The organism is Vibrio nigripulchritudo, from assembly GCF_027924785.1.
In the GTDB taxonomy this organism is placed as follows: domain Bacteria; phylum Pseudomonadota; class Gammaproteobacteria; order Enterobacterales; family Vibrionaceae; genus Vibrio; species Vibrio nigripulchritudo.
On the sequence record NZ_AP027051.1, the window covers coordinates 57,672 to 173,014 of the forward strand.

Here is a 115,343-nt window from a genome sequence, read left to right on the forward strand (position 1 = left end):
CTTCGTTCTGGTGTGACTATACAGATACATGCCTTTGTTCTGATGCAACCCCGACACGCAATTCGCAACAGGTGTCTGCGCCGAATCATGTTGAAGGCAATAGTCCCGAGCATGGTGCACCAACCAGGCTCTTTCATCGATGGGCAATATGTCATCCTTGTAAAGAAACTCCATAACTTCACACCCCATTGAGAGCTGCTCATTCACTGAAGCGGCGGGCACGGTCCTGGAATAACCGTGATGAACGATGTGAGCATCAACGGCATCGGAAGCAGTTTGAATGGTCCAGAACTCTATCGTGTCGATAAGAGCCCCCACCCCAAAATAATTAGGGTTCCTTACTAAATACCAGTGGGTATTGGGATAACAAGGTGAATATTTGGGACCTTCAGCTTGCTCAGAAGCCGCACTTTGCTCCGCCTCGTGAATGTGAGGGTCGACATCAAGTTGAAGCGGTCCGGTGCCGATTGGGAATGGGCTGCCATCAGGCTCAAGATATATTGAGGCATGAGTGTCTGCCAGCATTCTGAGGATCATGGGGTAGGCGAAGGTCATCTTCACCACAACCCACCCGCCTTGCGAATGGACGGACTGCACGTGACGATACAGAATTTGCTTCGGGTGAGGTCGCTCCATTAAGGCTTGCACACACTGAACCACATGATCGGGAGACAGCTTCTCTCCGTTATGAAAATGCACATCAGGGCGCAGTCTGAGCCACAATTCGTTACCACGAAACTCAAAATGATGCGCCAGATTAGGCATGACGCGATCGGATTCTTTGTCATAGCGGACCAAAGTGTCGAACAATCCTTCGATATGAGGTCGGGAAACGGGTCGGATGGCATGTAACGGATGCAGCTCTGGCAAGGTATAAGGCACCAGCATAACCAAGTGGTTTTTCTCAATGAGTGCTTCCTGGGCATCGTACAACCATTGAGGTAAGTGTTTACGAAAGGTACTGGAATAGCCAAATTGCTCAGCGTATCGTGACGCTTCCGTCAGCTGTCCTTTTCGACAGTGCATTTCTAACATCCCCAACAAGGCCGAATCAAAACTGATTTGAATTTCGAGTGTGGATTTGTTGCCCCTGCCCCGCCCTGGCTGCCATGTGAGCCACCCGAGGGAAGCCAGAGTTTTGACCAGCTTAGCCACGTTGCGATCGGAACAAACCAACTGCTGCGCCAGAGTCTGAACATCAACGGAGCACGGTGTCTTTATCGGATACAGAGCGCAAAGCTGTTTTAGACGCTGCAGATGAATCTGGTTAATAAAAGATGAACTTGATTTGTTTAACATGTCATGAATACTTTTTGGCAGTTGATGGATACTGAGGTTTGAACCCAACCTGCCTGATGATTCTTAGGTGTTCGTAGTTTTTATAATAGACGTTGGCGCGTTTTAGTGAAGCCTGAGAATGCGGCGGCTGTCAACCTGAACATGGTGCGTTGTTTTGGCACTGACCTTGATGAAAACAGGATCTGAGGTCTGAATGACCAACCTTCAGCGTCATTCCACGGTGGCATCGAAATGGGGTCAAGCCAGTGAGAACCACGAAGAGTTTTCACCGATGACAAACCCAAACCGTTGCTGAGATTCTCACTCGACGGGCTGGTTATACGTGGGAGCAGGGAGAAGTCTCGATTCGCCTGCCTGAGCTCATATGATTAAGCGGTGGTGGTTCAGGTTTGTATTGATAAGTCCAGACGATAAACTGACAGGAGACTGTAAATCGAAAACGAGAAATGCTCGGAGAGTTCATGAAGTTTTATCAGGCAGAAACCTATCAGGGAAATTGTGAATCATTATTCCTCCAGTACAAACCTAAGATACAGGAACGACTCCCAGACGCCGTCATTGAACACGTTGGCGCTTCCTCCATTCCTGGAACCATATCGAAAGGAGACCTGGACATCTTCGTCGGAGTAGAGCCCCAAAGACTGGAGAAAGCCGTCGAAATACTGAGTTCACTCGGATTTCAGGAGAAAGCCGACACATTGAGGACCAGTGAACTTTGCATGTTGGAAACCACGGCAAAAGAGGATGTGGCCATTCAAGTCGTCGCGAAAGGCTCAGCATTTGAGTTCTTTTTGCATTTTCGCGACAGACTGCGTTCAGATGTGTCTTTGGTTAAGCAATACAATGAACTGAAAGTGTCCTGTGAGGGCGAGTCTCAGAAAGTATATCGAGCAAAGAAATCGGCTTTTATTGAACGAGTACTATCCATGCCATAAAGCCACGCCTTATGAGTGATCGTGGTCCCTAATCCAACCTATGTGACAACATGCATTTTGTAGCTCAACGTACAATGACGAAAATAGGTGAAAGACAGCATCGCAACAGAGAAAATGGTGCAGAAGGCATTAATGCCCTCAAAGCGCGCAGCGAAATCATCAAAGAGTTGAAGATGAGCGCCCTTTGACTGGCAATATCGAGCGCAAGATTAGAGTATGTCGCGCCCCTGACTGGCGATGTGTCTGTGAGTAAAGAGAAAAATTCTAGGAGCGGTATTTACTATGTCTTTTAAGTTACTGTTTTGGTCTCTGTTTGTGCTGCATTTTGCAAGTTCAGCGTCTTCCCTAACAATGGAGGAAAGCTTAGAACAAGACTTAGAGTCAGCCTACGAGGCATTAGACGTCAAATACGGCCAGTGCAGAGAGCAGAGAAAAGAGCGTTTCACTGCAGACGAAGTGCATAACGAATGGCTGTTCAGTCTGGACAAAGACCTCGTTGGCACTGCCGTTTATGTGCTCAGTAACATGGCATTTCAACGCTGCGTGGCGGCAGAAGAAGGCGTATACAACACCGCTCTGATCGCTTATGTTGCCGATGGTGGAGACAAAAAAGTACTGGATGACTGGCTCAGACTAAAACGCCTGTATCGAGACGACGACTTAAAGAATAGGTTGAGTCAACTTGATTTCAATACACTGAAAAAGCTGTCAACAACTGCCCCTTTTGACCAACCTTTTAATGGGCTGACGGTGATCGAGCTGATAAAAGGTCCCACTGAGTGACCAAGCTCTGGCATCCAAACGTTGGAAACAACACGTTATCTGAGATGAGCCGTTCACACTCATCAAGCCCTCCTTATCTCACCTAACGGAGTGAGATAAGGGCATCAGAAAGCCGCAAGCGAAGAAGACATTCAAACCCAAAGGACCCCTTTTTAACCGTCGCATTGCATCGCTCATCGCAATGCCGTCAGCAATACGATTTTGATCGCCCTGCTTAACATCGACAAGGTCGAAAACCACTGCTGTCATCCAACCTTCATTTATACATTGAATACGTTTTGTGGCATCGTATCGTTGCCAGATAATACGTTTCCCCAGAAAGTCGCCATGGTCTGGCAACGATTTGGGGCAGCAAACTACGCGCCTTAATAGCCAAGGTTTCATGCCTTTCTGAGTCCTCGGTCCTTCTTAAGGGCGCCGTCTTTTCAGACCCAGAAGGATCCTTTGTGAATGGCATAACATACTCATGGCTCTGTCTCTCGGTATTGGCATTTGGCATTGCGCACGCTGCCATTCCAGAGACATGGACTGCCGCGAAAAACATGGCAGACGATGCCATCTACAACCAACAGCGAACCACACTCTATTGCGGTTGCTCATACCATTCGGACAATGACAGTGATGGCTCCGGCGACATTGACGGGGTTAAGTGCGGTCTGGCGGGTGTATCAAAATGGAAAAAATACCGCGATGAAATTCAGTGGGAACACATCGTGCCAGCTGCGCTCATGCCTGTAGGTTCATTCAGTTGCTGGACAAACAAGGCACTTTTTCCACAGTGTGCTTCAGTGTCTTCAGGACGCAAATGTTGTGAAAGCATCAGCCTGAGTGGCAAGGCTATGATGTTCGACCTGCACAATCTTGCGCCGTCTGCAGCTCAGTTAAACCAGTACCGCAGAGACAATCTATACGGAGAGGTCTCTGAGGAAGACGCCTACGAGGGGTTCGGTGAACGATGTAACGCCAAGGACGCTGGTGAAGTTTTCGAACCACCGACGTGTAAGAAAGGTGACGTCGCACGAGTATGGTTCTATATGGAGATGTCACATGGCGTCAACATCAGCGATGAGCAGCGGCTCATGTTTCAACGCTGGAGTGAAGCCGATCCGGTCAGTCCCTGGGAGAGTATGAGGAACGCCCTCATTAAAGAAAAGCAGGGCAATTCAAATCCTTTTGTAGAGGAGATCACCCCAGACCCCAGTGGAGCCTGTACATGGGAATGACCTCTATGAAGCCATTTTTTAGGAAGATAAGCATGAGCTTTCATCTGGGTACAGCACTCAACATTCGTTGATCGATCATATGATTGTTGGACGACTTTCTCTCTTTTCAACGTTCGGAAAAGGTAGCTGGCGGTGTGGAGTAAGTGAGCTCAAATGGACCATGACCTGAAGTAAAACAATCGGTCACCAAATTACCGAAGGGATTGAGCGGGTTTTATTTCCAGTGAATGAGGGCTTAGGAAATGAAGTCAATGCAACCACTTTTATCACGATCCCCCTGCAGAGCAGGGGCGTCTTTTAATAAGGAAGTGACTTACAGGATAGCTGCAAGATCGGCGCTCACAACCAATCGTTTTTCCCTGACTTCCGCTCTCAGGTATGGTTTCCATGTCGGAATGTCATCCAAGGCTTCAATCGTTCTGACAATACTTCCGCGTCTTTTAGGTCCGAAAATCACATAAACGGGCACAACCCGACCATGCTGAACGGAATGCCATACCAAACCATCGATGTCGGGGTATTGGTCGTAAATGCTTTTTGCAAGCGTTCTGGCAGCATCAAGACTCTTTAATTGACTCGCCTGAAACAGCTCATCATGGCTTTTGTCCCAGAATTCATCCTCTCCTCCCAACAAATAGTTTTCCCGGCAGTCGGCTAAGGTCAATGCGTCTTCAAACACAACGGTTGCCACTTCCAGTGCCACAAATTCGTTTTTGGATAAAGCTTTTATGGCTGAGTTACCGACCGGACGCAGCACGAACTCATAGTAGGCGGTCTCTTTCATGGGAGCCAGATAGAGCGCAGGAACCGGAGACCCGCTCTGGTCTCGAAACGGCGCAAATCGCCCAGCAACCGCAACGCCATCTTCGTACAAAGCTCGGATATCACTCAACCATTCAAGTTCGAGATAAGGGTTCGGATCAAGCGCCTCATACGCTCGCTCTCCCTCAGATGAAAACACCTTGCTCAGTGCTCGATACAATTGGGTACCAGCCGGTATGGTCAGCGTCGGAGCCTCCTGAGTAACGCTCATTCTTCGCCCTCACCCGCGCGAACATAATTCAAATCCCTCAAAGTACTTTCGGATTTAAACAGCCCGGCTAGGTACAGTAAATCACTCGTTCGACCAGGATCGCCAATAGCGTCTGCTGGCGTGCAACCCAGGTCTTCATTTTCGGTAGTAAACCATGAATAGACTCCCCAATCATGCACCCCTTTCAGGATGTTGATCAGTTTGGGCATTACCTCCCACGAGCCAAAGCCCTGGGCTCCAGGCTTGAACTGGAACGCAGGTATCTGAGCAGTCTTAGAATCACCAAAATAGAAGACCAGGATATTGCCCTGCTCTCTGGCAGTATTGATCACTCGAGAAGGGTTTTTGCTGTTCATCTCCCCCATTAGGACTGCAGCCTGTTTGGGGGTCAACAGTGGATAGTCTTCAATCCGCTCTTCGATGTCATTCAAAGACTGAGCAATGTCGAATTGTGTCTGATCGGAATTATGAGGTTTTATCGCCTCTTTAAACTGCATGAACTCCTGACCGGCTTTTTGTTCCAGTTCATCAAGCAGCCATCCAACATCACCTTGCTGCAGATGATGCGCAAGCATCCTGTTCATTCGGCTCAGGTGAGAATCAACGTTGGTGTACTGACCCGTTAGGCGAGAGAGATTCATCGACGTAACAGAGAGTCTGCCCGAAGACAGTTGAAGAAGATCATCAGTCTGTGGTTCATGAAGCTCATCACCTGAAGCGTCCATCTCCGCCAAAGCGACTCTCAAAAAATCGATGCTGCTGGTATAGGGACCCAGTTCACCTGAAGCGTGTCGCTCCTGACCCGCCACGCCCAGTACCATGGGGTCAGTTGCAGGCTCTCCGGGCTCATGGATGATGGCCCCTTTACTGTTGAGACCGTGCTTATGCAACAATTTAGGATCGAGAAGCATGCTGACCAGCAGACCCTTGTCTTCAGATTCATCGCGTTCTTTATCGTACATAACCATTACCGCCCTACAAGGAGTGTTTGTATAGTTGTAAATACTAGCACTATGATTACATTTATACAAACACCCTGGTTTTACGCCCTCTGATTTTCAGCAGCGTTGACTGAAAGAGCTCGCCCCCTGACAGGGTTGTTTACTCATATCATTGGTATAGAAAGACAATCAAAACAGCGACATGCTTCTCTCTTGCTTAAACAGAGTATTGATTCTGTGTCGATGCTGCGGCGTGTCGTTGTTAGCAGACACGAATTGGGTCAGTTGCCACTTTTGTGTGCTAATGGCCTGCTTTACGGTGGGCGTCACCCAGGGAGCATAAACGCGAATCGCACGCTTTCCTTCTTTCTGCCCTGCAGTAAACACGCGCTTTTTCACCAGCATGTCTTTACTGAAGATAAAGAAGCCCTGATGTTGGAGATCATGGACTGCGACAACAACAAAATCCACATCATCCTCCTCTTCAAATGGCGCGATTTCCGCCCCTTCATGCTCTCGTTTCCAAATCGTGACAAACTGCCCGACTTTTTTGGGCGTGGTTTTCGCTTGTCTAAACAAACATGTTTTCTGACCCAAATTGAATTGCAGTGCACCATATTCCTCGCTCTCTTTGTCCATCAGAACATGACTGACACTTAAATTGTCATCTAAAAGAGGCAATATTTGGCTGGAAAAGTCTTCAAATGACTTGGGAATAGCATCCATCGCAGGATTTTCAGGCCATGCTACTGGCTCATCCAATACGAATTCTGACGGTTCCATTCTTTCTCCTTTATAGTATTTGTAACAGTCCCTTTTGGGCGATGTAATGTTCATTCGGATAACCTAAAGCTTGATTCACAAACCTTACGCCATTGATTTCTGTCGTTTGATTGACATGACTGTGCCCGTATACATGGACATCAGGACGGAGTGTTGCCACTTGCTCTCCCAATATCTTTGATCCCAGAACAGGGTGTAAAAAATCAAACTTTCTAGGAATAATCGTTGGAAGCACCTTAATTGAAGGGACAAAGTGAGACATTGATACGACTTTACTTTTTCGTTCAGTGTCACGAATATCCAAAAATCTTTCGTTTAATTCACTAAAATACTTAGCGATCGACACATCATTGTACTCTTGCGGCCAGCGAACACGTTGGTAATCGACCCAACTATTGCGCAGTTCTTGTCCTGGGCGACCGAATGTATAGTCGTACCAACTAAACAATGGCACAAAATGAATGCCCTCAATAACCTCTGGTGACGTTTGTAAACCGGAGTTTCGCGCCATTTCGAGTACATGATAAAACTTATCTAGTGAGCACTCTATGCGTTTGGGGACAGTCCATAAGTCATGATTTCCTGGGGTGTAGAAAACGGCCCGAAAACGAGACCGCAGGATATCCATCGTATCCTGCAATAACCTCAAGTCATCACTGATGTCTCCCGCAATCAGCAAAACATCCTCTTGAAACTCTGCCTTCGATAGATTGCCCACCCAGGAAAAGTTTCTTTGATAGTCAACGTGCAAATCTGATATAGCAAAAACTCTCATGTTTTCAGATAACTCTAAGTAAAGACGGCACCATAAGAAATGGTGCCGTGGATGAGGTTTAAATGACTCGATTCAATAAGTTATCAAGGTGCTCCTCGAGAGGTTTTGTCAGAGTGGGGTACACATGCTGACCACTGTGGTGATATTGAGTGATATCCGTAAATGTGTTGGCAAACTTCGGCGCAGCATCAATAAACACAGGCATATCATTGTCTCCGACCACCTGTAAGGTAGGAATGGACAATGAGCGATGACGGAAAAGTTCATCTTTAACATGCATTGGCGCTAGCCAAGGCGACATCGCAATGAAAAACTTAACGTCACCAAGACCGTGATCGGCACCAATTTTTTCCTGTGCGAGAGCTGCTGTCAGCACGGCGGCACCTTCACAGAACCCGGCGACTCCGTCAAACGGTCCAAACTCTTGAATGAGTTTTTTCAAGTAGCCAAACGTATATGCCCAATCCGCTCGCTCCTTCGTATTGTGAACAGGTAACTCACGTCCATGAAATTCTTCCCATAACGTTTCGAATCCAGCCCGCCATTCTTTGTATTGTGTTGTCTTGTCATAGACGCCCAACTCGACAAGTCCATCAAGCCCTACCTGCTGCAATTGTTCCTCGTTGGTGAACGCCGGTAAGGAAAACGGAGCATCAACAATTGTGAACTCTAGGTCCTTGCGATCGAGCCATCCGGTTCGCTCAAGCAACGAGCGGGCAAGTCGGGCATCGGTACCTTGCCCAGGCAAAAACAGGACGGACTTTCTCCGGGTATGGAAGACCGAAAATTCTCCGAATTTGTCATCTACAACGCGTGACTCAGATGTGTATTCGGGCTCTCTGCGGGCTTTAATGGCAATGGTAGGATCTAAAAACTGCCACAAATCAGAATAGATTTCTTCAGAAACCCCCAGAATCTCGGCGTATTCTTTCCACTCCCTTTCCCTTTCAACTAGGAATCGTTCAAAAGGTAATCTGGCTTTGGTGCGCTCCGCGACATTTCTTTTCGCAGGCTCAATGAAATCCCAAACCTCGATAAAGATGCGCTCGGCTATCGTATTTGGAGAAGACGCATCCGTAATCCGTTTTAATGCATCGTTGAAGTGTTGTTCATCTTGTCTGAAATGCACAAATGCCTTAGCGAAGCACTGCACAAAGAACAGATAACTGGAACACAAAAGGGACTTCACCTTCCGAGGTACCTGAGCGCCATCGTTGTAGGTAAACAAGTTCGGGTCCCCATTGATCCAAAACCCTTCTATGGTTTTCTCTTCCCCAAACATAGAAGTCAGGATGGTGTCTTCGGTCTTAAAGCCAAAGCATTTAAGAATGACGTCAGCCTTGATGTCTTTTCCGTCTTTGGTGCAAATAGACTCTGAGCGGTACTCAGCAATCTCCCCTTCAACCACAGTTAACTTGCCAGCAAGTTGTGCTAGGAAGAACAAATCAGATCCTGGTGGTACCGTCGTTTGGTCAAGCAGTACGTCTCCGGATTCTTGTCTTACAAACGAGGGTAAAGTCTCTACATCTACGCCACAGGCACCATAAAATGGTCGCATTATCTCCATGACGTCACCAACGGGCATGACCCCCTCGGCGGAGTTCAACATCCAGTTACAAAACGTGGACAAAACGAGGTTTCGTCGGCGGCATAATAAGGTCACGTGCTTGGCGCCATTTTCGAGGGCAGTCCGCATGTTTTCGAGGGCAAAAGCACCATGTCCCACAATCACCACATCAGCATCTTTATAAGTAGAGAGCGGGGTATCGTTCGAGATCCCTAGACCAAGATGACCGCCAAAGTCTTCTTCATTCGCGAGTTTCGTTTCTTTTGGTGTGTGCAATCCACCGGTCATCGACACCACGCCAGAGAACAGACCTTGATTTCTGACGCCATTGGTCACATAGGTAACTTCGTATTTCTTGTCAGCCACCTTGGATACACTAAGCACTTTGGTATCAAACTGAATTTCATCCCCAAGTGACGCTGACAGCTCATTGGCTCCGGAAACAATGTCAATCTGGTTTGGAAATGATCGACCCCATTGACGATCGCCATCAATAGGTAAGTAGTTGTTATCAAAGTCATACGCGGGAGAATCTATTTGCAGTTTGGAGTCCGTATTAGCCACCGTGTCCCAGACACCACCTGCCTTCGCATTCTTTTCAAAGATCCGAACTGGCACTTTGAGTTTCTTAAGCTGGTGGGCAAACGTTAAACCTCCCAGACCTGCCCCCACGACCAGAATGGGGTGTTCATCATTACTTTCACTGATCACTGAAATAGCGCGTTCCTCACCATTGCTGAGTGAGATGTGTTTCACCATCGCGTCAATGGTGGGGAATTCGGACGCAAACGCAGAAGGCAATGTAATGTTTAATTCAGTGGCTATTTTGTTTCTAAGAGACATACTCCCAAGAGAATTCAACCCATTTTCCAGAAGAGGTACATCATCAGAAACTGGCTCTCCAACCGATTCCCACACAGCCTCCCTAACGACCAATCGAATGTGCTCAGAACCAGAGGTTGAAGCCGTGGCGGCAGGTGCGATGCTCGCAGAAGGATTAAGTCGGGATGTTAACGAGTTATAAATGGCGACTTTGTTCCAATCGATAGGGCTGAACATGACCGCACCATCCATGTCAGAACGCAAAACCGTTTCGATTGCAGAGACGCCCATAGCATGGGATATGGGTTCAAAACCCGCCATCGCTGAGCGTGATACGGCTCCCGTCCGATGAGCCATCCCTCCTTCACCCCAGGGTCCCCATTGAATCGCCACAAATTGTCTGTCTTTCTGAGTCCAATGTTTCATCAAGGCATCCAGTGCAGAGTTTGCCGCCGCATAGCTCGCTTGCCCTAGAGAGCCCAGTACACCCGCAACAGAGGTGTATGCAATGAAAAAGTCCTTCGGCTTGAGCACATGTTCAAGATTCATTGCCCCTAGCACTTTCACGTCGAACGCACGCAAATACAGCTCTTCTGTCTGATTTTCCAGAGTGCCATCGGTCAAAACGCCGGCGACATGGAATACCCCCCCAACTGGCAAAAGCCCGTTTCGCTGTTCGGACTCCAATGCCCGTTTAAGACTCATTTGGCTTGTCACATCACAACATACACATCTGACATCAGCCTGATTTTGGATCTCAACGAGTTTCTCAGGCTTATCCGCATTGGAGTAATCTGTTCGACTTAACAGCACTATTTGAACGGCGCCTTGCTTTATAAGCCACTCCGCCGTTTCTAGACCCAAAGCACCGGCACCTCCACTGATCACATAGGATGACTCCGGTGTGATTTTGTTTAAGTCGCCCTGCGAGCCAAAAGAGCAGTGGTCCAGCACGGGCTCAAAAACCTGGCCATCCTCACTGACCTCCAGTTCGGTTTCATCCGTAATTGTTTCACTGATCTGCAGCGCCACATTAAGATGTTCAGAAGGCGAATGGATCAGAGTAAGTTGAATTTCCGGAAATTCACTTTTCACTGTTCGACACAGACCTGATAAGCCTGCATCTTCTATGCTGTGACTCTCTTTTACGACAACCAGTTGTAACTTGGATAGCCACTCTGAACTTGAGATTAGCTTCAACATCTCAGAAAAAAGAAGCATGGAATCCGTGCTACCATCGCTGACAAAGACGAGACGCTCAGGTGATATTTCACTTAAGCAACTTTCCAAATGCTTGGCGTCCGTCAGTCGGGTAACGTCCCAATTTTCTGGGAGTGCATGAACAGACATGCTATTACGACTGATCCCTAAAGTGGCTTTCTTCTGAGGGTTCGATTCCTCCCAAGGTTGGGTATATCGCTTATAGAAATGTTCTTCCTGGACCGTAATTTGACTGTCCGTCGGCACCATTGGTGTCTGAACAGGCACTTCATTGGATTGGTTCTCTGGGGTTTCCTTTTCCCAGTTCAGCTTTTGCTTTTTGAAATTTGGAGCACTTTTACTCATTGTTTTAGCCTTAATTTATCAAGATTTTTCTAAGCCACTGCATGCCGCTCCCATCAAGAGAGCGGCACCAACGTTATGCGTTTACCGAGTCCACCCAGGTAGTCTCAAGGTCCGGCAGTATTCGTTTTGTCATTCCAATCAGAGTGTTACCTCCTCCAAGCTCGATGACTTTTGAGCGAGGCTCATAGGTATCAAAAAGCGCGCTTGTGGCTTGTAGAAACTTAACGGAAGCCAGCATCTGTTCAGGCCAATAGCGAGAAGAAGCGAACTCTTCATTGACTTCTCTCCCTTCTAACGTCGAAAAAATGCGGACATTGCCTTTACGCGGATGGAACTCAATATTTGTCAGTTCTGCGGCTAGCCTCTTCGACGCAGGTTCCATCATTGGGGAATGGAACGCATGGGACACGGGAAGGTTGATGTGATTGTCTGAAAAGTGCTTACTTAGGTACGCTTGTAGCGCACCTTTAGGACCAGCAAGCACAGTTAGAGAAGGACCATTTTCAGCGGCAATGACCACATCAACTGGTAAAGACTCGATCTTCTCAGCGGACACCAATACCGCCGCCATACCACCGAATTCACAGTCAAACATGAAATCACTTCGCATCACGGCAAGCTTCAAAGCGTCCTCTGTCTTCAAAATGCCTGCGGCGACCGCAGCCGAAATCTCTCCAACAGAGTGCCCAAGAACCTTCTCTGGATGAACGCCTCGGGCGCGCCACAACGCCAGTTGTGCAAGTTGCAATGACACCAGAGCAGGCTGCTGGATGTTGGTTTGAGTCAGCATCTGATTGTGACGATCACTTTGAACGAGCAACAGATCTTTAACCGCCACGCCTAGGGTGTCTAGATAGTCTGTGAAACGGTCAAATTCTTGTTTAAATACTGGTTCTTTCTCATACAAACTGCGAGCACAGCCAGAGAACAGGGATCCTTGTCCTGTAAATAACATGGTGGCGTATTCCACAGCGTTTTCGGTCTCTGTTTTTGCAGAAGACTCCGTTGGTGCGCCATAGGACTCAAGAATCACGTGGGCGTTTGTTCCACCAAATCCAAACGAAGAAACGCCAGCTCTCACTTTCTCACGAGGCAATGGAGCCCCCTGAGAAGAGACCTTTAACTGGCTTCCGTCTAAATTGATTTTTGGGTTTAGATTTTGAAGATGGACAATACCCGGAGAATAGCGATGTCTGACAACCTCTACTGCTTTAATAAACCCAGCAATACCTGCCGCACCTTCTAGGTGACCCATGTTGGATTTAATGGTTCCAACCACCAAAGGTTTCTCACGTCCTTCTTGAGTAACGTGCTTCAACGCACCCATCTCGATAGGGTCGCCCAGTGGGGTACCCGTTCCGTGGCATTCCACGTAATCCAAATCACGCCCTGATAGCCCAGCACGCTCTAAAGCGCTTGAGATAACATCTTCCTGAGCTTTTCCATTAGGAGCTGTTAACGTAGCGCTTTGTCCGTCTTGGTTGACTGCGGAGCCTTTAATGACGGCGAGAATATCGTCATTGTCACGTTGAGCATCTTCTAGGCGCTTTAATACCACGGCGCCGATCCCCTCACCCCGGCAATAACCGTCTGCGCTCTCATCGAATGACGCACAACGCCCTTCATAAGACAACATCTTAGCGGCACAACAACCGACGAAAGAACGGTGGCTCAGCATGAGGTTGACTCCACCAACCAAGGCCGCCTCACACGAACCATTTGCCAACTTTTCTACAGCAAGATCAATAGCCACCAATGATGAAGAACACGCAGTATCAATGGTCATACTTGGTCCACGTAGCCCGTATATGTACGACAATCGATTGGAGGTGATCGCGGAAGAGGATCCCGCACCAAAGTAAGGGTTGGTCAGCTGGTCATCTTTGTGCATATGAGCCCAGTCGTTGCTCATTTGCCCAACGAAGACCCCAATGCTGCGACCACGTAAGGTTTCCATTTCATAGCCAGCTTGATAGAAGGCTTCACAGGAAACCTCCAGCAACATTCTCTGCTGAGGATCCATCGCTTTCGCTTCTGCAAGAGGTATCCCAAAGAACGCATTGTCAAAAAACTCAACGCCGTCTACAAATGCTCCTTTGTTGGTATAGCTTTTCCCTACCGCATCCGGATTCGGATCATAATATGGAGAGAATGTCATTCTATCGCTAGGAATGGTGGTCACACAGTCTGTTTTGTTGACCAGTTTCTCCCAAAGTACGTCTGCAGAATCAATTCCTCCCGGTAATCGGCACGCGGTACTCACAACGGCCACATCATAACGAGACGTTGAAGACGCAACGACCATTTCCTTCTCTTCCTGTTCATGCTCTTCAGTCACGTGATTGTTCGCATCAAGTTGAGCAACAGGCTTGACGAGCGAAACAGAATTCCGTTTCGGTGCATCTTTCTCTAATTCTGTGACCATGTCTTCAATCGTCGGATGATTCAGCGCGAATACCGCTCCCAGAGACAAGTCAAACGACTGACTCAGTTCCTGCGCAAGCACCACCGCATTGAGTGAGTCCAGACCATTAGCCATTAACGATGCCGTGTCCGACACCGCTTTGCCCATGGCCTTCTTCGCCGCTTCACGCACCACCTCACGTATGCCGTCTTTAGACCAGGTGTCTGTCACAACCACCTCAGCTTCGTTCACAGGCGCATCGCTGACGACCGTTTGAGGGCGTACTACCCAATCACTGACCAGTGAATCCGTCATTGACACTCGATCCCACTCCAGTGGACACACACACACGCTGCCTTCCGTTCTGTCTGATAACAGCCTGTCGAGAACCTTCAGCCCCAGCGCATTGCTGATGCTCCCATAACCCGCGGCGTGAGCCCTTTCGACAGCACCGTGTCGCACCGCCATGCCGCCGTTTGACCAGGCTCCCCACTGAATAGACAGGATAGCTGCTCCCTGCCCCTGCCACGTGCGCGCCAGGTGATCTAACTGACTGTTCGCTAACGCGTAGCTGCCCTGGGCCATTGACCCAAAGACCGACGCCGCTGATGAATACAGCCACATAAAGTCTCTCGGCGACAGCCAGCGCTTCAGGTGCTCTGCGCCTTCTACTTTCACCGAACACGCCTGCGCTATTTTCTCTGCATTCTGGTTACTCAATGTCCCGTCTGTGAGTACACCTGCGGTGTGAATAACTCCCGCCACCGCTGGCCAGTCACCCTGCCAGAGACGATCTGACAACGACGACACTTCTTCCTCTACAGAAACATCACACACCATACTCTCTATCCGGGCATGACCTTTCAGCGTCAACAGAGCCTCAGACCATTCTGACTCAGGTATGTCTCGTCGGGACAACAGCACCAGATGCTTCGCACCTTGGTCAATCAGGTACTCCGCCGCCACTTGACCTAAGGCTCCATGCCCCCCGCTGATCACGTACGTCGCGTGCTCTCTTACCTTCAGAGGCGCCGTGTCATCCCGATGGTAACGGCGAAGTCGGGCACTCTCCCATGTACCTTGCTCGGTCAGTCGAGGTGGGATTCATCTGGGAAAGCCGACACTTCTGACAACACCCGATGAATATGGTGAGGAGCCGCATCCACACACTGAAGATGCAGTGCCGGGCATTCCTGCTGCGCACTTTTGACCAGTCCGGCTAAACCCGCACTTTCCTTGCTCGCTGGGTTGAGAACAAACAGCACCTTCCCTTTTGTAGCCCAGTGCACTCAACTGCTGCAGCATGCTCAGACCCAGTACGCTGTCTTCTTTATCCCCCTGACTCAGAAAAGCCAGCGTGGTCTGCTCGGGAAGAGACGCAGACTCAGTCAGAACCGGGGACAGATCAGCCCCGCTGTTCACTGTGGTGTAACGCCAGCCTGAAGGCAGAGTACCAGGCTCCTTCCGGCTCATGACCACACCCGATGCCTCCACTCCTACTGGCTGAGCCATCGTCTGCCAGTCAACCTCATACAGGCTGTCCGACACAGGATCTTGCTGTCGCCAAGGGCGGCAGACAAGCCCTGATAGCGCGGCATAACATTCTCCGTCTTCACCAAGAAGGTAAACGTCACCTTCGATTCCGTCCTGCCCTGTTTCCGTAAGTGTTACGTAGGCACACAAAGTCGTGGGTTGAGCATCAAGTACCTTAAGGCTGATCTTTTTCAGGCTGTAAGGAACATACACCTGGTCGCTTTCCATACCACAAAGGCCAAGAAGCTGGATGCCGGCATCTAACGCAGGGGAAGACAACAAGGTCTGTCCTCGCTCGATCGGCTCTCCTGCATCCACCCTGATGTAGCCCAGCCCTTCCTTATTTCCGAAGTACAGCTGTTCAAGGTTCTGATAGCGTGAGCCGAACTCGACACCACGCTCGGCGAGTCGATGGTATCGCTCATCGTAAGTACTGAATTCACAGCGTGAGCGAACGCTCTCGATCCCGGGGAAACCATCTGCCAGTACTGGGCGCTCTGTGCGACCAATGTAGCCTGCAGACACGGCATTGTGCCATTCACCATTCACACCAAACTCAAGCCTGGCGCCCTCCCCCTCTTTGAGGCAGCGGATCTCCAGCCCTTCTTCGCCTGTGACCTCTACAGGCTGGTGCATCACAACACGCTCCGCCCCCACGCAACTCATCGTCTGACTCTCTTTCACCAGAGACAGACCAGAAAGCATGGTTAGGTGACTGGCTGCCGGAACCAGCACCCGGTTTTGGATCCGGTGATCTTGCCATAACGCACCCAGCTCCCCGCGTAACGAGGCTCCGATGCCCTCGCCTATCGTCCGGCTAAGGAGCGGATTAGGGAGGCGACGCCATGGCAGAAAGCTTCGCTGATACGGCACCGGACGCACTTCATATGGTCGGGAGCCTTCGTAACTTGAAATGATGGCGTGAGCGTTTGTACCGCCAAAGCCAAACGATGAGATCCCCGCATAAACAGGTCCTGAAGCAGGTAATGCGGTGGTGTCTTTAGAAATCACGACGTCAAAGTCAGTGACATCAATATTTGGGTTCAAAGTGGAAAAATGCGCCACCCCCGGAGCCTGTCGACGACGCACCACTTCGATGGCTTTGATCAGTCCCGCCACACCCGCAGCGCCTTCCAGGTGCCCGATATTGGACTTGAGTGAACTCAGCACAAGCGGAGACTGACGTCCCGCTCCCAGCGTGGCTTTAAGTGCCCCGACCTCAATCGGATCGCCAAGCGGGGTGCCGGTTCCGTGGCACTCCACATAATGAATGTCTTTACCGTCAAGCTCTGCTTCGTTCAGAGCCTGCTGGATAACAGCCTCCTGCGCCTTACCGTTAGGCGCTGTCATAGTGGCACTTGCACCATCTTGATTCACAGCCGTTCCGCGTATAACCGCAAGGATAGAGTCACCATCGGCTTGCGCATCTTTAAGGCGTTTGAGAACAACGGCTCCCGCACCTTCGCCGCGACAATACCCATCCGCTTGTGCATCAAAGCTCGCACAGCGACCTTGGACAGAGAGCATATTGGCGGCAGAACTGCCAACAAATGTCCGGTGGTGCATCATCACGTTCACACCACCGACTAAAGCCGCGTCACAGTCATGCTCTCGTAGCTTAGAGACAGCCAAGTCAAGAGCAACTAAAGAGGAAGAACAGGCAGTATCTAAAGTCATACTAGGTCCATTCAGCCCCAGCAGGTGAGAAATTCGATTGGATGCAATGGACAGTGAAACCCCTACGCCAAAGTATGGGTTGTGTGCATTATCTTGACCTTGACTGACCATCCAATCTTGATTTGCCATCCCAACAAAAACGCCAAACCGCTTACCTTTTAAACTTCTTCTGTCGTACCCTGCAGAATGAAAGGCTTGATACCCGACCTCTAGCATGAGCCGCTGATGAGGGTCCATAACCAAAGCTTCGGCTTTTTGTATGTCAAAAAGGGTATAGTCAAAATATTCCGCTTCAGAAATGAAGCCGCCTTTTCGAGTGTTGCTGACACCAATACCATGAGGGTCTTCCGAGTAAACCGCATCAATATCAAAACGGGACTTAGGCACCTCAGTAATCGCATCAAGACCAGAGCTCACTCCACGCCATAAACTGTCAGGGGTGTTCAAATCACCAGGGAGTTGACTTGCTGTGCTAATGATAGCGATAGGCTCTGCACTTGCTTCAACGTATTTTATGTCTTGTGGAGACGTAACGATGGCTTCCTCCCCCCCCATAGAAACGGGGTCTGTATTCAGAGGCATTGTCGGTGCTTCTTTCTCTAGTTCTGTGACCATATCTTCAATCGTCGGATGATTCAGTGCGAATACCGCTCCCAGAGACAAGTCAAACGACTGACTCAGTTCCTGCGCAAGCACCACCGCATTGAGCGAGTCCAGACCATTAGCCATTAACGATGCCGTGTCCGACACCGCTTTGCCCATGGCCTTCTTCGCCGCTTCACGCACCACTTCACGTATGCCGTCTTTAGACCAGGTGTCTGCCACAACCACCTCAGCTTCGTTCACAGGCGCATCGCTGACGACCGTTTGAGGGCGTACTACCCAATCACTGACCAGTGAATCCGTCATTGACACTCGATCCCACTCCAGTGGACACACACACACGCTGCCTTCCGTTCTGTCTGATAACAGCCTGTCGAGAACCTTCAGCCCCAGCGCATTGCTGATGCTCCCATAACCCGCGGCGTGAGCCCTTTCGACAGCACCGTGTCGCACCGCCATGCCGCCGTTTGACCAGGCTCCCCACTGAATAGACAGGATAGCTGCTCCCTGCCCCTGCCACGTGCGCGCCAGGTGATCTAACTGACTGTTCGCTAACGCGTAGCTGCCCTGGGCCATTGACCCAAAGACCGACGCCGCTGATGAATACAGCCACATAAAGTCTCTCGGCGACAGCCAGCGCTTCAGGTGCTCTGCGCCTTCTACTTTCACCGAACACGCCTGCGCTATTTTCTCTGCATTCTGGTTACTCAATGTCCCGTCTGTGAGTACACCTGCGGTGTGAATAACTCCCGCCACCGCTGGTACCAGTCACCCTGCCAGAGACGATCTGACAACGACGACACTTCTTCCTCTACAGAAACATCACACACCATACTCTCTATCCGGGCATGACCTTTCAGCGTCAACAGAGCCTCAGACCATTCTGACTCAGGTATGTCTCGTCGGGACAACAGCACCAGATGCTTCGCACCTTGGTCAATCAGGTACTCCGCCGCCACTTGACCTAAGGCTCCATGCCCCCCGCTGATCACGTACGTCGCGTGCTCTCTTACCTTCAGAGGCGCCGTGTCATCCCGATGGTAACGGCGAAGTCGGGCACTCTCCCATGTACCTTGCTCGGTCAGTCGAAGGTGGGATTCATCTGGGAAAGCCGACACTTCTGACAACACCCGATGAATATGGTGAGGAGCCGCATCCACACACTGAAGATGCAGTGCCGGGCATTCCTGCTGCGCACTTTTGACCAGTCCGGCTAAACCCGCACTTTCCTTGCTCGCTGGGTTGAGAACAAACAGCACCTTCCCTTTGTAGCCCAGTGCACTCAACTGCTGCAGCATGCTCAGACCCAGTACGCTGTCTTCTTTATCCCCCTGACTCAGAAAAGCCAGCGTGGTCTGCTCGGGAAGAGACGCAGACTCAGTCAGAACCGGGGACAGATCAGCCCCGCTGTTCACTGTGGTGTAACGCCAGCCTGAAGGCAGAGTACCAGGCTCCTTCCGGCTCATGACCACACCCGATGCCTCCACTCCTACTGGCTGAGCCATCGTCTGCCAGTCAACCTCATACAGGCTGTCCGACACAGGATCTTGCTGTCGCCAAGGGCGGCAGACAAGCCCTGATAGCGCGGCATAACATTCTCCGTCTTCACCAAGAAGGTAAACGTCACCTTCGATTCCGTCCTGCCCTGTTTCCGTAAGTGTTACGTAGGCACACAAAGTCGTGGGTTGAGCATCAAGTACCTTAAGGCTGATCTTTTTCAGGCTGTAAGGAACATACACCTGGTCGCTTTCCATGCCACAAAGGCCAAGAAGCTGGATGCCGGCATCTAACGCAGGGGAAGACAACAAGGTCTGTCCTCGCTCGATCGGCTCTCCTGCATCCACCCTGATGTAGCCCAGCCCTTCCTTATTTCCGAAGTACAGCTGTTCAAGGTTCTGATAGCGTGAGCCGAACTCGACACCACGCTCGGCGAGTCGATGGTATCGCTCATCGTAAGTACTGAATTCACAGCGTGAGCGAACGCTCTCGATCCCGGGGAAACCATCTGCCAGTACTGGGCGCTCTGTGCGACCAATGTAGCCTGCAGACACGGCATTGTGCCATTCACCATTCACACCAAACTCAAGCCTGGCGCCCTCCCCCTCTTTGAGGCAGCGGATCTCCAGCCCTTCTTCGCCTGTGACCTCTACAGGCTGGTGCATCACAACACGCTCCGCCCCCACGCAACTCATCGTCTGACTCTCTTTCACCAGAGACAGACCAGAAAGCATGGTTAAGTGACTGGCTGCCGGAACCAGCACCCGGCTTTGGATCCGGTGATCTTGCCATAACGCGCCCAGCTCCCCGCGTAACGAGGCTCCGATGCCCTCGCCTATCGTCCGGCTAAGGAGCGGATTAGGGAGGCGACGCCATGGCAGAAAGCTTCGCTGATACGGCACCGGACGCACTTCATATGGTCGGGAGCCTTCGTAACTTGAAATGATGGCGTGAGCGTTTGTACCGCCAAAGCCAAACGATGAGATCCCCGCATAAACAGGTCCTGAAGCAGGTAATGCGGTGGTGTCTTTAGAAATCACGACGTCAAAGTCAGTGACATCAATATTTGGGTTCAAAGTGGAAAAATGCGCCACCCCCGGAGCCTGTCGACGACGCACCACTTCGATGGCTTTGATCAGCCCCGCCACCCCCGCAGCGCCTTCCAGGTGCCCGATATTGGACTTGAGTGAACTCAGCACAAGCGGAGACTGACGTCCCGCTCCCAGCGTGGCTTTAAGTGCCCCGACCTCAATCGGATCGCCAAGCGGGGTGCCGGTTCCGTGGCACTCCACATAATGAATGTCTTTACCGTCAAGCTCTGCTTCGTTCAGAGCCTGCTGGATAACAGCCTCCTGCGCCTTACCATTAGGGGCAGTTAAAGAAATGCTCTTTCCATCTTGGTTCACAGCCGTTCCGCGTATAACCGCAAGGATAGAGTCACCATCGGCTTGCGCATCTTTAAGGCGTTTGAGAACAACGGCTCCCGCACCTTCGCCGCGACAATACCCATCCGCTTGTGCATCAAAGCTCGCGCAACGACCTTTTCTAGATAGTGCATTTGTCGCGCACGCACTGATGTACATGCGATCATGCGCGATAACATTTGCACCAGCCACAAGTGCTATCTTTGAACGACCTTCGCGCAAGGTATCTACGGCGGACTTGAGCGCCACCAACGAAGATGAGCATGCGGTATCAATGGTCATGCTCGGTCCCTTAAAGCCCATGAGGTATGAGATCCGGTTAGAGGCGATTGAGCTAGAGACACCTGCCCCAAAATAAGGACTATGAGCGTACTCATCTCTCCCCATCGCACTCCAATCGTCATTGGCCAGACCAACAAAAACAGCGGTATCCGATCCTTTTAATGAGCCTTTCGGATACCCGGCGTTATGAAGAGCTTGGTCTGTGACCTCAAGTAGCAATCGTTGTTGAGGATCCATCACTTCAGCTTCGGTTAAAGAAATACCAAACCACTCAAAATCAAAAAGCTCTGCTGTTTCGACAAACCCACCGTGACGGGTATAAGTCGTTCCAATCCCATTTGGATCCGGATGATAGCGACCGTCGATGTCAAACCGTGACTTTGGGATCTCACGAATACCGTGCTTACCTTCCTCTAATAACGCCCAAAAAGACGAGTCTGAATCGTTGCAACCAGGGAGAATACTCGATGTTGCGATCACCGCAATGTCTTCTCGAAGTGATTCTGTTGCGTCAGAAAGTACTCTGGCTGATATCCGCGATGCCGTCTGCGATTTAAACTTATAAAGGAAGTTAAAGTGGTGACCCTGGACGCGTTCAACAGTGATATTGGCACATCGATTTCGACAACATTCCTGGATATGGGAATCGGGCATGAAGGATCTTGAAGCCTCTTGCATAAGCTCCGATTGGGATTCCCAGGCAGGAACGTCACACTGCATTAAGTGCACCGGTTCACTCAAAACAAAGTCCGATGAATATTGGCTCAGCATGGTTTCAAAGCCAGCCGGATCCACCGGAGCTTTGAATGGGTCCATATGGCGAGGATCCAGAAGTAGCACTCTCTCGAGTAGACCCCGTTGTTCAAGGAGCTTACCCATTTCCAGAGACAGCGTGGCACCAAACGACAAACCACCAATTATGTAGCGGCTTCTTGGGTACTGCTGCAGTAGAGATTCCGTTAGCTGAGCAGCCAGCCCCTCGAGAGTTAGCCGTCCCCCATCAAGGTCCCATGGGATCTCAGGCATAGTTGCAAATACCGGAAATGGAAGGGATGATGCCAGAGGAGCGAAAGTTTTCTCAACGTTTCCAACGACGCCTCCCAGCAAAAAGATGGCTTGCTCCCCTTCGATATCATTCAACTTCTGCCAGGTAATGCTGGATACCATCGTATCCGAATCGCTCTGGGTCGGAGGAACGTCAATACAATCTTGTAGCTGTTCAACAAGATTGTCAGTCACGTCTTTAAGCGTAGGGTAGTTGAAAACAAATTGAGCAGGGATATCGACACTCTCAGGCAAAGCTGCAAGTAGCTTTTCTCGGAACTGGACAAGGTCTAATGAAGACAAACCTGCGTCCATAAATGAAAGCTCATCATTCGGTTCCGACTCACAGAAGTCTTCCAAACAACTTGTAACAAGCGCGGATACTTTTTCCTCGCTCCATATCACAGGGGTGATGGATTGAACGCTCTCAAACGATAATGATTCAGGTTTGGCAGTTTGAAGTTGCACTGGCTCTTGCCGTTGCGTAAACGACGGGCGATCAATCGGAGAGGCAGCAAAAAGCCCGCTCAGCGGATATTGCACCAAGGCAGAGAGAATACTCGAACCATCTTGGTTATTTACGACGCCGTAGCCAAGCTGGCTAAGAGAGCCAACCAGATCGCGTTCATAAGCCATACCGCACTGTGACCAAACCCCCCAACGAACAGAAGCAACGGCGTGTCCTTTTGACGCCAGTTGTTCGATCCAACCATCAAGAGCTGAGTTCGCGGCAACGTAATTTGCTTGTCCCATCGCGCCCACCTCACTTGATATAGATGAGTAAGCGACAAACCAATCAAGCTCACCGAACTGAGTATAAAGGTTTTGTGCCCCGATAAGTTTTACGTTCTTAGGACGCTCAAATTGCTCCGCCGTGAGAGACGCAACAAACCCATCATCAAGTATTCCAGCCGTATGAACGACACCTGTGATAGGGTATTTAGCCCGATACTTCTGCGCCACTTGCCGAACATCAAGTTCTAATGAGACATCACATTGTTCATAGTGGATTTCAATATTGTTCAGTTCAAGAGCCAGATCATTGAGCTTTCCAGAGATCAGAGACATTGGTTTGGTCCCGAGAACAAGGAAATACTTTGCTCCCAACGAAGCCAGCGTTTTAATGGCTTCTTTGCCTAAGCCTCCCAGACCGCCAGAAATGACATGCAATCCGTTTTCTTCACGCTCTCGGGCAGGCTCGTGCTCGAGAGACAAGGGTTCGGTGGTCCTTATCCAGAAGAGACCATCTTTATCAAGCCGGGCGCATTCACCACGCAGTGGCAATACGGTCTTAAGAGCATTATCGAGTTCTTTCTCTTCCGAAACGAGTATAGAAACACACGCTGTGGGTATTTCAAGGCAAGCACTTTTGAACAACCCGGCAACAGACTCCTGGTGAGGTTGGCTACCGCGAATTACAACACCAACTTCACATGCGCGATCCAGTTGTTGAAGGGTTTGGATAAACTCCACACTAGTTTTCAGGATGTCAGAACGTTCATCTGCGATGTAGATAAATTGGCTGGGCTTTTCTGGCTTAGGCGAACCTACCACACGTCTGAACTCGTCAAACAATACGAATTCACTTTGTTCATTGGGGTCTATCCAAGGATTTTCATGACCCACAATAAGCACGCCATTTAAGCTTCCCTGATTGACAGATTCTTTTTTTGCCCACGTTACCCGCTCAAACCAATTCGGTACTTTGATAGATTGATGTCTCCGAGCGCTCTCTGTAGGTATAGTGGTAAGCCCGATCTTTGGCGGTTCCCAGAACAGATTTTTGTGATGAAACGCCACCAGTGAAGGCAAGCCTCTGACGCATTCTTTACTTACGACACTCCGAATTCTGGGAAACTTATCTTTCAATTCTTCTGTGAGCGACGTCAGTACGCGATTCGCGCCTAACTCTATGATTGCTTCACTTCCAATTAGGCTTTCACTCAAGGTTCTCATTGCGCTCGCATAGTCGACCGGACGAGTGATTTGCTCAGCCCAATAGCGAGACTCTTGCCATCTTTCGTTCTCAACTTGCCCCGTAACAGAAGAAATGAACTTGATGCCGGAGTCCGGTAGGCTAAGTTGAATGTTATTGATGTGTTTTCGAAAACGCTCACTGGCTAACTTCACAAATGAGCTGTGAAAAGGGTGAGACACGCTCAATTTGTGACAAGTAAAGCCATGTGACGTCAGACGATCCAAATCTTCCAAATCCGTTGTCGCCAGAACAACCTGCGTGTCACTGTTGACAACCGCCACCTCTAGCTTACCGGGCAGTGGACTTGGTAAATCTTGAAGCGATGTCTTAACAGCTACCATATACCCCGGCTCACACTCGCTCAGTAATCGTCCCCGGGCAACGCTCAGCTTCAAGGCATCCACATCTGTCATGACACCAGCAGCCACTGAGGCTGACAGTTCACCCACAGAATGGCCCAATACGGCACTGGGTTGAACTCCCCATTCGGTCCACATCTTGATTTGGGCAAGTTGTATAGCAACGATGACAGGTTGTTGAATTGCAGTATCGCGAAGAATTTCGGTGTTTGACGAAGAGGCGTTTAATACAACTGATAGCAAGTCATCAATAACAGAGTTCCCCTCGCCCAGGAGTTCACCGACAGCACCAAGGTAATACTCTAGACTTTCTCTAAAAACCGGAACATGGTCGTAAAGTGATTCAATTGCCCCAGAAGTAACAGAGCCCTGTCCTGAAAATGTCCAGACTGACTTGTGCTTGGTTTTCAATTTGCTTTGTCCCTCATAAGATTTCAGTGTCACATGGGCATTCGTGCCTCCATATCCAAAAGAAGAAACACCAGCAGAGATGTACCCCTTTTCCCCCGGTGAGAGCGTGACCGAATCTCTGGGAATCACCGCTTTCAAATTACCCAAGTCGATTTTGGGGTTGAGTGTTGAGAAGTGAATGTTGGCTGGAGCGGTACGACGGTTTATCACACCAAGGGATTTGATGAAGCCCACGATGCCTGCCGCCCCTTCAAGGTGCCCCAAATTTGTTTTGACTGCACCAAGCACTAATGCCGAGTCTCTTGAATCAGAAAAAGCTTGACTTATGGCTTCCAGCTCAATGGGATCTCCTAACGCCGTTCCAGTTCCATGGCATTCAATGTAATCCAGTTCGCCACCACGAAGACCAGCTTTGCTTAACGATGCATCAAGAAGTTTTCGTTGAGATAATCCATTAGGAGCCGTAAGAGAAGCACTTCTCCCGTCCTGATTAACAGCCGTTCCGGTAATCAACCCTAGGATCGGGTCCCCATCTTTTTCAGCATCTGACAGTCGTTTTAACAGTACAACGCCCGCCCCTTCACCACGCGCAATGCCATTTGCATTTTCGTCAAAAGTGGCACAACGACCATCAGGTGAAAGCATTCTTGCTTGACATGTAAACAGGTAGGGTTCTGGGGACAGGATTAGGTTGATCCCTCCTGCAATTGCCAATTTGCATTCACCCGCTCGCAGTTTGGATACGGCAAGATCAATCGACACGAGCGAAGAGGAGCAGGCGGTATCGACGGTCATGCTTGGACCGATAAGATCAAAAGCGTAGGAAATTCGGTTTGCAGAAATAGAGGGGGCACTCCCCGTACTTGCGTATTGACGGGAATGGTCAAAGTCCATCATCCAGTCGTAGTTCATTTGACCAATAAATACACCCGTGTCGGATCCACTTAGTGCATCCAAGTCATAACCGCCATTTAGGAATGCCTCATAGGAAATTTCCAGCAGCATTCTTTGCTGAGGGTCCATGGTCTTAGCTTCTCCAAGCGGAATCTGGAAAAGACTATTGTCAAACTGATGTATATTTTCTATGAAAGTACCCACTTTCGTATACGTTTTTCCTGGCTTACCGACCTCAGGGTCAAAGAAAGGGGCAATATCAAATCGGCTGATTGGTACGTCTTGAACAGGATGATACTTGTGCTCCAGTTCGTAACAGAACTCATCCAAAGAACTAACGTTACCAGGAAGGCGGCAGCTCACGGCAATAACAGCGATGGGGTCATCAGCTGGCGAGACACTATGACTCTCTGAACGTTTTGCAACATCAGACTCAGATAGCAAGTACGCAGCCAGTTTGTTCGCTGTTGGATAATTAAAAATCAGCGTGTAAGGCAGTCGGTGACCGACTTTGGCACTCAGCAAGTTAATCAATTTAACCGAATAGAGAGACGTCAGACCTTGTTCTGCCAAGTTCGATGATGAGGATAAATGTTCAGCGGAAACTCCGAGCACGTTTGCAGCCAGTTCCAGTATTTGCCCCACCAACTCAGAATCTGTATGAGCCTCTTTCGGTTCATTCGTCACGTTAGAATTGGCTATCGTACGCAGTGCCTTTGCATCAACTTTGTTATTGGCGGTCAGTGGAATAGTATCGACAGGGATCCATGTTTGCGGTTCCATATAGTCAGGAAGCTTTTGCTGAATATGTGTTTTTACCGCGTTGACAACAAGGTCGTCATCACCATTACAGATAACAAAACCAACCAGCCGGGCACCCGCTCCGGGAATATGAATGACAGAGGCTTTAGACACATTGTTAACGCTCTCTGCGCACTTCTCTATTTCAGCCAGCTCAACCCGATGACCTCCAACTTTAACTTGAGAATCTTTGCGACCAATGATTTCAATTTCACCATTTGGAAGATAGCGTCCCAGATCACCGGTCTTGTATATCCGCCCAAACTCCTCTGTATCAATAAAACTTTTTTGCGTAAGTTCGGGGGATTTAAAATACCCTTTGGCAACACCAATACCACCTATATGAATTTCACCAACCGCGCCAGACGGGCGGTAACGCAATTTATTGTCCAGAACCATCATTGTCTGGTTGGAAAGTGGTCGTCCGTAGGGAACCAGATCGGTACCCAAGTCAAAGGTAGAATCAGTAACGGTGTGATAGTTAGACCAAATTGAAGCTTCTGTTGCACCTCCTAGTGCATGAACTTTCAACGATGGAAACGCAGTAATGGCTTCCTCAACCATATTGACCCTGATTGCGTCCCCACTGAGCAAGACCGAGCGAATTGGCATTTCGACGTGTTCTTGCCGAGACTGCACCAGCATCTCGAATGAGGTAGGCACGGTATTCCACATCGTGACACCGTGTTCTAGTACTTGCTGCCACCAATAATCGGGATCCACGGTTCCATCCGGCTTACACATTACCAAAGTGCCACCAGCGCTCAACGTGCCAAAAATATCCCACACCGATAGATCAAAACCTAAAGAAGAGATACCGAAAGTGACGGTGTCCGTCCCTAATGAGAAGCGATGATTAATATCCAAGCACGTATTGACCGCTCCTTCATGGGCGATCTCGACACCTTTTGGTGTCCCTGTCGAGCCCGATGTAAAGATGATATAAGCGGAATCACTTGGAGAGATCGACTCGGCGACGAATTGATCGCTTAAATCGACATCAATGTCTCGCAGCACATGATGACATTGCACTTCCTGACCGTTCTCGTAAATCTGCCACTCACGTCCCACAACGGTGGCTGCGTGGACGAGCGCCAGCTTTACTCCAGCGATACTCAGAATGCTCCTAAGTCTCTCGTCAGGATGGCTTGGGTTCAGCGGCAGATATACCCCCCCTACCATCAAAATGGCCATAGTGGAAACCACTTGTTCCCAACCCTTCTCATGCACCACACCGACAACATCTCCAGGTAACACCCCTTTTGCTTGTAATTGTGACGCGGTGTGAGTAGCGAGTGTGACCAGCTCGGAATAGGGTATTCTGACAGTTTGATCTATGACTGCGAGAGCATCAGGAGAATTCTTAGCTTGCGCAAGTACAATTTCATGCAACAAGTGGGGAGAAGCAGGTTCAAAATCTTCGGTTGTTTGATTCATTTCAACGCGAAGGGCATGCTCTGAACTTGAAAGCGCGGCATCTGAGTTTTCGCCTTCTGCAAACTTTGTCAGTACACGTAGGAAACAACCGAGCATACTGGATATTTGATCAGACGAATATATGGTCTCATCGAAATCCCAGTTAGTAATAAGTTTTCCCTTACTCTCATAGACCTGATGGTCCAGCGTTAATTGAGGAGTTTGCGTCTGTTGATAAGACAACGTGACATCGGCACCTTTCAACGCGACGGTTTCAACCACACCTAGAAATGACGTGAAAACAATCGGAAAGTTTAAATGGGGGTCATGGTTCAGATGTCGGAGCAGTCGAACCGCATCCAGTCCGCCAATACCGTCTTCTTCTATGCCTTCAATCAACCGCGTGTTTATGGATTTCGCAAGCTCAAGTAGATTTTGATTGTCAGTCGAGACAGGGCAGAGGATGACGTTAGTAAAGTCTCCTATGGCGCCGTCAAACTGATGACCCGACAACGACACTCGATCAGAACAGGTCACGGTGATCGTAAAATCTGGATTTTCTGCAAAAAGGGATAACGTCTCTGAAAATGCAGCCAGCATAATTGCATTTGAGGTCACCGAATGTATCTGAGCCAATTCTTTGATTTTATCCCAATGCTTTTCTGACAATGCCCCACTTTCTCTTGAGAAGCTCGGAGTAGGCAGTGAATCGTGTTTCTTACGAGGGAGTTGAGGAGGACCGGGAAAGCCCTTCACTTTTTCTTTTTCTTCTTCACTTACTTTGTCGAACATCACAGGTGTTGAGAAACGCTGGGCGTAATCAAAAAAGATCGGAGGTTCAGTGGGGGTCAAATTCAAAGAACTGCCGCCCAGTAAATCTTCATACGTCTTTGCAACCCGCTTGGCCAGCAGCACCGCACTTGCCGCATCCATGAACAACATGTCAATCGCGACATGCAGCGTGAGTCCCTGAGAGCCTTTCGTTAAACAAACCTCCCAGTGGCGATCTTCGCTACTAATCAAGTTATCCATCAGAGACCGACGGAATTCGCCGTAGTCAACTATGTCCTCTATCTTTTTGCCGGATATCCCTTGCCACTCATGTTCTGGTTTTATGGTTTGTGAAGTGTCATTGTGAATGCAGGCATGCAACATAGGCTCTTGCAAAATAACATGGTCTATCGAAGAGATGAGGATGTTGACATCGACGTTTTTCAAGGAAAATTCAGAGTATACGATGCAGGGTGTTCCCTGCTTATCTCCATAAAGGTAAGACTCTTGCATTGGAGTAAGTGCAACAGACCCTCCGTGCTTTTGTTCTCCGTTGGGTTGCTCTGAAGCGGTCGTATCCACAACCATATCGGCAATGTCAGAAAGGCGCATGCCATATAGTTTTTGGAACGAGGGCTTAGGCTGAATTATTGCTCTAAGCTTTGCAACATCAACCGAATCAAGACCAATTGACATCAACATTTTCCCTGAATACTTGCTCCAGACATCAGGGTCAATACCTATGATCTCAATAATTTTAGATATAGAGCCGCTCACATCTTGTTTTCTCATTTTTAGCGTCCTTGATCATTTATTTAAGGTGTATCTCATCCTCTTAATTTAATAAGATTTTGAGAACAAAAAGCCTTTAACCAAATATAAATAAGGCTAAATTAGTGAATAGATTTTTGAATTAAGAAAGCATGATAAACCCCAAAATGGAGTCGAGAACTTTCTTAGGTTGATCCAGCATTATCGAATGACTTGCATTCCCAACTTCAATTAATGATGCATGGCGAAATGAACGTAGCATTCGTTCTGCTTCGCTATATTTCGTTATTGAGGATAACTTTCCTCTCACAATTAAAACTGGGCATGCTAACTCTGACATCACTCTCCAAACATCAGAGTCTAAGAGAAATCCGTCATCCGAAAGCATTGAAAGCGCAAATGCGGGATCTGATTTTTTCTCGTACCTTCCATCAGAGAGTTTCACATTTGTACTGGCGAATACTTCAAGTTTATTCCTGTCTGAAAAAGCATGTGTACGAGTCAGGTAATCCACATAATCTTCTATACTGGAGAAACTCGTTGGTTGTTCATTAATATAATTCAATAATACGGCTTGCATGGATTTTGATAGGACAGGACTTGAATCCAATAAAACCAGCTTCTCTATAATATTTGGAGAGCGAGCAGTAAAGCAAAGAGAGAGCTTTCCACCAAGAGAGTGCCCAACTAATACTGCTGATGTAATCAACAGCTCATCGATAACGTGTCTAATATCTGTATAAACGTCTTCTTCTGTGTAGTGTGCTGAAGAATTCCATGGGGAGTTTCCGTTACCTCGAATATCAATTGCGACGACGTAAAAATACTTAGCCAATCCATCAGCAATTTCATCCCAAATACACAAGTTGTTATCAATACCATGTATCAGTATTATCGCCTGATGAGAACGGTTTCCCCATGTATGATAATGAACCTTGTTGAAATGATTATATATAGACATAGAACATTCACTTCATTTATATAAGCATTTCAATTTGCTGAGACTCGTCGTCAGAAAACCTGACACCAACCCCTAGTAATCGAATTATCGTTATGGATGAAAATTCGGACAGTGCTGCTAACAAACTTTCCGTTTGTTGGCTAGAAATCACTTTGTTTCTTTTTAAACTTTCGGATTCGATAGGACTGAGCGGCACGGATCGAGTGAATGTTCGAAAATCCGTATTTCTAACTTTCAAAGTCAGACCAACTATCGACCGATCATCAAAATGAAAGTTCTCAAGCTCCAATAGTTTTAGTGATAAACCTTGAACGACATTTTCCACTTCTTTTGGCAACGCATTATAGGGAAGCCCTGAGAAGTATGTTTTCTCATAGGAAACGGTTTTTCTTGGGCGATGAGTAATTACCTCGTCTCTACAAATCCCTTGGCAATGCTGAAAAAGCTTGATGGATTTTTTCTCTCCCATCAGTAAGTTCAAGCGAGAAATATCGGACCTGACTACATCGCCAGCCGTTTCAAAACCAGCCTGTTTCAACTTATCTAATGTGACAATTCCAACTCCAGGTATTCTCTTGAGTGGTAGCGTACGCATAAAGCTTTCGCGCTCACTCGGCAAAACGGCAAAAATACCATTAGGCTTTCGCCAATCACTGGCAATTTTGGCAAGCATTTTATTCACTGAGATACCAGCACTGCAGGTCAACCCCGTTCCTTCAAAAATCCTTGATTTTATTTCCTCAGCGATTTTTATTGCCGATCCAGAACACGTTTTGCTTTCGGAGACATCAAGATATACTTCGTCTAAACCTACCTTTTGAATTAGGTCCGTATAATCTTGGTATACTGATAGGAATTGCTCAGAAATGGCTTTGTATTTTTCAAACTGAGGGTAGATTAACAGCATTTGTGGGCAACGTTTGAAGGCCTCATATGTCGACTGACCGCCGCGTACCCCATACTCTCTCGCCTTGTAGTTTGCAGTACAAAGCACCCCTTGCTTTTTCGTTGGTCCACCGATTGCGACAGGGTGAACCTTTAGAGAAGGATCATCACGCTCTTCTACTTGAGCGTAAAAATAATCCATATCAATGTGGATAATTTTTCTCATGACAAAACAAAGCCTGGACTGCTACTTTCCAACGGACAAGAAATATGTCAAATAATGACAATCTTGTTATTAATTATTTTATTTTCTCAGGATACTAACTGTTAATTAATTTAAAAACAACACCATTAATAAACTATTTACATAAACATATAAATGACTCGAATTCGAAACATGTAAAGAGAAAATTATGAGAGGCACTTCATATTATTATATTGATAATCAATGTATTTGGTTAATGACAAATTCATTAATTAAATTGCTCTATAACTTCTACTTTCGAGCTATTTTCTCTATTCACTCTTATGGATTTAGACAGCTTTTTATCGCCAAGGTAAATATCATAACCGTAGCTATCGAAATTCATAATATCACCATAATTTCCTGGAAATGGCACAAGACGAGCGCCTTGTTCAAGAGCATTTTGTATTTCCTGCCTTGATTTATGGAAACTAGTGCAAACATTAATACCTTGATGACTAAAAAAGTCTAAGATCTCTTGCCAACTTGGGTTTTCACTTAAGACGTGGAGTTTAGAGGATTTGATTTTTTCAATTGCAGAAATTGTATTTTTATCGTTAGGGAATTTTTTGTGCCAAGACATAAGCTCAAACACAATTCTTATATCATCTTGAGAGGATGATTCGAGTAGCTCATTTATGTTTATATCACTCTCTTTCTTATTCACGAGAGCAATAGCCAGATCAGCTATCGAATACTTTAATGAATATCTTGTCAAGGAATATAAATAACATAACCTGTGACAATGATTCATAAATGGATTATTAGTTTCAATAGAAGATAAAGAAAAATGAGAAATTACAACATTTGATTCAGTTGTATTATTTTTGAAACTTTCTACAACTTTTTCTACTAAACTAGGACATTCAATCCCTGACGTGGATATAAAAATGTACTTTTCCAAAATACAACCTTTTCCTATGTGGTTTTATTTAGCTTAACATTATTTATGATATACGCTGATTTGTTAATGACTGATATGCATTCGATATGTAACTAAATTTATAGTACCATAAAGTATCCAAACTACTGTATTTTTCAGTACATTCTAATTTGTATTTGGTAAAGAGAAGCGACCTTGAAAATCATAATTCTATATTTGATCGTATCGAGAGTTTATAAATAGAACATGTCGAGCTAAATAATTCATGAAATCGAAACCGATAAATGGTTTGGTCCAAGATGTCATTCGCACGTTTACAAGATTTTCGGAAACAAATGAACTCATTGACTCTGCATCAATCAAGCGCTGCAGTACGAGTTTGAAAACCGCTGTTCAATGGCAGATCATCCATAACCAATTGGTGATGGATTGCGATTTCTTGGGCGGTGGAAGTGCGTTATCCTTTTCCATGCCTTTTGCCAACAGCTTTTGAGACACCTGGTTGTGAGAATTGTAATTGGCTTTGATCCGATTTTTTCTCCAAGTCTAAGTTTCGCCTGATCGGTCATGATGAGATCGACCGTTTCCGCCCGACACTCAAAATGTCTGGATTCCCCATACAAACATATTAATACCCAACTTCATCACGACACTTTATTGGACCTAAATTCGTGATGTCAATTCAGGCACATACTTGCCCAGCGAGCGAGAAGTTGCCAAATATATCGTGACTTATTGCGTCACTCAGAGTTCTTTAATATCTTGATAAATGGACATTTATACGGATACATCACGCGTATTCACTGCTCAGTGATGGGAAATAATTCCTCAACCTTTTTCAGGATATGCACCGCCATGAGAAACGACGAATTTTTTGTATTAATGAATGACGTTCGTGATGATCGTTCACCGCCAAATCGGCTAGGACTGTTGGACATAAAAAAAGGAAAGCGATGCCCAGTAAAAAACGCCAGTATTGCCTTCCCTTATGACGTCAGATACATCGAACAGGACACCATCTTCTGGAATTTCAATGAGCGGATCGCTTTGGATTTCGATTACCTCCACTTTGACGGTCACATTATGTCGGAGAGGCTCTTCAATGTGTTGTCTGACTATACTTCATCGCCGCTTAAAGTGAAGTCGGTATCTGTTTGGATGAACGGGAAAGAGCAAACCACGACGTTCAAATACCTAGCATTCGATCAAGGAGAGTGGCGCCATGGTGAGCAAATGCACCCCAGCCGGGTATTTTATGATACTGACCATTCCTCGTTCGAAGTCGGTCGACTCAAAGAGATCATCCCCACAGGCAGGATCACGCTGACCCGCAATGCGACACATTATGATTTCTTTGAATTGTTGGGGACCGTATATGGGTTGCACAGTCATCTGATTCTAAACAGGAAAGTCAAGGATGACTTGGCTGGACAGGACTTCAGGGGAATAAAGATATTGCCGCTTCAACAGGCATTCTCCGAGTACTGCCGTGATTACAATGTCAGGCTCCCTCAGCTCGTACCTAAAAGGCGAAGGGCGACGCGATGAGCATGGTGACGGAAATCAACGGATTAAAGATGCTCAGTGTAAGTCCGGCACTGACTCCTCGAGAATTCAAAGAGTTTGCGGCGCGTTTTCCAGCCCCTATCCCGCCCTCTTTCCGCACTTTCTATTTGACGTGTAATGGCGGATTCCCGTCAGAGGAAGAGACAGAGCGAAGTAACTGGTGGTTACCTGTCGGTGGATTCAACCCGATCAAACACGGGAATGTCACCATTGAAACACTCATCGATGACATCGGTTGCTTGGTCTCTGGCACCTGTCACTTTCCCAAACACCAATACATTCCGTTCGCTTTCGACGACGGAGGGCACACTATCTTTCTCAGTCTGACCAGAGAAAGCATCGGTAAGGTGTTCCTGTTTGATGAAGACGGAGGCAATCTGGTGAAAATCTCAGAATCATTTGATGCGCTGTTTAGGCGTCGGTTATCAGCGAGTGAAGACTCACTGTCTCATCGTGAGCAGGACCCGAAATGACTCATGATTATCGAATACACAACCATACGAACATCAACCTGTCTCACTTTGGCGAAAGCATTAATTCAAAGTCCAAATATCGTGAAATGCCAACAAAAACCATGCGTAATGAGGGACGGTTAACGGCGAGAGAAACCCAAATATATGTATTTCGAATTGCAAGAATATTACCATCGTGATGTGCTCTTTGTTTACTCAGAGTCAAACGCCATTGACTACGTCGACACGCTAAACGGCGCTCTGCCTGGTGATACAAAGCTGAGTTACGAGGTTGATCAACTCGACGACAAGGTAAGCGGCTATGACTTGCTGCCCACCCTGGGGCTGCCGCTGGTCAGTCAACGGTTTCTGGTTCATTGCCAGGATCTGATTGGGCGTGAAATTGCGGTGTTTCCTGTAACGATCCAGGACAAAAAGGGACGGAAAAATAGCTTGTTTTCCGCCATGTTTGTTCTCAACAGTTATGAATGCGTTGATCAGGAGCGATCCACCATAAAGAAAAAAACTTACCGAACCGGAACTCAGACACTCAGAATCACTCAATTGTTCTTAAGCACTGCTGGCATCGGCAAGGCGTCTATCTTCAGGGTAGCGGAATCTCCCCATAAAACCTTAGTCACGAAAGAATTCAAAAACCGATGCAAGGGTTTAAAAGGATTTTACTTTACTGAAGTGCATCAGTAACCGCATGACTGCTCCGGTGCCAGACCCCATTATGAGCTCCAAAAGGAACATGAAAGCATGGAAAGATCCTCATTAGAATGTCTGTACAAACTGAACCCAGGGGTTGACCCTGCTCGTTTAGAGAAAAGGGAAAAAGACAGTACGTTCGACATTCCAAAGCCATACCTTGAATTCTTGAAACTATCGGACGGTCTGTACACGGGTCAGGAACTGGTGTTGCTGGAACTGGCGGATATTGAGGTCAGAAACAACGACTACGAAGTTCAGGCTTATCTACCTGGGCATGTCATGATTGGAGACGACAGCGGTGGGACAGCGTTGGTGATGAAGCTGGATGAAAGCGGCGTGTATGAAGTCGACATGGGAGTAATGGATATAGGTGAGATGGAGAAATCCGCCGACAGCTTAGCCCAGTTACTCATTCAGTTTGAAGGAAAGATGTTAAGCGAACGAAATGAAAATCAATGACGCACTGAGGAGCACACCGCTCACTCCACCAGAGAATGAGTGATTTCCTTTACAATCATAAGGACACAAATACCATGTCAAAATACAAGGTCATTCAAGACATCAACACGCTCTCGGCACAACTCACACCGGAAACCATAAGCAGCATGGTCGAGCACGCTAGGCGCATAGTTACCGTCCATCGTCTGTGGTCATCGCTGCCCGCCTTGGAATACCTCCCTTTTAGACTCATACTTTCAGGTATTCAACCAGGTCTTCTTCACCATAATGAGCCAGAATGTAAATCGAACGCGTTTGAATACCACTTTGATGCATCCGGGGCACTCATTCAAATCGCCAGTTACGGGAAGAAAGGTCAGGTTGAATGGAGAGAATGGATTGACCCTGCATCGAATATGTCGATTGAACAGGACAAGTATGGAGACTTTTTAGCTGCGACCCAGCTGACCAAAGACACAGAAGGCAACATCGTGAGCGCCATCCACTTTCGGACGATACGCAGCAACATTTTCGCTATGGCTACACGGGTCAGTCGGTGTCGTCCATCCTTACTCACAGCAGCATCAATGATTATCGACCGCACGAAATTATGGTCACAACGGACGTTCGCCACCAACGCGACGTGCTTTCTATGCGAGTCACCCAAGCCGTTAAAAACCAGAGTGAATAGACATGTCACAACACCGTACTTTAGATTTATTAATTTCCCATCAACAAATTAGGTTGGAAAACCGCCCCTTTGAGAGCGCGTACTGCCAGTGGGGCGCGGGAAACCTGCTCCAGGGGTGCATTGTGCATGATGGATTTGTCGTCTTTGACCCCATTGTACAGGGTAGCTTTGGTGCGTATGTGCAAGTAACCATCGCGACCGAATTCCACCAGGACGTCAACAACCAGCGGTGTATAGCCGTTCCATTTTCCTACACGCCATCACACCCCTTGTCCGTCAGTTCCGCCTTTGAAAAGCACACATTGGACTGGCAGTTGGAGCCCGGTGGATACCAGTTGGTCTTTGAAATCGTAGAAAAGGACGACGAAGTTCAGTACAAAATCACGTTAGTTCCGATGCAGGAGACCGCCATTAAATCCGAGTTTTTAAAAGACGATGATTTTGGCGCGGTGAGAAAGCAAAAAATCAGACTGGGCACTACTGACGAATATTGAAACAGGGGGGTAATCGTATCGGTATCATTCATGGCGCGCGACGTCCGTATCGCGCTTAAATCCAAGGCACTTTATCGCTAAGCCAGACTTAACTCGCGGTTAGGCACTCAGACAATTTGGCGAACTCCGCTCTCCCGCACGCATACGGAATAAGACCTCCATGCAAATCACGCGCTTCAGGGCGTTGAGACGCTCCGTCCACGACATACTCTACACACCCACCCAGTTTACCAATGCGAGCTGACGCGTCATGCATCAGTTTCTGGACAATGGCTGATTGTTCCGTCTCGTTCTCGGCAAGGTCGCTGAGAAACATGTGAGCACCATACAACCTTGAAACGGCCTCAATGAGCTGAGACCTGACGTCAGTATCTTCTGTTCTTTTCACGTGCGTACCTATTTTTCACTGTCACTAAAGCACAATCCGATCAGTCTCTTGGGGAGGCAGATCGGATTGGCTCACTGAGCATTATAACACTGGAAAGAGACCAAAGCGGCAACGATACAGCAAAGAAGCACCTACAGATTGCCTTTGCGATAAAATGAAATCAATGCGTCCTTGTTTCCGATTTAGTACTAAACCTTAAATCGCGCAACAAACCCATGCAGTTCATCCGCTCGGGCATTGAGTTCGACACTGCCTTCACGATTTCGATTCGCCAGTCCCGCCGATTGCGAGCTCTTGTCGGAAATCACCACGATGCGCTCGGAGATCTCTTTGCCGACCAGGCTTTGTTCCTCGGTCGCCGTGGCAATCAGAGAGTTCATGTCTAAGATGGTACCAACGGATTCCTCAATACTGCGAAGGGCTTGTATCGCTTTGCCTGCTTCTTCAACCGTAGCTGAACCACGGGTTTTGCTCGACTCCATGGCCTTCACAGCGGAATCGGAAGCCAACTTCAGCGCCTGGGTCATTTCATGGATCTCCGCCGCACTGGTCTGTGTTCGGCTGGCCAAGGTTCTGACCTCATCGGCAACCACGGCAAATCCCCTTCCCTGCTCACCGGCTCGCGCGGCTTCAATCGCGGCGTTAAGCGCCAGCAAATTGGTCTGCTCTGCAATATCTTGGATCACAGACAACGAAGAAGTAATGTTGTTCACGTTGCCTTCCAGCTGGGAGATGACCGTACTGGTTTGCGAAATTTCCTCCGCCAATTGCTCCACGGAATCCACCGCGCGATCGACGATCACTGACGCATCTTTGGCATTGTCATCGACGGTTTTCGCGGATTCCGCCGCTTGAGTCGCATTGCTGGAAATTTCCATGGCAGTGGCTGTCATCTCAGTCATCGCGGTCGCCACCTGCTCCGTCTCCTCGCGTTGTTCAGACGCGAGCCCGTCGACTTCGGTGGCTCTCTGTTTCATTTGATTGGTCTCAGTAACCACCTGCTGACTCACCGCATTGACGTTAGAAATGATCGCCTGAAGACTGGCGACAAACGCATTAAAGTTTTGACTGAGTTTGGCAAACTCAGGGACCGAAAACGGCTGCATTCTGGCCGTAAGATCGGCGTCCCCTTGAGCAAAGGAACGTATAGAGTCATCAAACATAAAAAGTGGTCGCAAAATGCTTCGATTGATCAGTGTTGCAACCACCAGCGTCAGTACGATGATAGCCAGGGAAATCGCACTGATGGTAAACAGCCCTTTTTGAAGCGCAGCCTGAGCATGTTGTTCCATCGTCGCAATCTGGGCATCGACATCATCTGTGTAAAAGCCGGTACCGATAATCAAATCCCAGCCAACAAGGTTTCGGGAGAGGCTCAACTTAGGCAAAGGCTCCGTACCACCGGGTTTTGGCCAGTAGTAGGTTGTATATTCACCGGTTCTTGCATTATCTATCAGATTTTTAATCAGACGATTTCCACGTGAGTCTTGCAAGTCAATGAAGTTTTCCCCCAGTCCCTTATCACTGCTGCCCAGCAGTAACCGAGTCCCTCGGGCATCGTAACCAAAAAAATAGCCGTTTTGTCCAAACTTCATTTCCCTTAATACGGCAATGGCATCCTCTCGTGACGCATTATTTTGTCTCAACGTTTCCAACGCGGAGCTCGCGAGATCGAGATAAGAGAGTAACTCTTGCTGCTTCTGTTCCATCATGGCCATTCGAGTCTCAGCCACTTGCTCATCCGTCAGTCGATTGGTTTCGATTAATGTCGATACCATCATTGTCATCGCGATCAATAACAGCGGTGCAACTGTGAGCAAAATCAGTCGTTGTCGTATAGTCAATTTCACATTTGTCTCCATGAAAACAAGTCTTATTAATAACAATTACAAATATAAATACAGCCAATAACATTGAGTTTTCTATAAAAGAATGACTGCTACTTGTTTAATAAAAGTGACACAGGCTCCATTATTGATAATTTCATATTTTAGGAGACATAGAATTGTGCGCCCTGCCAAAATTATGTTCACGAATGGCATCAGATCCGTTCATACACACACGGAGTCAGTCAGCCATTTAAGAAAACAAGAGACTCACACCCTCAATCGCTGCACATCGTAGTGAATGACAAAATAGTGGGGGTCAAAACCGAGACCACAAAGCGTTGGGTTAAGACGTCAATCGACTTTTGATCTCCTTTCAGTACCAGAAAGCGCCAGGGACTTTCGCTTAGATTTTATAGAAACTCTGGTAGCCTGAGTAACGACAGTAGGAGGTAGAATATGGACACCAAAGAATGACAACGGGTGTTGTACATTAAAGTCTAAGCACTGAGCGTCAACCGCATTTCGCCTTGTTGCCATCAACCAATGGTCGCTCCGTCCGTAGATAGAGCACGAAGTGATAAGTCGCAGAAAACACACGTTAAATCATCGCGAATATGGGAAGTCTTCCGACAGGCAACAACCCTCATTTCAGTAACCAACCACTTAGCGTGTAAGGACTAAGACACATACCTGTAAGTTTTGTCCGGAGAGTAACGTTTCAAGGCAAGAAAGGACCTAAGCAAACTCCTCCCTCTTTCACACGAATATCGTCACATAGCTCATTGACTCGTTAATTGGCTTTTGACAGACCAGTTGTTTTTACGGCTAGTCTTTTTTCATGGTCACCAGAACGTCATCTGAGAAGCCTGACCCTGCCAACAGATTCTTCGGCTGAACACTTCACTCACTATAATGACAATCCACAAAACTACACCATGCTGTCAGTCAAAAAGGTAATTGGGACTGTGGCGAGGAATCCGTAGCCAACACGGTAAGGTAAAACAGCGTGAACAAAAACTGCCCGAACCTGCATCCGTCAATAAAAAGTCAGGTAGAATAAGCGAAGACATTGATTATAAGACAAGGTGCCATGGAACTACTCAATTACCTAGAAACGTATTTTTATACGGGTACTCAACTGACGGAACTCACCCTTATTTCCGAGTCTGACATCGCCGCCTATCAGGCACAAAAAGTGATGCCATTGCCGTCCTACTCATTGGATCTTTCCGTCAATAGCCATTCTTTCACAGGACAGCACCAAGAACGCCAGAAAGTGGACTTCTACGCAAGGGGATACGTGTCCTGGCTGAGTATTGTCGACACATTGCAGGATGCCGATCGCATCCACAATGAGTTTGTTCGTCGTTACCAGAACAAACTGGAACAGCTCGTGAGCGATGGGTGGTCAAGTCTTAACCCAAACGTCAATGAAAGGTTGATCGATCATATGAAAGAGGAGTGGTCACACTTTCTGAAAGGCACTTACGGGCTGTGTACGCAAACTGGTCTACCTGAAGACATCGCGGCGAAAGAGTTTGCGATTTATGAAATCAAGGCTTTATTGTCAAACGCACAACAGGACGACACTCGACAGCTGGAACACATGGTTCATCTTTTAGACAAAGTAAGCGCCCCATTTGCCCCACATGAACGTTCGAACAGTTCTCGTCAACGTCTCGTGACCAATGTAAAGCGTGAATTTAAGTTTGAGTAATGAACAGAAAACAAATGGCGATTCTGGTTTGAGTACGTGCGTACACCTTTAATACCTCGAGTTCAGGAACGAGGTTAACGTTCCCACCTCCCCTCACGCCACAGCGTTGAGCAGAGACATTAAATCGGTGTACTGAGGAGTCTGTTTGATGACTCGGGTTGTGTACTCACATGCGTTGCCCATCAATCCCATGAGCACTTGTTTCTCATCGTTTGTAATGTGATCAAAATTACACGCTAAAATCACTACGGACAACTGTGTACGCTCTTCTTTAATGTCTAAGCCAAGCTCTTTGGCAACACATAAAGCCTTGTTAAGGAGTACTGCGTTTGTTTGTTCATTAACCTGCGTAAAAGTGTTGATGCCACCGATTTCTATCTCTCGATCCATAAACGACTCTAACGCACTTACCAAGCTTCTCATGGCTTATAACCTTCAACTACTACTGCGGATTCATTGCCAGTCCCCTCATTGATACAGTGGGAGACGCGTTTACATGTCTTGCCATGAGCCCATCACTCACGCGAGAACAGAAAATTAAACCAAAAGGCGTCGGCGATGAAAAATCAAAAAAATATAAATTTTAATTAACAATAATATCAACAAGTTGAACCGTATCTCTCAATGCATCTTTAGATTATTTGATAATTTTTCGGCATTGCACAGTGTGTGCCTTTAGCCGAGACGTGCAAATCATGTGTTGGGTAGAGTAAAGAATCTGGTAAATATTCAGCGGTTGAGAGTAGGCCAGATTCGATTTCATGAGATCGCTTTCTAATGGGATAGAAGCGCGTTCTTTATCAGCAAACGCCGCGAAAATATTGTGCCGGAGAAACACGACGTGGTGGGAAGAATGGCAAATGTTCGACGCTTTTTCCTTGAGCACTGATGACGTCGCTCGGAACCTTCCATCGTAGGAAAGCGTAATGGTGTTCGACTCTTTGAAATACGTCTGCAGCTCTTTGGAATAGACATACTTGTCGACATACATCTGCATGTCGGAGTGCATACTCAGAGAATCGGGCGCGAATTTTAGGTTCTGATAGGACACGTAAGCAAACGCCCAAAGCGCACAGAGCGCATAAAGTAAAGTGGTATATTTAATGGCATTTTTCATTCATGGTTTCCATCATAAAATCGGTGCCCCGGGAGAAAGAGAAGACGAGATTTTGGCTCCGTTCTTGTTGAGTCCGATGATCAAAATAGATGCAGGAGATATTCAGGACATCCTGACCAGAGAAAATGAAAATGACGCGGTTATTGACTGGCACGTTTCCACGGATTAACTCATAGAAATCAAAGCTCCTCGCCTCACTGTCCAGATAGTACTGAACACCGTCATACTGAACGTCAGAGACAAGATATGTTGTCGACTGACTGTCTGCGTAGAGGAGCCGTAGAGAGTCCGTCAGGCTGATGGTAGAGAACACCGCAATTGCCAGACAGATCAGATAACTTAGCGCGTGTTTCATGCGAGGCAGTCGCGCCGAAGAAGGAGAACGATGTCTTGCCTTAGCCCTAAGGGAGGCATCAACCACGTGAGGCGCATTTGACCGAACAGTCACAAAGCTGGGCAACAACATATAGCCGAGCTTGGACTGAGTTTTGATGATCCGCTGCTCTTTTCCCGTGTCCCCCAAAGCTATTCGGATCCTAGAGATTGATTGCGTGATGTTGGCTTCCGAAACAACCCGCCCCGGCCACACTTCGCTCAATATTTGGATTTTGTTCACGTACCGACCTTCGTTGTCCACCAGACATTGGAACACTTCCAGTTCTCGAACTTTTAATTTCCTCTTCTCGTGAGTCAGAGTATTAAGTAATTGAAATTCTGATTTAGGATCGAATAACCACATTGCGTATTGATTGTTTTATGATGCTGGATGAGACGGACTATGAGTCGGTTTCAGGTTCAAAAAATGACGATGCCACTCGCACACTGACCATGGCAATGCAGTGAAATCCGAACGGTTTCACTCGATAAAGGAATGCGCTAACTTCAGTTATAAGCAAAGAAAAGCGTCATGATGAAAGTAATGGTTCAATGCCACCACGTAATCATCTAAAGTCGCGCCGGGCCTCTGCATATCGCGATTGTAGATCACATCCTCGATTTGATCGGTACTGAGGTAGTAACTGTATGCCTGAGCATTCAGCGAATTTTCAAACGCATCGTACTCCTCATCGGAGAAGTCCTCTGTAGCGTCCAAAAGTGGAAACAATACTGTGCACAGTTGAACGGACGTCTGTCCAGAGGGATCGGCGAACACCAACCAGGAGGTACCACCATCATCGGCATGACGACCACGTGAAATCCATTCACTCAGACAACAAGGCTCGCCAAAATACTCACGCGCGTTCATCACTCGTTCTCCTCACCCCAAATCCATGGAATACACCCAGGTCAGACAGTGACGACATCGAAACTTGTAAATCGCCATATCTCCCCCTTTGACATAAGACTGTGCGAGGCGTTCCCACAATACTGCATCGATTTGGTGTGTGGTCAAAAACTGCTCAAGCATGTCACCACGCATCGCCTTCACCTCATGGGGTTCAGCGTCACCATGAAATTCGCAGGCGTCGTCACAATGGCATTGCCAGACTTCTTGTTGCCAAGAGACGTACCCAGGAGTACGCTCGGCCACTTCATTGACAATCGCCAGACTAAGACCCGCTTCCATCAATGGATAATCGTCAACAAATGCCCCTTGATACTTAGACGCAGCCGCCCCATCAGCAATGCACCAGGGACAGAGATGATGAACCTCAAAGGTCGAATAGAAAGAGGCTCGATACACGTAACCACGTTGACGGTCACAGCAATCACACTTTGCTTCACTGGCGATAACGGCGCCGGTTCCAACAGGATCTGGATGGTAGCGAAAAGAGGGCAAAGTCACAGGCATTCCCCCAAGTTTTCAAAATAAAAAGTGGTATTAACAATCATGTTGATCAAGCTCCTCATCGATCAGGACGCATTGGATCCATTGTGCAATACAATGCCACTTTTCATCGGTTAAGTCGTGCGTTTGATGAGACCAATAGACCACTTCCCCGTCGGCGTTCACGCAGTAAAATTCCCCATTGTCATGGCAGATCGGAATCGGGGTTTGAGGCACGCCTCCATCTTGCCAAGCTCGGCGACAAACCGAAACAATGTGAGTATGTGCGTTGGGCAGCGTGGCGGTAACAGGACTTAGACTGCCAAACACAACATCACTGGCAGACCTGAAAAACGTGACGTAGTCGGGATAAAAACGAACGTTAAGCTGGGCTTCCAGTGACCGGATTTGATCTGACGTAGGTTGACCCACAGGGATTGGAGTCGGTTCGTGATAGCACCGATACACCTTGATAACGTCATGTAGGGAGTCCACTTGAGCGTCTCTTAACATCCTCTGATCCCTGTCACGGCTTCCACAATCTCAGAGTACCACCGCATAAGCATGAAACAGTCGCGAATGGCGGCGCTATGATTGGTCGCATTTTCAAGTTCATGCCCTAAAGTAGCGCCCATGACGCCTTTTCCACGTTCCGAAATAGCAGGAGCAGGAGGTGTTGGACGGCGATATTCCGTGTCTTGGGGACCAGAGTAAAGACGCACAAATTGTTTAATCTCGCTCACCTTATCCTCACTGAACCCCGTCATCTCTAACACCGCATTCAGCTTGCCCTCACGACCTAATGGAAAGCCAATGCTGACCATTTTCTTAAGCAAGTCGTCCCTATCTTCAGGAGAACACTGCGCAAATTCCCCCATCAGGTTCTGCAATGTTTGAGCATTTTGACGCTCGCGTTCAAAGTCTTGTACTCGTTCGTCATAAAGGGCATCTATGTAACGCTCAAATAGCGTGTAGGTATTATCTTTAAAGGACTGCAGGCTGATACAAGTATTGAATGTCTTGCAGTCAACAAATATTTCCTTAAGACCCAACACCCCCGCCTCTCTTTCTTGAAATTGTTCGTAAGACAACAAATTTTCGAACAAAGCTTCTCGATCAGGATGGTTGGCGTCAAGAGAGATAAGCGCATCGATGCATTCATCATTAGCGAAGGCAAAGAAAAGAGCATCAACCTGCGCCGCGACCTCAAAGTAAAAGTTGTCCGCCTCTCCGACCAGATCTTCGTCACTCACCTCAAGACTGTTCGTAAGCATCACAGCTCGGAGCAAGGCAATTTCTTTCAGATAAGCCAACTCTCCAAGGCGGACCAGATAGTGAGGATCAAAGTAGTGCGGAGTGTCTTGCATGATTGGAAACTCAGTTGTAAAGAAGGGAAAACGCCCGATAGCGATAATTTTATCAATACCAATCGGTTATCGTCACCATGCAAGACCAAGGAGAGAACAATTTATGGACGATGATCATCACTTTCTGAGTCAACGATCTCATTTTATGCACGCGCAGACCGGGATAATGTGAGGAACATGCGTAGACCATTGCACCGAAACGGGATGTTATCATCCCATCAGAGCGTTCTAAAGACTGGGATACTTGCCGTGATCATCAAAATAGTCGACGGCTTCCAGATACCAATGCAATTGATGTCTGGAAAGCCGATACTCATAGTCGGCGACGAAACCAAGACGATCGTGGTGCTGAGTATGAATGATGGCACCATCGCCGCAGAGAGACTCAGACACAATGACTTCCCGGTTAGGATCATGAGCAGCATCGTTCCCGAACGCAATAGGTTCGCCAGCAAAGCCAACCCGGCAGTACACGGAAAGAATAGTCTGTTGATAGAGAGCCTGCGCCAGTGCCATCACCGCGCTCTCGGTCATCTCGCCCGACTCAGACAGAGCAAAGACACGATCATTCCATTCACGGTAATCCAATAAAAAGGCATCGACCAGCTCACTGGGGCTTCGAAATTGTCGTTTGGGTTTCATCGGGGTTCTGGTAATCCATCGATTAACGGAGTGAAGGCGTCGTTCGGAAGTACTCGGTACTCTGTCCTCCACCAAAACGATATTTTGAGTGGTACAAAGCCAAGCCGTCATCGCTGAAAATATGGATATACAGCTCGGTCACAAATGGAAGTTGCTTGATGGTAAACCAGACGCCATCAACATATTTGGTTGTGTATTTTTCAACACCAAAGCCCCCGTATTGTTTACACACTTCACCCAACACAAAGGCGCATTCACCCGCTTTGTGAAGAATCTTGTTGTCGCGGTTGGAATAGCGCACGCCGTTAGCAACTCTGATGACGTTCTTGTGGATCACATTTCCCTGACAGTCATAGCGCGAGATATGGTAAGCACCCTGCTCAATTTTCGTAATTTTTGACGGGCAGCTTTCCCAGTGAGCATGGCTCATGGTGTACGTATAGCCAACGGGCAATGTTGGAACCCAATGTTCTCTTTTTTCAGGGCTGAGCAATCGCCCTTCATTCTCTTTGAGGATCCTGACGGCGGTATCAGTCAATGTGTATGAAGGAAGACGAGGGTCGCCGAAATGTACCTCCTTATTTGGGGTCAGGGCGCACCCAACAAGCGCAAGGGACAACAAAAACACCTTGGAGATTTGAGACAAAGTGAGTGTCGCAGACATGATTTCTACTCCGTTTTAAAAGGGCGTCAAGAATAAGTCTTTCGATCACCGTCTGACAAATTGTATTTGTGGGAAATGTTAGGCAGTGCAAATCAATGCACTCAACCGAGAAAACGAAGCAAAGTGAATTCTCTAGGTAGGCATAAAGCCACTGCAAATCTGGTTGCAGTGAACCTTGAAAAAAAGGGAGAATAGCCCCTTAACTGGGGAGCAGGAAAAGGGAAAGGCTCAGTGAGTGAACCACAAAAGACAGCCGATTATTGTGTCATTCCCCCTACTCCTCCACGTAATGAAAAGTAATTAGGCAACATCCAGCTACACATCAGCGAGACATAAAATGGCGGTTGCTCAGGCTGAGCATTGACAAGTTTCGATGCATTTAAAGGCTGATGCACCCCATTTTTCTCTTAGATATAGAGCCAACTCAATCCAATGAGTATACAGTCGCCGCCTTTAATGACGAGCTTTATTTATACAAGAGAAGTTCTGACAATCGTGTCTTCGGAATTAAACATTGAGCGGTAATCGATCATGCCTTTGTCATGACAGAAGACAAGAAAAGAGACTATGGTTCACCATCTAAGTATTTATCCACTTTGCTGTCCACGCTGACTTTCAGTTGCTCGCGAATATCCAGCGCATCATGTCTGTTCTGACGCATACTTTCATCATCGAACGTCTGAGTGTGGGTCAGGTTCAGGACTCCCGCAATGCGACGAGCCAGCCGATAGTTTTCTTCGAGTAAGGCGCGATTTGACGGTCGCTTGTCGTCTTCTTCATCTAACACAATTCTCAGGGCCAGCTCCAGAAGTTGCCGACTGACATCCGCATCACTTTCTCCTTCGCGTTGCTGATAAGCACGAAAGTCTCGTTCGAGCTTTCCTTTCAGAGGAGTTTGCAATACAAAGCTACGAGCCATAGAAAATCTCCTCAGTCAGAGCAAGATGGGAGGAAAAGAAAGCCAACTACAGGCGTATTAATATTATGACTACAATCGTATTAAATGGAGTACATTAATACACCACAGCCCTTATTTTTAAAGGGCTTAATACAGAGTTAATACATTACTATAATTTTGTATTAACGCCATTTTGGCTCGATAAGTGTCAACTCAGAAAAAATGACCTTGCCTCTTCTTACCATTTATCCCTATGATTTTATTGAGATTCGACGAGCCCAATCAGAAATTAAATTCATTTATGAATTTAGCGTGGGGTGTCCTACTCTTTTAAAACACATAACCCCGCGCCATTATCCAACTTCAGCGAAGGCAAATGAGGAGAAAGCCAGGGGATATGAGGGAAAACAGCCTAGTGGCGTTTGAACCGTTCACGCGTTAGGAGGGTAGAGAAAGACCGGAATGACCGCCAGTCTTCACCTACCGTAGTAAACAGCTTTTACTTTTTGTATGTATCGCGTGCGTGCAGCCTGGCTATTCGAAGAAAATCCTGCGTTGTAAGCACCGACACTATTCCAGTTGTACCCATGTGATGCAAAATTTTCACTCAGGACCCAGGCACCTAGGTGCACGTTGAAACATGGGTCCAAAACATTCTTCTCATTAACGCCAAACGCTGCCAGCTTGGGAAACCATTGTGAGTTAATTTGCATCAATCCATAGTCCTTGCTGATGATGTGACCATGGGTATTTCGATTCTCATTGATAGCATTTGCATCAAGGCTACTTTCGACTTTCGCGATGGCAAAGAGCAAATGAGGATCGACGTCGTAATATTTTCCTGCGGCTTCAAAACAAAAAGCACCGCATATCGCAGGAGTAAACGCAAACGAACCTGACAAAAGAGCGAACCAATGATCATTCATAATTGCCTCTTCGTTTGAATTCAAAGCTACAGATGAAATAAATGAAGCTAGCTCCCGCCACAACAACCATGCTTAAGGAGCTCACACTACAATCGTTCAACTCACAAAAGACATCAAAAAATGATGCGCTTTGCTGGCCTGGTTGACCGCCTTAAAGAGGTAAGTTTTATCCTCTTTAAGGCAGGATAACCAATGCGCCAGATAGCTCTCATGCTGTACGTCACCAGCAACACCAAGATCGGCCATTAAAAACGCGCATCCAAGCTCTGCAATTAATTCCTCGTAAGCATACTCCGCCGATCCAAACTTTCCTCTTATTGGTCTATCCAATCGGGATTGAGCTCCACTCCAATGCACAAGTTCATGTAAGGCCGTCGCATAATAATCACAATCACGCTCGAACCGACTGCGTTCAGGCAAAAAGATGACGTCCTGTGAAGGTCGGTAAAATGCATGATGACCCTGCAGGACGATTTTTGCTTGAGAACGGCGTAAGAGTATTTCTGCAGCACCGTTTGAGCAACATTGAGTTTGCTCTTCAGCATCACTTTCAAAATCTACGCCATCGATTTGATCAGCATTGTAAACCGTGGCCGAGCTAGAATACGTCATAGTTTGGCCATCTTCGTCTTCCCTAGATTTGAAGATCAAGACCTTCACACCTTTCTCGGAACGTCTGACATGACCGTTCAGTGTTTTGGCTTGTAGGTAGGTTAGCCAATAACGAGAAGAGAACCCGCGTTCCTGTCCATGTTGCCAGAGAACCAAGACATTGGTCCCTTGATAAGGTTTTCTGGTGACGTAGTTAGCCGGCAAGATTAACGGGGCTTCATCATTCCAGGGGCACACCCACGGTTTAACACCACGCTCTAATGACTGAACGATTTTTCGGGTGACATCTTGGTAAACGTTGCTGTTCATACATCCTCCTCATTGCCCAAAATGAAGACATAAGGCAGTATCCAGTCACTTAGCATTTTGGTGGATTCTGTGTTGTCGTGTGAACGGATAAGCGAGGCATAATCGAGATCTTTGCGACGAAAAAACCGCCCCGCTTCTCCGCAGGCTTCATACACGGTCTGGCACTGAGGAGAAGAGTGTTTGATATAGCCATCAATTTGCTTCTGGCACTCGATCAATCTGAGCAATTTATTGTAGGTACAGACATGAAATGGACAGGTCACAACGTCTTTTCCGACCAGCAAGTCAACATCCACGGAGAATGCCAGTGGGGCTTGTATATCCGCACGAACGTAGTAAAAGTGACCATGTGAGCCAGCATTCGCAGACACACAAGATAACACCGCCTCCTCAACCGAACTGGCAGGATGGAAAAAAGTGAGTTTGCGTATAATCAGTCCCCCTATACCCTGGGGCTGGACAGCAATGATTTTATGGGAATCAAGCGGTTTCATGACACACCTCCCCTACCCTTAAGGAAGCTTTCGCTTTTAACACATCATTTTTGGAGGAGCTTTCGCGGTCAAGCTGCGAGTAGCTTGTCGAGGTTGTCGCTGTAGAGGACCTTAGTGTTGAGTGTCGTATAGTCATAAGATTTCTCCTTTCGTAATGACCATCACTTCCGTTATCGCTTGGCTGTCCGAACGGCGCTCAGGTTGGGTATGACAAGGGCGCAAGGCGGCGAAGCGAACCCTTGCCATACCTGTTCTGAGAGTCGAAGGTTAATCAGCTAAGGCGATTCGGAGTGATGGTCAGAAAGGACTATCGATAAACGACAACAACAGTTAGGTCCTCTTAGCGATAACCTTGAAATGACTGGAGGAACGGAAGTCACTAACGCGTCAGGGATTGGGTAACTGGAACTTGGAGACGCCTCAAGCTTGCTTGAGAATGCGGCTCCTGTTCGCGTTACGAGAGAATCGAAAAGCCCGGTCGAAGAGACGCCCAGAGAAATGCTTGGAGAAGCAAGTAGTGAAGGAAAGAGTTAGAACGACATAAGGCACTTCAGGAAAACGAAATGAGCAGCCCTGTTTCATGCTCAGTGACAGTTCACATACAGAAAAAATAGTGACGCTGTCACATAGCTTTCTATGATTCCTTTAGAGACATCTTGCCCTACCCTTAATCTCACTGGCAATATCAACCCCAAATCAAAAAGCATGATTCTATCGCGATGGGCAAAGAGAAACGTCAGTGTCTCATGAAAGAGGGAGACATGAAGTCAGCGCCTCTCTGAACATAACGTTTCACTTACGTACGAATGTTATGGGTTATGAACAATAACAATGATGCGAAAAGATGACATTGCCGAACGACCATCAAGATACATCACTCGTTCATGAACAATGCTCAGGCTGGGCATTGACAAAAAACGTCGATAAATAAACACAAACGGGCATAGTGCCGAACCGTTCATGAGGGCCATAAGGACGCGAAGGTCAGTCCGTGCTCAGCCTGGACATTGACAAAAATCCTGCTTGTAGTCAGACCCATCTTATTAGAGACGGAAGGAAATGCGACCACGTGAGATCGGATATCCTGCCCATTGCCCCTATAGGTATCTCTTAAAAGGTTGACAGCAGATTTCAACAACCAGTCACATTAATTTAAGTGACCGAATAGACAACAATCAGAGGTAACCAAGTCACCTTTCATGAACACCTAATCCGGTAGACCAAAATCAACAGATTTGATGAACGACCACTGATAACCGGAGACACGACCATCATCTAGGACTGACATAGAACGATTTCCATTCTTAATGTCGATGCCTGAGAGAGATCTTATTGGCAGACATTAAGCTCAAACGACCACCTAGCATATCATTCAGAACATGCTTTCCTTAATAACGTTCAATGCAACGCCCAACCTGAGCATTGACAAACTACGTCATTAAGAAACACACACAGCGGCTACTGTGATACCCATTAGACCTTGTATGGCATTAAAACAGTCAAATCACATTTGTTAAAAATCGAAGGCTGCTCAACTGTCGACAGGTAAGCTCAACACTCGACCAGCTAACCTCACAGAGACGGATCAGAAGAGCAATGCTCAGCCTGAGCATTGACAAAAGAGTCATGAGAACAGGTCAAAAAACACCACGATATTGGGACAGTCACCTCATCATTGCCCAATGACAACATGCCAGGGTATAGACGATATTCTCGTTACCTGAGCTCTTACAAAAGGAACATAAATTTTCTCTGCCTTTCTTTATGTCAGTTACTCGTGCCAAGTGTGGTTGTAACGAAATCCAGAAAGACTTTTACTCGCTCGGGCTGCCAATCGCCTCCGCGGTAAAGAGCATGTAGCGGATACTTTAGCGCCGTGAATCCGACGTCTAGCTTTTGCAGTAAGCCCTTTTTCACATACCGTGCTGCAATGATATCAGGTATATAGCTTGCACCTATCGCCGAGAGCGTTAGCTGACGGAGCAACCGTGGACTATTACTTTTTAAAACGGCATGCACGGCTAGATTGCGATCATTGTCCTGACCAAACGAATGGTCCACAGGCCAACGAGCGTTGGCGTGGAGGTTGCTATCAATAAGGCAAGGCAGTTGGGTTAGCTCCATACCATCACCGTATTGCTTTGCTAATAGAGGCGCAGCATACACTGAGCTCTGAAGAGACACTATCTTACGATAGTTAAAACTTGAGTCATCAAGTTGACCGGCGCGAAAGGCAATATCAATGCCGTGTTCTACCAAATCAAGCTTTTGATTGGTGACGATGATATCAATCTGAATGTCTGGATAACACGAGTGAAACTCAGGAATCATCGGGCTTAACATCTCTTCAGCAAAACCTTGAGAAGCAGTAATGCGCAAAGAGCCAGATGCACTCATATTAGCGGAGTGTATTTGACTGTGCAGTTGGTCAAATCTCGTCAGAACCTGCTGTGCTTGAAGGTAGTACTCGTGACCGGATTGATTGACTGAAAGCTTGCGGGTAGTACGATGAAAAAGCTTCACACCGAGTTGCGCCTCAACCAGGTTTACGTATTTGGAAGTCAGGGACTTCGAAATACCTAGACGCTCTGACGCAGCGGTGAAAGAACCTGTCTCTACGACAGCGACAACTGTCCTCATTCCATCGATAGTGTCCATATATTGTCAACAAGCTGGAAATTATCTTTTCATATTAACTGGGTTTTTCTTCTCCGCAAGTTGTTCTTAAATTGAAAGCCGTCAAACAACGAGGAGAAGACAATGTTGAAACTGTATTGGCATCCGATCTCAGGTCACGCCCATCGAGCACATATGTTATTGAGCATGCTCGATTTGGAATTCAAACTCATCACCATCGACCTGAAAGCTGGGGAACAACAGACACCGGATTTTTTGGCTCTTAATCCGTTCGGTCAGATCCCGGTATTAGTCGATGGTGACATCATCATTTCTGATTCAAACGCTATCTTAGTATATCTTGCTACCGCTTATGACAAAGAACAAAGATGGCTTCCTGACTCGCCCTTAATGCGGGCACACATCGAACAATTTCTTTCCCTCGCCGCCAATCGGTTAGCGGGTTCTATTTCAAAACTACGCGCCGCAAATTTGTTCAATCGCCGTATAGACACCAAGCCATCGATGGAAGAAGCACATAAGCTACTCAAACAACTCCAAAGCCATCAGAGCGGTCGTCAATGGATGGTTGGTAAAGAGCCAACCATCGCTGACTTGGCGCTTTACAGTTACATCAAGATAGCACCAGAAGGCGGTGTAAGTTTAACGGACTATCCTGCGTTGGAAGCGTGGCTAAAAAGAGTTGAATCGCTACCTGGCTTTGTTGCGATGTCACTTTCCAACGTAGGATTAAGGGGCTAAATGGCTAACAGTTAACGTGGCAATGCGACGAATGGAACACAAAAGCCCTGGACTCCTCTGCTTCAAACAAGGGTCAATCAGTCGGTCCCTGTATTTAGCAATACCAGAAATGATGACAAGGCAAAGAAAGTAGGGAATGTTCAGAACGGTGGATCCATCAAGTGCTGACGGAACAATGCTACAAAACTCACACAACTCATCACTTATTACGACGGTAACATCAAGCTTATCAACGGACTTATTTCAATTGTGATGAGTATTGCTCAGGCTGGGCATTGACAAAAAATATGGGATAACACACGAGTCAATCAAGAAGGCATACCTTCAGAAGCGGAGTGTAGTGAAGGAAGTTTATGACAGTTCTCATTTCCGTAACCTAACTCAAAAGAATCCAAAACGAACGCTTTATGGGGTAGATAACCACAACTCTCGTGCTCCGGCTTCTTAAGGGTTCAACATAATGCTCAGCCTGAACGTTGACAGAAGAGAGTACAGTATGGCTACAAAAAGATCCTTTTCTTATTGAGTTACGAAGAGGCAAAATTAAAATCTAAGACCAGCAATTTACGAAGCCCAACATACCAAATCCACTAAAATGGATGATAACATTTCAATGGGATTTCACTTTACATTCTAAAATAAATAAAAAAGTTACAGTGTAACTAATAAATAAACTATAATTCCCCATCAAAGGATAAGGGGAGGGGAGTTCACGCTTTTCGAGATGGGGAAAGTCATACAATGCATTAAACGTGTATTTATTCTCGTCATGCCCAGACTGAGCATTGACAAAAAATGAACAGCTCTAGAGCAGTGATCTTTCGGTCCTTAGTATTTTATCAAAATTCTCGACATGGCTCAGTCGACGTGAAGAATCAAATCATAGTGAAGGTAATTTTCTCGTCCGGACCTTAAGCAATGAACAAATAGGGCAGGGTGACCAAAACGCTGAATCGCTTTTACATCAGGTGGTTGATTCTCCTGGTTTTACCAAACTCAAGAGGCGTTAGATCAAAAGATTCATTTACCCGTCCAGTCGATTTTCGCCATATCACCGGCGCTCTTGTTATTGGTTACTTTTTAAGTTTTACCAAATTTCAGAGATATTACATCACGCTAATCATTTCACATGGAAAATATTTTTTCATTATTTTTCATAAATTTAAACAATGTCATCATGAGTACCTCAGCTAGTTTTACCAATTAACCATAATATAAGATCATGACTTACAACACGGATTTCCGGTGATTATGATGTGTCGGCAACGTGACCAGAACCCCACCAACGCTAGGTTTTACCAAAAAGCCCCGACGATAGATCAAGACTTACATTTCAAAAATCTCATACTGAGATCCATGCCAATTAATAAAAATCGTGAGGACGCCTGGCAAAAATAAAACTTAAGGCTTAGTTAAGGGTTACTTAGGTTTCACCAAGATGAGTAAAATATAGATCAACCTACACAATGCGAAACAACAAAAGCTCTTTCCTCATATCTACCTGTTATTTAAACAAATAATCCCTAAACAATACGTTTAGTACACCTTAAAAAAACTAAGTTTTACCAACTATAGCTTTCAGACATCAAGGAAAGTGTTCCACTATCGATGCGTATGGCACCTTGGGTAGTGTAGGAATAAATGATCGATCAACAGTTTTGCTTAATTTAGAGAATGACTAATTGTCCTCATTCATCCACTAGGACAGCCTCCGGAGAGAGTGTTCTGATTCAATGTGCATTGCAAAACAAATGATCGATCATAGTTTTACCATTTTTTAATCCAATGACATCAAGGAGAACAACGCCATGGGACAATTGTAATATTCGACCAAGAATGAGGAGTGAATAGTAAGAAGACCATACTCACTAATCGGGTTTTACCAAAACCAAAAAAATCACATCATGAACAGCATTTCAAAACACTTATACTGTCGACGGCAGCGACATTAGGAAAGAGTAGATGTGAATTATCATCCAACTCAAGTTTGCATCAAATTGGAAAATACACAATAGCCCGAAAAGAATGCGGAGATGTATAAAAATGAGAACAATAAAATCGTTGTTAGATCATATGAGTAGCCGGAGAAAAACAGAGAAGGCATCAATCGCAAGATTAATATCTTCTCATTTATAATCAGAGTATTAACAACATAACATGGCAAATGAAGTCATAAAAATTAGTTTTACATCGCCCATTACACACCGGTCATAAATCATTCCGAATGAAGCGGAATAGAAGCTTGTCAGAAGAAATGATCGATCAACGGTTTTACCACCGCAAAGGCCATCAAATCAAAGGCAACACTACAGATTAAGACACACTATATCTCATAAAAGTGCAATGTGAATAAAATGATCGATCGGGGGTTTTACCATTATTTTACCCAATCACATCACAACATACATCACACCTTGAGAGACAATGTAGGACACATAACATCAGCTTTTTTATAATACTCTCAAATGATCGATCAACAGTTTTACCATTTTAACGGCTGATGTGATCAACGAAATCATTGCAGTCTGGCACCCGTAATCATTTGATTTAAGTAGGTGAGAGATGCACGGTCATATGATCGATCAATGAAGAGGGGAAAATCGGCAGATGGACGCGAAGCGTTCGAGGAAGCAGAGCCTAAGCTGATGACTATCGTTTTATCGATGAACAATTGCGATATTTATGACGACTGGATGGTGGGTTATTGCGCTTGTTAGCACTGAGTTACTCTCGCAGGCAATTGTAATATACAGAATAGGGTTTATCTAAAAAAGCTAGGGTTGCATCAGAGTAGACATTGATTTCAAGAGCAGGGTTAGCGAAGAATCATCTCATCAGGGAAAAGAGGGATACACCAAAAATTGCCATATCGTGTCAAATGAGTAAATGAAATAAGAAAGTAAAAACTACATGAGAACCATAACGTTATTGGTTAGAAAGAAAATGTTGTGCTTGGTTGTACCAAAAACGGAAGTGTCACACCGGGTAAAGCAGCGCATAAAGAGGTTCAGTACAAACCGGGTAAATCAAATCACGTCAAAGCGGTTTTACCAAGTTTTAAACTTTAGCGTCACTCAGGACATTGATCAGTCGTTCTAATAAACCATCAGTCTCCTTTCAAAAGGAGCAAGTATGTCACTGATAGGAGGTGATTTTTCAACCAAAAGCCATGATCATTTACCGTTGTCTGTAAAATGTAAGTGATCAATGTCTCAAAAATAACTCAAAGTTTACACTACGCACAATAATATAACTAATTGATAAATATGAAATATTTCTACTTATGCAGATAAACCTAATGACCGATCAATGTTCATTTTTGGAAAAACAAACTGTGCATATACTGTGCATACCCTGTTATTAAGCTGTTTATTTCAATGGTATTACAAATGATCGATCAATACAGGTGAAAAGATCGATCAGGGGTAAAAAAAAGATCGATCAAGTCTGACAAGTTAAGTTATCCACATCCATTTTATGGAATGTGAGTCAAATGATCGATCAATTCTCCTAGAGTTTATAAACTAAAAAGAACCACACCATTTCAAAGAGTTAATCGTTACGATGTACGATGTCACGCAAATGATCGATCTAGTAAATTGACAAAAGGCAAGAATATTGAAGTGCAACGTGTATCAATAACTATCAATGAAGATCAAAAAGAAAAATGAATAATAATAAAAATAGAATGTGATAAATAACGGAAGCAAGATTTTGGTCAATTTGAGCTAGCCCAAAAATTCAGTATGATTTGGTTACATTAGAAATGTATCCACTAAGAAAACCAACATGACGATAGAGTTGACAGACATTGTATCTGAAGAAGATCTCAGCTTTACAAAGATTGCTCGTTTTACAATCTTTGTCTTTGATGGGACTGAACAAGATAAACTGTATAAAGGTGTTACAGACCTTAAATCGTCGTTTAGCCCAGCTCAAATATCATGTATATACCACTTATTACTTGAATCTAATCAAGGTCCTATACTAAAACTCAATGACTTCTGTAAGAGTCGTGTGGAGAGTGAAGGTGTATCCGTTAACTCTACTAGAAGACATATTAAAGAACTGGTTGAGTTAAAAGTGCTGATTAGGGATGAAGTCACCATTAATGGTGAGTTGAAGTCCAGCAGTTCTGCTTACAGACTCAACACAATGCACAATATTCATTTGTCTATAATGGAGAAGAAACAGAGTAAGGGCAAACAAGGAAACAACAAGGCTCAAAGAGAAAGCACAAGTCGTGCACTTAATGCCATGGGATACACCAAAAAAGACCTGGCATATCGTTCCTATCTGTCCGCTGGGTATCTCATACCGAAAGATGTGGTCCCTACTGAGTATCAAGCATTGGCTCCGGCAAAGCGCAGTAGTAAAAACTTTCGTAAAATTGATTTTATGGAAAATGGCTTTGAGTACCGGATTGAAGCAAAAGCCCATGATCACATAGTGACTCAGCCTGCGCTCCTTCAATTGTATGCTTTGATAAACCTTGCCATCAGTTACAACGCAAAAATGTTGTCTACAGGTAAGATTGAGACTCCCTTTCAGAACAAAGCGTTTCCTGCTCACTATCTGGATATTTTACACCTGAGAGGGCAAAAAGACTCTGGTCAGGCGAGACAAAGGGTCTTAAAACAGATTACGGAACTAAGGGAAACGCAATATCGTTGGGTAAACTTGCAACCTAATAGTTATGACCACAATATGCCCAGCTGGATGCAGGGATACTTCAGTACCAGTGATTTCCAATATATCGTAAAGCTGGAAACCAACAGCACTGTTGCCCCCAAAATTAGTGCAGAAAGCAAAGAGACGGAAACGAGCCCTGTTCTGTATTTTATTACGTTTCATGATGACATTATTGAAAAAATTGCGAACGCAGACATATTTTTTTCAATTCCATGGCGCATAGCACAAAGCCAACCACTCATTTTCAGCTTCTATATGACGCTTCGGAAAAAGCAGGTCTCGATGGAGAGCATATTGCTGACTGAGTTGAGAGAGATGATGGCGTTTGCCGGTACGATCCACAAGTTGAGAGACGACTTGGAAATGGAGCTGAACACATTTTACTCCGAAACCAAAGAAAACGCTTACAGCTACAACTTATGTGGTTACTACATTAAATTTAATGAAAACCAGGTTGGCGAATGGGTGGTGAATATCTATTGCGATATTGAGGAAATGGTCAGAGAATCCGGTGCGACGTACAAGAGTCCAAAGTCGGCACCAACGCTACCAAATCCATTAAAGACACATTCCAAAAAAGCCATGACTGTAGAAGAAATGACGTTCAATACTTCTCTTGAACAGTTGATGGCGTATATCAATACTCGATTAGTTATCCCACATACCAAGAGGTATAAGCTATACAAAATCATTAAAGTGGGAGACAAGCAAATTGTCATCAGCGGTTACACAACGGATTCAGAACTTGAGATCATGGCCGAATTCATGGCTGATGAGTTAAATATCCAGTTATTGCTGGCGAGGCTTTGCCTGATGGAATTCAGAAAGCAATTCCAATTGGTCGGTTATAAAGGGCAGATGGTCTCTGTTGAACAGTTTCAGCATTTGTTTCAGCGTTTGAAATCTGATGGCATCTTAACGCGTCCAGAATTCCAGCAGCACAACAATGACCTAATCGCGTTTTTGGAAATCGTAAAATCTTTTCGTCGGCAGAAGTTTGAATGCTGGCTTCAGGGTCAATATGAATTATTGATCTCGTTAATATTGCAGACACTGGAATCGTAAAGCGTGTGAGGTTTGTTTTCAAATATGACAGCCAAAAGAATGGAGTCGTTACGGCGAAAGAGGGGAGCAGGTTACGCAGGCGCCCAAAACAGAAGAGCACCTGCAGCTGTCAATCACTCTTTGGTATGTTTGGCCAGAACCGCTTCGACCGCACGATCGAGATCTTCTTGTACAGCGCTTGAAAGACGACCAAATTCGTAGCTGAAAGTACGTCCCCGAACTTTCTTTCTAGCAAACATTCCTTTGGACTGAAAGTTAGCCAGATTAGTAGTCTTGGTATCTGATGTCGCTTTTCGCGTGCTCTTTTTCGCCATTTTCAACTGACGTTCAATTATTTGAATAATAAGATCTTTTTTCTCATCGTGAGGGAGATCTAAGTGGTTTTCTTCGATCTCACTGATCACGACATCTAGAAAAGCCAGTAAGGCTGGTTCGGACTGCTCGCTGAACCTCGTCATTACCGCATCCAGAACGGTGTAGTCGGTGTGTGATAAGGCATTCACCACAGGGAAGAGTGAGATGAGACGTTCATCAATACTGTCGGCACGAAGCGCACGGCCGACCGCAGCACGGCTGATGTTCATATGGTTGGCAACTTCTGTTTGAGTCATTCCGTGTGCCTTCATCAATGAGCGACACTGGCGCCCAATTTCCCTTTGGTTATGCTCGCGAGCAGATTGTAACTGTTTCGCAAGCCCTTTTGCGTCAGACGCAGAAATAGGGGACTTTGTAACCATGAGTCTGAACGTTTTGATTTTTCCTTTCCGCAGAAGAAACCAGGCTCGACGCCGTGAGCCATCAAGAACGTCGATATTTCCATCCACAACTCGTCCAACAGCGGGATAATATTGTTGATGTTCGAGAGAGTTTAAGTCTTCCAGAGATTCGGGAGTCAAGAGAGACTGGTCCCGACCGTTGATATCAAATGTAACAAAAGTCTCATCGCGGACCTGTTCGTAAGACAGGGTCAGCTCATCGAAAACGGCAGTTTCTCCGGATTGCAGTGTCCACTCAGTAGATTGCCCGACCGTATGGACGCCAAATTTCTGAGCAAGAAACTCGGCAGTATTCACTCCTGACTTCGCCATTTCTTCGGCGAGCTGTTGGGTCAAAGAATCGATGTTAGCTTTGGCAGCTGACTGCAGGGCTTCTTTTGCGCCGGGTGCATTTCCTAACGGGGTGCCCCCTCTTTTTTTAGCCATTATGATTGCTCCTGTTCGCGCCAAACATTCAAGATGTCACGCAAAATCTGGCTCGTGACTTCGTAACTATTTTGGTGAGCACTGTGAAATGTAGATTTGCTTTTTGGGTATTCACTTTTGGACATGTCGAAGACGGTCGACAACAATGAAGAAGACTGGCGAATGGCTTCACTGTGTTTAAATTCTTTAGAATACAAGTAAGGGGCAAAGTGATCGTAAAGACTGTTCATCAATTCTGTGGTTGTAGAACTGTCACGGTGGTTCGTCAGCAGTATTTTCATGAACTGATAACCAGGATGCTTAGCGTTTGCCAAGAGTGCCCAGATCTGAGGAATATAGCTGAAGTAAGAACAGGTAGCGTCAATATCATTTTCGGTAACGGAGAGCGGAAAAACGACGCTGGTCGCGGCATAGTATGCGTTATAAGTCGCGTAGCCCAATGAAGGAGGGGTATCGATGATAATGATATCAAACTCATCTTTCACGGCTTCAAGCACATCATGCAAAATGGAATAAGGAGAGGGGAGGGCGTTATTAAAAACCTGCTCGTGGAACCAACCTTCAATGGCCCTGTCCGTCTGGGAAGCGGGTAAAACACGAAGGTTCGGGATCGTTGTTGGGAGGAAAGCATCAGAAACGGCACTTTCAAATGTTTCGCCATCCTCGAGGTCGAAATTACGCATGATCAAATCGCCCACGGATAGGTTGCCTTCTTGCTCGGCTTCCGGAGCATAGTACATTGACAACGTAGCTTGACCATCCATATCGATAAGACCGATTCGGTACTCTTGATGGAATTCGGTTGCAAGACCGGAGGCAACAGTGGCTGCGGATACCGTTTTTCCGACCCCACCTTTTTGGTTTTGAATCACAATGATTTGAGTATTTTGTTTCGAACTTCTTTGAAACTTAACTTCCTTACGCAGATTGTCTGGCAGCAAATCTCGGACTTGGTACATTTCCTCAATATCCAGTGACCATTGTGAGTCTTCGTGCCGACGTGGATCAATACCTGTGGCGTTCACATATTTGTCTAATGTCTTGCCATCAATTCCCAGGTAGGTGGCCGACTCAGCTCGCGTGAAATTTCGCAACTCTTTACGGTGGTTAGCAAGCAACCGCTGATTTCGGCGTTTGATGTAGGCGTCAGCCCCCTCTTTGAGTGACTGGAAAGTTTGGGTTGTCTGATGCGTATCCATTTTATTCTCCGAGCTGAAACTAAATTTAGTATATCCGTTAAAATTTGAGGTTGGAAGCAAAAAGTGATGGAAGAGTAGGTTTTTGACTGTACACTTGATAAATGAGTTACATACGATAATTTACTTAATGCACTATAACTAAATAGAGTGAACTAAATGGATCAGGTTCATGTGGTGCACTGGGGACAATCGAGAACATCGTTTATGTCTCCCGTTTCAGCAAGCATGGTGTCATAGCCCATCAGTAACTTGAGGATAAACTCGTGGGCGTCAGATAGAGTGGCGACATCAATGATTTCCTCGAGGTTCGCATCTGGAGGCAACTGGGTAATGTTGTCGCTCATGGATTTACTGAACAGAAAATTCTCTTGGAGGACGACGCCAATCTGCTGTCTAAGATGATGAAGACAGATTTGATTCAATGGGATTTCATCAACTGTAATCTGGTCTTTTTTGGGCTGTAAAGGTGTAAAATAAAGGAGGTTTGTCTCGGTCCCTGAAGTGCCGACTACGCCCAAGTTTTCTCCGGCACGAATATCCAGAAACAGTCCGTTAATCGTTGGTGGGAGGTCTGGTTGATAGAATATACGATGTCCTTGAATGAACTGCTTCCACAGTTCAGCCAATAGCCTTTTATGTTTAAGAAATTCAGGAATAAATCATCGAATGTTAAAGCGGGACTATTTTATTTTTATAGCCATTGCTTACTCCATGGTGTGGTCAATGCTTCATAAGGGATAATATGAAACTATTTTTATTAGTTTTTTGTATAATAAGCTAATCTTTATTAGTTTTGGCTAAAGTGGAATATTTACCTTGATGATTAAATAAAAGTGATGATGTTCCAACCTTCTCTATATCTTTCTTAATGTATTGATATTGTTATACTTTAAGCTTTTAAATAAGATGTTCTCTACCTAATTTATTGAAATAAATCATTTTACAATTGACTTTATTTAAAAATAGATAAATCATGGATACATGAAGTAGTCAACCTTTCATTAGTGTTAATAGCAGGCTTATTGAACATAATTTGTCGGGGTGTGCATATATATTGACGAGATGCTAGCACTGATATTATGGGCATTCGATCTTGACGTATGCTTAGGTAACCCGTTTTACCTTATGTATTAATTGATCTGAAAATAAATTTCAAAATATTAACAAGTGTGCTTTCACTGTCTTTTCATCTTTATATATATTGAATGCTTGGTTTGTAAAGGATTCAATTTTTAGAGTGATTACTCAATAAATTTTATTTTTGTTCTGTTGTACAATATATTTTTTAGCTGTAATATTATTAAAGAATAAGATTCAATATGTTTCATAATAATATTTTAAGCTCCAATTCCCACTAAATCTACAGTGGTTTTTCCTGTTATTTTTAATTTAAATACTGGTCATTAAATCTATTTAAAAGATAATACCCATGACAGCAGAGAAGTTCGTTCAAACAATATCAAATGTAAACTACAACAAAGGTGTCTTTTCGCTTTATTTTGTCGGTCAAAACCAAGCCAGAATGGCAAACGGTGTCATGGCTGAAAGCGAAGATGAGCTAGAGCTTAAACAAGTGGTGCATATGCCAGCTGCTGGGTTTATGTACATGATGTCGACGATCGGAAGTATGCTGGAAGATACTCGCATGAAAGCCGAGCTTGAAAAGCTGGTTGCTTCTGGTTTTCTGCCAGCATTAGATCCTGAAAGTAATGAAGTGGAGACTGAGGCGACGTCTGAGTCATCAGACGAAAAAACCGAGCCGTTCTCCCCGAACTAAAACGACACTTCCAGCAGCAAAAAATAACAAACCGTGGGTGATAGGGTATGTGTCTATTCAGCATCAACCCACAAAACTGATGTCTGCACAGATACAACACATGGTCGGTAGTAGCCAACATTCACCACTGAATCGAAAGTATGCGGTGGCAGAATGGTAACAACGCATTACGCCAGAATTTGAGTTTATTCAGTTTTGCTTGCTATTACGAAGATGATCAAGGGTGCCCAGTTGCATTTTGTAATTGGGCATTTTTGTTGGAGCGTAATCGAGAGGTATTGCTCCCTGGAGAGAGAATTATCGCAACTTTGTTGGCGTTCGAGGCAGCATATTCTTATTCCAGAGATGATCGCATTATTCGGACATGGTCGCCAGATGGTGAATGACTTGCGTTGCCATGTATTCCTTCCGTGGAAAGGACAGAAAGTATTTTTCGGTCGGGAAGGAGGATGCTCAAAATCACCGCTGTATCAGAAAGGTGCAGTGGTTTTCCATTTAGCGTCTGAATAAGAGTGTTAGTTTATGAGTAGACCATTTTGAAGAAGCGTTGAGTACTTCTTCACAGGGAACTGTTCCGCCTACAAAGGGAACAACAGCCTTTGGCATGAAACGAATGAGGGAGATTTGACATTTAATGGGACTAGAACAAGAAAAGGTGGGTCGCACTTGGTTTGGCGGCTATCTGAGCTCGCATTACAACATTCGCTTTACCGGAGCGGGAGCGTCCAACGAGCTCATTTGTAAGGGAGCTGACCATGATTTTGTGAATGAAGGGTTGAGCACTGCTTAAGCTGGGCTGATGACAACGCCGACTATGAACGGTCGATGGATCGGCTACAACCAGACAGTAACGGGGGCAAAGTCCGCCATAGAAGCGAACAAACGACAGCCGATGAAAGATATATTAGAGAAACTAAGACACAAAGAACGCATCTTCTTCGAGTACCAAGACATTGGATGCTTTGATTTTCTAACGAAGTGCTACATGATCCATGACAAAGACGTATTTGAGCTGATTGCGTTTATAAAAGAGAATCAGGATACGGTAGGGATTGAGGTATTAGCATTGTTATGTGATATCAAAAGAACAGAAATGAAACGCATATCCGATTCTTTTCTGCGCAAAAATTCAAGTGATGCGTCTCATGTTAAAAAAGTGCTGTATGAGCATCACCATTACCTTGAAATCAGCAACACATTAAACGCAAAATCTTTGTCAGATTATATTCTCACTGGCATACGAAAAGCGTTCGTCAATAGATTGAACTATCGATTAGTAAGGTGGGATCCTAGTGAATGCAAAAGCACGCTGTATTATGAGTATGAGTCCTACAAAAACATATGTCGATATTTGTTAGATAACTACAACGAACAGTGTCCTACTGAGATGTAGGAATCTTATCAAGTATTTTATGGTAAATAGGATGGTGACTAAATTGCTCGGCTTTTTGAGGGAAAAGGAGAGCCTAAAGCATCAGAATCGACGTAGATTGATAGTTTATTTAACATAATTTATGTAATGCGCACTTGGGTTGTAGGTGCAATTTAGTAATGTCCGGTTTGAGCAATTTTAAAATGTCCTCTTATGCTTAACGTACCCACTGAGTGACCAAGACATTAATCGTTTTAATATTCAGGTAATTGATCTGTCGATGGTACAGTTCATCAGTGCATTCACCTTCAGCCTTCAACGTTTTGATGGTCACGCCATAAGCGACCATCTTATCCGTATTAATAGTATCGGGCACTCCTAGGATTTTAGTCCTTTCGAAGCTTTACTGAGGAATCGTTTGGCTGCTTTGGCGTTTTTTGTAGATAACAAATAGAAATCGATGGTTTGACCATGTTTACCTATGACCCGGTACAGGAAGACCCAATTCCCCTTTACTTTGATATAAGTTTCATCAACCTTACAGTTACCACCTGTTTGAGGTCGCCAGTACCATTTTAGATTTTCCTACATAACCAGTGCATACTTTTGTACCCAACAATAAATGGTTGAGCGATCCACTTGAACACCGAACTCTCTGAACATTTCTTCTAATTCCCGGTAGCTTATTCCGTATTTGCAATACCAACGCACAGTCCGTATAGCGACGTCGTACTTAAAGCGGCGATGCTTTAAGAGGTTCATGCAAAGTTCCGTTGAAAATAGAGAGGAAGCTTAGCTGAACTAGCCCTATTTGCAACAGAGCCCATTCGTTTGTGATTGCGATCGGTGATCGCGGTCTTTATCATCGCCTCCTTCCCGATCTTGTCGTTGTATCAACCTAAGGTGGCTGGGTTTCTTTGAGCGTAAAATGGGGCAGCTCAAATGATAGATGCCGACTTTTAAGATTGAAAGTCATAAGCCCTCAGAATCAATGATCGCATCCGCTATTTGCGCAACACTCTGTCTTGAGTTTTGCGCTTTTTTTCGAATACGACTGTAAGCATCATCTTCAGAAATGTCTCGACTTTTTGAGAGGATAGCAACCGCACGCTCGATTTTCCGCCTCGCTTTGAGTGTGTCATCCAAAGATTGGATCCTCTGGTGAAGTCGCTGCTCATGCCTTGCAACACCAAGCGAGGTCGTCAATACCGCCAGTATTCCAAATAACCGAATAGGTTTTGAGATAACACCGTGTATATTGAGCCGCTCCAGTTCGCACAATATTTCTGGGGTTTCAAAATCAATGATGGCGACTTTAGCAATCGTCGCAATCGCCGACATCCAAGACAATTGCTCCATATTGTGTTGTTTATGGACAACAAACAGCACGATATCGATATGTTCTGGTAGCTCTCTTGGCGATGGCCAGGCGCTTTCCACCTGACAGCCAATTCGCTTAAGGTGAGCCAAAAACATGTCTCTCTCGCTATCGTCAGGATGAATGACCAGCACTTTCATTCTCCGAAGTCGGCGCAGCAGATCTTCATCATCTCTCAAGTTAGACGTCTTCATTCCAGTTCACTCTCAGTTTTCATGGTCACCGTGCGAGAATACGTCACTAAATAAGGGTCTGGAATAATGACACTTTGACTCTTCCAAACAATATCAAAGCGACCGTCTTCCTGAGCCTTACCAATACAGGGACGATGGGAGAAGTGATTTGTGACTGGATCGAGGTATTTGTCTCCAGAAGGGCTTTTAAAAACCGAGCCCGATAAACCAGACAAAATGGACTCGGTTGATAAGTCATCACAATACAGGATCGCATTGGCTAACATGTGCATCTGAACGTAGCACGTCTCGCTGTATACAGAAGGTAGAACACTGTCACCATAACGATGGTGAAAGGCTTTCACAAAAGCGGGATTTTCACTATTACTCAATGAAGAAAAGTAGGGAGAGACCGATAAATGACCCGCACGTGCCTTCGGGGCAACCTTGGATAATTCCGCTTCTGTTGTCGTGAGCGATGCTATTGGGATCTCAGAACCCGCCAATTGAGATTGTCCGTAGCTTTCATAGAGCGCAACACTGTCGTTACCCACAACTGTTGAAATAACCGCATCGACGTCATTTTCATTGATCTGATTAAGCAGGGGCAAGAATTGGTCGGATTCGGTTCCGAAGGGGAAATAGACCTCACGTATCACGATGCCTTCACTTTCTCCAAGAAACTCTTTCACTATACGGTTTACCTCTCTTGCATACAGTGTGTCAGACCCAACCAGAATCACACGTTTGCCTAAATGACGATAAATGTACTCTAATAACGGAAGCACCACTTGGTTTGGTATGGCTCCTCCATAGATGACGTTAGGTGAATACTCGAACCCCTCGTACACCGATGGATAAAGTAAAATGCCATTAAACCTATCTATGATGGGCAAAACCGCCTTTCTACTGCTCGATAAGCAGCATCCAAAAATGGCTGAGACTTTGTGCTCTAACATTAGCTCAGTGGCTAATTGAGCATAGCGTTTATCGTCTCCTTGAGGATCCAAAATGACAGGCTCAAATTGTAGCGCTCTTTCGTTTGCTTGGGCGTTTATTTCCGCACAAGCAAGCAAGATCCCTTCAATATGAGCGTGTTCGGTCATCGACATTGGACCGCTTTGCGAAAACAAGACGCCGACTTTAACTACCATGATTTCCATACCTTCTGAGTGTAGTTGATGATCCCGTCAATTTTTTTTGCCATTGCGATTAACGCTTCATCCTGCCCCGGCTTGCCCATCAACATCATTCCTATGGGCAAACCTTGATCATCATTCGCGATGGGAATGGAAATACAAGGTAATCCAGCTAAATTCCCCAGCCAACAGAACCATGTCATGCTGTCTTGCATCGAAACATCTCGTCCGCCAAAGTGAAGTGTCTGTTGGTCAAATTTAGGCGCAGTCACAGGAAGTGTGGGCAACACCAATACATCCCAAGATGGCAATGTATTCAGCAATCTATGTGTAAACTCGGCACGTAGCCGCTGCGCTTGGAGAAGTTCCACGCCTGTGATTTTCTCCCCTGCCAACAAATGCGCCTGTGTGACTTCACCAAATAGATCGGCATTGTCTTTCAGCCGCTCTTGATGAAAAGAAGACGCTTCACAATGGAGTATGATCTCCCACGCAGAAAAAAAGCTGGTCATATCCGAAAGCTCATAACTCGCCATTGAATAAGGAAGGGAACCCAATGCTTCGTCTATAGCCTCATCCACACTTTGTGAGCACTCAAGCCCGTTACCCGTTAGACGAAGTAACCGACAATTGACCAATTCAGGAATAGCACCGAACGGCTTGGCTCCGGCAGTAGATACATCGTTCTTATCCTGCCCTAACATATAAGGAAGTAACAACGGTAAGTCGTCCAGTGATCGGGTTAGAAACCCAGGTGCATCTAGAGACCAGCTTAACGCCAATACACCATGTCGAGAGGCTCTTCCATACGTTGGCTTATAACCGTACACCCCGCACGCACTCGCAGGGATCCTCACCGAACCCCCAGTATCACTGCCCAGTGCCGCCCCGACAATGCCAGCAGCCACAGCGGCGCCGGAACCTCCGCTGCTGCCACCTGTGATGTGAGCACGATTATGCGGATTGAGAGTGGAACCAAAAATAGAATCGGTATTAGTCGCGCCGTAAGCCCATTCGTGCATGTTGGTTTTTCCCATGATCACAGCACCCGCGGCTCTGAGCCTCGAAACAATGGTGGCGTCTGCTTTTTGTTCCGCTCGAGGATTTGCGTGTGAGCACGCAGTTGTGGGGTAGTCACAGGTAAGAAAGTTATCTTTCACCGCAATGGGAATACCATCTATCGCACTCAAGGCTTTACCTCGTTGTCTACGCGTTTTCGACGCTTGCGCTTGTTCGATCACATAATCAGGATTTAACGCTACAAAGGCATTTAAGGAAGTCACTTTTTTGGCTTGATTGAGTGCCTGTTCTGCAATGTCGACAGGTGAAACAAGCCCGTCTCTGAACTGCTGTAATTGGCTGACAATACTGTTAACTTCTTGACTCATTGAATACCTCCGGTTTGTACCCATGAGCGGGCTCTTTCAGAACAGGATGGGGGTATTCTTTCAATCCCTTTCGAATCCGTTCGAGTGTTTGAGCGATTCGAGCATTTATTGCTGACTCTAATTCTTGCTTATTGCGCATTCCTACACCCCCAACAATTCCATCTGTAATGCCTTATTACTTCGCAATTCAGATACCGTCGACTCCAGCTCAATCGTCCCCTTAGACATGACGTATGCTCTGTCCGAAATCGATAGGCAGAAGTCTAGATTTTGTTCTGCGACCAATATTCCTATTTGTCGGTCTTTCACTATTTGCTTTAGGATGCCCGCCATGTCGTCAACGATAGAAGGTTGTACTCCCTCTGTCGGTTCATCGAGTAAGACGTAGTTCGGCTCTGTCGCCAATGCTCTCACTAGCGCGAGGATCTGTTGCTGACCACCTGAAAGCCCACCCGCAAGATCTTCTGCTTTACTTTTAATCAGAGGGAAATAATGGAATGCGGCTTCGACGGCTCGTTTGGGATCTTTCCCGTGCGCTTCTGCTGCTACCATAATGTTTTCTATGACGGTCATTCGCTCAAAAACAAAGCGACCTTGGGGTACGTACCCAACGCCGAGTTTTGCTCGTTTTACGGTTGAGGCTGGGGCACGAGCACCATCAATCTCGACATAACCGCTGCGAGAAGAAATCAAATGGGTGATGTAGCGCATTAACGTGGATTTCCCCACGCCATTTCTGCCTAACAAGGCCACCACTTCCCCCTTATTCAGCTCAAGGGAAATGTCGCGAATAATGGTGGTTTTTCCATACCCGCCCGTTGCATTCACGATGTTAAGCATGCACCTTCCTCCCTAAATAAATGTCCAGCACACGCTCGTCTTCACGGAGAGACTCTACCGTGCCTGTCGCAAACACTTGCCCCATGTGCAATACCGCAACATCACCTTGAAGCTGCCTAACGAATTCCATGTCGTGTTCAACAAGAACAACCGTCGCAAAGCGTGCCATTGTTTTTGCAAGCTCTGCCAGTTCCCTTGTTTCTTCGTTGGTCATGCCTGCTGCGGGCTCATCCAACAAAATGACTTGAGGCATCAGGCAAAGCACCATACCAATGTCAAGCCACTGCTGCTTACCATGTGCCAACGCCGAAGCGGGTACGTCGCGATAGGCGTTCAGCCCAAACATGGTCAAAATACTTTCACTGATCTCAGCAGCTTGTTTTTGATCCCTACTCGGAGCAAAGGCGGCTATCCAAAGGTTTTCAATCACCGTTTTTTCACCAAAAATTTGTGGCTTTTGGTTTTTGATTCCCATGCCCAACCTGACTCGTTCAAAAATAAGGCATTTGGTAATAGGTGTACTGCCTATCAATACCTCCCCTTTCTCTGCCATATAAAGCCCAGCACACGTTTTCAGATAGGAGCTTTTCCCTGCGCCATTAGGTCCGATCAACGAGAAAGGCTTACCACGAGAAAACTGAAGGGACACGTCATTGACAGGCACTACGCCACCAAACGCTTTATAGGCTTTGTTTGTCGCCAAGCCTGTTGATTGAGACCGTTGTTTAGTGCACTTTTCCATGAGTACTTGGAGTTGTTGATGGTCAATATCGACGGCTGCATCCTGCTGTGGCATAACGTCTTGTTTGGGCAGTAACGGTGAAACCAGACTTTTCAGGGCACCGAGAATGCCATTTCTTAAAAACAGAACCAATAGGATCAAAATGACGCCCAGCACTAAAGTGGTTTGCCCGCCTACTGCGCCCCCTCCGAGCCAGAAAGACAAACCGCCAATAGCAATTGCACCGATGAAAGGACCCATTAACGTGCCAATGCCCCCAACTAATACATAAATAGGAACAAGTAGTGCTTCCTGAACAGAGAAAATAGAAGGGTTTAAGTAATTGGACCACGCACCAAACAAGGCACCCGCGACACCGGCAATGGCACCGGAATAGCTGTATGTAATAAGCTGAAATTTGCGAATGTCGTACCCAAGCAGCTCCGCTTTCTGATGATCAATCCTGATGCAATCGACGACTTTCCCAAAATGGCTCTGCATCAAAAAATAGGTCAGCAAGTAGCAAATACCCGCGATAAGCATTACCACCGCAAACGTAGACGATGGGTCGAGCGGTTGAATCTGAGATCCAAATTCCGTTGCAATACCCGGAATATTGGACATACCGTTGTCGCCTCCAATCACGGCGTCACCTATATTGAGCTTAAAGGTTTGTGCGAGTGACCAGAGTAATAACGTAAATGTGTACGATAGAATGGTGCTTTGCAGCGCCCCCATTCGAGCGTAAAAAATGACCCACGCCAATATCGCCGCCAAACCCGCGCCAGAGAGAGCGCCAATGGGTAAAGACCAAATCAACGTATTGCCTGACAGGGAGGACAGGTTAATGGCTGCAACACTGGCTAAGTATCCACCCACGCCGTAAAACGCGGTTTGCCCTAAGCTTAGAAAGCCGCCTCGTCCCCAGACCACATCCAGGCTCAAACCCAGCAAACCAAAAATGAGCCACGATGTCCCGACATACGCTAAATACGGGTCGATAACATCCGCTATCGCTAACCCAAATACCACAAGCAAGACGGGGAACAACCAGCCTGATGCGCTATATACTTTTTCAAACATCCTTCAAACCTACTTACATTTTTTTGCGCCATTTAGACGAAATACCTAATGGGAAAAGCCACAAAAGACCGGCTGTTATGACAAAAAAGAAGACATCACCCGCGACTGAGGTTAAGAAGCTTGCGGTAATGGAAGACCCTCCGCCTAAACCAAGCGCCGTTACTAAACTGCCTGTGACTGTGACAGGACCGGCAACAACAACCGCAAGGAAAGATTTAATGACAAACGCAAAGCCCATTGAAGGGGTTGCTGGCACGATAGGGAGTAAAATGGCTCCCGCAAATCCAGCCAAGCCACACCCTATTGAAAAGGTCAGTGTGTTAATTCGAGCAGATTCGATCCCAATTGCCCTTGCCATCTCTGGTTGCTGAATCGCGGCTCTCGCCTTTCTTCCGTATGACGACTTCGTCATCAACATGTAGATGAATAGAGTGACTAGAATAGCCGCAGCGATCATTGATAGCGGGTAAGCTGCCAGCTTATAGTCCCCGATTTCCAATCGGTACTGTGGCATCCCAATGCCGGGAGTCACGGTGCCAAAAATCAAGACCGCAAGTTGATACATGGCGATACTTAACCCCCACGTTGCAAGCATAGTGTCGAAAATTCTTCCATACAGCCTTCTTACAATGACCACTTCGACAACGGCTCCAAACGCCATTGTGACCATCACTGCAAGTGGCACGGCAAGTGGGTATGGCACACCAAGCTGAGTCGCCGTCAGCGCCGAATAAGCACCTAGCATCAAAAACTCACCATGCGCTAGATTGATCACGCCCATTAACCCAAACACGACAGCTAAACCTAAAGTGGCGATCAGCAATATCGAAGCGCTTGAAAGTGACGACAGCAAAACTGTCGCCAGATAGTCCAGCTCCATTTACATACTCCTAGTTAACCCAATCGTTACAGTGATTCTGGGATAAAGTGCGCGACAAGGTTTGGGTTTGAGATAAGATCGCATGTTGAACCCTCATAGACAGCATCCACGTTTTCAAAGGTGTTAATAATGTTGAAACCGTGCTTGTCGTTTCCTTCCGCAATGTAAATATTTTGAGTCAAGTGATGGGAGCCACCTTGCAAAGTGACGGTTCCGTTTGGTGCAGAGAAAGAGATACCACTTTCAAGCGCAGTGATAACAGGCTCGCTCTCACTGCTTTTGGCTTTTTTAACGGCGTTTGCCCACAAATGTACGGCGTTCCAGACATCAACAGCCCCCGATACAATCGGCGTATCACTGCCGTATTTTTCCTGCCATGCAGAAACAAACGCGGCATTTTCAGGGCTACTTACTTCTTGAAAGTACCCTTGGCTGGCAATAAGCCCTGTGCCCGCTTTAGGAGATACGACTACTTGCTGATTTCCAGAGCCGTAGTTAGTAGACACAATGCCAATATTGTCTTTTAGACCAGCGGCTGAAAACTGCTCGAGGAAACCGGTTTGATTGGCTCCCACAGGAAGAGCAACTACAAAGTCAGGCTTCGCTGCCTGAATTTTCTGAATGGTGGGGGAATAATCGGTCACAGTTAGGGGTAAAAAGTCCTCACCGACCACTTCTCCGCCGTTTTTACGGGCGTATTCGTTGATCCAGTGAGCGGATATAGTGCCAAAATTGTAATCTGGCGCCATAACGTAAATCTTAGAGCCGTATTTTTTGATGGCCCAATCGATAAGTACCGATAGTTGCTGAGAGGCGGATGAACCCGTGACAAAGGTGTATTTGTCGCAAGCGCCTCCTTCATAAAGTGAAGAATAAAAGTATGGAATTTTAGCCTTGCGGACGATCGGGCGAATCGCTTCTCTTGAGGAGCTGGTTAGCCCCGCAAATAGAACATCCACTCTGTCACGTAAAATGGCGGTATGCGTAAACTGCGTATATTTGTTCAGTTCAGATTGTGCGTCATAACTCACCACCTCAACTTTATTGCCGAGTAGCCCACCTTCAAGATTAATTTTTTCAACCGCGAGCTTAAGTGCATTGTTTTGCTGAATACCATAGATATTCAGACCGCCTGTTAAATCGAATATTGCCCCAATTTTCGTATCCGCAATTGCATGCGATCCAAATAGCACGGCTGTGGCAAGGTTAGCGACAGTCAAAATCCTTTTCATTTTCATCTCCTAATCAATAAAAGAGCTGAATATTCAAAGACCTTCTTACGAGCACAAAAAAACCACGCACTGTAATAGAAGAGCTATCTTCGACTATTCAGCTACGTGGCTTTGATTTTTACTAGTGCCTCTTCGCACTAAATTTATACTAAAATGTAAATTAATTGTTGTCAACTGGTAACGGTTTGCACCGAAAGCTTTGGACATTGGACATTGGACATTGGACATTGGACATTGAGTTAAGTGAGTAAAATCACTAACGAGGTAAGCAATGACAAACTGAGTCCCATCGAGGTCATCACTTTCAAGATTGTCAAAGATGAAATCACAAGCAGAACGATGGCAGACAATTGCTCGATCCAACCCTCCATATCTCTCTTGTTCGACAGCAAATTAACCACCCTCAGGTTCAAGGTATTTGATTATAGTTTCCATGATTTTTCCTAAGTGATGGTTTTCACAAAAAATCTCATTTCATACGCTTTAAGGGACCATGCCGAACTCGTATGAGTATGTATCAGCGCCTTCTTCTTCCCAGCTTCATAGCTGCTACCCAATTAACATAGTCTTGAGTTTTGGCACCAAGCAATGTAGGAGCAATTTAAAAATGTCTCTTTTTAGTTTTTCGACTAGGCTCATTGCTAAATGAACTCGTTTTCGTTTCGGTGGGATGAATGCCGTGAATTGGTGAGAGCCTATTTGGTCGAGTAGAAAGTATCCCATTACAGATCTTTAGAAGACGAAAGCGGCGCATCGAATTCCGGCTAAACACAAGCTAGAATCGCTTCTAAGCGAGTTTAATCATAGTATGCTGCACTTTTCATCATTGTCAGTATTTTTTATTTGTATGCTATTGGCTTTTAACATGTATATTTCTTTTACGATCACATTGGAATTTCCATTTTAGATATTTCCTCTACTGAGGATTATTGTTTTGAAGTGTTACGCCTCTATTAAGATTTTCGAGATGATGGCATTAGCAAAAAGTTCAACAAGCAGCATTGAATAGTGAGTGCTTCCAAAGCTTTGCTCTGAGTACTCAAACACGGGGTACAGGAACTCGATCACCGTTAAGCCCAGGAATACGAGTGCAACACCTTCCCTTTTCCTCTTGCTGAGGATGTTAATATTATTGAACTTTGCAAATAAAATGGCAACCACGACGAACGTTGTCATTGAAGAGGCAAAGCCGATAGTTTTTTCTACTATATTCCCAATTATGTTGGAATATAGGGCAGCAGAAGAAAGCCCGGTAACATAGATAAATGCAATCAGAGAATAAGTTTTATGATTCAAGTTTTTATCCGTCAACCAATACGATGACGATTCAAGTTATCACAAGACTCTTTCTGTAAAACCATCCTTTGCAAGCAATTTGAAACGCATCAACTCCGGGCAGATTTTTGCCTAAGATCGGTTCTTTTGATGGTATTTTGCCAGTTTTGACAAAAGGAATCTAAATCAGGGGTCGGTCTGAAAAGCACAGAGCCATAAAGGATAAGCAGTTAGTGTGGGTTGGCGAAAAAAAGCGCGCACCTATGCGGGGCGCTCAAAAGCCGGTGAAACAATTCAGTGAATTAGGTATTATTCTTAGTCTGCGCTCAGTTTACCCCCCGATAAAACAAAGCATAATTGAGAAGATAATACCTATTGGCTGGTATCAATAATAAGAAATTAGAAAATCATTAAAACAGAAATACATTGACACCACTGTTTATCCAGTTAGTCAGCTCGCGGGTTTCACTTTCCCGTAACTGGGTTGTGTCATTGTGAACTCTTGTTTTCTTTTCAAAAATAAATGTATTGTCTGACTTATGAATATTAAGAGTCAGTTGAGGTGAATTAGCCATCTCTAAATAATACCCTGCAAGAACAGAAGGTTCGCTCTCATTAATTTCCTGGTTATTGTTAAAACGCGTCGCGGAGATAACTTGGTGTTTTTCGTGCCCATCATCAAAGTAAACGATGGTATTTTTTAATTAAATATATTCTTCTTCTAGCAAGCGAGCCATAAAAGGGGCTGACTCGGCGTCAAAAATTATCATTATAATAATATTCTCATTAGTGCTGTAATTGGCATTAAATAATCTATCAGTAATTTATAAAAAACTGGTCTGATCTGCATTCGGTTTATGTGATCAAAAATATCGAGTTTATTAATGAATGATTATATTTTTTAATAACATCGTATTAATTTAGAGCACGTAAAGAAAGCAATGCCCCCTTTGGATGGCAAATGTTCCGACTGCCTTTTTATGAAAAGAGCTACTGGCGTTGGCTCACAAAGCGTGAGCCAAAAAGGTGAGCAGCGTCTACCTCAGCCACTCCAAGTGGTAATCGTTTTTTGATATTTTCATCCCAGATAGTATTATCCCATTAGAAACCATCCCCAATAGAACTATACTAAGAGTTGAATATGACAGTTGAGCATACGGAAAAACGCGATGACGAGAGTTCGATAGGCATTCTTTGTTATCAGATAGCGACCGTATCCAAGCAAAAGAGCGAAGCGATGTTTCAACAAGCTTCTTTAAACATCAGTACCGATCAAGCGTGGATATTGGCAAAAGCGAACGAGAAAGGACGAGAGGGGGTGTATCAGTCTGAACTGGTGACCAAAGAGCAGATCGTCGGCGCAAAGAGCCAGGTTTCAAGGCTGATTCAGGATCTGGTCGAAAAAGATTACTTGATCCGAAGAGTCGACCCAAATGATCGCAGACAGACCTACCTGATCACGACTCGTGAGGGGATGAAAGTACTCCAGCAAGTCGAAGAAATCATCTTAAAACGAAAGAACTCGTATTTGCATTCTCTGAGCCCCGAAGAATACCGCACACTCTTGATGCTCCTTCACAAAGCGTTACACGCAGTCCAAAATTACTGACGTTTCATTCAAAGGGCGAATGGATCGCCCTGCCCTTTCATTGAAATTTAATCTGATAGTGGTCATGCCAGTATTTTAAGTTCAACCTGATCAATAGGTTGGAATATTACTCTGATTTTATAAGCCCCTTTGACCGTTTATTTTGTTGATCTCGCCCAGACGAGTTATTAGAATTGCTTTTTAGATAGTCCCATATGGAACGGTTTATATGGGAACGAAAATTCATGAAGGTAGTAGAAATGAAACAATTAGGCATAGTGGCTCTGTTGGTGGTAGGGGCAACCAGCAGCAGCGTCAACGCGAGCACAGACTCTGCAACACTGAAATTTACGCGTGTAGTCCCGACAACATGCCAAGTATCTTCAACACACTCTGGAGAAAAAAAGATACGGCTCTCTGGGGAACAGCTAAATGAATCAGCGCATGCTCACCAGATAACAGTCGCAACCAACGGAAGCGGCGCATCCTTCACTTTAGCGATGACAAAACAATCTGGTCGCTTAAAAAACGGTACGGCTTTAGCGGTTGGTAATGCAGAGCTTTCATACAAAATCGCCCCAGCAACGTTGTACACCAAGTCAACGAATCTCAGCACGTCGGTCCCCATTACTGGGGCGAGCAAAACAGTGGCGTTTGCGCTTTTGTTGGACAAAAACGCATCGGAGTTAAAGGCGGAGAAGGTTGAGTATGAGGTTATTGTTACTGTTGCTTGTAGCTAGTATTTCGGCTGGTCGCTGCCATGCAACGTTAGAAGCCGATACGACTTGTATTGAGGGTAGAGAGGTCAAGGTTTGTTTTGACGCGCGTTCGACATGGTCGCGAGGGATGTTTCCGAACCGTAGCGGGCAGGTTACGACCTATACCGAGAAAGTCAGGGTCACCAACAGACTGCCTAAAAGAATTAACATCACGGTGAGTGCACCTTCATCACGGTGGTCACAGGCGATTGACAGTAATCGCACTTGGGAATTCCCATTTAATCGAGGCAAGCTCAATTATATAGATATTCCTGTGAGCCATGTTGGAACCGGAACAATAGAAGTGAGCATCGTCGATAAAAACAATAATGTTCAGGCAATAACAGTATTTAAAGACCGGAAGGCAAAACCAAAAAAAACGAGCAGTTGCACTTTAACGCCGAAACAAAGCAAAGGAAAACTGACGTTTATGGGAGATGGTCTACCCGCAAGAGCGGATGATATTGGGATTGTAGAATATAAGGCGACTCCCAGTATGTTTTTGTCGTTTGAGGCTAAAGCCGTCAAACGATCAAGTCTGACGGTCTTTGGAAAGAGAAAAGTCGATATATATTACAAAGAAACTCTTGCTGGTCGATTTAAGAAGTTCAGTGCTGGAGCGCCTGTCAGGGTTTCAGGCGAAGGAGTAATTTACCTGTTTCCACAAGTAAGAAAACCAGTCTCTCAACTGAAAGCGGGCAAATACAGAACACGAATTGAGGTAACCTGTCGTGCATAGAAATATTAAATGGTTTGTAATTATCATATTTTTGTGTCCATTCAACTTATATGCTCATTCACAATCTCCAACAAGAATAAAGGAGATCAGTCTAACCGGGCGTCAGTCAATTTCAATTGAAATTGGCAATGAGGAGAAAAAAGCAATGTATTTTGACATTGAATTTGATGGTCGCATTGTCCTGGAGAGATTCAAAGTAGGAGGAGGTCGGACCCGAAGATATTCGACGGTGATACAGGATATCGATCCATCGATGGTTAATCATCACAAATTGTGCTCCATATCGGTGCCTGAGAGCGGTCAATTTCTAAGGACAAGAATATGTACTGAAATAAAATTACTTTATCCCAAGGAGCAGGTGCAAACATTATTAAGCGAACACTATGAGAAGTAAACTAGCCCTTTTTCCTATTTGCATGTTTTTCAATGCTCCTGTGTCTGCGGAGTCTTTAAGCATTCCAAGTGCAACCATTCCGTCTGGTTATGACCGAATCACGACCAGTGACGGCACGACCTGTGAGTCCACCATCGCGTCTGATATGTACATCCAAACTGGGGTCATGGGGATCAAATCGGGTCGCGATTATACCAACAGCACTTACGCCGACAGCAACCTCGAAGCTGAAGATAATTTCGGTATTTACGCTCAATTAGTGATTCCTATTGGGAACAAGCGAAAACGCATTGATTGCAACCGGTTATATGAACTGGAGATCAAACACCTGAAAGAGCAATTGCTGAAACTCCGGTTGGAAGCCATGACGTCTGAAGAACTGTGGGATGAACAAGATGTTGGAAACCGCTAAAAGCGCCATGACTCAAGAAGAAATATCCCGGTACGCCAGGTTTTACTTGCAACCGATCATTGATCCCTGTTCGATGAAAACCATTGCCTTTGAATTTCTGACTCGATTTGACTGTAAACATATCAATGTTGAAGACTTCTTCTCTTCCGTGTCGGACAAGGTGGCCAAGCGACTTTTGATGCTTCAGGCTGAGGAAGCCAACAGACTCGGGTGTATGAACACCTATGTGTTCTCTCTGAACGTCAATGCCAGTGTGCTTGCGGATGAATCGTTTATCGCCGAGTTACTTGACGGATTGAATACAAAGGTGGCGTTTGAACTCACCAACACACCCGCCAATGACACCGAGAAAAAGCGCGTTTTGAAATCCATCAAAATGCTCAGAACCTTGGGTCATTACATATGGTTAGATGACTACTTGTCGGAGGATATCCCGGAGTCCCTCCTGAATCTGATTAACTGGGATCTGGTGAAGATTGACAAAAGTGTCCTCAACAGACATTTAGAGCACCGTGATAAAATGTTGGACTTGGTGTGCGATGTCTCCGATTTTGGGCGGCGGTACGTGATCATTGAAGGCGTTGAGACCAGCCATCACCACGAAAAGTTGGTTGGTTATAAGTGCTTACACCAAGGGTTTTACTATGGTGACTTAATTGACTGTTCTACATTGGTCAATTTGGGTAGGAATATGTAACACGACGATCCGACGCGTAAAAGTGCATGCCAACGAGCGTGGGCGAGCTAGTTCGCAACCCGCATGAAATGGGGGCTTGCTTGTTCAGTTCTCAGAATCAATGGCGCCCTTAGTTTTTGTGCTCAAGATGACGCCTTGCTTAAGGGCATCATTAACCGGCGTGCTTCGCTTTTTGCCCATAATGTTCCAGCGTTAGGACGGGGGACATTCACGTATGATGTCAGAGCAGAGTACGGGGTTCCCGTCGGTCAATTTGTTACTTTGCCCTCCCCCCTTCACGCTCGCCTCCTCTTTTTGGCCGAGTTGGAGCAGGGGGAGTGTGCCACTCAGAAAGTCGTCGCGATCGTCGTGCCAATACCCTCAAAATGTGTCCTCGAATCTCGCGAATTGAGACATTCAGGTCGCGTGCCTGAACAGTGGACACGGCATTTTGAGCGGAGAATCGGCATAGTACACACCATTGGGCTCGGTCTCGTCAAAAAACACACCGCTAGCGATCAAGATGCGTGTTTCGTTGTTCAAACGGCATGTCAATTGTGGTAACAGGCGCTAAGGCTCCGCTGTTGAATCCGCGTTCCGTTATTGTCCGTCGACAGGATCAAACCCCGTTCTTCGCCCAGTAAACCAAAGCCACCCCCTTTTTCAAAGGCTCAGATCTGTGTGTGCTGACCGGGTTTTCTGGCATAAACCAATACCCCATTCTATTGTTTCCTAAATTTGAGACATACAACAAGGTACTCTTCTTGTCTCCCACGCACAATGAAATCCCCATAAATAGCAAGGATAAACAATGGCGGTATACAGCGTCAGTTACGATCTGGATAACCCCAGCATCAAGAGCAGACTGGTTCGGGAGGTGCTGCAAACCTTTCCCAGCAGCAGTCAGGTGATGGAGACCACCTGGTGGGTGGTGTCCGGTTTGCCGGTCTCTCAGGTGTTGGGAAAGTTTAAGCCTGTACTCGATCCCAAAGATAAGATATTCATCTCTAGGATCGCGCCCAATGAGTACGTGGGTCGATTGACAGACAAACAGTGGGAGTGGTTGAAAGAGAACGCCTGATCACGGTGTCTTTTTTGGTTTGAAACATAAGATCTTCCCCCCGATCATACACAGAACACCCTCGACACTGGGACCTCCTCATGCGAGCGCGGGTCCCATACCGCCAAACCGATGACCACTACAGACTGTTGTCTGGTTCAAATATTTAACCACTAAAAATGTAAGGTTGTTGCGATGTTGGTGAACAACGTCTTATTATCACATGTGAAAACCTCAGTAATATTAATGAGTTAATCAATAAAGGAGGTAGGCTTTGGGATACTACGAACTGATTAAATGCAACCAAGATCGCACCCGACCCTACTATTTTGTATTAAAGGCCAGTAATGGAAAAGTGATCGTCAGCAGTCGACGGTACAAGTCCAAATACGCCGCAGCAAATGGCATCCGTTCCGTGCAAGACAACGGTCATGCGGTCAACGTCATTGACCGGACGTTTGGGCAGAGGTCGGGCGGTCGATCCAAGGACAGCCACACCTTGCAGACGTTAGATCAACGCAGTCTGAAAGCGTTGTGCAAGAAACCCTCCTCGACGTGACACGCCGATCCTCATGGATACCCAAGTGCCTGAAAGCTCAGGCACTCATCACCTGATCCACCGACGCCCTTCTGCAGACGCTCGCCAGTGGCGGCAAACCCCACCGATTGCCAAACCCGAATCAAACGCCAAAGTGGTGCGTTTTTTCCGTCGTGATGGGAACGGTTTCATCTTTAAATGTAACAAAGTGTTTCAGAGTGAAACAAAATGACTCAATTTCACGGCATCGGCAAGGCAAAAAAGCGGGTCTAACTGCCTGATTAGCCCTAGTTATTTCTCATTTGGCTCAAATTATAAAATCCCATCGTGTGAAGAAATATTTATAACCGTGGAACAAGGTCTGACCACAAGGATATTTTTGAGTGATATAAATCACAAAACAAATACAAACCGTAACTAATAAAGGTACACACAACATGATCGTTTTTGACATATCTTCTGCTTGCGCCATCTCTCAGCTGTTCAAAAAAGGGGCCGTTCAGGCGCCCATGGATTTCTTTCTGGAGGACGGTGGCAAGCGTTACCGTCTGACCGACGTGAAAGAGCTGCGTGAAGAGTTTGAAGGGGATGGCATGTTTCAGTCCGTATTTTTGGGCTACCGGCTCACGTTTAACGGCGGTTGTACAGTCAAAATAGACGCCATCAAATCCATCGCGACCTTGACCCTGCCGGACAATAACCCGGTAAACACCCTGGATCGTGAGTCGTTCGATCCGAATAACGTCAAAGACTGGACCAAGGCGGGTATCAATAAGTTTTTATTCTGAGCCGCGCGAGCGATCCATTCACACATTCAGTCTCCCCCTTTTCCATCCGCAAGCAGCACGGACGCTGCCAAGCTTGCCATCAGAAACTTGCCCTGCTCTCTCTTTTCCTTGTGTACGCGATGTCATCCCGCTGAATCGGGTGGCTCTGTCTGCGCGCGCCAGAGGCGATCTTCCGTTTTCCGGATCTGGGCCAGGTACCCGTCATTGACGTCGTATTGGCGAGTGTAGCGCTCAAACATGACGTCGGACTTCCAGCGCCCGGCTTTGACGATGTCCTCCTTGCGCGCCCCGATTTCCAGTAGGTGGATCGCGCGTCCAACACGGGCAGAGTGCCCGGAATAAGCGTGATCGGCTTGCGGTGACGACGTGTGCGCCGCCAGGCGTTCGCCAACCTTCTTCAGCGTACGCGCCACCAGTTTTGGCGCGACGGGTTGCACTTCCTCTGAAATAGGCGCCGGCTCAGGAGGGGCGGTGATCGAACCGGTCACCGCGTCGGGTGCAACGGGGGCGAATTGGATCCCGCCGCGCGTTTTGCGCCGTGGGGTCACGCCGGAAGGGGCGCGTGGCGTCGGCGTCGACGTCACGTGCATCCGCTGCCGCCTTGGGACCCCGGATCGGGTCAGTGGCACAAACAGGTAGCCCGGATCGGTCAGAGTGCGATCGCCACACAAAGACAGGTAGCGTTGGAGGATGGGCATCAGATAGTGAGGCAAAGTGACGTACTCTGAGCGTCCGGTTTTGTTGGTTTTGGTGTAGGGGATCTCCAGTGTCCAGTCACCATCGGAACGAGGCTGAATGTGCGTCAGTTGGATGCGAACCAGCTCACTTTGACGCAGCATGGTGTGGTATGCCAATCCGAGTAAGGTGGCATCGCGCCAGCTGATCGGGTGGTCGTCTGCCATCAACAGGGTCATGGCGGTGCGGTAGTCTTCGTCACTGAGTGGCACCGCCTGGTCCTGCGCGGTGTCGAATTGGGCTATCTTTTGCTTTTTAATACGGCTCAGATGCTGTTTGACCGCCTGACTGTTGGTGGGATCAACCAGCCCGGTGATGAGGTGGAGTTTGCGGATCGCCCACACATAGATGTGCAGGGTACTGAGCGTGATGTGGGGGGCGTTACTTCTCGCAAACAGCACGAAGGTGTCGGCGCTGGCTGGCAGCGCGGTTCGGCGATTGACGTGGCACCATTGGGTGAACACGCGCACGGCGCTGTGAAATTGCTCCAGCGATCGGGGGGCCAGCCCGGCGCCGTGTTGGTGATGTTGTGCCAGCAAGCGTTGTGTGGCAGCAAAAAACGACGGGCAGTCAGACAGATCGACCCCAAGGCGGTCCGCGCGCTGATAAATGGGCTGAAAATGTGTCTCGAGCAGCAGACCTGGGCGGGCGAGCGCCGAAGCCAGTGCCCGTTCGATGAGGATCGCGTGGTGATTTTTAGTGACGTTGTCACTTTTAAAATCTGAGCCGTCTGTCGGTGCCGTTGTCCTTGTAGAGAGCAGGTGATGTTTGTCCATAATTCGCCGGTTGTGTGACGATCCAAATATGTGAATGTCCTATAAGTGTAATTATAGGACATTCATAAAATAAAGATCAATCAAAACGGATCGCCGGGATCTTCGTTCGGGCGCGCCCGATGCTGTGGGAAAGGAGGCTTTGATGACAATGGCGCTAACTGGCGTGGCACCCATGCGAGGATCATGAACGAACGCGATCGCTTCCCCTCCACTTTGTGCGTTTGTCTTCTTGTTGGTTCACCTCCCTTCTGAGGAGCGGAGTCTTCATGCTGAATACGTAAGAGACCTTCATCTCTTCACCAGAAACACAATGATTAAAAGAATGAGTGAAGTGTAAATCCGAGTTCCTTGAGGGCATTGCAAACCATTGCGTTGAGGTTTAATCAATTGCAATAAATTGCGTTAATTGATATCCGTTTTAGATGAAATAAATGATAAATATCAATTGGTTATGTCTATTTTTTGCGATGGCACAGTTCATGCTAATTCTTGTTGAATTAACAAGGAGTTATTATGGAAATAACAAGAATAGGCAGCGATACAATAAAGCAAGACATTGCCACTTTATTCGTTGAGCACGGTGAGCAGCTCAGAGGTTTCATCATGAAATATGCTCACAATGTCGACTTAGTGGATGACATTGCACAGTCCACTTACTTAGAAGCGCTCAAAAGTTGGCAACAGTTTCGAGGGCACGCCAAACTCAAAAACTGGCTGTTTGGTATTGCATACAATTTGGTGAGGAATCAGAACCGTATTAACTGCAAACAGCCTGACCATGTGCCGATTGACAACCTTCCCACTCAGATCATTCACGACGGCTCAGAGCTGCAAGACAAGGTTGATTCAATACGTATTCTTCAGCGTTGCCCAACCCAAATTGGCTGTATGCCGGGTGATATGCAAAAGGTGTTTAATCATATAGTGGTTGAAGGGTTAAGTTACGAAGAAGTTGCGGCGGAGCTCGGCATTGCAGTGGGTACAGTTCGCTCGCGTTTATCCAGAGCTCGGAATTGGTTAAAAGTCAGCTTAGATCAAACTGTAAATCCCGGATAAAGGGTGGGGATAGATAGGAACCGAGACGGTCCTGAGTTCTGTGTCACTACTTAAATTGAAGCGCATGGTCAAGGGGGGACACGCATGGATAAGAAAGCGCGTGAAGCAGCGAAACCGATTCCGGTTTCGAATCGACGTTCACCACGGTCAGTTGTTGGATACTTCCAAGCGGGCTGTAATTGACGTGTGATGGAGTTTTGTCCGTGCGCCCAATCGTTGCAGTACTGCAATTAAACGCTTCATAGTATCCCGACGTTAAAATTTGGGCGCATTAGTGAACATACGATTGAGATTAATGGGCATGTCCGCCTCAAGAAAGTCGAAACTTTCAAGTGTGGGATCGCCCCCTGATTGACCTCACTCATTGAGCCATATATTGATAACGCCATCGTCACTCTCGGTGCCCACGTAAAAACCTGATAAGTAATCTCGGTTTCGAACGGTAACAAATAGGTTGTCTTGATTGTCTTCAATCTCAATGAGTGGAACGTTCCCCCCCTCGTTTGCTAGCCTCAGTCACAACTTTGTTTTTAGGTTATTTCGACTTGAGAACTTGCTTCGTTGATATCATGTTGAACCGCAGCCTGAGAGGCTGATAGTGTGCCATTGCCTGGCAATACTTAAAGAAAAGCATTCGATCAAATAAATGGATTTAGGTGGCTTAGTTCCAAAGGTCAGTTGAGATGTTGATCGATTCGTTTCTCCGTCTTGTATTCATTCAAGATATTGTGCTTATTGAGCTTGTAGTAAAGGGTACGCTTAGGTAGGCCCAATTCGTTCGCGACCAATTCTAGTTCACCACTATTGAGCTCAATAGACTCTTTGATTATACCTATTTCATGCTCAATCAAACGTTGTTTCAATGATGTGATAGGCATCGACTCTTGCTCTTCAAAGGTTGGTAATCCGATAACATACCTTTCGGCAATGAGTTTAAGCTCTCTAATGTTTCCAGGCCAGGGGTAGCGTTCAAGTTTACTGATTAAGCTGGTATCTAGCTCTGGAGGCGTGGTTTGAATCCTCTTTGCGAACTCAATCATGAATTTAGTAAACAGAGGTAAGATCTCTGTGCGATTCTTTCTGAGACTGGGTAAAAGCAAATTAATGGCGCTTAGTCGGTACATCAAATCAGCCCGAAAAGCCCCCTCAGAAACCAGCTGAGCCAAAGGCTTTTTAGTTGAAGATATGACACGAAGATCCAGATATTTTAACTCAGTCGACCCCAAGCGCATGACGGCTCGCTCTTCCAATACTCTGAGTAACTTCGCTTGAAGTGTTAATGGCATACTGTCAATTTCATCCAGATAGAGCGTACCGTTATGGGAGGCTTCAATTAAACCCGCTCTGGAATTCGACGCACCAGTATACGCGCCAACTTGAACACCAAACAATTCACTTTCGGCAATAGTTTCTGGTAATGCCGCACAGTTGACGGCAATGAAGCGACCTTCACGACCCGACGAGGCGTGAATTGCCGCGGCGAGTGTATCTTTACCCGTGCCAGTTTCACCTTCGACCACAATATCGACAGGTAAATTAGCCAAATTGCCTATCATTTCACTCGACGCTTCTGTATTCCCCACTGTAAGCTTATGATTCTGAATAGGCTGGTGGATTGATTCATATGCCATAAAGTCCTCTACTACTGTTTATCTGTGGCGTGTATTTCACCAAGCTCATTAATCACAAGAATGATATTTGAAATCAGCTCGTGCTTGTTAGACACACTGTTTATGCCATAAACAAAACCTGAGCCTAAAAGTGAAAGCAAGTCTTTTGTGGGCTGGTCGGCTATCTTGATTTGGATGGTGTCGCCTTCATACGCTTCTAATATCTGAGCCAACCTGTACAGTACGTAAGCCAACGATGGAGAGTTTGTGTATTTGATGTAATGCAGATGTAAGTAAGTCTCTTGTGTTGAATACACGAGGCAACCGGAATCCCCTTTGTTGATCAATAGTATCTCGATGGTTGAGGAGTCAATTAACTCCTTTTCGTTTTTACTCCAATAGTGGCTTTGGAGAAGCAGCTCGCGGTAACTTGAATTTCGCTCTGGGCAACAACGTCCCTCTTCACACCATCTAACCGAATCAATTTCCAATAGGCTTGGGATAGCGCCGAATTGCCGATGACATATCTTATCGATGCTCATTTTCAGCTTGGGTCGTTTAGGAAGCTCACATGACAAAAGTGACGTTGTTGCGCTAATACCTAACGCCGTCATGACCTGAACCATACGCTTAATCGAAGGTGAGACTTTATCCTTTTCCCAACGAGAAAGTGCCACTGTATCAATGCCCTTTAGGCATTCTGAACCATCGCACAGCTTTTCAACAAGGTCTTGTTGGGTCAAAGAGTTTGCTTCGCGATAAGATTTGAGAAATTGTGAGAATAAATGCATATCATGACTCCAATTCATATTGTTTTATCGGTCTTTAAACCAAAACAATCATTTGAATAACTGATTGTATTAAAAGAGTTTTTATATGAAATACTTTTGATGCATATACATTATATTGCGCGACTTGGTAAAAGTTTGCATTAGCAAAGAGTCATCCAGTCTTAGGGTTAAATGCCAATTTCTAGTTATCACGTCAAAAATATAACTTAAACTTTCATACAGAAACTGAGTAACTCAATTTGCCAACTGTGAACTATTTATATGCAACTAAATTTATTTATGTGTATAATATTTTTCTCAAGCAAGATGTATTCAAAATACCGCAGGTAACAAATATAGTAAGGAAAATCAATCGAAAGCAGTTATTTTCAACCCGAAAATAAGTGCGTCCCCTACTCAGAGCAACTTGCAATTGTCTCACATGTTAGACAGTGAGGCTACATGTATTTCTATGTTTCAAAACCCACCCATATAGTTTGTATTAATTCTTATACACGACAAATAAGATTATAAATATGTGGCTTTGTTCCCATTAAATCTATTTAATGAAATTTATAAAATGTAAAAAAATATAAACACGCACAAAGTATAGATTAATGTAATGAGTAAGAACGTGTCACAGTGAAACCCATAATGATCATGTCAAAATCATTTTATAAAAATAGAATTTGTATTTTTCGGTGGTTGATTTAGTTGAATGGGTAACATCACCGTGTGATTTTACATATTTTTTATTTGGCTCTTAAAAGGTGGGTTCAATAAAATCGGATGAGACAATGAGTGATAATGCTCTTTAACACCAGACTATCTTGGGTGGAGTCATTAACGCTTAGTATGGTGAACGCATCTTCACATCTTAGATAGGAAAATAAATACTGACATTGTTCTTCTATCGAATTTTAAATCTTGTAATCTGATCGCCTCTTCTTAACCTTACCACAATAAAATCTACTCTTTCAGTGACGCTTCGTGACATAACCGTTCTTCCATAGTGTCGCGCACGCCTCGTTGAATAACCATGTTTATTGTTCTAAATGATTTTTTATCTTCTCAAGCTTGACGAGGTGTTTTGGCAGCTTCAGTATGTATTTTAACGTCGATGTGCCGATATCTCTGTTAGGAAAACCAGTACAATGAAACGTGCAAAGCGATACATAAGGTATCTTTTTAATGATGAGAATGACGGTCAATAATAGGGGAGAACTTTCATTTTACATACGTTGAGTCGATGATTAAATAAGGTGATATTTGCTTAGCTGAATTTTGGCATACCATAACTCCAATCTTCTGTTTCCGAAAAGAAGCGCAATAAAATGGCATTCTCTAGCGCTCATATGTTGACAGCTTTAAACAATACTTAGCTTCGAAATCGAATATAAATCATGTTTCTCTCGAGTGTTACACATGTTTTTTCTGTTTTAAAATGCCTTTAACCTACAGTTTTTTAGGATTTAATAATCAAGATATGGTTTGGATAATGTCAGGGTGGGATCGCGCTTTGTTACTAGGTATGGTCTGATAGGCACAAGTTCATAGATAGAACATCTCTCTGTTGTTGAAGACACTCACTCAGACGTGAATCAAAGGCGCGACCTTATTGATGCCATGTTTCTTGTTCTTACATGGATAAGAAAGCACTTGAAGCTTTTTGCTCGTGAAGCAGCGAAATCAACGAAAACCGAATTCGATCTTGATGACGGTCTTAACATGCTCACCAAAAACACTAGTCTAAGCCCAACTCCAATTCCCGTAATGGCTATTCGGGCAAGTCAATCATCACCGACAATGGAAAGGTCGATAACGGTGCTCCTCGCGAAGTCAGTTTTGCCCCCTGATCGCAAGCACTAAACCCGATCCCAATCTATGGATGACAAATGACTGAACCTTTACGCTAAGGGCATGACCATGTGTGAATTCGTTTCACCCTTTAAGGAAAGGCATGACGCAGACAGATCACCAACCCTGATATCGAAGGTGACTGTCTCGGTATTTGAGCAAGTCATCAACAAATCAGTATGCCTGGTGCTGGGTGTTAATTTGGAAGGACAGAAAGAATTGCTCGGTATGTGGCTCTTTGAAACGGAAGGTGTTAAGTTCTGGCTCAATGTACTGACTGAACGTCAAAACCAAGGGGAAAAGATATCCTCATTGCCTGTATGGATGGGCTTAAAGGCTTCCTAGGAACACAAATCCAACTCTGTATTGTCCATTTGGTGTGAAATTCAGTGAAGTAGTTGCCTTGGAGGGAGTCAAAGCGGTAACGATAGATCGGGTCTAGACGAGAAAATCTGAGTGTGTTACCACACTCAGATGGACTTTACCGCTACATTTATAAAACTAAACTGATGATGAAGCCCCATTTCTCAGCTTTTGTGCAGCGTTACTAAGTCCTTGTAAATTAAGTTCTTGTCTGCCATTGGTTAAAACTTGTCCCATGAGTTGAGTCATATAGTTAGTACTGGCTACGTCAAGAAACAACGTATCGGGAGAAGCGCCCATATTTTTAGCCGTGGCTCGCATCGATTCTACTATGTTGTTTAATGCAAACTCGTCGTTCTTTACTTTTCTCATTTTCGTTGGAGCATTCTCGACAACGGTTATGAAGTCTTGAAGTGTATATGTTGTAAGACTGTGATCGCCCTTCTCTCGGTCAGTCCGAAAGTGAATGTTGTCAGGAATGTCTTTTAAATCAAAATCGTTTTTCTTGGTCTTAAACTTACGGACCAACCATTCCATTTCGTTTCCGTATTTGTTTTCAAAATCACCCGTCTTTTTGCCTTCGATGTAAGTTAAAAATGCATTACTCTCCAACGTTAAATGGTTATTACTTATCCCTTTTTGTTCAAATGTGTGGCTATGATGGACAAAAGAATACGGGTTATTAACAGCAATTATTCCTTGCTTACCAACCCCAAGGTCACCGATGTTGTTAAAATCATCTTTGCGTTGAAGTCTAAAATCAAACTCTTCACCAGCGTAGGGAAAATCACGCCATTTGGTTTGACCATTGTTATCAAGAAATGACTCTTGCAAACGATTCTCGAAGTTTCCAGGTTCGTTTGGAACTGGGACCTTTCTATAAGTAATGTTTTTTTCAATACCTTCTGCTTCGTTAATATACACTCGACTTACATTACCATTTGGATTTGATTTCGAAATGGTACCTCCCATACCTGAGAGCTCCGCTCCTCTTTTTTGTGCTGCAGTTAAGTCAAGACCGATAGCCCCTCGACCGCTTAGACCTTCCCTTCTAACAATTGCAACTCTTTCAAAGAACGACTTAGTTTGAGCCGTTGGAATTGGTCTCACTTCACCTTCATGGTTTCTATAAGTAGGACGAGTAGGTAGGGGGGCATCAGGGTTACCTTTCTTGATCGCATTACCAATTTTCGACTTTCCAGGTCTGCCTGATGCTGAAGAACTCGCAACAGAAACCAATCCGTTAATAATGTCTGTAAAATTATTCTTTTTGAATCCTTCAATCAGGTCTCGACTAGATCCAACAATATCAACACCGGTTTCCGTAATCGAAATTCCGCCTCTCACTACTTGCCCTAGGTTCTTACTGACTTTACTCAACTTCGCAACAATTTTGCCCCCAGGTATCGCTGCTAGGGAAAGGCTTATGACGTCCAATGGGTCAATTTCTTTTCCTTCAATAGCATCTGCAGTTAAACCCGCCGCCCCTTGGATCACAGATACTGCTGCGCCTATTCCAGAAGCGGACATTAAAAGTTGTGTCCCTGAATCAATCCATGCACCAATATTCTCAGCTTGCTCTTGGCTGTATTCCACATCTTGGAGATCCGAACCATTAGTTGAAGCAACCAACAAGTCAAAGTACTTAGCAAGGTGACTAAATGGCGATTGAATCGCCCTTAGTTCATCTGTCGGCGAAGTAAAACCTTCAAATGTGAACTCTAGTTGAAATGGAATACCAGACGCAGAAACACCTAGTGGCTCTCTTGCTGCCCCTTTCGCGCTTCGTGGAAGTACATCCAGAAGCAGAGTCGATAATATCTGATCATCGTTGTTCTCTTGTGACACATGATAGTCAAGTCTTTCTACTAAAATTTTCGATAACTCAGAAATATTAATGGTTCTTGGGGTTTTCTGGTTAAAGTAACCTAGGTTCCAGCCTCCTTGCCCCTCTTGGAGACCATCTAAAGCTGTATCCACGCCAGAATACGTTGTACCATCCCGCTTCTCCCAAGATGTGAAATTCTGTCTAAAACTCTCATCATTAATGTTATTGAAATCACTCGGCTGTTGGATGTTCGTATAGGGTTTATCAGGAGAATTCAAATTCACAAGAATCCCGGTTTTGCTGCCTCTAGAGTCAGGCATAAAGAACATGTTTGTCGCGCCATAGGTGTAGATATCAACAGTAGTAACTTTGTCTATACCAATGAGCGCATTATACGCATCCAAGTTTTTATCTGGTCTCTCCTCTCGAATCTGAGAGAGAACTTCGATAATCGCAAACTGGTATAAGTTCTGCTGAGCTTCCTTTGTTAGATTTCTATAACGATTGGCTACGGCTGAATGATTAATACCACCAAGATCTAAGTTGGCAGGAATTACTGGAGTGGGGTTTGAGGGTAGAGACATAATGCGATTCCTAAACAATGGTTAATATCAATAACTAAGTGGTAGATTGAGAAACTAAGTTCCATTAACAACATTGAAAATGGCACTGAGAAAGAGAAAATAAACCGAATTGACTAAATTCAATAGAACCTCGCTTCACCGATAGCGCTGTCAAATGGGGGGCATCGACGAGAGGTGTGTCAGAGCAATAATCGAACATGAAACTGGCAAGTGTTTAAAATTAAACACTTGGATGGCGATATATTCCCTCCTTAATAGGACTATGGGTTAAGGTGAGTAAGGGCTTGTTCAGCTAGTTTGTGCTGGCTGATTTTATATATCCTATTCATTTAGTTATAGTGCATTAGGGATTTAGAAAAATGGTTAATGGGTTAACAGGCTTCTTCCTACACTATGTTCAAACAGAATCAGTCCTCACACTCACTTCTAAACGCCAGGTTCAATTCAAGATCCATGTCGCGATAGTATTCCAGTACCTCTTCCCGAAACTCGCAGTGTAATCGTGCACATCAGACCGATGTCCAGTTCCGCGACTTCACCTGCATGAACCGCTTTTGCAGTGGCACAGCACAGACCAAGTAGCATGTTCGGTCGATTTGTTAGAAGTGAGAACGGATGGACCAACCTAACTCGTTGTGATGCACATCGCGACGGATCAGCTCGCTGTCCAGTTCCTTTTCCTACCGTTTAATGGCTTGAGTCAAAGCCGATTGAGACACAAAACACTTCTCCGCTGCGCGAGTGAAATTCAGGGTATCGGCAAGTACAAAAAAATATCGTACTGGATTAAAATCCACAGTAATCCCGTTTACGTGTGATATTGATTGACGTGAGTTGTAACCAAGGTCCTTATTTGGCGTAACGCTGAAGTCACCGTTGGCTAATGTTACCGAGAAGGGTTTGTAGCCGCAGGATATCGGACACGACATAGGCGTACAGTGACGGCTTAAGATGATCGGTGCGGGGCCCCTGCTCTATTCCAGACGCAATCAGTGTGATTTGTTGGGCCAAATCGGGCAAGTATGTCATGTGGAACACCGCATAGCGAGAACGAGATAAATGGGTTCCATCTTCGGGATTGGCAACCCCATAGGCGCGAAGGGAAGCAAGCTGTTCGTACGAAGGCTGGGTCGTAAAGACACCCTCATAAAACTCTAAAATCGGGGCTTCATTAACGCCAACATCGCCGTCAATATAGGCGCTTATGTACACGCCTTGGTAAAAAAATACCACAACGTCACCTGGGCGATAAAACGATAAGGGAGCGGGTCGTTTGGGGCGTCGATTCAGTGGCGTCGGAGGATCGCAGAGCAACCGGATCATACGGCTTTCTTGACGGGCAAACGCATCGCTCAATTGAACGTTCTGGTTGAGCAACCGAATGGCGTTAACACCCGATGTCGTCGTATCGGGTTCCGCGATACCGTACTTGTGAAGTAAAACGACCAGCGCCACTTGAAATATCGGGTCGTCTTGGCGCGCCCTCCATCTTGGCATCAGTGCCGAGAGGACATGATAAGACACATTCGTGTCCGCATCATATCGGAGTGTAACCAGTGCCGACTCTACGGCGAGCAGAACCTCTGTTTCCAGGCAAGAGACCAAATGCTTTGCCGCCAATTTATCCAATATCTGCGCGTGTTTCATCGCGTCTCCTAATTGGGTTACTCAAAGGTGAAGATCCAGGCGCTCCAGCTCGTATTGGGGCAATAGTCCTTTCATTTCAACAGACACGCCGCCCAGTTTTTCAAGGGATGAGGTCACGGCGTTTACCGAACTGGGAGCCACCAGCAAAGGAATGGGAGACGAGCCGGATACAACGGAGGCAATCGTGGCTTCGATGTCAGACTCCATCAAATACACCACGTTCGGTTTGGACAATTTTCCCTGACTGAAGACTTGAGAGTCGATGCCGTTATGCTGTTGCAAATGCTCCAGAACAGTGCACAGCTTGTCCATGGGTCTGGCCAGCGCTTTAGCAGCCAGATCTTGAATGGCGTACAACTTGCGCTCCAGGTTACCTGTCGAGTGCCGACCGATGGCTATCATGGACTTGATGTCCTTCTTAACCGAAGACAATGCCGGGTCACGCAGTCGCGGCTTGAGGTACTTAACCAGTATATCGTTTCGTGTTGCAGTCGGTACGAACCGAGAGCGCATCGAAACATGACTCAACAAGTGCAGCAGCGCATGACAAACCAGCTCAGACAAGGTTTGGTGGTATGACAATTCACGTCGAGGAGACATAACAAGCTTCTGATCAAAAAAAGAAGCCCACAGTCTACCCAGAACGAAACAAAAAGAAATCTCAATTTGGGATATTCTTAGCTCAGTTCTCAGTTCTCAGTTCGTAGCCAGACGCGCAGCTAGGCAAGCAACCAGTGGAAATGAGCATGACTGAAGGCATCAGGATTGCACGCTCGTACAGGTGAACCACTACTCGCGAAACCCACGTTTCTTTGAGCCCCCCTTCTTCACCATCAGACCAACCCTCCAAGAGATGCGACATGAAGATCTGCAAACGCCTTCCTTCAGTGTCGGAGTGAACCAATGAGAAGGGAGTGATAAGCCACAGTACGCTATATTGACACAAACAGACCCGCGATCGTTGCGGCCATCAGGTTAGATAGCGTACCAGCGATCATCGCTTTTACTCCCATACGAGCAATGTCGTGACGACGGTTTGGCGCAAGGCTACCCAGACCACCTAGTAGGATCGCGATAGAAGAAAGGTTCGCGAAACCACACAGAGCAAACGAGATGATTGCTGTTGTCTTCTCAGACATTGGCAGACCTGTTTCTGCTACCCCTTTCGCACCTTCACCGATGTAAGGAGTGAAGTTCAGGTAAGCAACGAATTCGTTCACAACGATCTTCTGACCGATGAAAGAACCCGCCAGTGTCGCTTCTTCCCATGGCACACCGATAACGAATGCTAGAGGAGCGAATACCCAGCCTAGAACAAGTTCCAGAGTCAGTTCAGGCATACCGAACCAACCACCAACGCCACCAAGAACGCCGTTGACTAGAGCAATAAGACCGATGAATGCCAATAGCATTGCACCTACGTTAAGTGCGAGCTGAAGACCGACAGATGCACCGCCTGCCGCTGCATCGATAACGTTCGCTGGCTTATTGTCGCCACCGTCGATGTCTGCGTCGATGTCGTCTTTAGGCGCTTCAGTTTCAGGCATGATGATCTTAGCGAATAGTAGACCACCTGGTGCTGCCATGAATGATGCTGCAACTAGGTATTCTAGAGGTACACCCATAGATGCGTAACCAGCCAGTACACCACCGGCAACCGATGCCAGACCACCACACATTACTGCGAATAGTTCAGATTGAGTCATCTTAGGTACGAACGGACGAACAACAAGCGGCGCTTCCGTCTGACCTACGAAAATGTTAGCGGCTGCTGACATGGACTCCGCACGAGAAGTACCCAGTGCCTTCTGAAGTGCACCACCAAGAATCTTGATAACCCAAGGCATCACACCGATGTAGTAAAGAACAGAGATCAACGCAGAGAAGAAGATCAGTGTCGGCAGTATTTGAAAAGCAAAGATAAATCCAATACCGTCAACAGAGAAGTTAACCAGGTTACCGAACAGGAAATCTGTTCCGTCTTTACCGTAGTCGATAATGTTCTGAACCCCTGCAGAAAACGCCGCCAGGAGATCCCGTCCCCAGGGGATATACAACACGAAAGCACCCAGAACAAACTGGATCGCAAAGGCACCCCCGACGGTTCTGAAGTTAATCGCTTTTCTGTTGTCGGAAAGCATCAGCGCAAGCGCAAACAGCACCAGCATTCCTGTCAGGCTAAAAATGACACTCATAGTTCAAATTCCTTTTGAATGAATGTGGAAAAAACCGAACTATCGGTATGGTGCACTGTAGAGTGGAAGTCCACGGGGGTGCCCACACCGAAATGCGTGGACGGCGTTACGAAGATTGTTGATTGGGACGCTTGGACAACCCCAAACTTGGAGTTTCAGCTGTCTGCTCATCCACCCAGACTTCGCAGTTTGGGTGTGACTGGACGAGGGTGCAAGGGTAATCCACAGTAGGCTCATGCATCAGCAAAACCCTTAATGTATGCTGCTTCCATGCTCCTCCGTCACTGATCAGCAGCAACCGTTTGGCCGCGAGAATATCCTTCATACCTATGGTGACCGCCATCGGTGGGATCGCTTTTGTGTTTCCCCCCGTAACGCGGTGAGAAAACGCAATCAACGTCTCATCATTCAGTGGGAGGATCCGTGTGACTGAATGCTTCATGTCTTCTAAGGTGACGTGCCACCAGCGGGAAAATGGCGGCTCATTATTAGCAATATGACCTGAAAAGCCAAATCCTCCGTAGCAGAGATCGGCACCACCACAGGCTTCGATCATGTCAGAGTATCGAGACATGTTTTCAGGCGTTGGAAAGTGTAGATTTTCCTGGTAGGGCTTCAACTCATCATCAATCAAGTCAAAAAGATGCCTTTTCATGTACCCAGCGAATGACCACACATGATCATTTGGTAAGAGTCGGCACTGCCAATCAAGCCATTCGTCCATGTTAAAGCAAACTACATTTTCCCAGGAAATCCGCTCTTGGTTGGTGATAGCAACCAGCAGAGGATAATGCTTAGTAGGACCAACTGGGTTGATGAGAACCGTCGGTTTACCAAGTTCATTGTTGTGAGCGATGAGATCGGCAATTTCTCTGGCCAACGCCTTAAATATGTCATCAGTCTGTGCATGGATCGTTAAGGGCAGCGTCGAATGACGCGCCAGTTCTTCTGGCTGAAGTGCCATCATGGTGTCCCAGCTTAATCGAGAGGTTTTATTTTTCATAATTATCTCCTAAATGTGAATACAACACATTTTTATGTTGTATTCACATATTAACAAGGTTCATTGCATAAACCTTGACAGATCCCTCAAATATTCTAAAAATACAGTTCATCTAGGGAGAGCGTATGAAAAAGACCGACCGACAAGCGATCATTCTTGAGAAAGTGTCCAGTGGAAATGAATTCAATATTGTGAAAGCCGCATCGGAGTTAAAGGTTTCCGAAGAAACCATCCGTCGCGACATTAAAGAGCTTGAAAATAAAGGGCTTGTACAAAGAAAACACGGCGGTGCCACACTCCCAAATACCGTTGTAGATGGATCATTTCAAAGCCGCCTCAAACTCAATTCAGAAGGTAAGCGGAAAATCGGTGCTGCCGTATCTGAGCTCATTACGGATGGCGACAGTGTGTTGATAGAAACTGGCACGACTACAACGTTTGTTGCCCAATCCCTAAGAGACAAGAAATCGCTGACTGTCGTGACCAATTCTGCCGACGTGGCAAGATGCCTTGCCGTCCAGAAGGAAAATGATGTGTACATGGCGGGTGGTAAGCTGTCGACTGACGACGCAGCGAGCCTGGGTCCAACCGCCATCGATTATATCTCAAAGTTTTACGTGTCTTATGCGGTTGTCTCTGCTGCTGGTCTGGATCCAGATGCTGGCGTGACCGTGAATAAAGTGGCCGAAGCCGAGTTCAGCCGGCATGTCATTAGCCGAGCGAAGCAAGTCATACTGGTCGCAGACCAGACCAAATTTGGGCGGTGTTCACTGGTATCTGTCTGTGATTTTAGTCAGATCGATATACTGGTGACCGATGCCACCCCTTCAGATGAGTTGAAGACCGCGTTGAATAAAGCCAACGTTGAAACCATCATTGCCTAACGTTTAAAGGAAATGGAGAGAACGTTTGGATCTCAATGCAGACGCTACCTCCTCTTTATCGTGTTGCTGTAAAAAGACCAACGTTTCTTCAAAAGTCGGATAACTGGTCCAGGGAGCTCCTTCGCAACACACGGAGATAGCAGAAACGGCTGACGCAAATACTGCGGCATCCTCGATGTCCGCACCCCAGGTTAAGGCAGTGAATAGAGCCGCGACAAAGCCGTCCCCTGCCCCAATGGTGTTCCGGGCGATAACCGGAAATGCTGGAACCATTAAAAGCGCCCCTTCCCAAAGGATGGTGCACCCCTTCGCCCCTTGAGTTAACACTACATTTTTCACTCCCCATTGCTGCTGAATACGATGAACGTCGGTGGGACCGTCCACTTGTCCTTCGTCGATGTTAAGCAGCGAAGCCGCTTCCGTTTCGTTGGGTACGAGCACATCAATCCCCTGCAGTGCCCCCGCATTCAACGGACAGAAAGGACCCGGAGTAACTGCCGCTACACAACCCTCAGATTGGGCAGCCCGTGCTGCCTGAAGCGTCACATCAACGTTGTTTTCGAACTGAAACAATGCGTAGCGATAGTTATGAAAATGTGGTCGCATCCTGCCCACATCGCGTGTCCCGAGATCGCGGTTCGCCCCCATATCGGTGACGATAGTAGAAAGCCCGTGACGATCCAGAGTGGCAACCGAAACTCCGGTATGTGCGTGCTCGGACAGTCGGCAAAACTGCGTGTCCACGTTTGCGTGTGCCAATTGCTCTAAGGCGGAGTAAGCTGGGGCATCGTCCCCCAGTACACCACAAAATGCGGTTTTAGCGCCCAGCCGAGCAGCACATACGGCCTGATTTGACCCTTTTCCTCCATCTGCAAGATTCATTGGATCAAAGTACCGACCGACCACGGTTTCTCCGGGCTTAGGCAGAGCGTCGCACTCAATGTAAACACCGTATACGTGACTGCCAAACACCAGAATGTCTTGGTTATTCATTATTCCTCCCTACCACAATATCGGTCCTTAAGAAAACGAGGGGCGCCACTGAACTGGATACTATTGCGGGCGATGAGTTTGATGTCTGCATCTGACAGTCCGAACTCCCTCTGACACAACGCATACTCATCAATCAGTCGGATATCCCAGACTCGGGGATTGTCCGTATTAACTGAGCAAGGTATCCCGAGATCTAAGAAGCGTTTTAAAGGGTACGTAACATTCTCATCCAAAGCTTTCAGCCACAGATTTGAGGTAGGACACAGATCCAGACAGATCTGACGCTCCGCCAGTATCGTCATTAATGTTGGATCATGGACAGCGTTAACACCATGAGCGAGTCGGTCAGCATTGAGGCAATTGAGCGCTTCCCAAATGTTTTCCGCGCCCACCATTTCTCCTGCGTGGGGTGCAGAGAGCAGCCCGTGGGCTTTTGCAATATCAAATGCCTTTTGAAAGCGGAGACCGGGAAAGCCAACTTCGAGGTTTGCCAGACCAAAGGCGACCACTCCCTTATCTTTCCAACGCGACGCCAATAAAGCTTGCTCTTCCGCCTCTTCAGCTGATTTGGCTCTATCCGCAATGAAAATGAATCCTGAATGGGTACCGAAGTGCGTACAAGCGTTTGAAAACGTCGACACGAAGAAAGCTGCCGATGCATCGTCATCACCGAAAATGTGCCGGTACGATGGAACGTAAATTGTGGGTTCAATCCAGACCACTCCCTGCTTTGCTTCATCTTCAACCAATTCCCAGACAAGCCTTTCAAGAGCATCTTTGGTTTTCAGTGTCGAGTAAATGGTCGAAAATACTGCTGTCAGATAATTCCATTCCCCTTCACCTCGGAAATGCCCCTCGTCAGGGAAGTCCGAACGCTGGGGGATAAGCACACCATCGCGTTTGCAATACTCATGATAAGTGTCCTTGCGTATCGCGGACTCCAAATGCAGATGCAAGTGGGCTTTTGGTAGAGAAATTAAATCGAGCATAAGTTACCTCCATGTTATTCCTTGGGCTTCCAGAAGGGTGTCCGCAAGCGCAAGTTCCAGTGTCTGAGGGACCTCAAATACCCCAGACGATAAGTCTGAGCTCACCGCCAGATGTCGTAGGGTCAGAGCTTGCAGCGCCAGACCGGCTTCAACTGTTTCAATGGGATCGCCTTTGCCCAATGTCAGGTTCACCATTTCGCCGCGTCCCAGGAGATAGTGAAAATGTTCGGCATCCAGATGAATTTTCTGGATACCCGGGGTCAGCGTTTCGACGAGCAGTGCTTGCCCGACGTAGTCATCAATTGGCAACTCTTCTCTCAGGTGCCCCGCATTCATGAAAACACAGCCCGTCTTCGCCAGTTTCATGTCTTCACAAGAAATCGCTTTTGGTCTGCCTGTCGCTGTCACCACAACATCGGAGGTTATTATCGCGTCGGAAACCTTTGAAAGGGTGTAGCCTTCCATAAACGCTGCCAGAGCGGCAATGGAAGAGGTTTCAGCCACCGTGACTTTCGCCCCCATCAACGAAAAATACTTCGCAATCCCTTTGCCACACCATCCGTAGCCCACCACCAGCACATCCTTACCGTTGATCATCAGGTTGGTGGTATCCATGTAAGCTTCGAGAACGGACTGACCCACTCCGTATTGATTTTCCAACGTAAGTTTGATGAGGCTGTCATTGATCACAAAGATAGGATGATGAACACTTAAGCGTTCTCTGAGTTTATGCGCGCCGGTCGTCGTTTCTTCCGTACCACCGATGAAGTGGTCGGGCACTGGGGCAGAGTAGAGAAGCTCATATAGATCCGCACCATTATCCAGAAGAAGGTGAGGCTGAGTATCTAGAATTGCTCGAAGGTTTTTATGGTGTTCGCTTCTATCGAAAGTCCGATACCCCAGACAGGTGATCCCTCGGGTGTTCAAGTAATCCACCGTGGCATCATCAGTCGTCCCGATGTTCCCGGTCACGGCGACAAATGCCCCGCCAGCTTGCAACACTTCGCAGAGCAATGCCGTTTTGGGCTCAATGTGTAGACAAACCCCGATGCTCAGTCCCTGGAAAGGCTGATCGCGTTCAAACTCACGTTTTAACGCCCGCAGTATCTTGGCACTGGACCGAACAAACTCAACTCGACCGTCGTTACTCATATTGACCTCCATGCACCAGAAATGCCTGCCCCAGACGTGACCAGAATTGGGCATGGTCAACTTCAGTTAAGACATGAACAGAATGCCCACCTTTGTCTTCAATGGTTCGTCCTTGTTCCATACCTTGGCGTACCACAGCGATCTGAGTGTGTCGGGTTTCAAAAATATCTGGCCAGAGGAAATAAGACGCGGTCAGCACGTCCCACACGGAATAGGTTCTATAGGCATTCAGCGCGTAACACTGTCCGGCAAAGTCTGCCATTGCAAAATGACGATGTCGGGTAAGAAAGGTCATAAACCCTGGATTGACAGGCACTTGGTCAGTTAAATCCAATGGGCATAACGTGATCCGCAATCCACTTTCAAGAACCGTCATCGCGGCTTCAGGATCCCAATACACATTCCACTCCGCTGTCCCGTTGTGCAAAGGCTGGTGGTGGGGGTAAACATTGCCTGCAACTTTCAATGCCCCGCCCATCCAGATAACCTGTTGAATGTGCTCGGCAACGTCCGGAAAAGAGCGTAGGGTCTGGGCGAGGTTGGTGGCAGGACCAACGTCAATCACTGTCACCGGGCGGCTATTATTGCGGATGACATCAGCCACAAATACACGCCCTGATTTTTCCGATATTGGAGCCAGCGGGAGCTCCGGATGATTGATGATGGGCATTGAATTGATGCGCAAGCTGTCAAGCCGCCATTCAGCCGGAAAGGCATGCAGAGGGCGCGCATCACTGAGTGCCACTGGAACATGAGCCAGCCCTGTTAGTCCAAGTATTTTGCGGCTAACCTCAGCCGCGGCTTGGATATGACAGTCACCATCTGTCACCACGACACCTATCAAATTGATGTCAGGAATGACAGCCAGCAGGGTCAATGCCATAAAGTCATCCGCCGAACCGTCATGGCAGAAGAGGACATCCTTACCTAATGAGCTCCGCATTCGTTACTCCCTTATTGTTGTGAACGGAAAATAAACAATAAGACAGATTTAATGTTAGATCAACATAATGTTATGTGATATCAACATGGGAGTGAGAGTCAGAATCGTTCATGCCTTATCAGTCAATCGTCCGTATTGACAAATCGGGGCAATCAGCGAGCCGCATCACGGGTATGCTCAGATATGAGAAAGAACTCACAATGGTTATGTGATAAGTTGCTCAAAATCTGATGCCTGTATCGCGTATTGTTCGTGGTCTTATCTAAATTGGGGGCAGAAAGGCGTAGCCCGACTGAACTGACAACCAAGAACACACGGAGTCAGCCAGTGAAGTTGCGAATTTTGTTTATCTTGTGTTTTGTATCAGGCTCGTTGGGGTGGCAGATCGCCATCGCCACGGTCAGTATTAAAGAAACACACCCTGCTGGTCTTAGCTACAGGCTGGCGAATGCGACCATATGGCATCATGCTCAAGCTCAACGTATCGAGCTTGAGCGCATCATCATGAGTTCTGATCACCAAGACGAACGGGTCATTAAGAGGCGTATTTACACAGCCATCCAGCGACACCTGTCCAATGTACGTCGGGAATTGCACGCAATGAAGCTGCCACTTCCCCCTCTGGAGTCTTCCAGTACAGACTTATTCGATCTGCCGAGGCTGTACAATGACGTCTCTGAAGTGGCATTTTCAGCCCACGACCGCGACAGAAAGCGGTGTGAGCTTATTCAACTGGTGAACCTGCATCAGCAAGCTGCTCATGAGCATTTGCGCCATCTGCTTGTGGCACCCGATCTCATTTGGTCTTCTGGGATGTTTTGGTCGGGTTCAATGAGGATTGGACAACACCAACCTGAAGGAGGATCACACCGATGACCAGTGACTTCAACGTTCTTCTGTGCTTTGGTGGGATGGGATTATTTCAAGCGTTATCAATGTGGCTGGCTTTCGAATTGCGTGAGCATGCCATGTCCTCTGGTACATATGGCTCACCAAGCTGTTTGCACTTTGACGAACATCTTAACGTCATCACATTGAACAATGAGCCTCTGGTGACTCTACGCCCGGGAAGCTTAAACCATCGTTTCTTATCTCACATGTTTATGCATGCCAACCAGAGCATACCCAAACACGATCTTTACCTGGCTGCAAACATTCCGGACAGTGTTTACATCAACAAGCTCATCGCCAACACCAAGTTACCAAAAACGATTCGTGACAAGGCGTTTGTACTGGAATCCGGAGGCATCCGGCTCAATACGACGTTTTAACCCTTCCCAATTCAGCACAGGAACTGAGAATAGGTAAAGGGAAGCGGTTTGTAACAGATTATCACAAGCTACTACTGATAATGTGCCACCATTGCTAAATCAAGGCAACGACTTAGAGTAGGCACTGCACCTCTGTGAATGAGTGCAAAAACCTTACGCTGTTTGTCTCTTTAACAATGTAGGAGAGAAGCAATCAAGTGTGGTACGTTGAAGCGAGTCGCAGAAGCAATATCCTACGGCTCTATTTTCAGGTCAAAAATGAACGGCAAAGCAGAACACATAAATCTGTGTGCTTTGCCAGTGTGAAGTAACTTGCCGTGTACTACCTTGGTTATGGGTAGACCCGTAACGTGAATTTGTTAGTTTGCAAACAGGGGCAACGAAAACTCATGAGTGATTAAAAGACAACCAAAAGATTGGATTCAAAACGCAGTTCTTTGAGTCCGTTCTTCTCGCATAGAGACGTGAATTCATAGGTGGCAAATAACATGAGTGCAACTAAATTGGACTTAAAAGGTGTTTGTGAGTGACGTCCTTGTCATCAAACGCTAAAGTTTCAATCCCTTTTCATGCATAGGACTTTGTTTTCTTTACCAGACTGAAGACAATTGAAAATGTGCATATGATATCTGGACATTGTCGACTCATATATTGAACAATGGTGGCAGCTTGGCTCGTTCTTCCGCTGGACCCTCTTCATCTTTTTCCTCAGCGCTTTATGTAACGTTTTGGTATCTTAGCCTCCATCTTCTGGCAACGATTAAAAGCTTCTAAGTGGGGACTGAATTGTGCAGGTAATGTCTTCATATCGCCTGTCTTAATAGGGCTAACCTTTCCGCGGATAGACGATTCAACGAAATTCGGCAACGTAACAAAGATGACCCACTGGTGCTATAAAGTTACGAGACTTAAATTACATGTATGCCAAACTCAACCACGTTCGTCTCAATAATAAGTATCAATGCTCACACCATAGAAATGTGTAATTATACGAAACATGGGCATAGAACCTTAACGTTTATATTAAGTCTATAAACATATATGCTTTGGCTCATCAACTTCTTTATCTAAACGTCAAAAAGACGCTAGGTAGTATTAGGAATACTGAATGTTAATGAAAAAAATGGAAGCACCTCACGATATGCAGATTGGCGCGAGGTTTGAAACAAAAAAGCACGGCTATGTGACGGTGGTAGAGTACTACAACACCCACACCGTAATCGTGGCTTTTGAAAATACTGGAAATATTCGTGCAATCACCGCAGCTAAACTACGCGGTGGTCAAGTTTCAGATCGTTCAGTTCCACCTCAATCATTGATGGTGGGTGAAAAGGTTGAATCCGTAAAATACGGTACTTTAACCATCACTCAGGTAGAATCGGAAAACATCGTAGTGCTTGAAAAGGTAGATGGAGAAGAAGTTCGCATGATCATGGCTGCCGTTCAGAAACTTCGTGACCGAAATGATCTCGAAGAAGAAAGCCTAGACGAAGTCCAGGCTCCTACCTCACTAAGCGCACTCACTAAACGGAACAAGAAAACCAAAGACGTTAATAGTTTACTCAAGAAGATGCTTAACGATTACGGTAAATGATCCTTCTACCACCATACGCATGTATCCTAGTTGCCACTCCGCACAATAAAACCCCACTCACATCTAAGTAACGATTACTTTTCGTCAAATCTTATCTGTGGATAAGTCATTCCCGTAAATGTGATTTGCGTCACGAGGTCAATTTGACTTCGTGACGCGGATCATTTTTGGCATCGCCTCATTTGGTTATTATTCCTGCAAATGTTCATGGGAATAATACAAAGTTCCTGATTGATCCCTACAGAGAAGTAAGATTATGAAGAAGATTATGGTTGTGTGTGGTAATGGTCTTGGTACATCGCTAATGATGGAAATGGCAGTTAAAGAAGTTGCAACAAAGATAGGGCTTAGTGCTGAAGTTGATCATGAAGATCTATCCTCTGCATCATCCAGTGAAGCAGACATTTGGGTTGCAGCAACTGACGTTGCAAATCAACTAGCGGACCAAGGTAAAAAGAATATTGTGAGCTTAGCAAATATCTTTGACAAAGGCTCAATTGAAGAGCAGCTAAAAAGTTTTATTTAGTATATTGAATAGAAAGATATAAGGATGTAACGCTATGGCAAATTTCTTTGAATTCATGCTTGGTTTATTAAAAGAACCAGCAATCATGGTTGGATTAATAGCATTTATTGGTCTTGTTGCTCAAAAAGCAGATGTCTCAACCATTCTAAAAGGCACAATTAAAACCGTAATGGGTTTTTTAATTTTGGGTTTTGGTGCGGGTGCACTAGTTGGTGCTCTAAATAATTTTTCGACAGTATTTATCGAAGCATTTGGAGTGAGTGGTGTAATTCCCAATAATGAAGCGATTGTTGCATTAGCCCAAGAAGCCTTCGGGTATGAAATGGCACTGATTATGTTTTTCGCGTTTATTGTAAATATTCTGCTGGCGCGCTTTACTCCACTAAAATTTATTTTTCTGACGGGTCACCACACGATGTTTATGTCAATGCTGGTTGCGGTGATACTTTCGACAGCAAAAATAGAAGGCACGGCTCTAGTCTCTATGGGGTCAATCATTGTTGGATCGCTAATGGTCGTTATGCCTGCGCTTGTCCAAAAGTATACCGAAAAAGTAATGAATACCGATCAACTTGCTATGGGGCATTTCTCCACATTCTCTTACATCATAGCTGGCTTCATTGGTTCTAAATTCGGTAATACTTCAAAATCTACAGAAGATTTAAATGTACCAAAGAGCCTATTGTTTTTAAGAGATACACCCGTTGCAGTTTCAGTAACTATGGCACTGTTCTTCTTATTCTCCTCAATTTTTGCTGGTGGCGAGTTTGTCGAAACAATATCGGGAGGTCAGAATTGGGTTGTGTTTACCTTCATGCAGTCACTCGTATTTGCGGGCGGGGTGTATATAGTACTGCAAGGTGTAAAGATGCTAATCGCTGAGATTGTTCCGGCATTTAAGGGGATCTCTGATAAGTTAGTTCCTGGTGCGAAGCCCGCTCTAGACTGTCCTATGGTCTTCCCTGTGGCACCTAACGCTGTTCTGATTGGTTTTTTGTCTTCCTTTGCAGCTGGTCTGCTTGCTATGGGGATCCAAGGGGCTCTTGATTGGACCATCATCGTAGCTGGTGTGGTGCCTCACTTCTTCGTGGGCGGTGCAGCTGGTGTATATGGTAATGCGACAGGTGGTCTTCGCGGTGCGATTCTAGGCTCTTTCACTCAAGGGTTATGCATTTCATTTCTACCAATGATGCTTCTGCCTGTACTCGGTGCGCTGGGTCTTGAAGCCACGACATTTGCAGACTTTGATTTTGGTGTGGTTGGTCTAATTCTAGGGTGGATTGTTTCATGAGTATCTATAGCTTAATTGGTGAGAGCGGGATTGTTATCTCCACAGAAGAACAATTGAGTGTTGATGAAGCATTAAATATCACATGCTCAACTTTAATCGAACGAGGTAAGATCGAACAAAGTTACTTAGATGCAATAAAAAATAAGCATAAAGAAATTGGTTCATATTATGTATTGGCTCCTAAAATTGCAATGCCCCATGCCCGCCCAGAAAACGGTGTAAATGAAGCTTGCTTGCAAGTCACTGTATTTAAAAACGGTGTAGATTTAGAGTCTGAAGATAACGGCGATGTTTATTTCTCGGTAACACTCGCGGCAACGGATTCAGATAGTCATATTCAAACAATTGTTGCGTTATCCGAACTATTTCAGAACGAAGATGATATTAATGCAATCATTCATTCAAATAACAAAGAAGACATCATTAGTATTCTTAAAAAATACTAACTATCTGTAAAATTGACACGAAGATAAGCCCTCAGTCAATCGAGGGCTTTTTGAAAATCATTTAATACATAATAACGGGATAAACATCATCATATATTCTATTTGTGACCGTCCCGTTGGTTATTTTATGAATGTTAAGAGAAATTTTATCTATGACGAATAAACTCCGACAATTACGCGATGTTACTATGGTCGTCGCGGACACTGGTGAAATCGATGCTATCAAAAAGTACCAGCCAGAAGACGCAACAACTAACCCTTCTCTTATTCTTAAAGCTGCTCAAATCGCAGAGTACGCACCTCTGATTGACCAAGCGATTGATTACGCAAAATCTCAAAGCGCAGACAAAGCTCAGCAAGTTCAAGACGCATGTGACATGCTTGCTGTTAACATCGGTAAAGAAATCCTAACGACTATCCCTGGTCGTATCTCTACTGAAGTTGATGCGCGTCTTTCTTACGACACAGAAGGCAGCGTTGCTAAAGCTCGTCAGCTTATCAAAATGTACAACGATGCAGGCATCTCTAACGACCGTATCCTGATCAAACTTGCTTCTACTTGGGAAGGTATTCGCGCTGCAGAAATCCTGGAGAAAGAAGGCATTAACTGTAACCTGACGCTTCTGTTCTCATTTGCTCAGGCTCGTGCTTGTGCAGAAGCTGGCGTATTCCTAATCTCTCCTTTCGTTGGTCGCATCATGGACTGGTACAAAGCGAAAGAAGGTCGCGACTTTGAAGCGTCTGAAGATCCAGGTGTGCTTTCTGTAACTAAGATCTACAACTACTACAAAGAGTACGGCTACAACACTGTAGTTATGGGCGCGAGCTTCCGTAACATCGGTGAAATCCTAGAGCTGGCTGGCTGTGACCGTCTGACTATTGCTCCTGCGCTACTGGCAGAGCTTGAAGCCTCTGAAGGTGAAGTGGTTGAGAAACTGGTTGACTCTAACGGTTCTGCTGACCGCCCAGCGGCTATGACGCACGCTGAGTTCCTATGGGACCACAACCAAGACGCAATGGCTGTTGAAAAACTGGCTGAAGGTATCCGTAACTTCGCAGTTGACCAAGGCAAGCTAGAAACAATGATTGAAGCGAAGCTTTAATTCTTATACCTAATCAAAGGAAGTAATTATGGATCGCAAACATTTAGCTAATGCAATTCGTGCTCTGAGCATGGATGGCGTTCAAGCAGCGAACTCCGGTCACCCAGGCGCACCTATGGGTATGGCAGACATCGCTGAAGTTCTTTGGCGCTCTCACCTAAACCACAACCCATCGAACCCTGAGTGGGCAGACCGCGACCGCTTTGTGCTGTCTAACGGTCACGGCTCGATGCTGATTTACTCTCTGCTTCATCTGGCGGGTTACGATTTGCCAATCGAAGAGTTGAAGAACTTCCGTCAACTGCACTCTAAGACCCCAGGTCACCCGGAATACGGTTACGCACCAGGTGTTGAGACGACGACAGGTCCCCTGGGTCAGGGCATCACCAACGCAGTGGGCATGGCACTGGCAGAGAAATCTCTGGCGGCGCAGTTCAACAAAGACGGTCACGACATTGTTGACCACTTCACTTACGCTTTCATGGGCGATGGCTGTCTGATGGAAGGTATCTCGCACGAAGCGTGTTCACTTGCAGGCACATTGGGTCTTGGCAAGCTGATTGCGTTCTGGGATGACAACGGCATCTCTATCGACGGTGAAGTGGAAGGCTGGTTCTCTGACGATACACCTAAGCGTTTTGAAGCGTACGGCTGGCATGTAATTCCAGCGGTTGACGGTCACGACGCTGAAGCCATTAATGCAGCGATTGAAGCGGCGAAAGCCGACCCTCGCCCAACGTTGATTTGTACTAAGACCATCATCGGTTTCGGTTCACCAAACAAATCTGGTTCGCATGACTGTCACGGTGCGCCGTTAGGTCATGAAGAAATTGCAGCAGCACGTGAGTTTTTAGGTTGGGAGCACGGTCCTTTTGAAATTCCGCAGGAAGTCTATGCAGAGTGGTCTGCGATCGAGACAGGCGCAGCTAAGGAAGCAGCGTGGAACGAGAAATTTGCAGCTTATGAAGCAGCGTATCCAGAGCTTGCCGCTGAATTCAAGCGTCGAGTAAACGGCGACCTGCCAGCAGAATGGGAAGCGAAAGCGAACCAAATCATTGCTGACCTTCAGGCAAACCCAGCCAACATCGCGTCACGTAAAGCGTCTCAAAACGCACTAGAAGCGTTCGGTGCTATCCTGCCTGACTTCATGGGTGGCTCCGCTGACCTTGCGCCTTCAAACCTGACCATGTGGTCTGGCTCTAAGTCACTGACGGCAGAAGACGCGTCCGGTAACTACATCCACTACGGTGTGCGTGAGTTCGGTATGACGGCCATCATGAACGGTATCGCGCTTCACGGCGGTTTCGTCCCTTACGGTGCGACCTTCCTGATGTTCATGGAATACGCGCGTAATGCCATGCGTATGGCGGCACTGATGAAAGTGCAGAACATTCAGGTGTACACGCACGACTCCATCGGTCTGGGTGAAGACGGTCCGACTCACCAGCCGGTTGAGCAAATCGCGTCTCTTCGTCTGACACCAAACATGAGCACATGGCGTCCATGTGACCAGGTAGAATCGGCAGTCGCATGGAAACTGGCGATTGAGCGCAAAGACGGTCCTACGTCTCTGATTTTCTCTCGTCAGAACCTTGCCCAGCAAGAGCGTGACGCAGCACAGGTTGCTGACATCGCGAAAGGCGGTTACATCCTGAAAGACAGCGATGGCAAACCTGAGCTTATCCTGATTGCGACGGGTTCAGAAGTCGAGCTGACTGTAGAAGCAGCAGCAAAACTGACTGAAGCGGGCAAGAAAGTTCGCGTCGTATCTATGCCTTCTACGGACGCATTCGACAAGCAAGATGCGGCTTACCGTGAATCGGTACTGCCATCAGACGTGACGGCGCGTATCGCTGTTGAAGCGGGCATCGCTGACTTCTGGTACAAATACGTAGGTTTCGACGGTCGCATCATCGGTATGACAACATTCGGTGAATCTGCACCTGCAGGCGAACTGTTCAAGATGTTTGGTTTCACCGTAGAAAACATACTCGATGTCGCCAAAGAGACGCTAAATTAAGTCATACACTGAATTTTCAGCGTCGACTTAAACTTGTTGCTATAGCGCCTCTTCCTATGCCCAATAGTAACGTTGAGTTTGCTGTCTGGCTCTATGGATTTAATCGATAAAATGAAATAGTAGACAATGGATGTCTACTATTCGATATAGGAGACGATTATTTGAGACTATTTGGGTATGCAAATACATCAACCAATCAACAATCACTCGATACCCAACTCAAAGCTCTAAAAAGTGCAGGTGTGGAGCCGAGCAGAATTTTTAGCGATAAAACTTTCGGTGGTAGCAATAAGAGAAAAGGGCTCAAATTGCTTCAGATGAAAGTTGAGAAAGGTGATGTGATCCTAATCAAAAAGCTGGACCGATTAGGTCGCGATACGGCGGACATGGTCAGCTTGATTAAAAAATTTGATGGCGTTGGTGTTGCCATCAAATTTTTAGATGACGGTATCAGCACTGAAGGTGAAATAGGAAAGATGGTTGTCACAATCTTGTCCGCTGTAGCTCAGGCTGAACGACAACGAATACTTGAACGAACTAACAAGGGGCGAGTAGAAGCCAAATTGAATGGGGTTAAGCTTGGTCGTAAGCGTTCTATTGATCGAAAACAAGTACGTGACTTATATAAGGATGGCATTGGGGTAACGCAAATATCACGTCAATTAAATATAGCAAGATCAACGGTTTATAAGATATTAAATGATATTGAATTAAGTGATTCTTAACCTAAGACCTAAAGGTTGTTTATAAAACCTGAGCTGCTTTGACGATGTTATACGACAAGATGGTGGGTCTTTCGTGTCCATGATGATCTGGGAAATGTTTTCCCAATCAGGTTTAAGCGCAGCCCAGTAGTTATCGAGTACCACATGATGATGCAGTAGGCAGACTTATTTCCAAAAACAACGATCGTGACAGCATCTGAACGGTCATATTTGCCTAAGGCAGAGTCACTCTGAAACAAGCTATTGTTCGCTGGTGCTGGTTATGTCGACTTTGATTACTTTAAATAAGTTCACCAGTATGGTGGTTCGCTCTTTGTGCGTGGAAGCACGAAATGGCAACAGGCATCTCTCCCTTAGGCTCTGAGGGTAAATGCTCCAAGAAGGTTACCGCAAAAACGAATCGTTCCGGATTTGGTGGTGCGCAGAGAAAAGTAGGAATTCCTGTACGTCAAAAACAACAGTTGGGATGAAGACTTTTATGGCTCTCTGTTAAAACCTCAAGAATACCCGTCAGAAGCTCGTGCAATCAACCGGGAGTCTGATCGCAGCAAAGATGTTTACTTTGAGTAATGAGGAAGAACGATGAAGATAAAGCTAACCAAAGAAGACCTTGACCTAATCAACAGATCGCTGACTCGCCATAGATGGCATGTCGAAAAAAACACTGATGAAGGAACAAAACATCCTGATTTTCAACACACTGCATTCTTGATGGATAAACTAGCTGTTCCTTGCAATGAAAGCGCAGAACTTGAAATTAGATAACATTGGAAAACTCATAAGTCATCGAACAGAAAGTTTGTTATCCAAGCAATTAAGGTTAAGTGATCGCTTGATGACAGGAATGTCCAAGACCAATGTTAGCAACATAGCAGTCATGGGCTAGATGAATATTCACCGATCAGTGATTATTTCAATAACCGTGAGGAGCTGAAGATAAAACACCCTGAACAAATCGGTTGATGGACGTTCATGAATTAAAAGCGATATTTCTTATTGAGGTGTGTATTCAACAATGAGTAAGGCAGTAAAAGTCGTCTACGAGAAAACCATAAACCATGTATGTAACTTATTTTAATTTGTACAGACGTTTTTCATTTACGCCATTTTGTCTCTTACTGGCACATGAAAGACAGCATAGCTATTTCCATAATGAAGCTCTTTTTTTTCAATCTTCATTGCGTCTCCAAGTAAAGCAGAAAAGGAATAACATAGAATTTACCCTGACTCTCCTCTCCCGACCTCTACCTCCACCTTAATTTTGCCCCCTCATCCTTCAAAATTAAGGTTCCAGTGGTCAGTTTGAGTCAGGGTATTTTTATCCCTCACGGCGAGTCTGTTTTGCCAAAGCACGCTTCGAAACCGCAAGCAAAGCTAACAATACAAAAGGATAAAAAGGAGTGGATATTATGCGTTTATTCATCGCTGCAAAGTCAACTCTTGGACGTGCCATCGCCGAAACCATTGGCAAAAAGAAATCACACAAGGACTATGTAAACGTCCCTTTGTAGTGGCTCCCCAAATTAGAGTTTTCCAGCAATTTCTACTTAGCAAGATATTCCCATGGGGTCAGGTCATATGGCGAACTGTGGGGACGTTCATCGTTATATTCTCGAACCTTGTTTTCCGTTAACTCACATACGTCTTTTAATGTTCTAAATACATACATATTGAGTATTTCATCTCGATAGGCCAGGTTTAACCTTTCAACAAACGAGTTTGATGTAGGCTTGTTTGGCTGTATGAATTCGAGTTGTATTTCATGTTGGTTGAGATAAACTCTGGACCGTTGTCCATAGCCTCTGCGCTCAAATGCGCGAACAACCCTTTGGGCGGGAAGATTCAAGTCAATTTCAATGGTCAGTGCTTCACGACTAAAATCATCGATAAAATTGAACGTCCTGAAGCGTCCGGCACACATAAAGAAGCGCGCTCTGTTGTCGGTAATCGCTTCCCTCTTCTGAGGCGTTTATTCAGCTTCAGTTCGCAGTAAAGTTGATGTACGTATTTGCACATGCCCCATTAGAGAGCATTTTTCGACGTAAATGCTAGGGCTTATTCTTGCACAAGCTTGACCCATTTAGCTCGCCATTTCTGTGCATCCATTGGATCAGGCCAAAATTCCCTCTGCTTAATGATTAGCCCATGTTCAACGGTATGGAATGTAATGGCACGGGCTTTTAGTTCGTTGTCTTTGACTGTTACATCAGTAACAACTTTAGTCCCGTCACAAACTATTGAATTGACTTTGAATTCCCAACGCCCATTTACCGGGTAATGGGAGTTAATGGCCGTAAAGTTGTCTCTACCAATAATAAGCTCCCCCGATTGGGGCCAAAAACACTCAAAATCAGGACTCAGCCATTCACTCGCTTTAGTAAAGTCATTAGTTTTCATCGCATCCCAAAAGCTAGGACGATTTCCCTAGAATTCATTATGTCCTCCAAATAAACAATAATTACTTACGTAAAATTTATATGGTTTAATTTTAACCTACACCTAGCTATGATTGCTTTGAGTAGGATAACGAGTGATTGTTGACTGGTTGATGCATTTGTATACCCAAATGTTCTCAAAAATTCGTCTCTTATATCGAATAACAGACATCCATTGACTACTACTTCACTTTATCGATTAAACCCATAGAGCCAGATAGCATTGTCAACATTACCATGGGGTGTAGGAAGCACCAACTCGACTCGAACGCTGTTTCTCATACTCTGAATATAGCGTCTTAAACTCTTGGTATTTCTTTTGATAGATGGCTTGATAATCTGGGTTGGGGACAATCTCTTCAAGTACTTTAGGTGCGTGACAAATGGATGAAACAGGTTCTCCTGTATCACACAGCCTGGCCAACCTCGCTGCGCCATAAGCCGGACCGCTCTCTCCGCCTTCGTAGCGATGGATCTTTATGCCTAGAATGTTGGCGATAATCTGAAGCCATAATCGGCTTTTGGTTCCGCCACCAATGGCACCCAGAAATTTAACTTTAGTGCCGCTTTCCTGAATGGCGTTCTGACAGTCTAGCATTGAAAAACCAACACCCTCCAATATTGCCTGTGTCATGTGGTGACCTTTTGTCCCCCATGTCATATGGTGAAAACTGGCGGTCGCAAATGGATTGTTATGAGGCGTTCTTTCCCCCATCAAGTATGGGAGGAATAGCGTTGGTTGAGTGGGATCGTAATCGGCTTCGAGATCAGCAATCAGCTCACCGATGTCCTGCTTGGTTAAATCCGCAAACCACTTTAACGGGCTGGCACCGTTCAACATGCACGCCATTTGAAACCAACGTTCAGGAACAGCATGAGCAAAAGAGTGGACTAACGCATGAGGGTAAGGTTTATAAGTCTCGGTGGTCACAAAATACTGGGCAGATGTCCCTAAAGATATGAACGCGTCTCCCTGATTTATGGCTCCAATACCAATAGCTCCGCATGCTGCGTCTCCCCCGCCAGCGCATAAGGTGACCGAAGTGGATAAACCAAGTTCGGACGCAATCTCTGCTAAAAGCCGACCAGTTTCTTCTGTCCCTTCTTTTAAGGTAACCATCTGACTTGGTTGAAGCCCACTAAGTTCGAGCATTTTGTCCGACCACTCACGGCTTTCTTCATCAAGCCACAAGGTGCCTGCTGCATCACTGACGTCTGTCGCAAGCTCTCCAGTCAGCTTTAGCCTGACGTAGTCTTTAGGAAGGAGAATATGTCGAATAGACTTAAACGCATCGGGTTCGTGTTCTTCCATCCAGCGTAGTTTAGGAGCAGTAAATCCAGACATCGCCGGAACACCCGCTACGTTCCCGAGTTCAGGAAACTCACGATTCATATCTTCTGCTTGCAGATGTGAACGTCCATCATTCCAAAGGATGGCGGGTCTTACTGGATTGAGCGACTCATCGAGCATGACCGCGCCGTGCATTTGCCCAGAAAGTCCTATGCACTGAACATCGGAAAATGGCACTGGGAAATCGTGTTTGATTTGCTTCAGAGTGTTAAGCGTTGCATTCCACCATAAATCGGGCTCCTGTTCGGACCATAGTGGTTTAGGAGTGGATGCAGGATAGGATTCGCCAGCGGTGCCAACGACTGTTCCATTCCCATCCATAAGCAACGTTTTTACCGATGAAGTACCAATATCAATTCCCAGGTAGTGCGCCATTTTCCTTCCTTATATTTGGTTATCCAGTGTGTAGCTAAACCGCTTAACCCTCGTCAAGTTTAAATACCTAAATGGAAATACAACCTGGCGTTGGTCTCGCCTCTAACTAGGTTAGTCGTGTCAATTCTGTGGTTTGCCTTGCAGGCTTATCCCAATAACTTGAAGTATCGCAAAGAGTGAAGTCTACATTTCCCTCAGTGAAATTACTCAAACCGTTAAGAGTTAACGCCACATTTAGGCTTCAAACCGAAATAGTTGTCCTTGCACGCTTTGATAGGTCACCATCAAATTTGGCAATTCAGATTAATTTTTGAAGGGGGGCAATCACGCCCATTTATCACGGATGAGCTTGAGGTAGGTTGCTTCCTAGTTTTAATCTTTGTTTAGCTAAAAAATACGCCAACAGCAGTCCTGTTGGCGTTGTTATCTTAAATATTCTGGGTATCAGAATTTGAAGTCTTCCAAGTTTTCAGGTGTCACAATCTTGGCTTCACCGAGAATGACCTCTCCATTTGAACCGATAGTATATGTTCCCAGCTTCCCTGCATTGAAAGTCTCACCTTCTTTACCTTTAACTTTACATTGAGCAAGGGCCTGCGCTGCATAGTAAGTGAGATATCCAAGGTCAGATACATTCCACCAAATGTCCTGAGCAGATCCATTCTTGATGTATTTCTTAATCAAAGAGGCCGGTGCTAGACCAGTTAACTTAATCTTACCCGTCAATCCTGCTTCTTCTAAAGCGCGAGCGGCTGCGGGCAACCCAATGCCCGCAGGAACAATGATCCCCTTTAGGTTAGGGTATGCTTGGGCAAGAGCAATAGTTTGCTGCTGATTGATTTGTTCACTTTCCTCACCATAAGCAACTTGTACAAGTTTAAGACCTGCATAATCAGCATTAGAGATCATTTCCTCCTTCATTTGTGCTATCCAAGCGTTTTGATTTGTGGCGGTAGGCGTCGAAGAGAGGATCGCGAATTCGCCTTCACCAATCAAATCCGACATGGATTTCAACATCATCGCGGCAAGACTGGAGCCTCTAGCCTGGTTAATGAATAATGTACGAGCAGAAACGGCGACATCAGAATCATATGAAATGACTCGAACGCCATTTGCCATGGCTCTCTTTAGGGCTGGGGCAACAGCGTTAGCGTCACTGCCGGAGATCGCAATGACCTTGACACCCTGAGCAACCATATTGTTGATGAACTCAGTTTGAGCTTCAGCAGTGGCTTGGTTTGGAGCGAGTTGGATCCGTTCTCCTCCTATTTCCTTGACGGCAAGGTCTGCACCTTGTCCAGCAACCTGAAAATAGGGGTCAGTATCCAGTTTTGGCAAGAAACCTACTTTTACAGGTTCAATATGGCATTCCTGCGCGTTGGCCGCACTGGCAATCAAAGCAGCAGTACAGAGCGTAGAAGCA

The 115,343-nt window shown here is 46.0% G+C and carries 97 protein-coding genes and 4 pseudogenes (2 of these 101 cut by a window edge); 40 read left to right on the forward strand and 61 right to left on the reverse strand.

All coding sequences use genetic code 11. The features are described from left to right. On the reverse strand, positions 1–1,299 hold the 5' portion of the coding sequence (locus QMG91_RS28390; protein ID WP_281870379.1) for an SgrR family transcriptional regulator. 462 nt of this gene lie to the left of the window's left edge; the window shows 1,299 of its 1,761 coding nt (coding positions 1–1,299); the start codon lies at positions 1,297–1,299; its stop codon lies beyond the left edge, outside the window. A 461-nt stretch (positions 1,300–1,760) separates the two neighbouring features. Here QMG91_RS28390 and QMG91_RS28395 point away from each other — a divergent pair, with 461 nt between their 5' ends. From QMG91_RS28395 to QMG91_RS28405, 3 genes are all read left to right on the forward strand, one after another. Then, positions 1,761–2,234, forward strand: coding sequence for a GrpB family protein (locus QMG91_RS28395; protein ID WP_281833095.1), 474 nt, complete (start codon positions 1,761–1,763; stop codon positions 2,232–2,234). A gap of 50 nt (positions 2,235–2,284) precedes the next feature. After that, positions 2,285–2,422 carry a hypothetical protein gene (locus QMG91_RS28400; RefSeq protein ID WP_281833097.1) on the forward strand — a complete coding sequence of 46 codons (138 nt, stop codon included), beginning with the start codon at positions 2,285–2,287 and terminating at the stop codon, positions 2,420–2,422. A gap of 94 nt (positions 2,423–2,516) precedes the next feature. Next, complete coding sequence (locus QMG91_RS28405; protein WP_281833101.1) at positions 2,517–3,017, forward strand: hypothetical protein; 501 nt, start codon at positions 2,517–2,519, stop codon at positions 3,015–3,017. A gap of 78 nt (positions 3,018–3,095) precedes the next feature. Here the strand turns inward: QMG91_RS28405 and QMG91_RS28410 are convergent, their stop codons facing one another. Then, a complete protein-coding gene (locus QMG91_RS28410) occupies positions 3,096–3,401 on the reverse strand; it encodes a hypothetical protein (protein ID WP_281833103.1) in 306 nt (101 codons plus the stop codon). 62 nt (positions 3,402–3,463) lie between these two features. Between QMG91_RS28410 and QMG91_RS28415 the strand changes: the two genes are divergently transcribed. Beyond that, complete coding sequence (locus tag QMG91_RS28415) at positions 3,464–4,240, forward strand: endonuclease (protein ID WP_281833105.1); 777 nt, start codon at positions 3,464–3,466, stop codon at positions 4,238–4,240. Positions 4,241–4,553: 313 nt separating this feature from the next. On the opposite strand, the gene QMG91_RS28420 is transcribed toward QMG91_RS28415, so the two are convergent. From QMG91_RS28420 to QMG91_RS28470, 11 genes are all read right to left on the reverse strand, one after another. Continuing rightward, on the reverse strand, positions 4,554–5,273 hold the full coding sequence (locus tag QMG91_RS28420) for an RES domain-containing protein (RefSeq protein ID WP_013610241.1): 720 nt from the start codon (positions 5,271–5,273) through the stop codon (positions 4,554–4,556). Then, a complete protein-coding gene (locus QMG91_RS28425) occupies positions 5,270–6,235 on the reverse strand; it encodes a hypothetical protein (protein WP_049545074.1) in 966 nt (321 codons plus the stop codon). Before QMG91_RS28425 ends, QMG91_RS28420 begins: the two co-directional genes overlap by 4 nt. A gap of 168 nt (positions 6,236–6,403) precedes the next feature. After that, the gene (locus QMG91_RS28430; RefSeq protein WP_051746566.1) at positions 6,404–6,997 is read right to left on the reverse strand and encodes a MepB family protein; all 594 of its coding nucleotides are present in this window, start codon (positions 6,995–6,997) and stop codon (positions 6,404–6,406) included. A 10-nt stretch (positions 6,998–7,007) separates the two neighbouring features. Further along, complete coding sequence (locus QMG91_RS28435; protein WP_281833110.1) at positions 7,008–7,772, reverse strand: metallophosphoesterase; 765 nt, start codon at positions 7,770–7,772, stop codon at positions 7,008–7,010. Between the two features lie 58 nt (positions 7,773–7,830). After that, positions 7,831–11,727, reverse strand: coding sequence for an SDR family NAD(P)-dependent oxidoreductase (locus QMG91_RS28440; RefSeq protein WP_281833113.1), 3,897 nt, complete (start codon positions 11,725–11,727; stop codon positions 7,831–7,833). A 73-nt stretch (positions 11,728–11,800) separates the two neighbouring features. After that, positions 11,801–15,130: a type I polyketide synthase gene (locus QMG91_RS28445; RefSeq protein WP_281870380.1), complete on the reverse strand. Its 3,330-nt coding sequence runs from the start codon at positions 15,128–15,130 to the stop codon at positions 11,801–11,803. Between the two features lie 105 nt (positions 15,131–15,235). Continuing rightward, positions 15,236–18,700, reverse strand: coding sequence for a beta-ketoacyl synthase N-terminal-like domain-containing protein (locus tag QMG91_RS28450; protein WP_281870381.1), 3,465 nt, complete (start codon positions 18,698–18,700; stop codon positions 15,236–15,238). After that, positions 18,652–29,613 (reverse strand): non-ribosomal peptide synthetase/type I polyketide synthase, encoded by a 10,962-nt coding sequence (locus QMG91_RS28455; RefSeq protein ID WP_281870382.1) that lies wholly within the window; start codon positions 29,611–29,613, stop codon positions 18,652–18,654. Before QMG91_RS28455 ends, QMG91_RS28450 begins: the two co-directional genes overlap by 49 nt. A gap of 121 nt (positions 29,614–29,734) precedes the next feature. After that, complete coding sequence (locus tag QMG91_RS28460; protein WP_281833119.1) at positions 29,735–30,553, reverse strand: alpha/beta fold hydrolase; 819 nt, start codon at positions 30,551–30,553, stop codon at positions 29,735–29,737. 16 nt (positions 30,554–30,569) lie between these two features. Further along, the gene (dinB, locus tag QMG91_RS28465; RefSeq protein WP_281833121.1) at positions 30,570–31,664 is read right to left on the reverse strand and encodes a DNA polymerase IV; all 1,095 of its coding nucleotides are present in this window, start codon (positions 31,662–31,664) and stop codon (positions 30,570–30,572) included. A 247-nt stretch (positions 31,665–31,911) separates the two neighbouring features. Beyond that, the gene (locus QMG91_RS28470; protein ID WP_022593139.1) at positions 31,912–32,586 is read right to left on the reverse strand and encodes a hypothetical protein; all 675 of its coding nucleotides are present in this window, start codon (positions 32,584–32,586) and stop codon (positions 31,912–31,914) included. 834 nt (positions 32,587–33,420) lie between these two features. Here QMG91_RS28470 and QMG91_RS28475 point away from each other — a divergent pair. The 6 genes from QMG91_RS28475 (at position 33,421) to comJ (ending at position 36,920) form a co-directional block, all read left to right on the forward strand. After that, complete coding sequence (locus QMG91_RS28475; protein WP_281833122.1) at positions 33,421–34,113, forward strand: Imm43 family immunity protein; 693 nt, start codon at positions 33,421–33,423, stop codon at positions 34,111–34,113. Then, positions 34,110–34,604, forward strand: coding sequence for an SMI1/KNR4 family protein (locus QMG91_RS28480; protein ID WP_022593138.1), 495 nt, complete (start codon positions 34,110–34,112; stop codon positions 34,602–34,604). The genes QMG91_RS28475 and QMG91_RS28480 overlap by 4 nt, the downstream gene beginning before the upstream one ends. Before the next feature lie 144 nt (positions 34,605–34,748). Further along, positions 34,749–35,288, forward strand: a complete 540-nt coding sequence (locus tag QMG91_RS28485) for an imm11 family protein (RefSeq protein WP_022593137.1) — start codon at positions 34,749–34,751, stop codon at positions 35,286–35,288. Between the two features lie 57 nt (positions 35,289–35,345). Continuing rightward, a complete protein-coding gene (locus tag QMG91_RS28490; protein WP_281833125.1) occupies positions 35,346–35,756 on the forward strand; it encodes an SMI1/KNR4 family protein in 411 nt (136 codons plus the stop codon). 74 nt (positions 35,757–35,830) lie between these two features. Next, positions 35,831–36,478, forward strand: a complete 648-nt coding sequence (locus QMG91_RS28495; protein WP_281833128.1) for a hypothetical protein — start codon at positions 35,831–35,833, stop codon at positions 36,476–36,478. Next, entirely contained in the window at positions 36,429–36,920 is a 492-nt protein-coding gene (gene comJ, locus QMG91_RS28500) for a competence protein ComJ (RefSeq protein ID WP_022593134.1), read from the forward strand. Before QMG91_RS28495 ends, comJ begins: the two co-directional genes overlap by 50 nt. Before the next feature lie 88 nt (positions 36,921–37,008). Here comJ and QMG91_RS28505 read toward each other — a convergent pair whose 3' ends face one another. Continuing rightward, entirely contained in the window at positions 37,009–37,308 is a 300-nt protein-coding gene (locus tag QMG91_RS28505) for a hypothetical protein (protein WP_281870369.1), read from the reverse strand. Between the two features lie 188 nt (positions 37,309–37,496). Further along, positions 37,497–39,158 (reverse strand): methyl-accepting chemotaxis protein, encoded by a 1,662-nt coding sequence (locus QMG91_RS28510; protein WP_281833134.1) that lies wholly within the window; start codon positions 39,156–39,158, stop codon positions 37,497–37,499. Between the two features lie 1,069 nt (positions 39,159–40,227). Here QMG91_RS28510 and QMG91_RS28515 point away from each other — a divergent pair. Further along, positions 40,228–40,854, forward strand: coding sequence for a DUF6058 family natural product biosynthesis protein (locus QMG91_RS28515; protein WP_038144072.1), 627 nt, complete (start codon positions 40,228–40,230; stop codon positions 40,852–40,854). 93 nt (positions 40,855–40,947) lie between these two features. Here the strand turns inward: QMG91_RS28515 and QMG91_RS28520 are convergent, their stop codons facing one another. The 14 genes from QMG91_RS28520 to QMG91_RS28585 form a co-directional block, all read right to left on the reverse strand. Beyond that, positions 40,948–41,277, reverse strand: a complete 330-nt coding sequence (locus tag QMG91_RS28520; RefSeq protein ID WP_022593130.1) for a hypothetical protein — start codon at positions 41,275–41,277, stop codon at positions 40,948–40,950. 214 nt (positions 41,278–41,491) lie between these two features. Beyond that, positions 41,492–41,971 carry a hypothetical protein gene (locus QMG91_RS28525; protein WP_022610013.1) on the reverse strand — a complete coding sequence of 160 codons (480 nt, stop codon included), beginning with the start codon at positions 41,969–41,971 and terminating at the stop codon, positions 41,492–41,494. Next, positions 41,955–42,710: a winged helix-turn-helix domain-containing protein gene (locus QMG91_RS28530; RefSeq protein WP_022593128.1), complete on the reverse strand. Its 756-nt coding sequence runs from the start codon at positions 42,708–42,710 to the stop codon at positions 41,955–41,957. Before QMG91_RS28530 ends, QMG91_RS28525 begins: the two co-directional genes overlap by 17 nt. 147 nt (positions 42,711–42,857) lie before the next feature. Next, positions 42,858–43,217: a DUF7716 domain-containing protein gene (locus QMG91_RS28535; protein WP_425597918.1), complete on the reverse strand. Its 360-nt coding sequence runs from the start codon at positions 43,215–43,217 to the stop codon at positions 42,858–42,860. Positions 43,218–43,229: 12 nt separating this feature from the next. After that, positions 43,230–43,757 carry a CbrC family protein gene (locus QMG91_RS28540; protein WP_092987177.1) on the reverse strand — a complete coding sequence of 176 codons (528 nt, stop codon included), beginning with the start codon at positions 43,755–43,757 and terminating at the stop codon, positions 43,230–43,232. A gap of 36 nt (positions 43,758–43,793) precedes the next feature. After that, positions 43,794–44,252, reverse strand: coding sequence for an SMI1/KNR4 family protein (locus QMG91_RS28545; RefSeq protein WP_049545070.1), 459 nt, complete (start codon positions 44,250–44,252; stop codon positions 43,794–43,796). Further along, on the reverse strand, positions 44,246–45,106 hold the full coding sequence (locus QMG91_RS28550) for a hypothetical protein (protein ID WP_022593125.1): 861 nt from the start codon (positions 45,104–45,106) through the stop codon (positions 44,246–44,248). Before QMG91_RS28550 ends, QMG91_RS28545 begins: the two co-directional genes overlap by 7 nt. Positions 45,107–45,334: 228 nt before the next feature. Continuing rightward, positions 45,335–45,748, reverse strand: coding sequence for a hypothetical protein (locus QMG91_RS28555; RefSeq protein ID WP_022593124.1), 414 nt, complete (start codon positions 45,746–45,748; stop codon positions 45,335–45,337). A gap of 22 nt (positions 45,749–45,770) precedes the next feature. Then, positions 45,771–46,412: a hypothetical protein gene (locus QMG91_RS28560; protein ID WP_022593123.1), complete on the reverse strand. Its 642-nt coding sequence runs from the start codon at positions 46,410–46,412 to the stop codon at positions 45,771–45,773. Positions 46,413–46,977: 565 nt separating this feature from the next. Further along, positions 46,978–47,331: a hypothetical protein gene (locus QMG91_RS28565; RefSeq protein WP_281832839.1), complete on the reverse strand. Its 354-nt coding sequence runs from the start codon at positions 47,329–47,331 to the stop codon at positions 46,978–46,980. Positions 47,332–47,786: 455 nt separating this feature from the next. Further along, positions 47,787–48,236, reverse strand: coding sequence for a lytic transglycosylase domain-containing protein (locus QMG91_RS28570; protein ID WP_281832842.1), 450 nt, complete (start codon positions 48,234–48,236; stop codon positions 47,787–47,789). A gap of 96 nt (positions 48,237–48,332) precedes the next feature. Then, the gene (locus QMG91_RS28575; protein WP_281832845.1) at positions 48,333–49,157 is read right to left on the reverse strand and encodes an ArdC family protein; all 825 of its coding nucleotides are present in this window, start codon (positions 49,155–49,157) and stop codon (positions 48,333–48,335) included. Next, entirely contained in the window at positions 49,154–49,651 is a 498-nt protein-coding gene (locus tag QMG91_RS28580) for a hypothetical protein (protein ID WP_281832848.1), read from the reverse strand. The genes QMG91_RS28575 and QMG91_RS28580 overlap by 4 nt, the downstream gene beginning before the upstream one ends. Before the next feature lie 1,767 nt (positions 49,652–51,418). Then, entirely contained in the window at positions 51,419–52,309 is an 891-nt protein-coding gene (locus tag QMG91_RS28585) for a LysR family transcriptional regulator (protein ID WP_022593117.1), read from the reverse strand. A gap of 102 nt (positions 52,310–52,411) precedes the next feature. On the opposite strand from QMG91_RS28585, the gene QMG91_RS28590 reads away from it, so the two are divergent. The 3 genes from QMG91_RS28590 (at position 52,412) to QMG91_RS28600 (ending at position 58,786) form a co-directional block, all read left to right on the forward strand. Next, positions 52,412–53,029 (forward strand): glutathione S-transferase family protein, encoded by a 618-nt coding sequence (locus QMG91_RS28590; protein WP_281832853.1) that lies wholly within the window; start codon positions 52,412–52,414, stop codon positions 53,027–53,029. A 2,585-nt stretch (positions 53,030–55,614) separates the two neighbouring features. Next, the gene (locus tag QMG91_RS28595) at positions 55,615–55,746 is read left to right on the forward strand and encodes a hypothetical protein (protein ID WP_263405503.1); all 132 of its coding nucleotides are present in this window, start codon (positions 55,615–55,617) and stop codon (positions 55,744–55,746) included. 1,072 nt (positions 55,747–56,818) lie between these two features. After that, positions 56,819–58,786: a replication initiator protein RctB domain-containing protein gene (locus QMG91_RS28600; RefSeq protein WP_281832858.1), complete on the forward strand. Its 1,968-nt coding sequence runs from the start codon at positions 56,819–56,821 to the stop codon at positions 58,784–58,786. A gap of 113 nt (positions 58,787–58,899) precedes the next feature. Here QMG91_RS28600 and QMG91_RS28605 read toward each other — a convergent pair whose 3' ends face one another. The 3 genes from QMG91_RS28605 to QMG91_RS28615 all read right to left on the reverse strand — a co-directional run bounded on the left by QMG91_RS28605 (position 58,900) and on the right by QMG91_RS28615 (position 61,813). Next, on the reverse strand, positions 58,900–59,988 hold the full coding sequence (locus QMG91_RS28605; RefSeq protein WP_281832861.1) for a ParB family protein: 1,089 nt from the start codon (positions 59,986–59,988) through the stop codon (positions 58,900–58,902). Continuing rightward, entirely contained in the window at positions 59,988–61,187 is a 1,200-nt protein-coding gene (locus tag QMG91_RS28610) for a ParA family protein (protein ID WP_022593113.1), read from the reverse strand. Before QMG91_RS28610 ends, QMG91_RS28605 begins: the two co-directional genes overlap by 1 nt. Before the next feature lie 167 nt (positions 61,188–61,354). Then, positions 61,355–61,813: an ATP-binding cassette domain-containing protein gene (locus tag QMG91_RS28615; RefSeq protein ID WP_281832866.1), complete on the reverse strand. Its 459-nt coding sequence runs from the start codon at positions 61,811–61,813 to the stop codon at positions 61,355–61,357. Between the two features lie 803 nt (positions 61,814–62,616). Between QMG91_RS28615 and QMG91_RS28620 the strand changes: the two genes are divergently transcribed. From QMG91_RS28620 to QMG91_RS28635, 4 genes and pseudogenes are all read left to right on the forward strand, one after another. Beyond that, entirely contained in the window at positions 62,617–62,964 is a 348-nt protein-coding gene (locus tag QMG91_RS28620) for a hypothetical protein (protein WP_022593280.1), read from the forward strand. 49 nt (positions 62,965–63,013) lie between these two features. After that, positions 63,014–63,463: pseudogene (rtxC, locus tag QMG91_RS28625) on the forward strand (RTX toxin-activating lysine-acyltransferase RtxC). Positions 63,464–63,598: 135 nt separating this feature from the next. Then, on the forward strand, positions 63,599–63,754 hold the full coding sequence (locus QMG91_RS28630; RefSeq protein WP_022593278.1) for a hypothetical protein: 156 nt from the start codon (positions 63,599–63,601) through the stop codon (positions 63,752–63,754). A gap of 9 nt (positions 63,755–63,763) precedes the next feature. Continuing rightward, positions 63,764–64,357, forward strand: a complete 594-nt coding sequence (locus QMG91_RS28635; protein WP_022593276.1) for a hypothetical protein — start codon at positions 63,764–63,766, stop codon at positions 64,355–64,357. A 196-nt stretch (positions 64,358–64,553) separates the two neighbouring features. On the opposite strand, the gene QMG91_RS28640 is transcribed toward QMG91_RS28635, so the two are convergent. From QMG91_RS28640 to QMG91_RS28690, 11 genes are all read right to left on the reverse strand, one after another. Further along, a complete protein-coding gene (locus QMG91_RS28640; protein WP_153811651.1) occupies positions 64,554–64,712 on the reverse strand; it encodes a hypothetical protein in 159 nt (52 codons plus the stop codon). Between the two features lie 2 nt (positions 64,713–64,714). Continuing rightward, complete coding sequence (locus tag QMG91_RS28645) at positions 64,715–64,858, reverse strand: DDE-type integrase/transposase/recombinase (protein ID WP_079655650.1); 144 nt, start codon at positions 64,856–64,858, stop codon at positions 64,715–64,717. A 63-nt stretch (positions 64,859–64,921) separates the two neighbouring features. Next, complete coding sequence (locus QMG91_RS28650; RefSeq protein ID WP_281832909.1) at positions 64,922–65,098, reverse strand: hypothetical protein; 177 nt, start codon at positions 65,096–65,098, stop codon at positions 64,922–64,924. Positions 65,099–65,308: 210 nt separating this feature from the next. Then, entirely contained in the window at positions 65,309–65,908 is a 600-nt protein-coding gene (locus QMG91_RS28655) for an ANTAR domain-containing response regulator (protein WP_022610067.1), read from the reverse strand. After that, positions 65,905–67,041 carry a transporter substrate-binding domain-containing protein gene (locus QMG91_RS28660; protein WP_200873192.1) on the reverse strand — a complete coding sequence of 379 codons (1,137 nt, stop codon included), beginning with the start codon at positions 67,039–67,041 and terminating at the stop codon, positions 65,905–65,907. Before QMG91_RS28660 ends, QMG91_RS28655 begins: the two co-directional genes overlap by 4 nt. Next, on the reverse strand, positions 67,035–68,414 hold the full coding sequence (locus tag QMG91_RS28665) for an amidase (RefSeq protein WP_281832914.1): 1,380 nt from the start codon (positions 68,412–68,414) through the stop codon (positions 67,035–67,037). The genes QMG91_RS28660 and QMG91_RS28665 overlap by 7 nt, the downstream gene beginning before the upstream one ends. Before the next feature lie 141 nt (positions 68,415–68,555). Next, positions 68,556–69,254: an ABC transporter ATP-binding protein gene (locus QMG91_RS28670; protein ID WP_022610065.1), complete on the reverse strand. Its 699-nt coding sequence runs from the start codon at positions 69,252–69,254 to the stop codon at positions 68,556–68,558. Further along, the gene (locus QMG91_RS28675) at positions 69,247–71,058 is read right to left on the reverse strand and encodes an ABC transporter permease subunit (RefSeq protein WP_281832916.1); all 1,812 of its coding nucleotides are present in this window, start codon (positions 71,056–71,058) and stop codon (positions 69,247–69,249) included. The genes QMG91_RS28670 and QMG91_RS28675 overlap by 8 nt, the downstream gene beginning before the upstream one ends. A gap of 13 nt (positions 71,059–71,071) precedes the next feature. After that, positions 71,072–71,938 (reverse strand): branched-chain amino acid ABC transporter permease, encoded by an 867-nt coding sequence (locus QMG91_RS28680; RefSeq protein WP_281832918.1) that lies wholly within the window; start codon positions 71,936–71,938, stop codon positions 71,072–71,074. A gap of 26 nt (positions 71,939–71,964) precedes the next feature. Further along, positions 71,965–73,170, reverse strand: a complete 1,206-nt coding sequence (locus QMG91_RS28685) for an urea ABC transporter substrate-binding protein (RefSeq protein WP_281832920.1) — start codon at positions 73,168–73,170, stop codon at positions 71,965–71,967. A 942-nt stretch (positions 73,171–74,112) separates the two neighbouring features. Further along, positions 74,113–74,466: a hypothetical protein gene (locus QMG91_RS28690; RefSeq protein WP_022593257.1), complete on the reverse strand. Its 354-nt coding sequence runs from the start codon at positions 74,464–74,466 to the stop codon at positions 74,113–74,115. A 1,120-nt stretch (positions 74,467–75,586) separates the two neighbouring features. Between QMG91_RS28690 and QMG91_RS28695 the strand changes: the two genes are divergently transcribed. The 9 genes from QMG91_RS28695 (at position 75,587) to QMG91_RS28735 (ending at position 81,398) form a co-directional block, all read left to right on the forward strand. After that, positions 75,587–76,054 carry a MarR family winged helix-turn-helix transcriptional regulator gene (locus QMG91_RS28695; protein ID WP_022593253.1) on the forward strand — a complete coding sequence of 156 codons (468 nt, stop codon included), beginning with the start codon at positions 75,587–75,589 and terminating at the stop codon, positions 76,052–76,054. 239 nt (positions 76,055–76,293) lie between these two features. Continuing rightward, positions 76,294–76,773: a hypothetical protein gene (locus QMG91_RS28700; RefSeq protein WP_281832925.1), complete on the forward strand. Its 480-nt coding sequence runs from the start codon at positions 76,294–76,296 to the stop codon at positions 76,771–76,773. Continuing rightward, on the forward strand, positions 76,742–77,530 hold the full coding sequence (locus QMG91_RS28705; protein ID WP_281832927.1) for a hypothetical protein: 789 nt from the start codon (positions 76,742–76,744) through the stop codon (positions 77,528–77,530). Before QMG91_RS28700 ends, QMG91_RS28705 begins: the two co-directional genes overlap by 32 nt. A gap of 383 nt (positions 77,531–77,913) precedes the next feature. Continuing rightward, complete coding sequence (locus tag QMG91_RS28710; protein WP_281832929.1) at positions 77,914–78,336, forward strand: hypothetical protein; 423 nt, start codon at positions 77,914–77,916, stop codon at positions 78,334–78,336. Further along, on the forward strand, positions 78,311–79,033 hold the full coding sequence (locus tag QMG91_RS28715) for an EAL domain-containing protein (protein WP_281832931.1): 723 nt from the start codon (positions 78,311–78,313) through the stop codon (positions 79,031–79,033). The genes QMG91_RS28710 and QMG91_RS28715 overlap by 26 nt, the downstream gene beginning before the upstream one ends. A 790-nt stretch (positions 79,034–79,823) precedes the next feature. Beyond that, entirely contained in the window at positions 79,824–80,093 is a 270-nt protein-coding gene (locus QMG91_RS28720; RefSeq protein WP_281832933.1) for a hypothetical protein, read from the forward strand. Positions 80,094–80,346: 253 nt separating this feature from the next. Continuing rightward, positions 80,347–80,631 carry a YegP family protein gene (locus QMG91_RS28965; protein ID WP_022593242.1) on the forward strand — a complete coding sequence of 95 codons (285 nt, stop codon included), beginning with the start codon at positions 80,347–80,349 and terminating at the stop codon, positions 80,629–80,631. A gap of 13 nt (positions 80,632–80,644) precedes the next feature. Further along, positions 80,645–80,842: a hypothetical protein gene (locus tag QMG91_RS28730; RefSeq protein ID WP_281832935.1), complete on the forward strand. Its 198-nt coding sequence runs from the start codon at positions 80,645–80,647 to the stop codon at positions 80,840–80,842. 205 nt (positions 80,843–81,047) lie between these two features. After that, complete coding sequence (locus QMG91_RS28735; protein ID WP_022593240.1) at positions 81,048–81,398, forward strand: hypothetical protein; 351 nt, start codon at positions 81,048–81,050, stop codon at positions 81,396–81,398. Positions 81,399–81,520: 122 nt separating this feature from the next. Here the strand turns inward: QMG91_RS28735 and QMG91_RS28740 are convergent, their stop codons facing one another. After that, a complete protein-coding gene (locus tag QMG91_RS28740) occupies positions 81,521–82,909 on the reverse strand; it encodes a tyrosine-type recombinase/integrase (protein WP_281832938.1) in 1,389 nt (462 codons plus the stop codon). A 513-nt stretch (positions 82,910–83,422) separates the two neighbouring features. Between QMG91_RS28740 and QMG91_RS28745 the strand changes: the two genes are divergently transcribed. Further along, positions 83,423–83,965, forward strand: a complete 543-nt coding sequence (locus tag QMG91_RS28745; RefSeq protein ID WP_022593236.1) for an RNA polymerase sigma factor — start codon at positions 83,423–83,425, stop codon at positions 83,963–83,965. 674 nt (positions 83,966–84,639) lie between these two features. On the opposite strand, the gene QMG91_RS28750 is transcribed toward QMG91_RS28745, so the two are convergent. Next, positions 84,640–85,596, reverse strand: coding sequence for a sigma 54-interacting transcriptional regulator (locus QMG91_RS28750; RefSeq protein ID WP_022593234.1), 957 nt, complete (start codon positions 85,594–85,596; stop codon positions 84,640–84,642). 11 nt (positions 85,597–85,607) lie between these two features. Beyond that, entirely contained in the window at positions 85,608–86,366 is a 759-nt protein-coding gene (locus QMG91_RS28755; RefSeq protein WP_013610329.1) for a helix-turn-helix domain-containing protein, read from the reverse strand. A 1,622-nt stretch (positions 86,367–87,988) separates the two neighbouring features. Here QMG91_RS28755 and QMG91_RS29015 point away from each other — a divergent pair. Continuing rightward, a pseudogene (locus tag QMG91_RS29015) lies at positions 87,989–88,582 on the forward strand (transposase); the annotation flags it as partial. Positions 88,583–88,703: 121 nt separating this feature from the next. Here the strand turns inward: QMG91_RS29015 and QMG91_RS28765 are convergent. The 7 genes from QMG91_RS28765 to QMG91_RS28795 form a co-directional block, all read right to left on the reverse strand. Next, positions 88,704–90,977: a hypothetical protein gene (locus QMG91_RS28765; protein ID WP_281832946.1), complete on the reverse strand. Its 2,274-nt coding sequence runs from the start codon at positions 90,975–90,977 to the stop codon at positions 88,704–88,706. A 680-nt stretch (positions 90,978–91,657) separates the two neighbouring features. Further along, positions 91,658–91,906, reverse strand: a complete 249-nt coding sequence (locus QMG91_RS28770) for a LysR family transcriptional regulator (protein WP_022593227.1) — start codon at positions 91,904–91,906, stop codon at positions 91,658–91,660. After that, entirely contained in the window at positions 91,848–92,624 is a 777-nt protein-coding gene (locus QMG91_RS28775; RefSeq protein WP_281832948.1) for a hypothetical protein, read from the reverse strand. Before QMG91_RS28775 ends, QMG91_RS28770 begins: the two co-directional genes overlap by 59 nt. Positions 92,625–92,645: 21 nt before the next feature. Next, positions 92,646–93,224: a DUF2913 family protein gene (locus tag QMG91_RS28780; RefSeq protein ID WP_281832950.1), complete on the reverse strand. Its 579-nt coding sequence runs from the start codon at positions 93,222–93,224 to the stop codon at positions 92,646–92,648. Positions 93,225–93,306: 82 nt separating this feature from the next. Next, the gene (locus QMG91_RS28785) at positions 93,307–93,486 is read right to left on the reverse strand and encodes a hypothetical protein (protein WP_281832952.1); all 180 of its coding nucleotides are present in this window, start codon (positions 93,484–93,486) and stop codon (positions 93,307–93,309) included. A 70-nt stretch (positions 93,487–93,556) separates the two neighbouring features. Further along, positions 93,557–94,819, reverse strand: a complete 1,263-nt coding sequence (locus QMG91_RS28790; protein WP_281832955.1) for a NupC/NupG family nucleoside CNT transporter — start codon at positions 94,817–94,819, stop codon at positions 93,557–93,559. Positions 94,820–94,925: 106 nt separating this feature from the next. Further along, positions 94,926–95,822 carry a sugar phosphate isomerase family gene (locus tag QMG91_RS28795; RefSeq protein WP_281832957.1) on the reverse strand — a complete coding sequence of 299 codons (897 nt, stop codon included), beginning with the start codon at positions 95,820–95,822 and terminating at the stop codon, positions 94,926–94,928. A 125-nt stretch (positions 95,823–95,947) separates the two neighbouring features. Between QMG91_RS28795 and QMG91_RS28800 the strand changes: the two genes are divergently transcribed. Beyond that, a complete protein-coding gene (locus tag QMG91_RS28800; RefSeq protein ID WP_281832959.1) occupies positions 95,948–96,706 on the forward strand; it encodes a DeoR/GlpR family DNA-binding transcription regulator in 759 nt (252 codons plus the stop codon). Positions 96,707–96,709: 3 nt separating this feature from the next. On the opposite strand, the gene QMG91_RS28805 is transcribed toward QMG91_RS28800, so the two are convergent. Genes QMG91_RS28805 through QMG91_RS28820 form a run of 4 tightly spaced genes read right to left on the reverse strand, consistent with a single transcriptional unit; the run spans position 96,710 to position 100,783 of the window. Continuing rightward, positions 96,710–97,699 (reverse strand): ribokinase, encoded by a 990-nt coding sequence (locus QMG91_RS28805; RefSeq protein ID WP_281832962.1) that lies wholly within the window; start codon positions 97,697–97,699, stop codon positions 96,710–96,712. Further along, positions 97,699–98,688: an adenosine deaminase gene (gene add / locus QMG91_RS28810; protein ID WP_281832964.1), complete on the reverse strand. Its 990-nt coding sequence runs from the start codon at positions 98,686–98,688 to the stop codon at positions 97,699–97,701. The genes QMG91_RS28805 and add overlap by 1 nt, the downstream gene beginning before the upstream one ends. Before the next feature lie 3 nt (positions 98,689–98,691). Then, positions 98,692–99,840, reverse strand: a complete 1,149-nt coding sequence (locus QMG91_RS28815) for an adenosylhomocysteinase (RefSeq protein WP_281832967.1) — start codon at positions 99,838–99,840, stop codon at positions 98,692–98,694. Next, complete coding sequence (locus QMG91_RS28820) at positions 99,833–100,783, reverse strand: nucleoside hydrolase (RefSeq protein WP_281832969.1); 951 nt, start codon at positions 100,781–100,783, stop codon at positions 99,833–99,835. The genes QMG91_RS28815 and QMG91_RS28820 overlap by 8 nt, the downstream gene beginning before the upstream one ends. A 327-nt stretch (positions 100,784–101,110) precedes the next feature. Between QMG91_RS28820 and QMG91_RS28825 the strand changes: the two genes are divergently transcribed. From QMG91_RS28825 to QMG91_RS28870, 10 genes are all read left to right on the forward strand, one after another. Beyond that, entirely contained in the window at positions 101,111–101,659 is a 549-nt protein-coding gene (locus tag QMG91_RS28825) for a hypothetical protein (RefSeq protein ID WP_281832971.1), read from the forward strand. Further along, positions 101,656–102,054 carry a hypothetical protein gene (locus tag QMG91_RS28830; protein WP_013610318.1) on the forward strand — a complete coding sequence of 133 codons (399 nt, stop codon included), beginning with the start codon at positions 101,656–101,658 and terminating at the stop codon, positions 102,052–102,054. The genes QMG91_RS28825 and QMG91_RS28830 overlap by 4 nt, the downstream gene beginning before the upstream one ends. A gap of 1,114 nt (positions 102,055–103,168) precedes the next feature. Next, positions 103,169–103,648: a hypothetical protein gene (locus QMG91_RS28835; RefSeq protein WP_174890987.1), complete on the forward strand. Its 480-nt coding sequence runs from the start codon at positions 103,169–103,171 to the stop codon at positions 103,646–103,648. Positions 103,649–103,904: 256 nt separating this feature from the next. Continuing rightward, positions 103,905–104,174 (forward strand): PTS sugar transporter subunit IIB, encoded by a 270-nt coding sequence (locus tag QMG91_RS28840; protein WP_022591764.1) that lies wholly within the window; start codon positions 103,905–103,907, stop codon positions 104,172–104,174. Between the two features lie 34 nt (positions 104,175–104,208). Beyond that, positions 104,209–105,465 carry a PTS ascorbate transporter subunit IIC gene (locus QMG91_RS28845; protein ID WP_281832973.1) on the forward strand — a complete coding sequence of 419 codons (1,257 nt, stop codon included), beginning with the start codon at positions 104,209–104,211 and terminating at the stop codon, positions 105,463–105,465. Further along, the gene (locus QMG91_RS28850; protein WP_022591766.1) at positions 105,462–105,911 is read left to right on the forward strand and encodes a PTS sugar transporter subunit IIA; all 450 of its coding nucleotides are present in this window, start codon (positions 105,462–105,464) and stop codon (positions 105,909–105,911) included. Before QMG91_RS28845 ends, QMG91_RS28850 begins: the two co-directional genes overlap by 4 nt. A 152-nt stretch (positions 105,912–106,063) precedes the next feature. Next, positions 106,064–107,014: a transaldolase gene (gene tal / locus QMG91_RS28855; protein ID WP_281832975.1), complete on the forward strand. Its 951-nt coding sequence runs from the start codon at positions 106,064–106,066 to the stop codon at positions 107,012–107,014. Between the two features lie 28 nt (positions 107,015–107,042). Then, positions 107,043–109,034, forward strand: coding sequence for a transketolase (gene tkt / locus QMG91_RS28860; RefSeq protein ID WP_281832976.1), 1,992 nt, complete (start codon positions 107,043–107,045; stop codon positions 109,032–109,034). 161 nt (positions 109,035–109,195) lie between these two features. Next, a complete protein-coding gene (locus QMG91_RS28865) occupies positions 109,196–109,759 on the forward strand; it encodes a recombinase family protein (protein ID WP_281832978.1) in 564 nt (187 codons plus the stop codon). A 582-nt stretch (positions 109,760–110,341) separates the two neighbouring features. Next, the gene (locus tag QMG91_RS28870) at positions 110,342–110,524 is read left to right on the forward strand and encodes a hypothetical protein (RefSeq protein WP_281832981.1); all 183 of its coding nucleotides are present in this window, start codon (positions 110,342–110,344) and stop codon (positions 110,522–110,524) included. A gap of 778 nt (positions 110,525–111,302) precedes the next feature. Here the strand turns inward: QMG91_RS28870 and QMG91_RS28875 are convergent. From QMG91_RS28875 to QMG91_RS28890, 4 genes and pseudogenes are all read right to left on the reverse strand, one after another. Further along, positions 111,303–111,769: pseudogene (locus QMG91_RS28875) on the reverse strand (integrase core domain-containing protein); the annotation flags it as partial. Between the two features lie 45 nt (positions 111,770–111,814). Then, positions 111,815–112,194, reverse strand: a pseudogene (locus QMG91_RS28880) (nuclear transport factor 2 family protein). Between the two features lie 232 nt (positions 112,195–112,426). Then, the gene (xylB, locus tag QMG91_RS28885) at positions 112,427–113,920 is read right to left on the reverse strand and encodes a xylulokinase (RefSeq protein ID WP_281832983.1); all 1,494 of its coding nucleotides are present in this window, start codon (positions 113,918–113,920) and stop codon (positions 112,427–112,429) included. 444 nt (positions 113,921–114,364) lie between these two features. After that, a protein-coding gene (locus QMG91_RS28890; protein WP_022590508.1) for a rhamnose ABC transporter substrate-binding protein crosses the window boundary here: on the reverse strand, positions 114,365–115,343 show its 3' portion. Its footprint extends 17 nt past the window's final position; the window shows 979 of its 996 coding nt (coding positions 18–996); its start codon lies beyond the right edge, outside the window — the gene reads right to left on this strand; its stop codon occupies positions 114,365–114,367.

Excerpts from the sequence above, each read along its gene's own strand:
- QMG91_RS28395 (WP_281833095.1), top strand. The coding sequence starts at position 1,761 with ATGAAGTTTTATCAGGCAGAAACCTATCAGGGAAATTGTGAATCATTA.
- QMG91_RS28400 (WP_281833097.1), top strand. The coding sequence starts at position 2,285 with ATGCATTTTGTAGCTCAACGTACAATGACGAAAATAGGTGAAAGACAG.
- QMG91_RS28405 (WP_281833101.1), top strand. The coding sequence starts at position 2,517 with ATGTCTTTTAAGTTACTGTTTTGGTCTCTGTTTGTGCTGCATTTTGCA.
- QMG91_RS28410 (WP_281833103.1), bottom strand. The coding sequence starts at position 3,401 with ATGAAACCTTGGCTATTAAGGCGCGTAGTTTGCTGCCCCAAATCGTTG.
- QMG91_RS28420 (WP_013610241.1), bottom strand. The coding sequence starts at position 5,273 with ATGAGCGTTACTCAGGAGGCTCCGACGCTGACCATACCGGCTGGTACC.
- QMG91_RS28425 (WP_049545074.1), bottom strand. The coding sequence starts at position 6,235 with ATGTACGATAAAGAACGCGATGAATCTGAAGACAAGGGTCTGCTGGTC.
- QMG91_RS28430 (WP_051746566.1), bottom strand. The coding sequence starts at position 6,997 with ATGGAACCGTCAGAATTCGTATTGGATGAGCCAGTAGCATGGCCTGAA.
- QMG91_RS28435 (WP_281833110.1), bottom strand. The coding sequence starts at position 7,772 with ATGAGAGTTTTTGCTATATCAGATTTGCACGTTGACTATCAAAGAAAC.
- QMG91_RS28440 (WP_281833113.1), bottom strand. The coding sequence starts at position 11,727 with ATGAGTAAAAGTGCTCCAAATTTCAAAAAGCAAAAGCTGAACTGGGAA.
- QMG91_RS28455 (WP_281870382.1), bottom strand. The coding sequence starts at position 29,613 with ATGAGAAAACAAGATGTGAGCGGCTCTATATCTAAAATTATTGAGATC.
- QMG91_RS28460 (WP_281833119.1), bottom strand. The coding sequence starts at position 30,553 with ATGTCTATATATAATCATTTCAACAAGGTTCATTATCATACATGGGGA.
- dinB (WP_281833121.1), bottom strand. The coding sequence starts at position 31,664 with ATGAGAAAAATTATCCACATTGATATGGATTATTTTTACGCTCAAGTA.
- QMG91_RS28475 (WP_281833122.1), top strand. The coding sequence starts at position 33,421 with ATGAGAAACGACGAATTTTTTGTATTAATGAATGACGTTCGTGATGAT.
- QMG91_RS28480 (WP_022593138.1), top strand. The coding sequence starts at position 34,110 with ATGAGCATGGTGACGGAAATCAACGGATTAAAGATGCTCAGTGTAAGT.
- QMG91_RS28485 (WP_022593137.1), top strand. The coding sequence starts at position 34,749 with ATGTATTTCGAATTGCAAGAATATTACCATCGTGATGTGCTCTTTGTT.
- QMG91_RS28490 (WP_281833125.1), top strand. The coding sequence starts at position 35,346 with ATGGAAAGATCCTCATTAGAATGTCTGTACAAACTGAACCCAGGGGTT.
- QMG91_RS28495 (WP_281833128.1), top strand. The coding sequence starts at position 35,831 with ATGTCAAAATACAAGGTCATTCAAGACATCAACACGCTCTCGGCACAA.
- comJ (WP_022593134.1), top strand. The coding sequence starts at position 36,429 with ATGTCACAACACCGTACTTTAGATTTATTAATTTCCCATCAACAAATT.
- QMG91_RS28515 (WP_038144072.1), top strand. The coding sequence starts at position 40,228 with ATGGAACTACTCAATTACCTAGAAACGTATTTTTATACGGGTACTCAA.
- QMG91_RS28520 (WP_022593130.1), bottom strand. The coding sequence starts at position 41,277 with ATGAGAAGCTTGGTAAGTGCGTTAGAGTCGTTTATGGATCGAGAGATA.
- QMG91_RS28525 (WP_022610013.1), bottom strand. The coding sequence starts at position 41,971 with ATGAAAAATGCCATTAAATATACCACTTTACTTTATGCGCTCTGTGCG.
- QMG91_RS28530 (WP_022593128.1), bottom strand. The coding sequence starts at position 42,710 with ATGTGGTTATTCGATCCTAAATCAGAATTTCAATTACTTAATACTCTG.
- QMG91_RS28535 (WP_425597918.1), bottom strand. The coding sequence starts at position 43,217 with ATGAACGCGCGTGAGTATTTTGGCGAGCCTTGTTGTCTGAGTGAATGG.
- QMG91_RS28545 (WP_049545070.1), bottom strand. The coding sequence starts at position 44,252 with ATGTTAAGAGACGCTCAAGTGGACTCCCTACATGACGTTATCAAGGTG.
- QMG91_RS28550 (WP_022593125.1), bottom strand. The coding sequence starts at position 45,106 with ATGCAAGACACTCCGCACTACTTTGATCCTCACTATCTGGTCCGCCTT.
- QMG91_RS28555 (WP_022593124.1), bottom strand. The coding sequence starts at position 45,748 with ATGAAACCCAAACGACAATTTCGAAGCCCCAGTGAGCTGGTCGATGCC.
- QMG91_RS28560 (WP_022593123.1), bottom strand. The coding sequence starts at position 46,412 with ATGTCTGCGACACTCACTTTGTCTCAAATCTCCAAGGTGTTTTTGTTG.
- QMG91_RS28565 (WP_281832839.1), bottom strand. The coding sequence starts at position 47,331 with ATGGCTCGTAGCTTTGTATTGCAAACTCCTCTGAAAGGAAAGCTCGAA.
- QMG91_RS28570 (WP_281832842.1), bottom strand. The coding sequence starts at position 48,236 with ATGAATGATCATTGGTTCGCTCTTTTGTCAGGTTCGTTTGCGTTTACT.
- QMG91_RS28575 (WP_281832845.1), bottom strand. The coding sequence starts at position 49,157 with ATGAACAGCAACGTTTACCAAGATGTCACCCGAAAAATCGTTCAGTCA.
- QMG91_RS28580 (WP_281832848.1), bottom strand. The coding sequence starts at position 49,651 with ATGAAACCGCTTGATTCCCATAAAATCATTGCTGTCCAGCCCCAGGGT.
- QMG91_RS28585 (WP_022593117.1), bottom strand. The coding sequence starts at position 52,309 with ATGGACACTATCGATGGAATGAGGACAGTTGTCGCTGTCGTAGAGACA.
- QMG91_RS28590 (WP_281832853.1), top strand. The coding sequence starts at position 52,412 with ATGTTGAAACTGTATTGGCATCCGATCTCAGGTCACGCCCATCGAGCA.
- QMG91_RS28595 (WP_263405503.1), top strand. The coding sequence starts at position 55,615 with ATGAAGAGGGGAAAATCGGCAGATGGACGCGAAGCGTTCGAGGAAGCA.
- QMG91_RS28600 (WP_281832858.1), top strand. The coding sequence starts at position 56,819 with ATGACGATAGAGTTGACAGACATTGTATCTGAAGAAGATCTCAGCTTT.
- QMG91_RS28605 (WP_281832861.1), bottom strand. The coding sequence starts at position 59,988 with ATGGCTAAAAAAAGAGGGGGCACCCCGTTAGGAAATGCACCCGGCGCA.
- QMG91_RS28610 (WP_022593113.1), bottom strand. The coding sequence starts at position 61,187 with ATGGATACGCATCAGACAACCCAAACTTTCCAGTCACTCAAAGAGGGG.
- QMG91_RS28620 (WP_022593280.1), top strand. The coding sequence starts at position 62,617 with ATGACAGCAGAGAAGTTCGTTCAAACAATATCAAATGTAAACTACAAC.
- QMG91_RS28630 (WP_022593278.1), top strand. The coding sequence starts at position 63,599 with ATGGGACTAGAACAAGAAAAGGTGGGTCGCACTTGGTTTGGCGGCTAT.
- QMG91_RS28635 (WP_022593276.1), top strand. The coding sequence starts at position 63,764 with ATGACAACGCCGACTATGAACGGTCGATGGATCGGCTACAACCAGACA.
- QMG91_RS28650 (WP_281832909.1), bottom strand. The coding sequence starts at position 65,098 with ATGAACCTCTTAAAGCATCGCCGCTTTAAGTACGACGTCGCTATACGG.
- QMG91_RS28655 (WP_022610067.1), bottom strand. The coding sequence starts at position 65,908 with ATGAAGACGTCTAACTTGAGAGATGATGAAGATCTGCTGCGCCGACTT.
- QMG91_RS28660 (WP_200873192.1), bottom strand. The coding sequence starts at position 67,041 with ATGGTAGTTAAAGTCGGCGTCTTGTTTTCGCAAAGCGGTCCAATGTCG.
- QMG91_RS28665 (WP_281832914.1), bottom strand. The coding sequence starts at position 68,414 with ATGAGTCAAGAAGTTAACAGTATTGTCAGCCAATTACAGCAGTTCAGA.
- QMG91_RS28670 (WP_022610065.1), bottom strand. The coding sequence starts at position 69,254 with ATGCTTAACATCGTGAATGCAACGGGCGGGTATGGAAAAACCACCATT.
- QMG91_RS28675 (WP_281832916.1), bottom strand. The coding sequence starts at position 71,058 with ATGTTTGAAAAAGTATATAGCGCATCAGGCTGGTTGTTCCCCGTCTTG.
- QMG91_RS28680 (WP_281832918.1), bottom strand. The coding sequence starts at position 71,938 with ATGGAGCTGGACTATCTGGCGACAGTTTTGCTGTCGTCACTTTCAAGC.
- QMG91_RS28685 (WP_281832920.1), bottom strand. The coding sequence starts at position 73,170 with ATGAAAAGGATTTTGACTGTCGCTAACCTTGCCACAGCCGTGCTATTT.
- QMG91_RS28695 (WP_022593253.1), top strand. The coding sequence starts at position 75,587 with ATGACAGTTGAGCATACGGAAAAACGCGATGACGAGAGTTCGATAGGC.
- QMG91_RS28700 (WP_281832925.1), top strand. The coding sequence starts at position 76,294 with ATGAAACAATTAGGCATAGTGGCTCTGTTGGTGGTAGGGGCAACCAGC.
- QMG91_RS28705 (WP_281832927.1), top strand. The coding sequence starts at position 76,742 with ATGAGGTTATTGTTACTGTTGCTTGTAGCTAGTATTTCGGCTGGTCGC.
- QMG91_RS28710 (WP_281832929.1), top strand. The coding sequence starts at position 77,914 with ATGAGAAGTAAACTAGCCCTTTTTCCTATTTGCATGTTTTTCAATGCT.
- QMG91_RS28715 (WP_281832931.1), top strand. The coding sequence starts at position 78,311 with ATGAACAAGATGTTGGAAACCGCTAAAAGCGCCATGACTCAAGAAGAA.
- QMG91_RS28720 (WP_281832933.1), top strand. The coding sequence starts at position 79,824 with ATGGCGGTATACAGCGTCAGTTACGATCTGGATAACCCCAGCATCAAG.
- QMG91_RS28730 (WP_281832935.1), top strand. The coding sequence starts at position 80,645 with ATGGATACCCAAGTGCCTGAAAGCTCAGGCACTCATCACCTGATCCAC.
- QMG91_RS28735 (WP_022593240.1), top strand. The coding sequence starts at position 81,048 with ATGATCGTTTTTGACATATCTTCTGCTTGCGCCATCTCTCAGCTGTTC.
- QMG91_RS28740 (WP_281832938.1), bottom strand. The coding sequence starts at position 82,909 with ATGGACAAACATCACCTGCTCTCTACAAGGACAACGGCACCGACAGAC.
- QMG91_RS28745 (WP_022593236.1), top strand. The coding sequence starts at position 83,423 with ATGGAAATAACAAGAATAGGCAGCGATACAATAAAGCAAGACATTGCC.
- QMG91_RS28750 (WP_022593234.1), bottom strand. The coding sequence starts at position 85,596 with ATGGCATATGAATCAATCCACCAGCCTATTCAGAATCATAAGCTTACA.
- QMG91_RS28755 (WP_013610329.1), bottom strand. The coding sequence starts at position 86,366 with ATGCATTTATTCTCACAATTTCTCAAATCTTATCGCGAAGCAAACTCT.
- QMG91_RS28765 (WP_281832946.1), bottom strand. The coding sequence starts at position 90,977 with ATGTCTCTACCCTCAAACCCCACTCCAGTAATTCCTGCCAACTTAGAT.
- QMG91_RS28770 (WP_022593227.1), bottom strand. The coding sequence starts at position 91,906 with ATGTCGTGTCCGATATCCTGCGGCTACAAACCCTTCTCGGTAACATTA.
- QMG91_RS28775 (WP_281832948.1), bottom strand. The coding sequence starts at position 92,624 with ATGAAACACGCGCAGATATTGGATAAATTGGCGGCAAAGCATTTGGTC.
- QMG91_RS28780 (WP_281832950.1), bottom strand. The coding sequence starts at position 93,224 with ATGTCTCCTCGACGTGAATTGTCATACCACCAAACCTTGTCTGAGCTG.
- QMG91_RS28785 (WP_281832952.1), bottom strand. The coding sequence starts at position 93,486 with ATGTCGCATCTCTTGGAGGGTTGGTCTGATGGTGAAGAAGGGGGGCTC.
- QMG91_RS28790 (WP_281832955.1), bottom strand. The coding sequence starts at position 94,819 with ATGAGTGTCATTTTTAGCCTGACAGGAATGCTGGTGCTGTTTGCGCTT.
- QMG91_RS28795 (WP_281832957.1), bottom strand. The coding sequence starts at position 95,822 with ATGAAAAATAAAACCTCTCGATTAAGCTGGGACACCATGATGGCACTT.
- QMG91_RS28800 (WP_281832959.1), top strand. The coding sequence starts at position 95,948 with ATGAAAAAGACCGACCGACAAGCGATCATTCTTGAGAAAGTGTCCAGT.
- QMG91_RS28805 (WP_281832962.1), bottom strand. The coding sequence starts at position 97,699 with ATGAATAACCAAGACATTCTGGTGTTTGGCAGTCACGTATACGGTGTT.
- add (WP_281832964.1), bottom strand. The coding sequence starts at position 98,688 with ATGCTCGATTTAATTTCTCTACCAAAAGCCCACTTGCATCTGCATTTG.
- QMG91_RS28815 (WP_281832967.1), bottom strand. The coding sequence starts at position 99,840 with ATGAGTAACGACGGTCGAGTTGAGTTTGTTCGGTCCAGTGCCAAGATA.
- QMG91_RS28820 (WP_281832969.1), bottom strand. The coding sequence starts at position 100,783 with ATGCGGAGCTCATTAGGTAAGGATGTCCTCTTCTGCCATGACGGTTCG.
- QMG91_RS28830 (WP_013610318.1), top strand. The coding sequence starts at position 101,656 with ATGACCAGTGACTTCAACGTTCTTCTGTGCTTTGGTGGGATGGGATTA.
- QMG91_RS28835 (WP_174890987.1), top strand. The coding sequence starts at position 103,169 with ATGAAAAAAATGGAAGCACCTCACGATATGCAGATTGGCGCGAGGTTT.
- QMG91_RS28840 (WP_022591764.1), top strand. The coding sequence starts at position 103,905 with ATGAAGAAGATTATGGTTGTGTGTGGTAATGGTCTTGGTACATCGCTA.
- QMG91_RS28845 (WP_281832973.1), top strand. The coding sequence starts at position 104,209 with ATGGCAAATTTCTTTGAATTCATGCTTGGTTTATTAAAAGAACCAGCA.
- QMG91_RS28850 (WP_022591766.1), top strand. The coding sequence starts at position 105,462 with ATGAGTATCTATAGCTTAATTGGTGAGAGCGGGATTGTTATCTCCACA.
- tal (WP_281832975.1), top strand. The coding sequence starts at position 106,064 with ATGACGAATAAACTCCGACAATTACGCGATGTTACTATGGTCGTCGCG.
- tkt (WP_281832976.1), top strand. The coding sequence starts at position 107,043 with ATGGATCGCAAACATTTAGCTAATGCAATTCGTGCTCTGAGCATGGAT.
- QMG91_RS28870 (WP_281832981.1), top strand. The coding sequence starts at position 110,342 with ATGAAGATAAAGCTAACCAAAGAAGACCTTGACCTAATCAACAGATCG.
- xylB (WP_281832983.1), bottom strand. The coding sequence starts at position 113,920 with ATGGCGCACTACCTGGGAATTGATATTGGTACTTCATCGGTAAAAACG.